Source organism: Calditrichia bacterium, from assembly GCA_020634975.1.
Lineage (GTDB): Bacteria > Calditrichota > Calditrichia > RBG-13-44-9 > J075 > JACKAQ01.
This window is the reverse complement of sequence record JACKAQ010000003.1, coordinates 230,685-346,027: the sequence shown is the minus strand read 5'-3', so window position 1 is coordinate 346,027 and position 115,343 is coordinate 230,685. Positions and strand designations below refer to the sequence as shown.

General features: G+C 48.1%; 91 protein-coding genes and 5 pseudogenes (2 of these 96 cut by a window edge). 71 read left to right on the top strand and 25 right to left on the bottom strand.

Annotated elements, in window-relative coordinates:
• From H6629_19065 to H6629_19050, 4 genes and pseudogenes are all read left to right on the top strand, one after another.
• Nucleotides 1-326, top strand: the end of a protein-coding gene (locus tag H6629_19065) for an altronate dehydratase (GenBank protein ID MCB9069881.1). Its footprint begins 1,174 nt before the window's first position; 326 of the gene's 1,500 nt are visible here — the last part of the coding sequence; its start codon lies beyond the left edge, outside the window; its stop codon occupies nucleotides 324-326.
• Nucleotides 323-1,876, top strand: coding sequence for a tagaturonate reductase (locus H6629_19060; GenBank protein MCB9069880.1), 1,554 nt, complete (start codon nucleotides 323-325; stop codon nucleotides 1,874-1,876). Before H6629_19065 ends, H6629_19060 begins: the two co-directional genes overlap by 4 nt.
• A gap of 37 nt (nucleotides 1,877-1,913) precedes the next feature.
• A pseudogene (gene eda / locus H6629_19055) lies at nucleotides 1,914-2,555 on the top strand (bifunctional 4-hydroxy-2-oxoglutarate aldolase/2-dehydro-3-deoxy-phosphogluconate aldolase).
• A gap of 181 nt (nucleotides 2,556-2,736) precedes the next feature.
• Nucleotides 2,737-3,256 (top strand): annotated as a pseudogene (locus tag H6629_19050) (hypothetical protein).
• A gap of 766 nt (nucleotides 3,257-4,022) precedes the next feature.
• Here H6629_19050 and H6629_19045 read toward each other — a convergent pair.
• Nucleotides 4,023-4,229 (bottom strand): hypothetical protein, encoded by a 207-nt coding sequence (locus H6629_19045; GenBank protein ID MCB9069879.1) that lies wholly within the window; start codon nucleotides 4,227-4,229, stop codon nucleotides 4,023-4,025.
• Between the two features lie 414 nt (nucleotides 4,230-4,643).
• On the opposite strand from H6629_19045, the gene H6629_19040 reads away from it, so the two are divergent.
• The 3 genes from H6629_19040 to H6629_19030 all read left to right on the top strand — a co-directional run bounded on the left by H6629_19040 (nucleotide 4,644) and on the right by H6629_19030 (nucleotide 7,842).
• Entirely contained in the window at nucleotides 4,644-4,919 is a 276-nt protein-coding gene (locus H6629_19040; protein ID MCB9069878.1) for a hypothetical protein, read from the top strand.
• A gap of 121 nt (nucleotides 4,920-5,040) precedes the next feature.
• A complete protein-coding gene (locus tag H6629_19035) occupies nucleotides 5,041-7,011 on the top strand; it encodes an aconitate hydratase (protein ID MCB9069877.1) in 1,971 nt (656 codons plus the stop codon).
• A 108-nt stretch (nucleotides 7,012-7,119) separates the two neighbouring features.
• On the top strand, nucleotides 7,120-7,842 hold the full coding sequence (locus H6629_19030) for a hemolysin III family protein (protein MCB9069876.1): 723 nt from the start codon (nucleotides 7,120-7,122) through the stop codon (nucleotides 7,840-7,842).
• A 48-nt stretch (nucleotides 7,843-7,890) separates the two neighbouring features.
• On the opposite strand, the pseudogene H6629_19025 reads toward H6629_19030, so the two are convergent.
• Nucleotides 7,891-8,731, bottom strand: a pseudogene (locus H6629_19025) (fumarylacetoacetate hydrolase family protein).
• Between the two features lie 325 nt (nucleotides 8,732-9,056).
• On the opposite strand from H6629_19025, the gene H6629_19020 reads away from it, so the two are divergent.
• Nucleotides 9,057-9,833, top strand: coding sequence for an SDR family oxidoreductase (locus H6629_19020; GenBank protein MCB9069875.1), 777 nt, complete (start codon nucleotides 9,057-9,059; stop codon nucleotides 9,831-9,833).
• Nucleotide 9,834: 1 nt separating this feature from the next.
• Here the strand turns inward: H6629_19020 and H6629_19015 are convergent, their stop codons facing one another.
• Complete coding sequence (locus H6629_19015; protein ID MCB9069874.1) at nucleotides 9,835-12,057, bottom strand: hypothetical protein; 2,223 nt, start codon at nucleotides 12,055-12,057, stop codon at nucleotides 9,835-9,837.
• Complete coding sequence (locus H6629_19010) at nucleotides 12,054-14,723, bottom strand: hypothetical protein (protein ID MCB9069873.1); 2,670 nt, start codon at nucleotides 14,721-14,723, stop codon at nucleotides 12,054-12,056. The genes H6629_19015 and H6629_19010 overlap by 4 nt, the downstream gene beginning before the upstream one ends.
• Before the next feature lie 191 nt (nucleotides 14,724-14,914).
• On the opposite strand from H6629_19010, the gene H6629_19005 reads away from it, so the two are divergent.
• The 19 genes from H6629_19005 to H6629_18915 all read left to right on the top strand — a co-directional run bounded on the left by H6629_19005 (nucleotide 14,915) and on the right by H6629_18915 (nucleotide 39,100).
• Nucleotides 14,915-15,625, top strand: a complete 711-nt coding sequence (locus H6629_19005) for a FadR family transcriptional regulator (GenBank protein MCB9069872.1) — start codon at nucleotides 14,915-14,917, stop codon at nucleotides 15,623-15,625.
• A 148-nt stretch (nucleotides 15,626-15,773) separates the two neighbouring features.
• Nucleotides 15,774-18,701 (top strand): TonB-dependent receptor, encoded by a 2,928-nt coding sequence (locus H6629_19000; GenBank protein MCB9069871.1) that lies wholly within the window; start codon nucleotides 15,774-15,776, stop codon nucleotides 18,699-18,701.
• 75 nt (nucleotides 18,702-18,776) lie between these two features.
• On the top strand, nucleotides 18,777-20,603 hold the full coding sequence (locus H6629_18995; GenBank protein MCB9069870.1) for a hypothetical protein: 1,827 nt from the start codon (nucleotides 18,777-18,779) through the stop codon (nucleotides 20,601-20,603).
• Nucleotides 20,604-20,670: 67 nt separating this feature from the next.
• Nucleotides 20,671-21,609, top strand: a complete 939-nt coding sequence (locus H6629_18990) for a PorV/PorQ family protein (protein MCB9069869.1) — start codon at nucleotides 20,671-20,673, stop codon at nucleotides 21,607-21,609.
• Nucleotides 21,610-21,740: 131 nt separating this feature from the next.
• On the top strand, nucleotides 21,741-23,636 hold the full coding sequence (locus H6629_18985; protein MCB9069868.1) for a DUF4185 domain-containing protein: 1,896 nt from the start codon (nucleotides 21,741-21,743) through the stop codon (nucleotides 23,634-23,636).
• Nucleotides 23,637-23,650: 14 nt separating this feature from the next.
• The gene (locus tag H6629_18980) at nucleotides 23,651-24,535 is read left to right on the top strand and encodes an extracellular solute-binding protein (GenBank protein MCB9069867.1); all 885 of its coding nucleotides are present in this window, start codon (nucleotides 23,651-23,653) and stop codon (nucleotides 24,533-24,535) included.
• Complete coding sequence (locus H6629_18975; protein ID MCB9069866.1) at nucleotides 24,532-25,017, top strand: extracellular solute-binding protein; 486 nt, start codon at nucleotides 24,532-24,534, stop codon at nucleotides 25,015-25,017. The genes H6629_18980 and H6629_18975 overlap by 4 nt, the downstream gene beginning before the upstream one ends.
• Nucleotides 25,018-25,020: 3 nt before the next feature.
• Complete coding sequence (locus H6629_18970; protein MCB9069865.1) at nucleotides 25,021-25,935, top strand: sugar ABC transporter permease; 915 nt, start codon at nucleotides 25,021-25,023, stop codon at nucleotides 25,933-25,935.
• A gap of 78 nt (nucleotides 25,936-26,013) precedes the next feature.
• Complete coding sequence (locus H6629_18965) at nucleotides 26,014-26,766, top strand: carbohydrate ABC transporter permease (GenBank protein ID MCB9069864.1); 753 nt, start codon at nucleotides 26,014-26,016, stop codon at nucleotides 26,764-26,766.
• A 141-nt stretch (nucleotides 26,767-26,907) separates the two neighbouring features.
• Nucleotides 26,908-27,981: a DUF4432 family protein gene (locus H6629_18960; GenBank protein MCB9069863.1), complete on the top strand. Its 1,074-nt coding sequence runs from the start codon at nucleotides 26,908-26,910 to the stop codon at nucleotides 27,979-27,981.
• A 76-nt stretch (nucleotides 27,982-28,057) separates the two neighbouring features.
• A complete protein-coding gene (locus H6629_18955; protein ID MCB9069862.1) occupies nucleotides 28,058-28,921 on the top strand; it encodes a T9SS type A sorting domain-containing protein in 864 nt (287 codons plus the stop codon).
• Nucleotides 28,922-29,030: 109 nt separating this feature from the next.
• Complete coding sequence (locus H6629_18950) at nucleotides 29,031-29,810, top strand: glucose 1-dehydrogenase (protein MCB9069861.1); 780 nt, start codon at nucleotides 29,031-29,033, stop codon at nucleotides 29,808-29,810.
• Nucleotides 29,811-29,870: 60 nt separating this feature from the next.
• Nucleotides 29,871-30,956, top strand: coding sequence for a DUF4185 domain-containing protein (locus H6629_18945; GenBank protein ID MCB9069860.1), 1,086 nt, complete (start codon nucleotides 29,871-29,873; stop codon nucleotides 30,954-30,956).
• An 89-nt stretch (nucleotides 30,957-31,045) separates the two neighbouring features.
• Nucleotides 31,046-32,281: a mandelate racemase gene (locus H6629_18940; protein MCB9069859.1), complete on the top strand. Its 1,236-nt coding sequence runs from the start codon at nucleotides 31,046-31,048 to the stop codon at nucleotides 32,279-32,281.
• Nucleotides 32,282-32,351: 70 nt separating this feature from the next.
• A complete protein-coding gene (locus H6629_18935; protein ID MCB9069858.1) occupies nucleotides 32,352-33,350 on the top strand; it encodes a sugar ABC transporter substrate-binding protein in 999 nt (332 codons plus the stop codon).
• A gap of 108 nt (nucleotides 33,351-33,458) precedes the next feature.
• Nucleotides 33,459-34,631: a hypothetical protein gene (locus H6629_18930; GenBank protein ID MCB9069857.1), complete on the top strand. Its 1,173-nt coding sequence runs from the start codon at nucleotides 33,459-33,461 to the stop codon at nucleotides 34,629-34,631.
• The gene (locus H6629_18925; GenBank protein ID MCB9069856.1) at nucleotides 34,628-35,545 is read left to right on the top strand and encodes an ROK family protein; all 918 of its coding nucleotides are present in this window, start codon (nucleotides 34,628-34,630) and stop codon (nucleotides 35,543-35,545) included. The genes H6629_18930 and H6629_18925 overlap by 4 nt, the downstream gene beginning before the upstream one ends.
• A gap of 136 nt (nucleotides 35,546-35,681) precedes the next feature.
• A complete protein-coding gene (locus H6629_18920) occupies nucleotides 35,682-37,541 on the top strand; it encodes a class I mannose-6-phosphate isomerase (protein ID MCB9069855.1) in 1,860 nt (619 codons plus the stop codon).
• A gap of 2 nt (nucleotides 37,542-37,543) precedes the next feature.
• Nucleotides 37,544-39,100 carry a sugar hydrolase gene (locus H6629_18915; GenBank protein ID MCB9069854.1) on the top strand — a complete coding sequence of 519 codons (1,557 nt, stop codon included), beginning with the start codon at nucleotides 37,544-37,546 and terminating at the stop codon, nucleotides 39,098-39,100.
• Nucleotides 39,101-39,234: 134 nt separating this feature from the next.
• Here the strand turns inward: H6629_18915 and H6629_18910 are convergent, their stop codons facing one another.
• On the bottom strand, nucleotides 39,235-39,675 hold the full coding sequence (locus H6629_18910; GenBank protein MCB9069853.1) for a YjbQ family protein: 441 nt from the start codon (nucleotides 39,673-39,675) through the stop codon (nucleotides 39,235-39,237).
• Nucleotides 39,676-39,951: 276 nt separating this feature from the next.
• On the opposite strand from H6629_18910, the gene H6629_18905 reads away from it, so the two are divergent.
• On the top strand, nucleotides 39,952-40,857 hold the full coding sequence (locus H6629_18905) for a carbon-nitrogen hydrolase (protein MCB9069852.1): 906 nt from the start codon (nucleotides 39,952-39,954) through the stop codon (nucleotides 40,855-40,857).
• Nucleotides 40,858-40,862: 5 nt separating this feature from the next.
• On the top strand, nucleotides 40,863-41,945 hold the full coding sequence (locus H6629_18900) for an agmatine deiminase family protein (GenBank protein ID MCB9069851.1): 1,083 nt from the start codon (nucleotides 40,863-40,865) through the stop codon (nucleotides 41,943-41,945).
• A gap of 79 nt (nucleotides 41,946-42,024) precedes the next feature.
• Here H6629_18900 and H6629_18895 read toward each other — a convergent pair whose 3' ends face one another.
• From H6629_18895 to H6629_18885, 3 genes are read right to left on the bottom strand one after another with little or no spacing between them, the layout of a single operon-like run.
• On the bottom strand, nucleotides 42,025-42,363 hold the full coding sequence (locus tag H6629_18895) for a type II toxin-antitoxin system PemK/MazF family toxin (protein MCB9069850.1): 339 nt from the start codon (nucleotides 42,361-42,363) through the stop codon (nucleotides 42,025-42,027).
• On the bottom strand, nucleotides 42,348-42,590 hold the full coding sequence (locus tag H6629_18890) for a ribbon-helix-helix protein, CopG family (protein MCB9069849.1): 243 nt from the start codon (nucleotides 42,588-42,590) through the stop codon (nucleotides 42,348-42,350). The genes H6629_18895 and H6629_18890 overlap by 16 nt, the downstream gene beginning before the upstream one ends.
• Nucleotides 42,591-42,645: 55 nt before the next feature.
• The gene (locus H6629_18885; GenBank protein ID MCB9069848.1) at nucleotides 42,646-43,356 is read right to left on the bottom strand and encodes a hypothetical protein; all 711 of its coding nucleotides are present in this window, start codon (nucleotides 43,354-43,356) and stop codon (nucleotides 42,646-42,648) included.
• Between the two features lie 86 nt (nucleotides 43,357-43,442).
• On the opposite strand from H6629_18885, the gene H6629_18880 reads away from it, so the two are divergent.
• From H6629_18880 to H6629_18840, 9 genes and pseudogenes are all read left to right on the top strand, one after another.
• Complete coding sequence (locus H6629_18880; protein ID MCB9069847.1) at nucleotides 43,443-44,060, top strand: pyridoxamine 5'-phosphate oxidase family protein; 618 nt, start codon at nucleotides 43,443-43,445, stop codon at nucleotides 44,058-44,060.
• Nucleotides 44,060-45,994 carry a selenocysteine-specific translation elongation factor gene (selB, locus tag H6629_18875; protein MCB9069846.1) on the top strand — a complete coding sequence of 645 codons (1,935 nt, stop codon included), beginning with the start codon at nucleotides 44,060-44,062 and terminating at the stop codon, nucleotides 45,992-45,994. The genes H6629_18880 and selB overlap by 1 nt, the downstream gene beginning before the upstream one ends.
• A gap of 185 nt (nucleotides 45,995-46,179) precedes the next feature.
• On the top strand, nucleotides 46,180-47,889 hold the full coding sequence (locus tag H6629_18870; GenBank protein MCB9069845.1) for a hypothetical protein: 1,710 nt from the start codon (nucleotides 46,180-46,182) through the stop codon (nucleotides 47,887-47,889).
• Nucleotides 47,890-48,075: 186 nt separating this feature from the next.
• The gene (locus tag H6629_18865) at nucleotides 48,076-48,873 is read left to right on the top strand and encodes a tryptophan synthase subunit alpha (GenBank protein MCB9069844.1); all 798 of its coding nucleotides are present in this window, start codon (nucleotides 48,076-48,078) and stop codon (nucleotides 48,871-48,873) included.
• Nucleotides 48,874-48,915: 42 nt separating this feature from the next.
• The gene (locus tag H6629_18860; protein ID MCB9069843.1) at nucleotides 48,916-50,220 is read left to right on the top strand and encodes a PAS domain-containing protein; all 1,305 of its coding nucleotides are present in this window, start codon (nucleotides 48,916-48,918) and stop codon (nucleotides 50,218-50,220) included.
• A 34-nt stretch (nucleotides 50,221-50,254) separates the two neighbouring features.
• Nucleotides 50,255-51,677, top strand: a pseudogene (locus H6629_18855) (sigma-54-dependent Fis family transcriptional regulator).
• A 397-nt stretch (nucleotides 51,678-52,074) separates the two neighbouring features.
• Nucleotides 52,075-52,335 (top strand): hypothetical protein, encoded by a 261-nt coding sequence (locus H6629_18850; protein ID MCB9069842.1) that lies wholly within the window; start codon nucleotides 52,075-52,077, stop codon nucleotides 52,333-52,335.
• A 160-nt stretch (nucleotides 52,336-52,495) separates the two neighbouring features.
• Nucleotides 52,496-52,933 carry a hypothetical protein gene (locus tag H6629_18845; GenBank protein ID MCB9069841.1) on the top strand — a complete coding sequence of 146 codons (438 nt, stop codon included), beginning with the start codon at nucleotides 52,496-52,498 and terminating at the stop codon, nucleotides 52,931-52,933.
• A gap of 204 nt (nucleotides 52,934-53,137) precedes the next feature.
• Entirely contained in the window at nucleotides 53,138-53,380 is a 243-nt protein-coding gene (locus H6629_18840) for a hypothetical protein (protein ID MCB9069840.1), read from the top strand.
• Here the strand turns inward: H6629_18840 and H6629_18835 are convergent.
• Nucleotides 53,377-54,738, bottom strand: coding sequence for an outer membrane protein transport protein (locus H6629_18835; protein MCB9069839.1), 1,362 nt, complete (start codon nucleotides 54,736-54,738; stop codon nucleotides 53,377-53,379). The genes H6629_18840 and H6629_18835 overlap by 4 nt on opposite strands.
• 357 nt (nucleotides 54,739-55,095) lie before the next feature.
• Here H6629_18835 and H6629_18830 point away from each other — a divergent pair, with 357 nt between their 5' ends.
• From H6629_18830 to H6629_18795, 8 genes are all read left to right on the top strand, one after another.
• On the top strand, nucleotides 55,096-57,141 hold the full coding sequence (locus tag H6629_18830; protein ID MCB9069838.1) for a hypothetical protein: 2,046 nt from the start codon (nucleotides 55,096-55,098) through the stop codon (nucleotides 57,139-57,141).
• 33 nt (nucleotides 57,142-57,174) lie between these two features.
• Nucleotides 57,175-59,196 (top strand): T9SS type A sorting domain-containing protein, encoded by a 2,022-nt coding sequence (locus tag H6629_18825; GenBank protein MCB9069837.1) that lies wholly within the window; start codon nucleotides 57,175-57,177, stop codon nucleotides 59,194-59,196.
• A gap of 103 nt (nucleotides 59,197-59,299) precedes the next feature.
• Entirely contained in the window at nucleotides 59,300-59,896 is a 597-nt protein-coding gene (locus H6629_18820; GenBank protein ID MCB9069836.1) for a class I SAM-dependent methyltransferase, read from the top strand.
• A 58-nt stretch (nucleotides 59,897-59,954) separates the two neighbouring features.
• A complete protein-coding gene (locus H6629_18815; GenBank protein MCB9069835.1) occupies nucleotides 59,955-61,343 on the top strand; it encodes a hypothetical protein in 1,389 nt (462 codons plus the stop codon).
• 59 nt (nucleotides 61,344-61,402) lie between these two features.
• Nucleotides 61,403-64,243 carry a TonB-dependent receptor gene (locus tag H6629_18810; protein ID MCB9069834.1) on the top strand — a complete coding sequence of 947 codons (2,841 nt, stop codon included), beginning with the start codon at nucleotides 61,403-61,405 and terminating at the stop codon, nucleotides 64,241-64,243.
• 105 nt (nucleotides 64,244-64,348) lie between these two features.
• A complete protein-coding gene (locus H6629_18805; protein ID MCB9069833.1) occupies nucleotides 64,349-65,332 on the top strand; it encodes a PorV/PorQ family protein in 984 nt (327 codons plus the stop codon).
• Nucleotides 65,333-65,383: 51 nt separating this feature from the next.
• Complete coding sequence (locus H6629_18800) at nucleotides 65,384-66,499, top strand: hypothetical protein (protein MCB9069832.1); 1,116 nt, start codon at nucleotides 65,384-65,386, stop codon at nucleotides 66,497-66,499.
• A 17-nt stretch (nucleotides 66,500-66,516) separates the two neighbouring features.
• The gene (locus H6629_18795) at nucleotides 66,517-67,317 is read left to right on the top strand and encodes a hypothetical protein (protein MCB9069831.1); all 801 of its coding nucleotides are present in this window, start codon (nucleotides 66,517-66,519) and stop codon (nucleotides 67,315-67,317) included.
• Nucleotides 67,318-67,327: 10 nt separating this feature from the next.
• Here the strand turns inward: H6629_18795 and H6629_18790 are convergent, their stop codons facing one another.
• From H6629_18790 to groES, 4 genes are all read right to left on the bottom strand, one after another.
• Nucleotides 67,328-68,671: an ATP-binding protein gene (locus H6629_18790; protein MCB9069830.1), complete on the bottom strand. Its 1,344-nt coding sequence runs from the start codon at nucleotides 68,669-68,671 to the stop codon at nucleotides 67,328-67,330.
• The gene (locus tag H6629_18785; protein MCB9069829.1) at nucleotides 68,661-70,037 is read right to left on the bottom strand and encodes a sigma-54-dependent Fis family transcriptional regulator; all 1,377 of its coding nucleotides are present in this window, start codon (nucleotides 70,035-70,037) and stop codon (nucleotides 68,661-68,663) included. The genes H6629_18790 and H6629_18785 overlap by 11 nt, the downstream gene beginning before the upstream one ends.
• 177 nt (nucleotides 70,038-70,214) lie before the next feature.
• The gene (gene groL / locus H6629_18780) at nucleotides 70,215-71,861 is read right to left on the bottom strand and encodes a chaperonin GroEL (GenBank protein ID MCB9069828.1); all 1,647 of its coding nucleotides are present in this window, start codon (nucleotides 71,859-71,861) and stop codon (nucleotides 70,215-70,217) included.
• A 62-nt stretch (nucleotides 71,862-71,923) separates the two neighbouring features.
• Nucleotides 71,924-72,211 carry a co-chaperone GroES gene (gene groES, locus H6629_18775; protein MCB9069827.1) on the bottom strand — a complete coding sequence of 96 codons (288 nt, stop codon included), beginning with the start codon at nucleotides 72,209-72,211 and terminating at the stop codon, nucleotides 71,924-71,926.
• 323 nt (nucleotides 72,212-72,534) lie between these two features.
• Between groES and H6629_18770 the strand changes: the two genes are divergently transcribed.
• Genes H6629_18770 through H6629_18755 form a run of 4 tightly spaced genes read left to right on the top strand, consistent with a single transcriptional unit; the run spans nucleotide 72,535 to nucleotide 75,301 of the window.
• Nucleotides 72,535-73,317: an enoyl-CoA hydratase/isomerase family protein gene (locus tag H6629_18770; GenBank protein ID MCB9069826.1), complete on the top strand. Its 783-nt coding sequence runs from the start codon at nucleotides 72,535-72,537 to the stop codon at nucleotides 73,315-73,317.
• A 12-nt stretch (nucleotides 73,318-73,329) separates the two neighbouring features.
• Nucleotides 73,330-74,370 carry an ATP-binding protein gene (locus tag H6629_18765; GenBank protein MCB9069825.1) on the top strand — a complete coding sequence of 347 codons (1,041 nt, stop codon included), beginning with the start codon at nucleotides 73,330-73,332 and terminating at the stop codon, nucleotides 74,368-74,370.
• 21 nt (nucleotides 74,371-74,391) lie between these two features.
• Complete coding sequence (locus H6629_18760) at nucleotides 74,392-74,877, top strand: PTS sugar transporter subunit IIB (GenBank protein ID MCB9069824.1); 486 nt, start codon at nucleotides 74,392-74,394, stop codon at nucleotides 74,875-74,877.
• Nucleotides 74,870-75,301 carry a YjbQ family protein gene (locus H6629_18755; protein MCB9069823.1) on the top strand — a complete coding sequence of 144 codons (432 nt, stop codon included), beginning with the start codon at nucleotides 74,870-74,872 and terminating at the stop codon, nucleotides 75,299-75,301. The genes H6629_18760 and H6629_18755 overlap by 8 nt, the downstream gene beginning before the upstream one ends.
• Before the next feature lie 6 nt (nucleotides 75,302-75,307).
• On the opposite strand, the gene H6629_18750 is transcribed toward H6629_18755, so the two are convergent.
• Nucleotides 75,308-75,499, bottom strand: coding sequence for a hypothetical protein (locus H6629_18750; GenBank protein ID MCB9069822.1), 192 nt, complete (start codon nucleotides 75,497-75,499; stop codon nucleotides 75,308-75,310).
• A gap of 582 nt (nucleotides 75,500-76,081) precedes the next feature.
• On the opposite strand from H6629_18750, the gene H6629_18745 reads away from it, so the two are divergent.
• Nucleotides 76,082-76,999 carry a hypothetical protein gene (locus tag H6629_18745; protein ID MCB9069821.1) on the top strand — a complete coding sequence of 306 codons (918 nt, stop codon included), beginning with the start codon at nucleotides 76,082-76,084 and terminating at the stop codon, nucleotides 76,997-76,999.
• Nucleotides 77,000-77,052: 53 nt separating this feature from the next.
• Nucleotides 77,053-77,973, top strand: coding sequence for a nuclear transport factor 2 family protein (locus H6629_18740; GenBank protein ID MCB9069820.1), 921 nt, complete (start codon nucleotides 77,053-77,055; stop codon nucleotides 77,971-77,973).
• Nucleotides 77,974-78,028: 55 nt separating this feature from the next.
• On the opposite strand, the gene H6629_18735 is transcribed toward H6629_18740, so the two are convergent.
• The 4 genes from H6629_18735 to purL all read right to left on the bottom strand — a co-directional run bounded on the left by H6629_18735 (nucleotide 78,029) and on the right by purL (nucleotide 85,542).
• Entirely contained in the window at nucleotides 78,029-78,652 is a 624-nt protein-coding gene (locus H6629_18735) for a response regulator transcription factor (GenBank protein MCB9069819.1), read from the bottom strand.
• 82 nt (nucleotides 78,653-78,734) lie between these two features.
• Nucleotides 78,735-82,520: a hypothetical protein gene (locus H6629_18730; protein MCB9069818.1), complete on the bottom strand. Its 3,786-nt coding sequence runs from the start codon at nucleotides 82,518-82,520 to the stop codon at nucleotides 78,735-78,737.
• Between the two features lie 233 nt (nucleotides 82,521-82,753).
• Entirely contained in the window at nucleotides 82,754-83,314 is a 561-nt protein-coding gene (locus tag H6629_18725; protein ID MCB9069817.1) for a TIGR00730 family Rossman fold protein, read from the bottom strand.
• A 2-nt stretch (nucleotides 83,315-83,316) separates the two neighbouring features.
• A complete protein-coding gene (gene purL / locus H6629_18720; protein ID MCB9069816.1) occupies nucleotides 83,317-85,542 on the bottom strand; it encodes a phosphoribosylformylglycinamidine synthase subunit PurL in 2,226 nt (741 codons plus the stop codon).
• A gap of 347 nt (nucleotides 85,543-85,889) precedes the next feature.
• On the opposite strand from purL, the gene H6629_18715 reads away from it, so the two are divergent.
• Nucleotides 85,890-86,369, top strand: coding sequence for a septal ring lytic transglycosylase RlpA family protein (locus H6629_18715; GenBank protein MCB9069815.1), 480 nt, complete (start codon nucleotides 85,890-85,892; stop codon nucleotides 86,367-86,369).
• 59 nt (nucleotides 86,370-86,428) lie between these two features.
• Here H6629_18715 and selD read toward each other — a convergent pair whose 3' ends face one another.
• On the bottom strand, nucleotides 86,429-87,418 hold the full coding sequence (selD, locus tag H6629_18710) for a selenide, water dikinase SelD (GenBank protein ID MCB9069814.1): 990 nt from the start codon (nucleotides 87,416-87,418) through the stop codon (nucleotides 86,429-86,431).
• A 289-nt stretch (nucleotides 87,419-87,707) separates the two neighbouring features.
• On the opposite strand from selD, the gene H6629_18705 reads away from it, so the two are divergent.
• The 3 genes and pseudogenes from H6629_18705 to H6629_18695 all read left to right on the top strand — a co-directional run bounded on the left by H6629_18705 (nucleotide 87,708) and on the right by H6629_18695 (nucleotide 88,953).
• A complete protein-coding gene (locus H6629_18705; GenBank protein ID MCB9069813.1) occupies nucleotides 87,708-87,908 on the top strand; it encodes a DUF2892 domain-containing protein in 201 nt (66 codons plus the stop codon).
• A gap of 146 nt (nucleotides 87,909-88,054) precedes the next feature.
• Nucleotides 88,055-88,628 (top strand): annotated as a pseudogene (locus H6629_18700) (nitroreductase family protein).
• A complete protein-coding gene (locus H6629_18695) occupies nucleotides 88,606-88,953 on the top strand; it encodes a hypothetical protein (protein MCB9069812.1) in 348 nt (115 codons plus the stop codon). The pseudogene H6629_18700 and the gene H6629_18695 overlap by 23 nt, the downstream one beginning before the upstream one ends.
• A gap of 1 nt (nucleotide 88,954) precedes the next feature.
• Here the strand turns inward: H6629_18695 and H6629_18690 are convergent, their stop codons facing one another.
• The 5 genes from H6629_18690 to H6629_18670 form a co-directional block, all read right to left on the bottom strand.
• The gene (locus H6629_18690) at nucleotides 88,955-89,332 is read right to left on the bottom strand and encodes a hypothetical protein (GenBank protein ID MCB9069811.1); all 378 of its coding nucleotides are present in this window, start codon (nucleotides 89,330-89,332) and stop codon (nucleotides 88,955-88,957) included.
• Between the two features lie 97 nt (nucleotides 89,333-89,429).
• Nucleotides 89,430-90,704 (bottom strand): Glu/Leu/Phe/Val dehydrogenase, encoded by a 1,275-nt coding sequence (locus H6629_18685; GenBank protein ID MCB9069810.1) that lies wholly within the window; start codon nucleotides 90,702-90,704, stop codon nucleotides 89,430-89,432.
• A 184-nt stretch (nucleotides 90,705-90,888) separates the two neighbouring features.
• Nucleotides 90,889-91,656 (bottom strand): PEGA domain-containing protein, encoded by a 768-nt coding sequence (locus tag H6629_18680; protein MCB9069809.1) that lies wholly within the window; start codon nucleotides 91,654-91,656, stop codon nucleotides 90,889-90,891.
• Nucleotides 91,653-92,849, bottom strand: coding sequence for a PQQ-binding-like beta-propeller repeat protein (locus H6629_18675; protein ID MCB9069808.1), 1,197 nt, complete (start codon nucleotides 92,847-92,849; stop codon nucleotides 91,653-91,655). The genes H6629_18680 and H6629_18675 overlap by 4 nt, the downstream gene beginning before the upstream one ends.
• Nucleotides 92,850-92,930: 81 nt before the next feature.
• Nucleotides 92,931-95,819 carry a PD40 domain-containing protein gene (locus tag H6629_18670; GenBank protein MCB9069807.1) on the bottom strand — a complete coding sequence of 963 codons (2,889 nt, stop codon included), beginning with the start codon at nucleotides 95,817-95,819 and terminating at the stop codon, nucleotides 92,931-92,933.
• A gap of 199 nt (nucleotides 95,820-96,018) precedes the next feature.
• On the opposite strand from H6629_18670, the gene H6629_18665 reads away from it, so the two are divergent.
• A complete protein-coding gene (locus H6629_18665) occupies nucleotides 96,019-96,168 on the top strand; it encodes a hypothetical protein (GenBank protein MCB9069806.1) in 150 nt (49 codons plus the stop codon).
• Between the two features lie 113 nt (nucleotides 96,169-96,281).
• Here H6629_18665 and H6629_18660 read toward each other — a convergent pair whose 3' ends face one another.
• On the bottom strand, nucleotides 96,282-97,052 hold the full coding sequence (locus tag H6629_18660; GenBank protein ID MCB9069805.1) for an RluA family pseudouridine synthase: 771 nt from the start codon (nucleotides 97,050-97,052) through the stop codon (nucleotides 96,282-96,284).
• Nucleotides 97,053-97,240: 188 nt separating this feature from the next.
• Here H6629_18660 and H6629_18655 point away from each other — a divergent pair, with 188 nt between their 5' ends.
• From H6629_18655 to pstB, 14 genes are all read left to right on the top strand, one after another.
• Nucleotides 97,241-98,578, top strand: a complete 1,338-nt coding sequence (locus H6629_18655) for an ATP-binding protein (protein ID MCB9069804.1) — start codon at nucleotides 97,241-97,243, stop codon at nucleotides 98,576-98,578.
• 74 nt (nucleotides 98,579-98,652) lie between these two features.
• On the top strand, nucleotides 98,653-99,189 hold the full coding sequence (locus H6629_18650; GenBank protein ID MCB9069803.1) for a Uma2 family endonuclease: 537 nt from the start codon (nucleotides 98,653-98,655) through the stop codon (nucleotides 99,187-99,189).
• Nucleotides 99,186-100,250 carry a tRNA 2-thiouridine(34) synthase MnmA gene (gene mnmA, locus H6629_18645; protein MCB9069802.1) on the top strand — a complete coding sequence of 355 codons (1,065 nt, stop codon included), beginning with the start codon at nucleotides 99,186-99,188 and terminating at the stop codon, nucleotides 100,248-100,250. The genes H6629_18650 and mnmA overlap by 4 nt, the downstream gene beginning before the upstream one ends.
• Before the next feature lie 173 nt (nucleotides 100,251-100,423).
• Complete coding sequence (locus H6629_18640) at nucleotides 100,424-101,161, top strand: NTP transferase domain-containing protein (protein MCB9069801.1); 738 nt, start codon at nucleotides 100,424-100,426, stop codon at nucleotides 101,159-101,161.
• Between the two features lie 523 nt (nucleotides 101,162-101,684).
• A complete protein-coding gene (locus tag H6629_18635) occupies nucleotides 101,685-104,552 on the top strand; it encodes a PAS domain S-box protein (GenBank protein ID MCB9069800.1) in 2,868 nt (955 codons plus the stop codon).
• Between the two features lie 15 nt (nucleotides 104,553-104,567).
• The gene (locus H6629_18630; protein ID MCB9069799.1) at nucleotides 104,568-105,200 is read left to right on the top strand and encodes a response regulator transcription factor; all 633 of its coding nucleotides are present in this window, start codon (nucleotides 104,568-104,570) and stop codon (nucleotides 105,198-105,200) included.
• 297 nt (nucleotides 105,201-105,497) lie between these two features.
• Complete coding sequence (locus H6629_18625) at nucleotides 105,498-105,899, top strand: response regulator (protein ID MCB9069798.1); 402 nt, start codon at nucleotides 105,498-105,500, stop codon at nucleotides 105,897-105,899.
• Between the two features lie 266 nt (nucleotides 105,900-106,165).
• Nucleotides 106,166-106,840 carry a TIGR00153 family protein gene (locus H6629_18620; GenBank protein ID MCB9069797.1) on the top strand — a complete coding sequence of 225 codons (675 nt, stop codon included), beginning with the start codon at nucleotides 106,166-106,168 and terminating at the stop codon, nucleotides 106,838-106,840.
• Nucleotides 106,841-106,907: 67 nt separating this feature from the next.
• The gene (locus H6629_18615; GenBank protein MCB9069796.1) at nucleotides 106,908-108,332 is read left to right on the top strand and encodes an inorganic phosphate transporter; all 1,425 of its coding nucleotides are present in this window, start codon (nucleotides 106,908-106,910) and stop codon (nucleotides 108,330-108,332) included.
• 242 nt (nucleotides 108,333-108,574) lie between these two features.
• Nucleotides 108,575-109,672: a hypothetical protein gene (locus H6629_18610; GenBank protein ID MCB9069795.1), complete on the top strand. Its 1,098-nt coding sequence runs from the start codon at nucleotides 108,575-108,577 to the stop codon at nucleotides 109,670-109,672.
• 112 nt (nucleotides 109,673-109,784) lie between these two features.
• On the top strand, nucleotides 109,785-110,774 hold the full coding sequence (locus H6629_18605; GenBank protein MCB9069794.1) for a PstS family phosphate ABC transporter substrate-binding protein: 990 nt from the start codon (nucleotides 109,785-109,787) through the stop codon (nucleotides 110,772-110,774).
• A 132-nt stretch (nucleotides 110,775-110,906) separates the two neighbouring features.
• A complete protein-coding gene (locus H6629_18600; GenBank protein ID MCB9069793.1) occupies nucleotides 110,907-113,168 on the top strand; it encodes an ABC transporter permease subunit in 2,262 nt (753 codons plus the stop codon).
• A 62-nt stretch (nucleotides 113,169-113,230) separates the two neighbouring features.
• A complete protein-coding gene (gene pstA, locus H6629_18595) occupies nucleotides 113,231-114,886 on the top strand; it encodes a phosphate ABC transporter permease PstA (GenBank protein ID MCB9069792.1) in 1,656 nt (551 codons plus the stop codon).
• 64 nt (nucleotides 114,887-114,950) lie between these two features.
• On the top strand, nucleotides 114,951-115,343 hold the 5' portion of the coding sequence (gene pstB, locus H6629_18590) for a phosphate ABC transporter ATP-binding protein (GenBank protein MCB9069791.1). It continues 411 nt past the right edge of the window; the window shows 393 of its 804 coding nt (coding positions 1-393); it begins with the start codon at nucleotides 114,951-114,953; its stop codon lies off the right edge, out of view.

Genomic DNA, 115,343 nt, shown 5'->3' with positions numbered 1-115,343 from the left:
CTGCGCCGGGAAACGATGGCGTTTCCACAACCGCGGAAGTCGCCGCCGGTGCAACAATCGTGCTGTTCACTACCGGTCGCGGCACGCCGTTGGGCACGCCCGTGCCGACGCTCAAAATTTCGTCCAATTCGGCGATTTTTCAGCAAAAACCGCACTGGATCGATTTTAACGCCGGCGAATTGCTCGAAGGCAACACCACGCTTAATGCGCTAGCGGAAACATTTTTTAATTTCATTCTTGAAGTGGCATCCGGCAAACGACTGGCAAAAAATGAAATCAATGATTATCGCGAAATCGCCATTTGGAAGGAGGGCGTTACGCTGTGAGCTATCCTCAGTTAAATCAACAGTTTGTGGTTGATAGATTTAACCAAAAAAACGCATCGAATACATCTGCCAGTTTTCCCGATCCGGCGACATTTCACTTGCCGGAAAAAATTTTGCAGTTCGGTTCCGGCGCGTTTTTGCGCGGTTTTTTCGATTATTTCATTCATACTGCCAATCAGCAAAATCGCTTTAACGGGCGGATTGTGGTGGCGCAATCGACTGGCGGGAAACGATCGGAAATTCTCGAAAACCAGGACGGATTATACACGCTTTGCGCGATGGGTTTGGCGAACGGCGAGCCAGTAGAATCATTTACGGTCTGTTCGTCGATCAGCCGCGCAATTGTCGCGAATGAGGATTGGCAGAGCGTGTTGAGCGTCGCGGAAAGCCCGGAACTGGAAATCATTGTGTCCAACACCACCGAAGCGGGCATTGTTTTTGATGAAACCGATCGCATCGACCGCGAACCGCCGACCACATTTCCCGGAAAATTGACCGCCGTGCTTTACCGGCGATTCCTCACTTTTCGCGGCGATGAATCGCGCGGACTGATCATTTTGCCCTGCGAATTGCTGGAGAATATCGGCACTGTTTTGCGCGGTATAGTGCTACAACTCGCGGATATTTGGCAGTTGGGCGGCGGATTCAAGGATTGGGTGATCGGCGCCAACCGTTTTTGCAACACGCTGGTGGATCGGATTGTGCCGGGAAAACCGGACACGGCGCGGATGGAACAACTCACCGCGCACCTGGGGTTTCGCGACGAAATGTTGACGTGTTCGGAATTATACAGTTTGTTTGCCATCGAAGGAGGTTCGGATTTGCAGGAAAAATTAGCATTTTGTGATGACAATCCATCAATTATCGTGCGGGAAAATATCGATGATTTTCGCGAACGAAAGCTGCGCTTGCTCAACGCCAGCCATACCATCAGCGTGCCGTTGGCGTATTTGTGTGGCTTTGAATATGTCATCGAAATGATGAACGACCCGAAAATTTCCGGATTTGTGGAATCCGTAATGCGCCGGGAAATCGGCCCGTGCCTCGAAATGGATTCGCAAATTGTCAACAGATATATCGACGATGTGTTACAACGATTTCGAAACCCGTATCTCAAACATGCGCTGCTGGATATCACCGTGCAATCGACGATGAAAATGCGCAACCGCGTGCTGCAGTTGATCACGCGATATCACCAAAAATCCGGCGATTTTCCAAAATTGATTTGCCTCGGTTACGCAGCATATTTGCGATTTATGAAAGCGCCAACACAGGACGGCAATCATTTCTTCGGGGAAATCAACGGTGTGCGCTATCCCGTCAACGATGCCGCCGCGAGCTATTTTATGGAACAGTGGCAGGCGTTCGATGCGGGTGAAATTGTGAACACAGAAGCGCTGGTCAGTGAAATATGCAGCAACCGGTTTATTTGGCCGGATAATATCGAGAACGGTAAAACGTTCATCCATCAGGTTTCACAGTATCTCGATGCCATTCTTCGCGACGGTCCCGAAGCCACGCTGACAACTGTTTTGGAAAACTATAAATAATGCAAATACAACGATTTATTTGCGTTTGGAGAAAACAATGACCCGATTTGAAATCGTTCAAAAAATCATCGATGGCGGCGCGGTGGCGGTCATTCGGATGAGCGATTCCCAAAAATTAATGCATGTTGCCGAAGCATTGCTGGAAGGCGGGATTTTTGCGCTGGAAATCACGATGACCACGCCCAACGCGCTGAAAGTGATCGAAGAAGCATCGCGAGCGTTACCGAAAGAGGTGCTTATCGGCGTCGGTTCGGTGCTCGATTCGGAAACGGCGCGACTGGCGATCAACGCCGGTGCAAAATATGTGGTCAGTCCGGTGTTCAAACCGGAAGTTGTGCAAACGGCGCATCGTTACAATTTGCCGGTGATGCCCGGTTGTTTCACACCCACAGAAATATTAACCGCGCACGAACTTGGCGCGGATATCGTCAAAGTTTTCCGGCGGACGTGGTTGGGATGCCATTTTCAAAGCGATCAAAGCGCCGATGCCACACCTGAATCTGATGCCCACCGGCGGCGTATCGCTGACCAACGCGGGCGAGTGGATCAACGCCGGTGCATGTGCCGTGGGCGTCGGTGGTGCGTTGCTGGACAAAAAGCCATCGACAGCGAAAATTTTGCCCAGCTTACCGAAAACGCCAGAATTTTGAAACAGAGCATCGATGCTGTGCGAAAATAAGTGCGCAATAACGTTTCAGGATAATTGCTGAAAATCTGGAGATTCCTGCTTTCGCAGGAAAGACAACTACCCGGTCATTCCTGTGAAGGCAGGAATCTGAAAAATGAAATATTTATAAAATCTAAATATAAGATTTTACAGGAGTTACAAAAATGTCAAAGTGGTAACATTTGGGGAAATTATGCTGCGGCTTTCCACGCCCGGATTCAGCCGGTTTGTGCAGGCGCAACAATTTGATGTCACTTACGGCGGCGGCGAAGCCAATGTTGCTGTGGCGCTGTCCAATTACGGGTTGGAAAGTTATTTCGTTAGCCGTTTGCCCAAACACGAAATCGGGCAGGCTGCAGTCAATCACCTCCGGCGCTTTGGTGTGAAAGATGATTTCATCGTGCGAAAAGGTGATCGGGTGGGCATTTATTTTCTGGAAACCGGTGCCAGCCAGCGCGCTTCGAAAGTCGTTTACGATCGCGCACATGCTGCAATGCGGAAATCGAACCTGGCGAAGTCGATTGGAAACAAGTGTTTAGCAGTGCCAAGTGGTTTCACTGACGGGCATCACGCCGGCGTTGGGGGAACAGCCGCGCGCCGCAATTATCGAAGCCTGCAAAGCCGCAAAAGCTGCCGGTGCCACAGTGAGCTGCGACCTCAATTTCGCCAGATATGGAGCACCGAAGGCGCTAGGCGATACATCTGCAATATAACAGGTATGAGAAGTCCCATTTTCGAAATAGTCAACTAAATCGCCGCCGACTTCATCGGTAGGATTAGATACGCCAAATATTTCAAAACGGTCATTGACGATTTCAAGTTTTGGAACAAGGTTCGAATGAAGATCCTGCGCAAGGTCCATTTCAGCCTGAAGTCGAAAATTTCTTAATCCCTCTTTATTTATAAATATAACAAACAGTATATATCCCAGAAAAATTGTCACTAAAATTCCAACGGCATCAAAAAATGCTCTTTGGGGAAATTCGGAAAGCGGTAAGTGCCCGGCTCCTCGCCAGATGCTTATGCCAACGACGATCTGAAATAAGATAGTAAAAGGAAGGAATTTAAGATTTCTTGTAAAAGTATAAACGTAGAGTACTGCAACAATCCCTGAATAAATTACATTAAAAAAAAGCAGCAGTTCTGAAAATGAACCTAATGAAAGCAGATCGATGATAAATCCGAATCCTGAGAACAGGAAGAATATCGCCGAGACAAATATTAGATATCTTCTAAAAGGTATATATTTCCAGAATTTGCTTTTGGGCAAAGAGTTATTTTTTATCAATTGAGTCTTCTAAATAAATTCAGAGATTCGTCATTTACTATTAAAATGCAGGTTAGAATCATTGTTAATACATTGTTTTTTTTGAACCTGTGATAAGAAGATAAATAAATACATCTGCAAAGGAAACTTTTCTTTGATAAAAAACTGCTGATATTGAGTTCTAACCCAAAATTGAATTAAAACGATGCCGGTTATTTTGCGCCTTTGCTGCGGGTGCGGAGTTGTATTCCATTTATTTTTTTCTGAACATCATCCAGCTGTTTTTTGCACTGCTCGAACGTCTTCTGGTCATCGCTGCTCAGTGCTTCATCTATTTGTTGTTGGATTGCTGCACGTTCATCATACAGCTTGCGCAAATCATCCTGCATCAAATCAAAAATGCTCAACTGTTCCCGCATTTTTCACCCTTTTTGTCATGGAATTTCTTTTCTTCTGTCTAAAATATTGCGTTCGCTTTGAAAATCAAAATACAGCTATAATTGAAAACAAAATTTATTCAGAATCAACCTCAAATGTCATTTTTTTGACTGTTACACACAGTTTGTAATTTCAAAAAAATAGCGAACTATAAATTTTGGCAGCTCAATACGTAGTGTCAGTATTAGCTTGATTGTTTTAAACTCAGATGCTTTGTTGTTTTCCTAAAGAGACGAAAAATCTCATTTTCAACGCATATCCAATCACTCAACATCTATCACCTGTTAAGGTTAGGTGTAAAAAAGTTCACTAATATATTGCGTTTTTCGCGATGACATATTAACTTTTCCCCGCCATTATTTTTCAACACTTCAACATCTTCCGGAGGTAATGTGATGTCTATTCTTTCAATTGTCAAATATATTGCCGGTAACTTTGCACAGTCGGATGCGGAAAAGCTGTATCAGTTTTTGGAATCTGTAAATTATGAAATTGAATCGCTGCGGGTTATTTCAATCGGCGGGGCGAATTCCGAAATGAACGAAATTTATATTACCGCTGCCAGTTGGCACAGAAAACGATTCGTAAAACGTGGCAATGAGAAAGCGCAAATTGAGCAAGTTTCTGATAAACCAGGGTTTCCGTTTTTGATCAACATGATACCTTTTTAATAATTCCCGCTGGATCGTTTTCCGATTTACCAACCTGCATCGCTCGGAAAAATCTGTAAATCACGAAACTTCATAAATTGACACAGTATAAATATATAAGTGTCAATAAATTGGAGGACTTATGCAAGATGTCCTGAATGTTACCCAAAAACTCATCAAATCCCATATTGTTTCCGGAGATATGATTCCGGGTGAGGAAATCGGGTTAAAAATAGATCAAACATTAACGCAGGATGCAACCGGAACGCTGGTGATGCTGGAATTGGAAGCGATGGAATTATCGAAAGTGCATACGGAATTATCTGTGCAATATGTCGATCACAACCTGCTGCAAACCGATTTCAAGAATGCGGACGACCACGTATTTCTGTATTCCGCTGCGCAAAAATTCGGGGTTTGGTATAGCCGTCCGGGCAATGGCGTCAGCCATCCGATCCACATGGAGCGGTTCGGGAAGCCCGGCAAAACCATGGTTGGTTCGGACAGCCACACTCCGGCGTCCGGCGCGTTGGGCATGCTGGCGCTCGGTTCCGGCGGTCTGGATGTGGCGTTTGTGATGGCCGGCGAACCGCTGTTTATCAAAATGCCAAAAGTGCTCGGTGTGAAACTCACCGGCAAATTGCCGCCGTGGGTAAGCGCCAAAGATGTGGTTTTGGAAATGCTCCGGCGTTACGATGTCACCGGCTGTCGCGGGATGATCATCGAATATTTCGGTCCGGGACTGGCAGAACTCAGCGCAATGGATCGCCACGTGATCGCCAATATGGGCACGGAAATGGGCGCGACCACCACGGTTTTCCCCTCCGACGGTGAAATTCGCGATTTTATGAAACGGCAGGAACGGGAAGGGGAGTGGCGAGAATTGTTGCCCGATAAAGGTGCCGGATACGATTTACACGATGAAATCAATCTATCCGAACTGGAACCGATGATCGCCTGCCCGAGCAGCCCCGGAAATGTGGTGAAGGTTCGGGATGTTGCCGGAAATCCGGTGCATCAGGTGGTAATCGGCTCGTCCGCCAACCCCGGCTATCGTGATTTTTGGGTGGTCAGCAAAATAGTGGATGGCAAAACCGTGCATCCGCAGGTGTCGTTCGACATCAACCCGACATCGCGACAGGTGACCGAAAATCTGGCGGATGACGGCGCGTTTGCCCGGCTGATCAAAGCCGGTGCGCGATTTCATCAGGCCGGTTGCATGGGCTGCATCGGGATGGGTCAGGCGCCTGCCTCCGGAAAAATCAGTCTGCGAACCATGCCGCGCAATTTCCCGGGACGTTCCGGCACGCTGGACGATCTCGTGTATTTGTGCAGCCCGGAAACCGGCGCAGCGTCCGCGCTCACCGGGGAAATTACCGATCCGCGCGATCTCGAAAAATCGATGGGCATTTCGTATCCTGCATTTCAACAGCCCAAAACCGAAAACATCAACCGGGAATTGCTCATTTCCCCGGCAAAAAACGGGCACGAAATCGAGCTGGAAAAAGGACCGAATATCAAGTCAATTCCCGAATTGAATCCGTTGCCAAATGAATTTCAGGTGCCATTATTGCTGAAGATGGGTGACAATATTTCCACGGACGAAATCATGCGCGCCGGTGCGGAAGTGCTGCCGTTTCGGAGCAATATTCCGGAAATCAGCAAGTGGGCGTTCAGCATCATCGATACAACATTTTACGATCGCGCGATGAAAGCGAAAGAAGAATTTGGCGGGCACATCGTTGTCGGCGGGGAAAATTATGCGCAAGGATCAAGCCGCGAGCATGCCGCGCTGGCACCGCGATACCTCGGGCAAATTGCGGTAATTGCCAAAAGTTACGCGCGCATCGGCTGGCAAAATCTGGCGAATTTCGGCATTTTACCCCTCGAATTTGAAAACGCAGAAGATTACGAACGCATCCGGCAGGGCGACGAGATTCGCGTTGAACATCTGCGAAACGCCGTTGCCAACGGCGAAACAATCGTGGCGCACAACCGCACCCGCGATGAAAACTATTCACTCACGCACAGCCTCAGCGAGCGGCAAATCAACATTATGCTCGCCGGTGGCGCGATCAATTATCTGAAATCGCGGCGTAACAGTGATAACTAATCAAAGGATGGCTTTTTTATGGCTTTACTTTTTACGGCTGAAAAACTAAATTTGAATCATCTGTGAAAATTTGAACGAAATAAATTTTTAATCCCGGAAAAGGAATCAATGAATTCACAAAATAAACCCAACCTCGGCGAAGAAATTGCCAACAGTATCACCCACGGCATCGGTGCCGGATTGAGCGTCGCCGGGCTGACATTGCTGGTGGCATTCGCCTCGATTTACGGGGATGTCTGGCGGGTGGTCAGCTTCAGTATTTATGGTAGCACCTTGATTTTATTGTATTTAGCGTCGACGCTATATCACAGCTTCCAAAATCCGCGCGTAAAACGGGTGTTCAAAATTATCGATCACGCCGCTATTTATTTGCTCATCGCCGGCACGTACACACCCATATTATTGGTGAACATGCGCGGCGCGTGGGGTTGGACGTTATTTGTTGTGATTTGGGGATTGACGCTCGCGGGAATTGTGCTAAAAATATTTTTTATCAACCGCTTTAAAAAATTATCCACGGTGATTTATGTGCTGATGGGCTGGCTCTGCATTGTTGCGATTAAAGAAATGATCGCAACGATACCGCCGGGCGGATTGGCGTGGCTGATTGCCGGCGGCATTACTTACACCCTCGGCGTGATTTTTTATGTGTGGCATAAATTGCCGTATAATCACGCGATCTGGCATTTGTTTGTGTTGGGTGGCAGCATTTGCCACTTTTTGCGATTCTGTTTTATGTGCTGCCGATGGAATGATACGGTTTTTAACCGCAGAGATCGCAACGGACGCGGAGAAATACAAAACTTCATTTTTTTGTTCGTTGCGAGATAAAAATTTTGAAATAGAATGATCAAAAAGGCGGGTTTGAATCCCGCCTTTTTAAACAAACACCTGCCGCTGTGTGCCCAATTTTTCGATAGACAGCTCCACAACATCCCTTTTTGAGATAGCGCGGTGGATCAAATCCCAATCCGACGCCGGGCGGCGTGCCGGTTGAAATGATGTCCCCGGCTTCCAGCAGCATAAATTGCGAGATGTATTTAATGATCTCATTCGGTTTGAAAATCATGGTTTTTGTGCTGCCATCCTGCAACATTTCATTATTTACCGATAGTCGCATCGCAAGATTCAGTACATCGGGAATTTCGTCTGCGGTGCACAAATATGGTCCCACCGGACTAAATCCCGGCACGATTTGCCTTTCACCCATTGCCCGGAACGCTCCAGTTGAAAATGCCGTTCGGACAAATCGTTCATCAAACAAAATCCGGCGATGCAATCCGCTGCTGCCGCATCCGAATCGATTTCGTGGGCATCTTTTTGCAGCACCATCGCCAGTTCCACTTCCCAGTCGGTTTTGGTGCTGTTTTTGGGAATTTTCACATCGTCGTATGGACCGGAAAGTGTGTTTGCTGCTTTCATGAACAGCACCGGCTCCTCCGGAATCGCCATTTTGCTTCTTTGGCATGATCCGAAAAATTCAACCCGACGCACAAAATCATGCCCGGACGGGCGACGCACGCGCCCCAGCGCACACCGGCATCGACCACCGGCAAGCCATCGAGATTGCGCTCGATTAAATTTGAAGCTTCTCCAAACCACTGTTTATAAAGAAATTACGATTCCAATCATCAAAATATGCGGAGCAATCCCGCCGCTCACTGCCGACGAGCACGCCGGGTTTTTCCGAACCTTTTTCACCGAAACGAATCAATTTCATGGTATCTTTCCACTGGTTTTGTTTAAAATGGATTTGATGGTTTTTGACAGGATTACGGGATGGTTATTGAAATTGGCGAATGTTGTGCCTTTATCGGGAGATTCCTGCATTCGCAGGAATGACCATCCCTTTATTGAGGCTGTCACCCCTGCGAATGCAGGGGTCTCCTGACATTTTTCACAATTTTATATTCAACACGTGATTCGCATATTCAAGAATCATGTCTATCCTGCTATCCTGTCCAAAAAAAATTTACAACCGTTTGAAAATAACCGGAATTTGAGTAATTAAACAAGGTTGATTTAATCAAAAAACGGAGCGAAATATGCTCGATTTATCGGAAAAAATTGCGATAGTCACCGGCGGCGGTAGCGGCATCGGTCAGGCGATCAGTCAAAAATTAGCCGAACACGGCGCGAAAGTTCACATTTTCGAACGCGACAAAGTTGGCGCGGCGGCTACCGTTCAGGCCATCCGCGATGCTGGCGGAACGGCTGAATGTCACGATGTTGATGTTGCCAACCAGTCGCAGGTTCTCGCTGCTGTCGATGCCGTTTTTGAACAGCACAACCGGCTGGATATTCTCGTCAACAATGCCGGCATCGCGTTTGTCGGTTCGTTGGAACAAACCGCCGAGGCAGATTTGGATCGCCTTTACGCGGTGAATATCAAAGGCGTTTACAACTGTGCGCTGGCGGCGGTTCGCAAAATGAAATCGCAAAAAAACGGTGTTATCATCAACATGGCGTCCATTGCTGCGCCAATCGGTTTGCCGGATCGCTTCGCATATTCAATGACCAAAGGTGCAGTCGTTTCAATGACTTACAGCATTGCCCGCGATTATCTGGATGACAATATTCGTTGCAACTGCATCTCCCCGGCGCGGGTGCACACGCCCTTTGTGGACGGGTTCATCGCTAAAAATTATCCCGGCAAAGAGCAAGAAATGTTCGAAAAATTGTCCAAAACCCAGCCCATCGGGCGAATGGCGAAGCCGGAAGAAATTGCCAATTTATGCCTGTTTTTGTGCTCGGACGAAGCCGGTTTTATCACCGGAACGGATTACCCGATTGACGGCGGATTTTTGCGGTTGAATACCTGATTTATTGCTTAACCGGTTTCGCTGATGCATCCAAAATTAGCAACTCGCCGGGGAATTGCCACACCCGGCACAGCGGTTTTTTGGCGCGAATCAGCGCAGCATCGTCGAGCGTTTCGGCTGTCGAATACACCCGTTTTTTGCCGTCTTTACTGACAAATTCATACAGCGGCGCGAGCAATTTGTGCTGCATTGGGAAGCGCCGGAAGTCGTCGCTGCTACCACTCAGAATTCCTTTTTCCCCGGAAATTTCATTTACCCAGTTGCCGCTCATTTTGCCATCGGCGGCTTTTCCCCATGCGCGATATTGTTTGTCAAAATACTGGATGGAGAAAAACAGGCTGTCGCCATCCGTCCGAAATTGGGTGATTTGCATGCCCGGATCGCCGATGGTTGCGCTCAACTGATCGCCGGTTTGCGCCAAATTCAGCTCGATTTCCCGGGTGAAAAAAATCTGGTCGGTGATGGTGCAGCGCCATTTGCCGAGCAACTGCTCGAACGGCGCGGGATCGGGCGGCAGCGCGTAAAACAGCGGTTCGCCTTTGCCGCTCAAACTGAGGGTTTGCTGACCGTTTTTCGTCGATTGAAAAACGGGAACCAGCCCGTCCGTTTTGTGCTCCGGTGCGAATGCCAGAAACGCTATCTTTTGCAATTGTGAATGATCTGGCGATTGGTTGAAAAATCCCAACGATTGTCCACCGGAATTTTTGCCCGTCGCGTAAACGGGCGAGGGGAGATGCAATCGCGGGTCATCGAGCCGCAGGCGATACATCAACTGGTTGTATTCGTATCGCGGAATTGCCGGTTGGTTGGGCAAAAATGTGTTGGAAAAAGTGCCTTCAAAATAGATGTCCCGTCCGCTATTTTCGTCAAAAAACGGGTGATGCACCGGATTGTAAAGCAACTGGTCGTGATCCGCGACTTTTCGGGCAAATACCCACGGACCGAGCGGCGTTTCCGCCTCGGCGAACCACACTTCACCGACGCCAGCACCGGCAATCATGATCCAGCGCTTGCGGTATTCGTTCCAATACAGCGACCCGCGATTGACCGTCACCGCGTCGCCGGTGGCGATGTCCGTGAGGTGCAGCCAGGCGTGTTCCGGTTTCAGCGCACCGGATTGAATGAGCTGCTGCTGTCGTTTCAAATCGATGGCGGCGGTGTTGCGTTTCCAGCCCCACACCGGTTTGCCGTTGGCATCCCGCTCGATTTGGGGATTTTTTTCATCGAACGCAGCGCCGGGCAAAAGGCAGGTGAAGGATTCGTAACTTTCAGCGTCCGAAAGGCTCGCGAGCGTCGGCTTCTGTCGCTGAAAATAAAATTCCGAAGTGAAATACAACATCCGCTCACCGGCGACGTTCACCCAAACCGGACTCACGGTCGAGTGGTAATCCGGCAGCCACGCATCGACCAGCGTGCGCGTTTCAAACAATCCCGAATCTTCATTAAACACCGCAATCCCGCGTTCGTGATTGGTGAAATCGCCTTTCACGCGGGCGTATTTGGCAACGAGCATTTCATCGCCGGATTCATTCGGAATGTTGACCACCCAATCGAACCAGACAAAGCCGGAGCCGGGGCGGACAATCATTTTCCGGGAAAATCCGGTGGAATCCACAAAGTAAGTATAATCAACACCTTGCGATGGCGATAATCCGCCGTTTTCCGGCAATTCAGACGTCGCCGCGGAAACGGACAAATTGCCCAGCGGATAGTCCGGTTTGTGGGTATCGCCCCAAATCCAGAAAATTTTGTTGCGGAAAATCAGGCTCAAATTGGAATCCTGACCTAACACGCGACCGTTGAGCAACGGATTTTTTATCGGCGAGTGGATACCGAGCAATTCGCTGTCGCGATAGATGCCCGCGCCGGTGCTGCGATACATCCGTTCGGCAATTTCGGTGCGGTTGACGCGAACAATCGCGCTGTCGCCGGGCACGGTTTTCAGCGCAACACCGCGCTGTCCGAGAAAATCCGGCGGCTGTTCGTAACCCTGACCGATGATGCGAAAGTAGATGTTTTCGTTCATCAATCCCGGCTCGTAAAAGGCAATGTAGCCGTTGCTGTCGGTCAAAAAACGGATCTGGTTGAGCGTGCGCAACTCGACCATCGGCACGCCGCGACCGGTTTCCGCGTCGATCACCTTTATTTTGAAATAGTGCTCCGGTCCGGCCAAAACAGCACCCGCCAGCAGCAATATCGCAATCGCTATATTTTTGATTTTCATGAAGTTACCTGTCCGTTAGTTGCGGCATATTCCAGCTTAAGGCTGGTGATTTTTCGCGGTTCCAGCGAGAGTTTTGCGGCGTTCCCTGCGGTTGTTGCGTTCGCGACAAATTCCTCCAACGGATTGACGAGCGATGCGCGGGAAAGTTTTCTGCCCGGCACGGAAATTTCGCATTTCGCAGCTGTTTTGCCGTGATTGATCAGCCGGAAAATCGCGCCGCTGCCGTCCTCAGCCGGTTTTACGTGCAGCACTTCGACAGCTTCGCCGGACAGCTCAAAAAATTTGCCCGATTGCGATTTCGGGCAATCGATTGCCGGATGAACCTCAACCGGCGAGGCGACCGCTTTGCCTTCGCGAATCGCGGAAACCGCGTCGAATTTGCCGTGGGTGCGGAAGGCGTAGCGAATTTCCGTCAATCCCGGCTGGCTGGGGCGGAAATTGGTGTCCCAAAAGCTGCTCATCGGCCAGGCGAGGAGCAGGGGATTGGCGGATTTTTCCACCGATTTGCTGATTTTCCCGAAATTGAAGCCGCCGATTTGCACCATCGGGGCATCCGGGCAATACAGGGTTGCGCCGAGCTTTGGCGAGTGCACCGCCGCGAAAGACTCGACCGTTACCCAATCGCGGGACGCGCCGGGCAACTGCTCTGTGTCCAATTCCACAGGAATTCCGGCGGTATCGAAATGGCTGCGCCAGCCTTTCGGCAGGTTCAGCGGGAACACAAAATAGATGTTTTCGGCGGTGCGGATGTCCGATTTCATGATCCGCGCGGTCAGCTCGATGCGTGGCGAATCCGCGAGCAAAGTGACCCGCTGCTCGATCCACTCGCAGCCGGGCGCGGCAAATTTTGTCACCAGCGTCATGCCGCGTGGATGCGTTTCTACGTTACAGGACAACGGCTTGGTCGCTTTTTGGCGACGCGCTTTCCAGTCCGTTTGCCAGCACTGGACGTCAAATTGTTCCGACACCAAATTGCGGCGATAAAAGGCGGTTCGTCCGGAATCCACCAGCGCATCCGGCGATTCGTGGGCGAATTCGAAGAATGTCCACTCGCTGTCGCGATCGAGCACTTCCCAATTATTTTGTTTGTCGAACAGCCGATTGATTCGTCCGGTGGCGAGATCAAATTCCAGCCGGTAAAATTCGCTTTCGATGTATTTTGGCTGGTGAATCACCGTATCGAAATTGATGTTGTGCAGCTCCGGCCCCACAATTTTGATCTCGCCGGTTTCGATTTTTGGCTGATCCGGCGTTTTTTTGAGATCGCCGAAAGGAATTTTTTTCCACGAATACGGCGGTAACTCGACGGGACCGAACAGTGGCGCGCCATTCATGTATTCGTAGCGATTGTTCCAGCCGAATCGCGCAGTACGCAACCGTTTGCCGGGAATCGACCAGTGATCCGGCACGGGAACCAGTTCGTTCCGGGTTTCGGGCGTGTTGTTCACCAGCAAAATGCCGTCCTGGTGATTGGCTTGCGCCGGATTTTCTGCAAGCGATTCCAGCGCGTCGATGGCGAGGTAATCCGCCAATTCACGTGCTTTATAGGCATATCCGTCTTTGATGTTTGCCTGCGTGCGGGCAAAGCTGTTGTCAAAAATCATGGAATTGTAGCTGCCCCAGGTGTGCTCATCGTAAAAATTGAGGTGCCACCAGGCGCGCCGGGCAACCTCTCGGATCGCCGGAAGTTCGTTCCCGCGTGTTGCCGCGATAAGGTCGCGGGTGAGCAATCGCGGCTTCGCCTGCAAATTGGTTTTGGTGATTACTGCATTGCTGGCGCAGCCGAAATTCCAGAAATCCGTCCAATCGCCGGAATACACCGGCATTTCCGAATTCGGTACCTGATCGATTCGTTCGAGCAATTGCTCCGGCGTCACGTAGCGAATCTGCGGCTGTCGGCCGGCGGCATTCCAGTCACGGATCAGTTTTGCCACATCGATATTCGGTGGCGAATTGTCGTAACAGACCGGCGCGTTTGCAGTCGTAAGATAAATAAAATCATGGCGATAGTGTTTTACGTTTTTCAGGAAATCAATGTAGTTTTCTATCCCTTTTTCCATTGTGTCGAGATCGTGCAGATGTGTGTCGAACAGCTGATCGAACATCGTGTAATGTGCGCCGTTCATCACCCGGATGGTTCTGCCGGATGGCGTTTCCCAGCGAATCACCGCCGGGCGCTCGGTGGCGTATCCGCCGAGGTGGCGATTTATGGCCATCACAAACAAGTCGATGCCGCAATCCAGCATGATGTCCGACAGCACCCACGGCACGCCGTTGATGTCGTGCTGGTTGAGCGTGTTGATGGCAACGCCAAACTGCTCGCGCAATTGTTTGATCGGATACAACTGGCGCATGAGCTGTTCCGCGTTCGCCAGCGGCGTGGTGTGGCAGAGCATCGCGGAAATACCGATGCGCTTTTCCTGCGCATATTTGCGGAATTTGTCCACCGATTCCGGCGATGCGGAACGCAGCCATTTGAGCACTTGTGCGGTCACTTCGCAAGTCCAGCGCGGGCGGGCGTGCTCCGGAAAATCGCGGGTTTGGTCGAGCATTTCCAGCGCACCGTCGATAAATTCGCGCTGCAATTCCCACAAAATCGGCTGTGTGTGGGTGTAGCCAACATCAAAGTGGCTGTGGTGTAAAACGAGTATCTCTTTGATTTTCATGGATTTATCTACCTGCTGTTAATCTGAATTCCGGTTTCTGACGGTGTTTGCATCCTGATTAGTTCCGAATTTTAAGGCGTATTTCTAAAAAAATCCGTTGTTGAAGCAAAAGGACTTGACAAGTTAATCCACTCGCAATAAATTTGTCAAGTCATAAGATGACTTTATCAATTTTTCACAGGAAAATCATCATGCCGGATTCGATCACGCCCATTCCCAAAAAAACGCTTGCGGATAATCTCGCCCAGGAATTGAGAAATTTCATCGTAAAACAGCGGTTTATTGCGGGCGACAAACTGCCTTCGACGACCGAATTGGCGCAGCGTTTTGGCGTTGGCATGCCCACTTTGCGGGAAGGATTGAAAAAACTGGAAACCATTGGCGCCGTCAATATTCGACACGGTTCCGGGATTTATGTGGGCGAGCACATCAACAGTTTGTTTTTGATGAACCCGATTGTTTCGGCGGAAACGCCCAACCGGAAGCAACTGCTGGATCTGATTGAGGCGCGATTGGCTATCGAACCGAACACCGCCGCGCTGGCTGCCAAAAATGCCACTACCGAACAAATTGCCACGATGCACCAACTGCTGGACGACGCCAAAAAGAATTTTGGCAATGAGAATGTGTTGAATCAAAAAAATATGATGTTCCACAAAGCCATTTCACGGGCATCCGGTAACGCTGTTTTTGTGCAAATGTTGAGCGTTTTAACCAGTTTGTTTCGCAATGAGCAGCGATTGCTGATCGATATTTTTCGCTCTGTTGAAACGGATCACGAACAGCATCTGGAGATTTTGCACGCGATTGAAAATCGCGATGAGGCGCTCGCCAAACGGTTAATGTTTGCGCATTTGGATGGCGTTCGTTCGGCAATTCTGCGATGGGAGCCCGAAAGTTGAGCCGCTTTTTTTGCCACTGAATCCGGTTTTTGTGAAACATATTTATTTATCATAAGTAATCTACGCGACAATTTTTTTAGTCATTTTTCTCAAAAGAGGTTAAATGATGACTGGCAAGAGGTCTTTTTGTAAACTGTTGTTCTACATAATGTTACTGTTTTATGCAATACCGTTGTTCGCCGGGGAAACCGGTAAAATCAGCGGTGTAATTCGCGATGCCCAAACCGGCGAGCCGCTGGTTGGCGTGAATGTGGTTGTCGAGGGTACCGTGCTCGGCGGCACAACCGATGAAGACGGTCTGTTCGTTATTTTGCAGTTGCGTCCCGGGCATTACGCGTTGGAAGCGATGTATATTGGTTACGCTGATATGCGGGTGGAAAACATTCGCGTATTGGTGGATCACACCACCCGGATCGATTTTTCGATGTCCCAAAAAGCCGTTGAAGGCAGCGAGGTAATTGTTACTGCTGAACGTCCGGTGGTGCAAAAAGACATCACCTCCAGCGTTCAGTTTGTGGGTGCACAGGAGCTTGAGCAATTGCCCATCATCGACGCAAAAGAGGGGCTGTTTCTGCAAACTGGCGTGCTGTTCGACGGATTGACATTGCAGGGACGCGGCGGAAAAGGTGAGGCGCGTTACGCCATTCGCGGTGGCGGGCAGGAAGAGGTAAAATGGTATATCGACGGCGTTCGCACGGCTTCACAGGTGCAGGGCGTTGCGGATCGCGGCGGTTCGTTCACTTCCGTTAACCTGAATGCCATCGAAGAAGTGCAGGTGATCACCGGCGGATTCAACGCCGAATATGGCGAGGCGCAATCCGGCATTATTAATGTGGTGACCAAAGAAGGTAGCGATCAGTTTTCCGGTGCTGCGGAAATTATTTATTCACCGCCGGGACAGCGCCATTTTGGCAATTACGTTTACGATCAATCTACCCAAAAAGAATTTCAGGACAACCGGCTGCCCGATGGATCGCTCGATCCCAACTGGTGGACGGATTATCGCCAAAGCCAGGTGTATGACTATCGCGATTTTGACGATCGCACCCTCAATTTGAGCCTCGGCGGTCCGATTTTCACAACGGACGATACGCGCGGCACCTTTTTTATTTCTTCCCAAGTTGGCAGTTACGCATACACATATCCACGTCCGCGCGACACCCGGGATGTCCGAAATTTGATGGTGAACACCGGTTTCCGGCTCGGTTCAAATATCAAATTGAACATTAGCGGACTATACGATTCCGAAGAACATTCAACGTTGCAGGAAGGATCGGATTACACCAGTCAGGCAAAATACTATCGCGGATGGGGATCATTGGTGAACACGAGCACCACATCTTTCAGCGCACGTTTGACCCACACGCTATCCAACAAAATGTATTACGATTTGAAGCTGAGCCGTTTTTCACAAAAAATTGTTGAAAAACCCAGCGAATTTACCGTTCTGGGCGAAAGCCCAAATCCCGACATTTGGGGATATGACAAATTTGAAGGCTATCCGAACGAACCGTTTGACCAATTTGCCTTTATCTACGATCAGCAGATGGAAAGCGGCGATGTGTCGTTGGTCGGTAGCCTGAACTGGCAATTCGATGCCAACAATTTCATGAAAACCGGTTTCGAATTTCGATACAACACCGTGAACGAAGTGAAATCGAACCGCTATCCGTCGTTCTCCGATCACCCGGACGACTGGATAAATCGTGGATTGCACGAAAAATACAATCCCATCCAGTTTGCGGGATTTGTGCAGGATAAAATGGAATTTGAGGGGATGATCCTCAATTTCGGGTTGCGATACGATTATTTCAATCCGAATCGTGACTGGTTCGATTTTACCAATCTGTATAATTTGGCGATCGATCCCGATTTTGATCCGGCGCTCGACCCGGACGGCGATCAGGTGGATTCGCTCGGTCGCGTCAAATATTCGTTCGACAACGTGTTGGCGAAACCGCGCAAACCGGCACGGGATTATCACATGTTCAGCCCGCGACTCGGCGTTTCGTTTCCGGTTACCGAACGCACCGTTTTGCGCTTCAATTACGGTCATTTTCAGCAAATGCCGCCGTTCGATCGCATGTTCGAGCTCACTTATTTTCGTCCGGAATACATCGCCAAAGGCATTTACAACGCCCGGAATAATGGCGTTGTCCGGCATGTCGCTTCCAACGATGGTGATCCCGAACGTGTTGTATTTTTGACACTTGAACCGTTAAAACCGGAGCGTACCGTCCAGTTTGAAGTTGGCGTGAACCACAATTTTAGAGATATGGCATCGCTCAGCTTAACCGGATTTTACAAAGATCTGTTCGACCAGAGCGAGCCGCGAACCGGACTGTTTGATCGCCGGGTGTACGGCTATGATCCGTTCAACAACCGCATCACGCCCAATACGTTTTACGTCAGCAATTTTCCCGGCGATTACGGCGATTCCCGCGGTTTTGAGTTGAGCGCACGCACGCTTCTCAGCTCGAACTGGAACATTGATGTCAACTACAGTTTTTCAATCGCCACCGAAGGACGCGCAACGCCCGGGCAAATTTTGATCGATGGCGAGGGCGAAGTAGAATATCGCTTCGATGACGAATTAACCCAGCGATTGCTCATCGAAAAAGTATACAGCCGCCCGCATATTTTGCGCGCCAACCTTTATTTGCGCTACCCGGACAATAAATATGACGGATTAGTTTCTACGCTACTCAACGGAGGCAGCGCCAGTTTGCTGTTCAAATTGACCAGCGGACCGACGCTGACTTATCTGGCACCGGATAACCCGGAAATTACCTATCACAACGAACGCTATCCGGCAATTAAAACGCTCGATTTGCGGCTCGATAAAAAAATCCGGCTGTTTGGCAGACAGGAAATTTTGCTGTATTCGCGGATCACCAATTTGCTGAACACCAAAAATTTGCGTTCGTTCGGCGATATTTTCTTCGATGCCAACGCACTCTCCAATTTTGTGGAAAATGGCGAAGTCAGCCAGATCGACGGCGGCGGATACGACATCAGCTATCAAACCTATTACGAACCGCGCCGCTTTTATTTCGGGATGAAATACAGTTTTTGAGGTATGTAAGTTTTTGTTTCTTATAAAATTATAAAAATGTGAAATTAGAGAAAACGAATACATTCGAGTTCAACAATGATTAAAAAACAACTGATACCTGTCATCGTGATACTTCTCGTTTTTTGCACGGCGGGCGGTGCCCAAATCCGTAATGCGGAATTTGAGGTTCACAATCGCGGCATGCTGTGGGAAACGATGAAAGACAACGGCACCATCGGTGCGCCGGATCCGCTGGATCAATTTGCTTTTTATCCCAGCATGGATTGGCCGGGCGGACCGGATGAATTATTGCTCAAAGACGAGCAGCGCTCATACATGGCCGGTGCCGGTTTGTGGATGGGCGGTATGCTGAACGGCTCGGTATTTTTCACCGAAAACGGCCCGTTCCAACTGGTGGACGACGGCACATTTGAGGGCATCGAGAAAATCGAAAACTATCTCGAAAATCCCGGATACAATCCGAACGAGGCGGAAGAGCGCATTATTGCACGATTTGTGACGTCCGAAAATATCCGGGTGGAGCGCACCAGCAGGGTGTGGAGTTTTCCGGGAATCAACAATTTTGTCATCATTGAATATGTTTTTACCAACCAGAACAGCAGCGCGGTCAACGATTTTTATGTGGGATTTCCGTATCTGATTCGCCCGAGCTATCAGGATTTACTGGCGCACAACGGCTGGGGCGACGACGCCAATCGTGCAGATGAAATTGTGGGATACGACACCACCCGCGCCCTGCTCTACGCGTACGACGACACGCCGAACTTCAGTTTGCCCGGCGATGTCGGCAATTACGTGCCGGATTACGACGAGCTGCGCACCACCGGATACGCCGGATATTCGGTGCTTTACGCCGATGCCGCCAGCGATGGCAGCAGCCAACCCTCATCCGCGCTGTATGTGCATTTGCTGGACAATCGCCTGCGGTTAACGCTCAACAGCAACAGCCCGGAATACATGTACGGATTAATCAACGGAACGGACGCCAGTTTGCAGGCAGCGCCCGGCGATCAAATTGTGCCGTTTATGCTACAATCTTGCGGACCGTATAACCTCATGCCAAACAGTCCGTTACGCATTGTTGTTGTGGAGGCTGTCGCCGGTTTGCCAATTGAAGATGCCGTAAAAGGGCTTATCGAGCAGGTCAATTTACCGGAAGGTTTGGGTATGTTGCAAAGCAGCATCGATGCAGCGAAAACGCTGTTCGATAACGGCTACCAAATCGCAGAAATACCGCCACTGCCGCCGGTCATCGATGTGATTCCGATACCCACCAGCCAATCAATTGCTATCTCTTTTGCACCGATCGATACGGATTATCTCGATCCGGTCAGTGGTTCCAACGATTTTCGCGAATACCGGATTTACCGCAGCGACCGCTCATTCAACGGTCCGTGGGAGCGCATCCGGGTGTTGCGTCCGTCCAGCCAAAGCCACGTCAACGACTTTTTTGATGAAGATCAGGGTATCTGGTTTTACAACGATACAGATGTTCAATTAGGTGTAAGTTATTATTATACAGTTACTTCCCGCGATGAAAGCGGTGTGGAAAGCTTTATGACCAACCGGATCACCGAGCCGGTGAAATCGGCGAATCAACCGGCGGAGAATACGTTAAACATCAGCGTTTTCCCGAATCCGTTTCGCGATGATTCCGGTTTAAAATTGAAATCCGAAGCCTACACCATCACCTGGACAAACTTGCCCGCGCTGTGCACCATCCGCATTTACACGAGCGCCGGAGAACTGGTTCGCACAATAGAACACGACAATCCGGCTATCGGCGAAGCCACGTGGGATCAGCTCAATAACGCCCGCCAAAAAGTTGCGCCGGGTATCTATTTCTGGACAGTTTCATCGGATGTCGGTTCTGCCAAAGGCACGTTAGTTCTTATAAAATAACCATCTTGCGGCACGGCAACAACGTGCCCGCCAGTTGCGCACAACAGCGAAATAAAAGGTTCGTGATATGAAAAAATACCTCATCATTCTGGTGCTGATTGCCAGCCAAACTGCATTTGCGCAGTTCGATTATGGCTTCGATTTCAGCAAATCAGGTACTGCCGGTTATCAGTTTTTGAAAATCGGGGTTGGTGCGGAGCAAATCGCCCTCGGCGATGCCGTAACCGCAACCGTGCACGACGCTGCAGCCGTTTTCTGGAATCCCGCCGGATTGGGCTGGCTGGAAAACCGGCAGGTGATCGCCCATTATTCCAACTGGTTGGTGAACAGCAAACATTCCGCATTTGTGCTGGCGTTTCCGTTTAAATCGCTGCAATTGGGATTTAGTGTGGTATCGCTGAATGTCGAATCGTTTGAGGAAACCACGGTGGACGAGCCACTCGGCACCGGACGGATGGTTGATGCCGGCAACGTGATGGCCGGGTTCGCCGTCACCCGTCGATTTACCGATCGACTGAGCATCGGCGGGCAGGTGAAATTTGTACAGGAAAAACTCGATGATCTCACCTTCAACAACGTATTGTTCGATATCGGAACAATCTATTTTACGGGATTTCGTGATTTGCGATTGGCGTTCGCGTTCCAGCATTTTGGTCCCGACCAAACGTTCCGCGATCAGAAATTCAAAATGCCGCTGTTGTTCCGCGTTGGTGCAGCGGACAATCTGGTGAAAAATGAAAATTTCCGGGTTACCGCTGCGGTCGATTTGCTGCACCCGACCGACAACCGGGAATGGGTCAATTGGGGATTGGAGCTGGCATTTCTGGACGCGCTGGCGTTGCGCGGCGGCTATCGGATGAACATCGACGAAGGCAATTTGACGCTCGGCGTCGGATTGATGTCACCAAATGTGGCCGGATTTCAGCCCAAAATTGATTATGCGTACAGCTCGTTCGGTGATGTTTTCGGCGCGGTTCACCGCTTTTCGGTTGCGCTGAATTTTTAACCCGTGCTCCACATGTGCCGAAAAAACACATGTTCCAGGTTTCAGCTCGGAACACCATATTTGAAAAAATTAAAAATACCGTTTTCCGGAAAGATTCAATGCAAAAACGTTTTTATAACCTGTTGATAATTATGACAATAACCCTTATTGCAACCAGTTGCCGTTTCACTTTTATCGATCAACCGGCGACGGTTTTGCCGGGTGACCAATTGACCGTTCAAATGAACGTTGCCATCGAATTTGCACCGGAACCGAACGCCCACAAAGGTGTGCTCTGTTTGCTGCTGCCCGATGACTGGTCGGTGCTTTCTGCAAATTATGCCAGTCCGCTCGCCAACGGCGTGCTCACCGCCAGCCCGGAATGGGCAGACAGCGCGGAAGCCTGCTATCCTGCGGCGGATTTTGGCGCAAATATGCGCTGGTTCGCCATGATTTCGGACACCGGATTCACCTATCAAAATACATTCGATATCGATATCAGCGTTGAATTGCAAAGTGGCACAACCGAGGGTTGTTTCAATATTGGATATCTGGTCACCAAAGCGACCGGCGGATTGCTCTGTTCCGGAACGCCGTCGTGGGCGCCGTTGTCGTATCCGCATCCGGTGGCTGTTTCCGCCAGCGGAGTGGCTTGCGATACGCTCACGGTTCAACGAGCAATCGATTGGGATAATATCCTCCACCGCACATCCGGCTGGACCGGCTCGGACGGGATTTACAGCATCCCGCTTTCCGGCAGGGAAACGCCCGGAAACAGCAGCGAGCAAACGCTGATTTTGTTTAGTGATACGTTTATCGGCGATGTGGACAGCACCGGACGCAGGCTGCCCGGCTGGCGATTGGTCAACAATACTTACGCGATGCTCGACGGCAACGCCCCGCTCGATGAAAATATCGATTTTTTCTGGGCGGAATCCAACGGTTTGCCCGATGCAGTATTCATCCCAAACACGCCGAATGCCGAACCGGACAACTGGTATTGGCTGATGGACGGTATCGCCGAGGGTGACAGCGTTTATGTTTTCGGGCTGCGAATGGAACCCGGTGACGGCGGTGTGTTCAATTTTCGGGTCGCCGGTGTAACGTTGATTTCATTCAAGTTAGCGCCGGACAACACCATCCCCGAATATCATCAGGTGGATGCGCCGCTTTATTACAAAAATGATGCGGAAAACTGGGACATTGCTCTCGGTCAGGCGGTTATGCCCATGCATGCGGCTTCCGGTTATCCGAACGCGGATGGCTATATTTATGTGTACGGCCCGCGCGGATTTGGCGGCGTGAAGCAGCTTGTCGCGGCGCGGGTGCTGCCGGAAAATATCGCCAATTTTGATGAATGGCGTTTCTGGAACGGCACGGATTGGGGAACTGAAATCAGCGAATGTGCTCCGCTAACCGACGGTATTTCGCAGGAATTCAGCGTTACGCCGGTCGGTGACAAATATTATCTCGTTTTTCAGATCAACAACAGCGTTGCGATTCGCATCGGCGATTCGCCGGTTGGCCCGTTCGGCATGCTGAACATCATTTACGAAACGCCCGAGCCGCAAACCGATCCCGATATTTTTGTGTATAACGCAAAAGCACACCCGCACCTCTCGAATCCGGGTGAACTGCTGATTTCCTACAACGTGAATACATTTGATTTTGTCGATCACATCAACGATGCGGGCATTTATCGACCGCGATTCATTACTTTGGCAACCGATGAAAACGTTGGTATTGCAGAGGTTGACGACAATCGTCCGCGCAAAGTGCAACTGGCGCAAAACTACCCAAACCCGTTTAATCCGGTTACCACCATTCCGTTTTCGCTGGAGCGCCCCGCCAAAGTTGAGCTGAAAATTTTCAACGCGCTCGGTGAACAGGTGCGCACGTTAATTAATGAAAACGTCGCCGTCGGCGAATATCGAGTGGTTTGGGACGGCAAAGACGACGCCGGAAATCCGCAAAGTTCGGGGGCATATTTTTACCGCTTCCGGGTCGGTCGCCAGTTTTGGAGCAATAAAATGGTGTTGGTGAGATAACTAACGGTAATTTAATGATCCCAATTCTCAAAAAAATTGGTTTGGCTATCCTCGGCATTGCGATGCTCTGGTTGCTGTTCGGCTATTCGCCGGAAAAGCCGCTGCCGGATGACGGAAAAATTCACGTTGAGTATTGGTATCTGACCGGACAAAAAGAGCAGACGCCATACACGGTTCTGGAATTCAACAAAAGCCAGGACCGGATTGTGGTTGACCCGGTGGCGATCCCGTGGACGGAGCACGAAAAAAAGGTGCTCACCGCAATTTTGAGCGGCAATCCGCCGGATGTGATGACCCAGATTTCGCCGCTGCCGCAATGGGCGTCGCGGATGGCGTTGCTCTCGCTCGATGAATTAATCGCCCGGGACAATTTTGATACGGACATTTTTTTCCCGGCACTGTGGGAGGAGATGCGCTGGCAACATCGCGTGTTTGGGCTGCCCGCGAGCACCGCATCGTATGCGCTGTTTTACAACAAAAATATGTTCCGCGAAGCCGGACTCGATCCGGAAAAGCCGCCGAAAACGTGGGGCGAGGTTCGCGAATTTTCCAAAAAATTATACAAAACCGATGCGAACGGAAATATCGCGCAGATGGGATTTATCCCCGAATACGGCGCGTTGCCCGGTCACGGTGATTTGCCCACAACTATTTTGATGGCCTGGCAACTCGGCTCGAAATTTTTGCTCGATGACGGTGCAACCGCCAGTTTGACAGAGCCGTCAACCATCGAAGCGTTGCAGCAAGTGGTTGATTTTTATGATGATTACGATATGCAAAAAATTACCGCGTTCATTGCCGGATTTGGCTATGCTGATCAGCACGCCTTCGTTTCCAACAAAGTCGCGATGATGACGCTCTCACACAATTTTATTGATTTTATCGCCAATTACGCCTGAATATCGATTACGGCGTCGCGATTATTCCCTCGTTTCCCGGTAAGCCGTCGGCGTCATCGTCCGGCAGTTGGTGGATGGGTATTCCGCGCGGCGCGAAACATCCCGAAGCCGCATGGGAATTCATGAAATTTGCCGTGCAAAAGGAAACGCAGCTCGGCGAAGTTGCATCGCTGGATGAACCGCTGTTTCCGGCAAACCGTTTTGCGGCTACCGATTCGTCATTCGCAACCGACAGCAGCACGATGGTTTTTGTGAAACAAATGGAAGTTTCGCATTCGCCGGCGGTTGTGCCGTTGGTGCACGGCGTATTTTGGCGGGAATTTGTCGGCGCGCGGGAACGCGCCGTAAAACGACTGCAATCACCGGCAGAGGCACTTGCGCAGGGCGAAAAACTCGTTCAATTGGAGCTTGACAAAGCCGTGGCATACGACCGCTATGTGCGTTCGCAAATGCAGTTTGAAACAGTGGAAAATGCGGAATAATAAATGCAAAACTCCTTTACCCAAACATTCAAAAATCCGTTGCAGCGCAAACAGGCGTTGCTGGCGTATGCCTTTATTTCGCCGTGGGTGATCGGGTTTATCGCATTCGGGCTGTATCCGATGGGTATGTCGCTGTATTACAGCCTTTGCCATTACGACGTGCTGCGCGTGCCGCAATACATCGGGATGGCAAATTACAACGAATTGCTGTTTCATGATCCGTATTTTTGGCAATCGATCTGGAATACGCTGTTTTACACGGCGCTGCGTACGCCGCTGGGTATTTTGGGATCGCTGCTGCTGGCAGTGATGGTCAACCAATCCGTGCGCGGGATTCGCTTTTTCCGAACGGCGTATTTCGTGCCGTCGATTGTCACCGGCGTTTCGCTGTCGGTATTGTGGATGTGGATGCTCCATCCCAATTACGGATTGGTGAATATTGTGCTGGCGTTTTTCGGGATTCCCGGACCGCTCTGGCTGCAAAGCACGGAATGGTCCAAACCGGCGATGGTGCTAATGAGCATGTGGTCCATCGGCGGCGGGCGGATGCTGGTTTTTCTGGCGGCGCTGCAAAGTATCCCCAAAGCGCTGTATGAAAGTGTGGAAATCGACGGCGGCAGTTGGTGGCACAAATTTCGGTTTGTTACGGTGCCGATGCTTTCGCCGGTCATTTTTCTGTGGACAATTCTCGATGTGATTGTATCGCTGCAAGTGTTCACCGAGGCATATGTGATGACCAAAGGCGGTCCGCTCAACTCGACGCTGTTTTACAATTTGTATCTCTATTACAAAGCATTTGACGATTTTGCGATGGGCTACGCATCTGCGCTCGCCTGGATTTTGCTGGTGATTACACTGCTGATCACGCTGCTGCAATTCCGGCTCGGCAAGCTGTGGGTGCACTATGATGGCAAATAGATTGGAGCTGTTATCTTAAAAAAAACAGGAACATACATCGCATTGGCGATCTGCGGGGCGATACTCATTCTGCCATTCATGTGGGTGGTTTCCACTTCGCTGAAAGGCAATGAGCAGATTTTCGCGATCCCGCCGGAGTTCATCCCGTCGTCACCGCATTGGGAAAATTACGCCGAAGTGTTTCGCCGGATGCCCTTTTTGACCTATTTTCTCAATTCCACATTCATCACGGTGGTGGCGATTATCGGCACAGTACTTTCCAGTTCACTGGTCGCGTATGCCTTTGCCTGCCTGCGCTGGCCCGGTCGCGATCTGCTGTTCTATTTTGTGCTCACAACCATGATGCTGCCGATGCAGGTGACCATGATTCCTGTGTTCGTGATGTTCAAAGATCTCGGCTGGCTGAACACTTTCAAGCCACTGACGGTACCGGCATTTTTGGGCGGCGGCGCGTTCAACATATTTTTGCTGCGGCAATTTTTTCTCACGATTCCCAATTCGCTGTTCGATGCGGCGCGAATCGACGGTTGTTCAGAGTTTCGCATCTATTGGAATATCGTGTTGCCGCTGGCAAAACCGGCGCTCGCAACGGTCGCAATATTAACATTTCTGTTTAGCTGGAACGACTTTTTGGGACCGCTGATTTATCTGTCCGACCAAATGAAGGGCACGCTGGCGCTCGGTTTGGCGATGTTCACCGGACAGCACCAAAATGAATGGGGATTGCTGATGGCCGCATCGGTTTTGATGATGGTGCCGGTCATCCTGATTTTCTTTTTCTTCCAAAAATATTTTATTCAGGCATTCACAACCAGTGGTATTAAAGGATAAAGGGTAAAGGAAAAAGGATAAAGTAGGAGCACGGCGGTGACGTGCCAAAAAATGTAGCGGCGTTTCACGAAACGCCAAAAATGAAAAGAACAAAAAAAACAAAAATTTCGCGGTTTTGAATCACCAAAACAGGACAAAAAAATGACACACCCCAATCGAAATTACGGCTGCCGCATTTCCGATGACTGGCAATTGAAAGGCATGAAAACCGTTGTGATGGAAAACGAGCTGTTGCGCATCACTATTTTGGCGGACAAAGGCAGCGACATTTACGAATTTTTGTATAAACCGCTGGACATCGATTTTATGTGGCGACGACCCGGCGAACTGCGCAATCCCAATCGCGGACTGCCCACAAACGCCACAGAAAACGGTCCGTTTATGGATTTTTACGAAGGCTGCTGGCAGGAAATTCTGCCGTCCGGCGGACCGGCGAATGTGCACAACGGCATTCCGTACGGTCAGCACGGCGAGGTTTGCAACCTGCCCTGGCGCTGCGAAATTCTCAACGATTCGCCAGAGGAAATCAGTTGCAAATTTTCCGTTCGCGCCATTCGCACGCCGGTTCGGGTGGAAAAAACACTCACGCTGAAACGCGGCAATCCGGCGCTGTTCATCGAAGAAAAACTGTTCAACGAATGCCCGGAAAAACTGGATTTTATGTGGGGACATCACCTTACTTTCGGCGAACCGTTTCTGGATGAACATTGCCGCATCGATACGCCGGCATCGGAAATCTACATTCATCCGGTGGAATATTCCAAAAATCACCGCTTCCATCCGGCGAAAAAATACCCGTTTCCGTTCGCCAAAAATCGCGATGGCAAAGATGAGGATTTCCGCGTGATTCCCCCAAAATCCCGCAAATCGGAAGACATGACTTATTTTCTGGATTTGAAAGAACCGTGGTTCGCACTTACCCACACCCAAAAACAGGTCGGATTCGCGCTTCGCTGGACGGGCGATGTGTTCCGCTATTTGTGGTATTGGCAGGTGTTCAACGGTGGGCAGGGGTATCCGTGGTTCAGCAACACTTACAACATCGGGCTGGAGCCGTGGACGAGTTTGCCGACGTCGGGTTTGTCGGATGTCGTCAAACAAAAAACGCATTTGGTGCTGCCGCCGAACGGGCAAATCAGCGCTTCGATGACTGCGGCAATTTACACCGGCTTATCAGAAGTGAACCATGTTTCAATAAATGGAAAAGTTTCGTAACTTATTGTTTATTATTTAAATATAAATTGTATCGGTCACACAAAACAATACTCAATCTAACAGAAAGGAGTCCAGTATGCAGCGACAAACGTTAAAGAAATTTGCCGTACCGGCAACTCTGGTCGCATTGCTTTTTCTGGTCAGCGGATGTCTCGACATCCTGCAAATTATTCAACCCTCAAGTGTCCTCCCGGGTGCAACTTTTGAAGCGACGATCGAAGTTGCATTGGATGAAACCGGTTGCGGTTGCCCCGGTGGCGGTCCGTCTGCCGGTTTGGTTGCGCTCTTAATCCCGACGGATTTCACCGTAAACAGCATCGAATACGATGGGGATTACGGTCCGGAATTTATGGATTTTCTCCATCCGGACAGTGTAGATATTCAACCGGGTGCAGGCACAGATCACTGGTATGATTCGTTGATGACCTACTATCCGCCGCCGGCAGGTATGGATTGGTATGTGTATCAAGGACCATTGCAAAACTGGATCGGAACGGACACCAATTATGTATCGGTTACGGTAAATATGACCGCAGGTGCTGCCGGACAATACGATCTCGGGTATTTCACATCGACCGCAGATTACAATTTCGGTAGCCCGACGGAAACGGATATCAGCCTTGGAAATTCACTGACTGTCGGGACAGTTGGCATCGAAGACGATCGCCCGCAATTGACAGATTTCGCGCTCGAACAAAACTATCCGAATCCGTTCAACCCATCGACCACCATTCGCTATTCCGTAAAAACCAGCAGCGATGTGAAATTGACTGTGTTCGATGTGAGCGGAAAAGAAGTTGCGCAATTGGTGAAAGGCACAAAAGAAGCCGGCAGCTACGAAGTGAATTTCGATGCGACGAATCTCACCAGCGGTGTTTACGTCTATCGCCTGACTGCTGGGAATTATTCTGAAACCCGCAAAATGATGCTGGTTCGCTAATCGTTTTATTGACGTTGTGTTTCTCTGAAAAAGATTGAAATTGGCGGGTGTCCGGTTGAATCACTCAGCCGGATGCCTGCTTTTAAACTGGTGAAAATCAAGGTAAATCATGGAATTCCAAAACAAAGTTGCGGTTGTAACCGGAGCGGGGAAGGGGATCGGCAGGGCAACAGCAACACTGTTTGCTGAAAAAGGTGCATCCGTTGTCGTTGTCGATCTGGATGATTCTGCCGGAAAAGCGGTGGTTTCGGAAATCGAATCTTCCGGCGGTAACGCCGTTTTCGTGAAAGCCGATGTTGCCAAAGCTGCCGATGTGCAGAACATTCCGCAGGCTGCGGTAAAGGCATTCGGCGGAATCGATATTTTGCACAACAATGCCGGCATCCAGCATTACGGCAACGTGGTCAGCACGCCCGAAGAAGAATGGGATTTTGTGTTGGGCGTGAATCTGAAATCTGTATTTCTTTGCGCCAAATACTGCATCCCGGAAATGAAAAAACGCGGCGGCGGTGCGATTATCAACACGGCGTCTGTGCAGAGTTTTGCCTGCCAGCCGAACGTTGCGCCATACACTACATCGAAAGCGGGCATTTTGGCACTGACCCGCAGCATCGCGGTGGATTTTGCCAAAGATAACATTCGCTGCAACGCGATTTGCCCCGGCTCAGTTGATACGCCGATGCTCCGTTTTGCCGCCAACGATCTCGCCACGCCCGAAAAAAGCCCGGACGACCTCATCAAAGAATGGGGCAAATTCCATCCGGTCGGGCGCGTTGGACGACCCGAAGAAGTGGCGGAACTCGTACTGTTTTTGGCGAGCGATCGCGCGCCGTTCATCACCGGCTCGGCATATTTGATCGATGGCGGTTTGCTCTCCACCTTTTTTTAGGACATGTAACGGCGCGGCATTGACGCGCCGGATAATCTGTAAAATTACCGGCACAAAATCATGACATCACCGGCTGTAAAAATAGCAAGCATTCGCGATTTAGGACCGCAACTGACCGACAATCCGCACCAAATGGTCGGGCAGGACGGCGCATATTCCATTCCGCTGAACAACGGGCAAACGCTGTTTTTTTTCGGCGATACGCTCATCGGCAGCCGCGTTCCCGGCGAAAGTATCTGGTATCCCGGCGGGCAGCCGGTCGGACCGAAAGACATGAGCGGTCGCGGTAGCATTCGCCGGATGGTCAACAATTGCGGGTTGCTGATCGACAATCATGATGCCCGCAACGGGCTGCGCGATTTCAAATATATTCTCGATGATGACGGCGAAATCCGCACGTTGATTCCGCTGCTACCGGACGAACATCATGATGAAATCCGGGTGTGGTGCATGCACGGCATTGCCATCGGCGAGAAAATCTATCTTTTTTTCGTGAAAGTAGAGATGCTCAACGACGGCCCGTTCCCGGTGAATTTTGATATTTTGGGATCGGGAATGGCGGTCGGCACCGTCGGCGAGTGGAAATTTGAGCGTGTTTATCACAACGGTTCGGATTTATTTTGGCGAAAAAAAGACCCGCAGTTCGGCTCTGCCGCGCTGTTAAGTGCCGATAAACATTGGATTTATCTCTACGGCGTGAAAATGGATGCCCAGTTTGTTCAGCAATCGCATCTCGCGCGTGTGCCGGTGGCTGCGCTCGAAGATCGCGACAGCTACGAATTTTTCGCCGGTGACAATCGCTGGCGCAAAAATGTGGATGACGCCGTACCGGTTTTCGACGGTCCGCCGAATGAGCAATCGGTAAACTGGAACGAATATCTCGGTTGCTATCTCGCGGTGCATTCGCTGAATATCACCGGAAAAATCGTCGCCCGAACAGCACCGCAACCGTGGGGACCGTGGAGCGAACCTGTTGAAATTACTCAAATTACACCGGTTCGCCAAACGCCGTTGCCATATCCGCCACTGGTTTACGCAGCCAAAGCGCATCCCTCGCTGAGCCGGGAAAACGGGCGCATTATTTACGTCACTTATGTTGAATTTGAGGAATATTATCCACACTTGTTGGAAATAACGTTGATATAAGGATAAAGGGTGAAGGATAAAGGATAAACTGAAAAATGTAACTTTATCCTTTATCACTTATCCTTTATCCTTCTCCGAAGGGGAAATTTATGAAAATAACTGATATCAAAGCGACCACTGTATCCGTGCCGTTAGAAGCGCCGCTGCGTCATGCGGCAGGCTCGCATCCGGGGCGATTTGTGCGCACTGTTGTGCAGGTATTCACCGATGAAGGTATTGTCGGATTGGGAGAAGTGGGCGGCGGTGGTAACTCACTGGAAGCGGAAATCGAGGGTATGAAATCCACGCTTGCCGGACACGATCCGTTTAATTTGGAGATGCTCCGCTGGAAAGTGAACAACCCGATTTTATCTGCCTATACTTCTAAATTACAGGTACTTGCGCCCATTGAATTTGCCTGTCTGGACATTATGGGAAAAGCCACCGGACGTCCGGTTTGCGACCTCATCGGCGGGAAAGTGCGCGACAAAATTCCGTTTGCTGCTTACCTGTTTTATCGCTACGAACGCGACGGAAAGGGTGGGGAGGAGACCGCAGAACAGATGGTGGTTCATGCCCAAAATCTGGTGGACGAGCATGGCTTCACATCGCTGAAATTAAAAGGTGGCGTTTTCCCGCCCGCGCACGATGTTGAGGTAACCAAAGCGCTGCGGGCACATTTTCCACACCACAAAATCCGGGTCGATCCCAATTGCGTTTGGTCGGTGGAGGATGCCATTTGGGTTGCCAAACAGATTGAGCCGCTGGATATCGAATATTTTGAAGATCCGGTATGGGGCATGGCCGCGATGGCGCGCGTCAAAAAACAAACGTTTATGCCGTTGGCGACCAACCACATCGTGGTTAATCCAGATCAGTTGGCGCCGGGCATCAAAATGGACGCAGTGGATGTGATTTTGATCGATCCGCATTTCTGGGGCGGTATCACTACTGCGCGAAAAGCGGCATTCGTTTGCGATGTGTTCGGGCTGGGTGTTTCGATGCACAGCGGCGGCGAACTGGGCATCTCGCTCGCGGCGATGCTGCAACTGGCGGCGTCGCTGCCAAATCTCGCATTTCCGGCAGATGCGCACTATCACCATGTGGTGGACGACATCATCAAAGGTGGTAAAATCAAATGTGAAAATGGCGATATGACCGTGCCGACCGGTCCCGGTTTGGGTGTGGAGCTCGATGAGGACAAAGTTGCCAAATACGCCGAAGCATTCAAAAAAGAAGGGCATTATCATTACAATCAGGATCCCGGTCGCCCGGGCTGGACGATGACGATTCCCGGTTTCAACTACGCGCAGGTTGGGAAACACCAATTTAAGGATAAAGGATAAAGGAAAACGTAGAGGCGCTTCACGAAGCGCCTAAAAAAATTGGTCCATTATCTTTTAAACAGGAGCCAGAATGTCAGATAAAATAAAACTGATCGAGAAGCGGTTAAAAAATTTGCCGCTCGTTAATGCCAAACCACCAAAAAAGGTGGGATACGTTGTTAATTATTCGTTCCACATATGGTATAAAGTGGTGATGGATTTGATGAAAGCCCGTGCCGCGCAATACGGCATCGAGGTGCTGATTCGCGATGCGAAAATGGAGCTGGCAACCGAACTCGCCGCGATGGACGAGTTGATTGGTGAGAAAGTGGATGTGCTGATTGTGACGCCGGTGTCATCGCCGGATATCGCAAAAGTGATCGAAAAAGCAACATCTGCAAACATTCCGCTCGTTCTGGAAGCCAATCCGGTGCCGGGAATGACCACAATGGTGGCAATTTGTGATTACGATGCCGGTGTAAAAGCCGGAAAATTTGCGGGGCATTATGCAAAATCGTATCTCGGGGGCGTGGCAAAAGTGCTGGATATCGCGCTGCCAACCTTGCGCCCGTGCCTCCTACGGAGCGAGGGATTTTTCGACGGGTTGAAATCGATCATCCCGGATGCGGAACTGGTCGAACGCGGCAACGGCGAGGCGATGGTGGATATTTCCGCAAATCTCGCTAAAAGTGCATTCGCCAAACGCCCGGATATCAACATCGTTTTCGGAATGGATGACGAATCGATCCACGGCGGATTGCACGCAGTTGAGGAAATGGGATGCGACAGCAAAAACCTGCTGCTGGTCGGTTTCGGCATGGCTGGCGACGCGGATAAAGATTTGCTGATGAACGGCGGCAGTTGGAAAGCCAGCACTGCTATGTTCCCGGAATGGGTGGGTTTACGCTGCATCGATCAGGCGGTGAAAGTGTTCAACGGGCTGCCCGTGGTCGTTCACGATGTAGCCCCGACAGTGGTTGTCACCACCGAAAATCTGACCAAATATTTCAGCAAAACGGATGCGGGATGGATCCCCGAATTTGCCGCCATTGCCGCAATCGAACGCGAAAAATCCTGCACCCAACTGTAGAGACGATTCACGAATCGTCTCTAAAATTATTACGAATCGTCTCTAAAATTATCACGAATCGTCTTAAAAATTATCACGAATCGTCTTAAAAAAAACGCTGCCGAAAAAATGGACGTAACCGCAATTATCAATCAATTAAAACACATCAGCAATGCCGGGGAAAAATCCCGGTTGATCGATGAATTGATTCGTCAAGTGCAAAAAACCGGAGCACCGGTGGTCGAAAACGGCACGAACGTCACTTTTCTCTATCGCGGTGACGCCCAAAACGTGGGCATCATCGGCGATTTAACCGACTGGAAAACCACCGAATATTTCGAACGAATCCCGGAAACCGACCTGTTTTTTTTGCAAATGGAGCTGCCATCGGACGCGCGGCTGGAATACAACCTGATCATCGACGATGCCGAATTTCTCGCGGTCGATCCGCTCAATCCTTTCAAATCGCTGAACGGACTTGGCGAATTATCCGAACTCACGATGCCCGAATACGTCCATCATCCGCTGTTTCGCGAATATCGCAGCGGCAAAAAAGGGGGATTCGATCGTGTGCAATCTCATGAAATTCCGGCTGGCGCGTTGGGATATTCACACACGGTTCACGTGTATTTACCGCCGGAATACGCTTCAGAAAAACGGTCGTATCCTGTTGTTTATTTTCAGGATGGCGAAGATTACATCGAGTTTGCGCAGGTGCCGCATGTGCTCGATCAACTGATTGGTGATTCGCTTATCGAGCCGCTTATCGCCGTGTTTGAGGCGCCGCCCAATCGCCATTTGCCCGCATCGCCAAACCGGATGACGCAATATGGAATGAACGATAATTTTGTCAAATTTTACACGGATGAGCTCGTCCCGTTTATCGATTCGCGCTATCTTGCAAAGCCAACGTCGTCGTCGCGACTGGTTGTGGGTGCGTCGTTTGGCGGATTAATTGCCGCGTATATCGCGTTCCAGCGACCGGAAATTTTCGGGATGGCATACAGCCAATCCGGTTATGCCTCGTTTCAAAATGACCGGTTGATCAACGCATTTCGCGAAAGTGACCGCAAGCCGATCCGATTATATGTGGATATCGGGCATTTTGAACGTTTTGTCGGCGGGATGTTTTTGCCGGCGGCAGAAACCGATTTTTTGGCGGGTAACCGTCGTTTACGCGATGCGCTGACAGCAAAAAATTACGATGTTGTTTATCGCGAATACCCCGAAGGACACACCTGGGGCAATTGGCGGCGCCATTTAATCGATGGATTGATTCATTTTTTTGGGGTGCAGCAATGAGATTTGGAATGGATTTTGGGGGAACAAATTTGAAAACCGGCATTTTTGACGAATCCGGTGAAACCCTTCGTTTTGTTGAGCAACCGTTGGCAGATTTTACCAAAAAAGGCGATTTGCTGGAGAACCTGATCGATCACGCCCGGCAAATGGTCCGCGATGTTGACGTGCACGCCGGCGGTTTGGCAATCAAAGGGCTGATCAATTCGGATACCGGAATCATGGAAGATGATGTCGGTGCCGGGCTGATGTTCGCCGGAAAAAACCTGCGCCAGCCCTTTGCAGATGCATTGGGATTTCCGTTTGTTGTGGAAAACGATGCCCGCGCTTATGCCTGGGGCGAGTGGAAATTTGGTGCCGGAAAAGGCAGCAAGTTGTTAATTTGTATGACGTTAGGAACCGGATTGGGTTGTGCAGTTGTGAAGGAAAATCAACCGTATTTTGGCGCGGACGTGCTCGGCGGAATTCTCGGCGGACACATCAGTATCGATCGGTTTGGTCCGGAATGCGCCTGTGGGAATCGCGGTTGCGCCGAGATTTATTGCTCTGCAACGGCGCTGATGCACCGGATTTTAAATTCGCACCCAAAATTTCACAAATTGGATGATCCGCTGCCCGATTTCTTCAAGAGTGTGCAGGAAATTGGCGGCGCATATTACGAAACTTTTCGCGCATACGTTGAGGATTTGTCGATTGCAGTAACCAATGTGATCCACGCTTACGGGCCGGATCGGGTGGTGTTGGGCGGCGGCGTAATGAATAGCGCAAACCTGATTTTGCCCGAACTGCTCCCGCTGGTGAACAAACGCGCGTGGACAATTCCGCGCGGAAAAGTGCAAATTTGCAAAGCGGAATTGGGCAACACTGCCGCCGCGCTCGGCGTCGCATTTCACCCAAAACTGGAAAATGGAAATTAATTAAAACAAATAAACCGGAGAGAACGCAGTGTTCGCAGAGGAAATATCGATATTTTTTCTCTGGATCCTCTGCGGACTTCGCGATCTCTGCGGTTAAGAAGCCTATTGTTAAATTACTAGAAAACAAGGAGTTGGGATGTCTGTAAATTCCCCGGATGCCAACACGAGCGATCCGTTTGTTGCACCATTGCCAAAATCACAAACCACTTTTCCGCGTGGTTTATTTGATACACTTCCCGAATTTGAAATCTCTGCCGGAGAAATAACCGGTGGCTATCCGGCGCTCGCAGATCGCATTGCCGGAGCAATTCCGCACGGGTTGCGGGTGCTGGCGATCGACGGATTTCATGGCACGGATTGGGCTGCGTTTCGCTCCGGCATCGATGCGCAATTAGCAAAACACAATATTTTTCCCGAATGGTGGGATGTGCGCGATTGCTTGCTGCCTGCCGAAGTGATTCGCGAAAAAATCACGCCGTTTTTGGGCGGTGACGATCCGCTGTGGGGCACCCATTTCCCGATGGGACCGGATGTGTTTTTCGATGCCGAAAAAATCGCCAAAAATCGCATTTTAGCCGCAATGGCGCGCGGTGAGGCATCCGGAAAATTAACCATATTTTACGGCTGCGGTGCGGGTTTGGTCGAGTTATTTGATCAAATTTGGTACATCGATGTGCCCAAAGATGAAATCCAGTTTCGCGCCCGCCGGAAAAAAATCACCTGCCTCGGCGAAACCGAAATTCTGCCGTTCGGCGATTTTTACAAACGCACCTATTTTGTCGATTGGCCGGCGCTGAATCGCCAAAAACGGATGCTGCTGCCGGAAATCGATTGCTTTATCGATCTGACGGACTCGGCGAAACCAGCGGCAGTCAGCGGCAGCGATTTGCGAACAGCGCTCCGCGAACTTGCCGAAACCCCGTTTCGCCCGCGACCGTGGTTTTATCCCGGACCGTGGGGCGGCAAATACATGCAGGGACACATGGGGCTCGATCCCGAGCAACCCAATTTCGCGTGGTCGTTTGAGATGATCGTGCCGGAAAATGGTGTTACCATTGCCAAAAACGGTGTGCGACTGGAATTTTCGTTCGATTGCCTGTTGTTTCAGGAAAATCGCCGGGTGATGGGTGCTGCTGCGGCGCGCCAGTTCAAATATGAGTGGCCGATCCGGCTGGATTATCTGGATACCATCGATGGCGGAAATCTGTCCACCCAATGTCATCCGCGCCCCAATTTCATGCGCCAAAACTTTGGCGAAACATACACACAGGATGAAACTTATTACATCAGCAACGCCAAACCGGATGCAAAAGTCTATCTCGGATTGACCGAAAATTGCGATCCGGCGGAATTTCGCACAGCGCTGGAAGCGTCACATCGCAACGGCACGGAACTGGATTTTGACAAATTCGTGAACAGCGAACCCGCAAAACCGCACGACCTGTTTCTTATTCCTAACGGCACGGTGCATTGCAGCGGCACGGGCAATCTGGTGTTGGAAATCAGCGCAACGCCCTACATTTTCACGTTCAAAATTTACGATTACCTGCGGAAAGATTTGGAGGGAAATCTTCGCCCGATGAACATCGAACGGGCGTTCGAGAACATCTATTTTGATCGACGCAAAAAATGGGTGCAGGAAAATTTACTCGCCAAACCGCAGTTGCTCCGCGAAGGCGACGGCTGGCGGGAGGAAGTGCTTTACGATAAATCGTTCACGTTTTACAACGTTCATCGCGCTGAATTTGAGCGGGAATTTGAATTCGACACCGCAGATCGCGGATTTGCGGTGAATCTGGTCGAAGGCGAATCGGTGGAAATTTGGGGTGAAAACGGGCGCAAAATGCCGCTCAAATATCTCGAATCGATGCTGATTCCCGCAGCCTGTGGACGGGTGAAAATTGTCAATCGCGGTGATCGACCCTGCAAAATGGTGCTGGTATTTGTCCGCCCGACGGTTGGCGTCAGCGAACCGCTCAATTCGCCATCGGATTGAAAATGGGTTTCGGTGAACAACAAAAACAGTGGCTGGCAATCGCGGAGTCGCTAAAACCGGCGTTATTTCGTGAGATAAAATATCCGAAATTTGTGGTCGAACCGGTTGCCGATGCCGATGCATTCCAAAATTGGCAAATGAAAAATGTGCAGCCGGTTGCGGATTTGCTGAAATTGTCATTTGCGGAAGGTGATCATTTTGTGCTCGATTTTGGCGAGCACATCGTTGGATATTTGCAATTTTCGCTGTCGCTGGACGGCGCGGCGATGGGCGGACCGCTCCGGCTGAAACTTACTTTCGGCGAAGTGCCGTCGGAAATTGCCGAACCGTTCGATCCCTATTCGGGATCGCTCAGTCGCGCCTGGTTGCAGGATGAAATCATCACTGTGGACGAATTGCCGCAAACCGTGCGGCTTTCCCGGCGCTTTGCCTTCCGTTTTCTCAAAATTGAAGTGTTGGCCTGTTCGTTCGATTATCGCTTTCGTTTTGGCGATTTTCGCTGTGAAACGGTGACGTCCGCACCGCCGGATATCGAAACATATTGTGATGAACGTATCCCAGAATCGCTCCGCGAGATTGATCGTGTGGCGCTGCGAACGCTGCGCAATTGCTTCCAAACCGTGCCGGAGGACGGTCCCAAACGCGACCGGCGGCTCTGGCTGGCGGATTCACCGTTGATGGCGCAGGTGATGTATCAGACCTTCCAAAATTACGATATTTACAAACGCGTTTTACATCTTTTTGCCGGGCTTGCTCACGATGACGGACGCATTCCCGCATGCGTTTACGAACAGCCGCAGCCGCACATCAGCACGGAATTTATCAGCGATTTTGCGATTATGTACGGCGCGTATCTTCTTGATTATGCTGAAAATAGCAATGATTGGGAGACCGCCGAACGGCTGTGGCCTGTTGCCAAAAAACAGCTCGATGTCGCGTTGGCATATCTCGACGAAAACGGCTTGTTTCACGATCACGGGAAATATTGGGTGTTCATCGACTGGCAGCCGGAACTGGACAAACAGGCAGCGATGCAGGGGTTGTTCATCCATGCGTTCAAACAAATAATGGCGCTCGCCACAGTCATCTCCCGGGAAAATGAAGTGGCGAAATTGCCGGAAATCATCGAAAAAATGACGGCGGCGGCGATGCAATTGCGATCAGAAGATGCACCGTATTTTTTCCTGAGCGGCGATTCGCGGCAGCTATCGTGGGCATCGCAAATTTGGATGATTTTGGCAGAGGTGGTAGACGCACCAACCGGTGCAAAATTGCTCCGGGAGACCATCAAATCACCGGACGCCGTCAAACCGGCGACGCCGTTTATCTACCATTACACCGCCGAAGCGATGTTCAAATGCGGGTTGCAAACAGAAGCTATTTCGCTGATTCAATCGTATTGGGGAAAAATGGTGGAGCTGGGCGCGAGCACATTTTGGGAAATTTTCGACCCGGAAGATCACTGGAAATCGCCGTATGGCAGCCATCACGTCAATAGCTATTGCCATTCGTGGAGTTGCACACCGGCGTATCTGATTCGCAAATATGTTGTAAAATGATGTTTTTTGCCATTTTTGCACGGAGCAGCACAGAGGAAAAAATTAGATCGATGTAATGTAATCTAAAATTGATTTTTTTTGTTTCGCTAATGGCAAACCGCCAACCGCTAATGGCTAACCGCTAACCGCTTTTTTCACCCAACCTGCTCACCCGATTCTCCCCAGGCAGTCACCACCAGCCGCCGCGATCCACCGTGATCGCGATGTTCGCAGAGATAAATGCCCTGCCAGGTGCCCAAATTCAACTGCCCGTTGCTCACCGGAACCGTAACGCTGCTGCCGAGCAGCGATGCTTTGATATGCGCGGGCATGTCGTCCGGACCCTCAAAAGTGTGGCGATAGTACTGTGCATTTTCCGGAACCATCTCGTTGAAATGCGATTCCATATCCAGCCGCACATCGGACGACGCATTCTCGTTGATGCTCAGCGAAGCCGACGTATGTTGAATAAAAATATGCACAACACCTATTCGCAAATCACGCAATTCTGGAATTTGTCGCTCAATTTCATGTGTGATAATATGGAAACCGCGCTTTTTCGCTGTTAACTTGATCGATTTTTGAATCCATTTCATGTGGGTTGCTCCGGGTGTTTTTTCAACATATTTGCCGCATGGGCGCAAAGTTCACAATGTAAAATCTGCGGATTCTTTAATTGAATTTCAATTTTTATTTAATTTTAGACAGGATTTCAGAATTAACTGCATATTCTCCTTAACAACTTTGCGCCCTTCGCGCCTTAGCGGCAAAAAACGACAACCACAAATTTACTTTTCACTTTCATTTTCTCGCGATTCGTTAGTTTATTACGGTTCTATTTTGGAAATTTTTGTTGAACGAAAGGCGGAAAAATGAAACCTCGTGATAAATATGTGGTCGGGCTGGTGCAAATGTCCGCATCGGAAAATCCCGACGAAAACCTGCAAAAAGCGATTCATCTCAGCGAACAGGCAGCGAAAGATGGCGCACAGATCATCTGTCTGCCGGAGCTGTTTCGATCGCAATATTTTTGCCAGTGCGAAGATGTCGATTTGTTCAATCTGGCAGAAAACATTCCCGGACCGTCCACCGATGCGCTCGCAAAAGTGGCGAAATCACATAACGTGACCATCGTTGCATCGCTGTTTGAGGCGCGCGCGGCGGGATTGTATCATAATACCGTGGCGATTTTGAATCCGGCTGGCGAGATCGACGGCATCTATCGCAAAATGCACATTCCGGACGATCCGGCGTATTACGAAAAATTTTATTTCACGCCCGGCGATCTCGGTTTCAAAGTGTTCGAAACGTCGCAGGCGAAAATCGGCACACTGATTTGTTGGGATCAGTGGTTCCCGGAAGGCGCGCGACTGACCGCGATGCGCGGCGCGGATATCCTCTTTTATCCGACGGCCATCGGCTGGCATCCCCATGAAAAACAACAACTTGGCGCAGAACAGCGCGATGCCTGGCGAACCATTCAGCGCGGTCACGCGATTGCCAACGGCGTGTATGTTGCGGCAATCAACCGCATCGGGCACGAAAAAACCGTTCCCGGCGAAGCGGGCATCCAGTTTTGGGGAACCACGTTTTTAGCCGACCCGTTTGGCGTGGTCATCGCGGAAGCGTCGATCGATAAAGAGGAAACGTTGATCGCGGAAATTAATCCGGCGCGAATTGAGGAAGTGCGGCGCGGATGGCCCTTCCTGCGCGACCGGCGGATTGACAAATATGGCGACATTACCAAACGATTCATCGACGACAGCAACATTGGATAATGAAAATGAACAACGAAAATATTGTAAATACCGAGCTTACCGGATTTCGTTTTCCGGCGGAATGGGAAAAACACGAAGCCACCTGGCTGGGCTGGCCGCACAATCGCACAGATTGGCCCGGCAAAATTGCACCGATCCACTGGGTGTACGGCGAGATGGTTCGCAAAATCGCGCCGGGCGAAAAACTGCATATTTTGATTCAAAACGAGGCGCTCGAAAATAGAGCCAAACGCGTGTTAACGCGAATCGGCGTCGATCTTTCTCAGGTCGAATTTTTTCGATTTCCGACCAATCGCGGGTGGACCCGCGACACCGGACCCATTTTCATCAAACGCGAATCGCCGCAGCCGGAAATTGCCATCGCCGGATTCCGTTTCAACGCGTGGGCAAAATATCACGATTGGGAGCTGGATTGCCAGATTCCCCAAAAAATTGCCGATCGCACCGGACGGCAACTGATCCCGATCCGCAAAAATGGGGTGGACGTGGTGCTGGAAGGCGGCGCCATCGACGTGAACGGCGCCGGAACGCTGCTCACCACCGAAGAATGTTTGCTCGATCCGAAAACGCAGGTGCGCAATCCGTCGCTCAGTCGTGCGGACATCGAAGCGGTGCTGTGCGACACGCTGGGTGTGTCGAATGTGCTCTGGCTGAACAAAGGCATCACCGGGGACGATACGCACGGGCACGTCGATGATTTTTGCCGATTTGTGAATCGCAACACGGTTGTGCTCAGCGAAGAAACAAATGGCAGCGATCCTAATCATGCAATATTGGAAGAAAACCGCGAGCGACTGGAAGGTTATCGGTTAGAAGATGGCTCGAAAATCAGCATCATCCGGCTACCGATGCCCGAACCGCTGATGTTCGACGGCTATCGTTTGCCGGCGAGTTACGCCAATTTTTACATCGCTAATCAAGCGGTAATTGTGCCGACGTTTAACGATCCGAACGACCGGATTGCGTTGGGAATTCTGTCAGAATTGTTCACCGACCGAAAAGTAGTTGGCATTCACGCAGTGGATTTGGTGTTGGGATTGGGCACGCTGCATTGCCTCACACAGCAGGAACCGGCGTTGCAAGGATAGAGGAAAAAGGGAAAAGGAAAATGTAGGGGCACGGCGTCGACGTGCCCCAAAGCGGCACAACGCACCCCTTTAAAAAACATCAATTACCAATTATTTCATTCAACCCATCTACAATATTATCAACAACTTCAGGCGGAAGCTGGGTAATTCTGTTATCCAATCGCTCAACCGACAGCGTGCGGATTTGACTGATTTTCACCCATGACTTTTTTGGTAGATCTTGGTTTTGCAGTTCGAAAGTCAATGGAAATCCGGCGGTTGGCTGTTGACTGGTAATCGCCATTGCGATGACCGTTCCCGATCGTGCATTGAAAATGTTGTGGCTGATGATCAGCACCGGTCGTTTGCCAGCCTGCTCTCTGCCGCGTACGGGATTCAGATCCGCCCAATAAATATCGCCCCTCAGTATTCTGGCCATTCATCCATCTCCGTCGACATCCCTTCTTCAGCAATCGCTTTTTCAAAATCCGGATCGAGTTTTGCGCATTCAACAGCGAGGCGGCTTTTGTTTATCCGGGTCAATTTGTCGAGGATTGCCTCCTGAATAGCTTTGCTGCGATTGGGAAAAATGCGTTTTTCAACCAGTTCATCTACCTGTTGCAGCAGACTGTCTTCCAATGAAATGGCAATTTTTTTCGTTGACATACACTTCCTTTTGGTATTCCGATTTGTCATACTTTAGTGATTTTTGCAGGGAAAGTCAAGCCGATTTTCCCCCCGTTCGCCAGTGCAAATAAAATGACGCCAGAAAATAAAACGCCGGATAAAACAGCGATCCGTACAGCAGCGACGGTCGCGGATCGTCAAATTCGCGAAACAGCAGCACAAAAATAACCACCCACAGCGCGAAAAATGCCCGGTCGATCACCCGAAATTGCCGCGTTTCATTGAACGACATAAACTTGATTGGAGCGAAGGTCAGCGCAGCTAAAACCAGTAAAATCAACCCGCTTTGCCAATCCGCTAAATCCAGCCAAAACAAATAAATAGCTACCGCGTTCCAATACGATGGGAATCCCGTGAAAAAGCCATCGCTGGTTTTCGCGGCAACGTTGCAGAAACCGTATGCCGAGGCAACCAGTATCGCAAACAGCGCAAATCGCCAGTATCCGCCCGGCAATTCAAATTGATGCATAAAAAACACCGGCACAAACGTGTAGGTCAAAAAATCAGTGATATCGTCCAGCTTGCGTCCGTCGAAATTTGGCGTGTATTTTTTCACTTCCCATTTTCGGGCAAAAGTGCCGTCCGTGCCGTCGATGACCATCGCCAGCGCGATCCACAGCGCGGCGGAAAACGCATCTTCGTTGACGATGGAAACAGTTGCCAGCAGCGCCACCGGCACGCCGAGCGCCGTATAAAAATGCACCAACCACGCTCGCGCAACCCGTCGATTATCAGATTTTTTCATCGTTTTCGGTTGTTTTTTGGGTTCATCTCTCTGTAAAATTGCGCATCAGTTTACGTAAAAATCACAATTTTTCAAAACGGGGCAGCATGGGCGAGTATCAACACGAAAGCTGGGATTCCTTCGACGAAATTCTCCAAAAATGTTTCGGGATGCTCGAGACCGGCGTTTCCGACCGGCACGATCCGCTGCACACGCCGGTGATCGGCACGGTTGAAAATAACGCGCCACAGTTGCGAACCGTCATTTTTCGAAAATTTGATCCGGCATCGCGAACGCTGATTTTTCACACTGATTTTCGAACCGAAAAAGTAGCGCAAATTCAGAATAATCCAGTGGTTAGCTGGCTGTTTTATCACCCGGAGCGAAAGGTGCAGTTGCGGATTATCAGCGATGCAAAAATCCATTCCGACGACAGCATTGCCGATGAACGGTGGGCCGCCAGCCAGTTGATGAGCCGCCGCTGCTACTGCATTCCGATGGCGCCCGGCACCCTTTCCGATTCGCCGGAATCCGGATTGCCGGAATATTTGCAACTGCGCCGCCCCACCGAAAGCGAATCCAACGACCTCGGACGCGCCAATTTTTGCGCGATATCCTGCCAAATTCGCGAAATGGACTGGCTGTATCTCGCGGCAAAAGGGAACCGCCGCGCCAAATTTGAATGGAAAAATGAACACCTTCACGCAACCTGGCTGATTCCCTGATGAGCGAAAAACCGAATGTTGACAGCACCCGCCAATTTGTGATCGGCACTGCCGGGCACATCGATCACGGCAAAACTGCGCTGGTGAAAGCGCTTTCCGGCGTTGATACCGATCGGCTGCCGGAGGAGAAAAAACGCGGCATCACTATCGATTTGGGATTTGCGCATCTCACTGAAAATATTACATTTATCGATGTTCCTGGGCACGAGCGCTTCATCAAAAATATGGTGGCAGGCGTCAGCAGCATCGACCTCGTTTTATTCGTGATCGCCGCCGATGACGGGGTGATGCCGCAAACCCGTGAGCATTTTGATATCATCAATTTGTTGCACATTCGCCACGGTATTTTTGTGATCACCAAAACCGATCTCGCCGATGACGACTGGCTGATGCTGGTGGAAGACGACATTCGTCAATTGCTCTCCGGAACGGCGTTTGCAGATAGCCCGATTTTACAAACATCCGTCGCCAAAAATGTGGGCATCGACGAGCTTCGCGCAAAAATTCTCGAAACACTCGCCACCATTCCCGCACGGGCGGATTCGGAAATTTTCCGGCAGCCGGTGGATCGCGTATTTTCCGTGAAAGGCTTTGGTTCGGTGATCACCGGAACCGTAATTGGCGGGCAGCTAAAGCCGGGCGACGAGCTGGAAATTCAGCCAACCGGACAGAAAACCCGGGTGCGCGGCATGCAAAGCCACGATGCGGATGTGTCGTTTGTGCGCACCGGCGATCGCGCAGCGGTGAATCTGGCGAATGTGGAACCGCACGAAATCGAGCGAGGGATGGTGCTTGCACAAGTTGATGTTTTTCAGCCGGTTACGCTAATGAACGTATCGCTGAAAATGCTGGCGGATGCACCGGCGCCGTTAAAAAATAATCAGCGAATCCGGTTGCATATTCACACAGCGGAAGTGATGGCGCGGGTGCTGCTGCCGGATGCGCCAAAGCTGAATCCCGGTTCGCAAACATTCGCACAACTCCGGCTGGAATCGCCGCTGCACGCGATGGCTCAGGATCGATTTATCATCCGGCAATACTCGCCGCAGCGCACGATCGGCGGGGGAGAGGTGCTGCAAATTAACCCGTTTCGCTATCGCAAAAAATTTGCAGACCTGTTTCGCGAAACGATGATCCGGTTCACCGGCGATGACGATAAACTACGCATTCTGGCGACATTCGACCGGATTTCCGCAAAGCCGCAATCGCTGTGGGAGATCAAAATTTCGGTCAATTTACCGCTGGCGGATTTGCAATCGAATCTGAAAGCGTTGCAGAAAAATCAGCAAATATTCGCGGAATCGATTGCTGGAAAACCTGCATATTTTTCGGCGGAACAGATTGTTGCCGTCACTGAACGGGTGTCTGGGCTGCTCGCAAAATATCACCAAAAACATCCCGGCAGAACCGGGATGAAAGATGCGGAAATTATCAGCGCACTTTCGCGGTATTTTCCGGCGGAAGCGATTCGCAAATCGTTGCAAATTGGTGTGAATCAGAAATCGCTGGCGAACGATTCGGGTAGCTACCGGCTGTTCGATTTTACACCGCAATTGTCATCGAAGGATTCTGTGGTGTATCAATCGCTGGAACAGCGTTACCGCGATGCCGGATTTGCGCCGCCAACCGTAAAGGATGCAATAGTTGAGTTTGGCGTATCTGTGAAAGATTTTAAAGAGATCACCCGGATGCTCCGGGAAGAAGGGAAATTAGTGCAGGTGGACGCAACATTGCTGTTTCACAGCGATGCGTTTTCGAAATTGCTGGATTTGCTGCGCGGCTATTTTCAATCAAATAATCAGATTTCAGTTGCTGAATTTAAGGATTTGATCGGCTCCACCCGCAAACACGCGATTCCGTTGCTGGAATATCTGGACAATCGCGAAATCACCCAACGCGACGGCGACGCGCGCAAAGCCGGACCACAATTGTGATTGTTGCGGTTTGCTCTCGCTATCCAGTTTTTCAGTGAATCATTCTTTGAATCCGTCACAAATAAATGTACCCGCTTTACCGGTTTCTCCAAAAAATACTACTGATTTGCCCCATCGATAGAAACTTTATTTCAAAACTCCCGTCTTTGAAAAGTGTTAACGAAGACCATAAAGGGAGTTTTAAAATGAGAACAACATTCAAATTGATGGTAGCAGCGATAATGGCGAGTTCATTTTTCGGGGTGATTTTGGCGCAAACTGAATTGGTGAAAATCGAGCGAATTGATCCCGAAGAAGTAAAATTTGCCGGATTCGTGCTGGATAGCGAACAGGATGTTCAAATTGACGCGGTTGGCACCCATCATCGCAGCCGTAATTACATGACCACCAGCGCATGGATTTTGAACGCGGATAATCGCGAAGTGGTTTGGGAGCTGACAGACGCCAATTCCAAATGGCTGGAACGCCGTTTACGGGAATACAAAGATACGGTTCGGCTGCCCAAAGGGCGATACGAGGTGTATTATGCCAACTTTCCCTCATGGGAATGGCACGATGGCTGGAGCTTTACCAACTTCTTTTTCGGACGCGATCGCGATGATGATCGTGAATACGAATTGTCCGAAGATTTTTACGTGACTGTGACAGCGAACGGCAAAAAGCTGAGCACTCAGGAAGTAATTGATTATCAGGAAACGCTTAAAAAACAAGCGGTTGTGAATCTCACTACCAGTCGCGAAGAGGAATATTTGAAACAAGGTTTCGAACTCAGCAAAGCAACGGATCTCGTTGTTTACTGCCTCGGTGAAGCCCGCGACGGCACGTTTGATTATGGCTGGATTATCAATGCGGATACCCGCCGGCAAGTGTGGCGGTTCGACGATCGCGACAGCGATTACGCCGGTGGCGCAGAAAAAAACCGCTACATGAAAGAAACCATCAATTTGCCGGCCGGCAGATACGCCGCGTTTTACGTAACCGATGATTCGCACACCCCGCGCGACTGGAATTCCCCGCCGCCGCACGATCCGGCATTTTGGGGATTGAGCATTTACACCGAAAAAGATTCGGATCGCAACAACGTAAAATTGTATAATTACGAAGATATTCCGGCCAAAAACGTGATTGTTGAGCTGAATAAACTGCGCGATGACGCATACGTCAGCAAAGGATTTTCGCTCAAAAAAGATATGAAAGTGCGCGTTTACGCCATCGGCGAAGGCACTGGTGGCGATATGTATGATTACGGCTGGATAACCGACGCCACCAATCACGAACGCGTTTGGGAAATGAATTATCGCGATACCGATCACGCCGGCGGCAACAGCAAAAACCGGCTGTCGGACGAAGTGATCGATCTCAAAAAAGGCAATTACATGGTGCATTTCGTGACCGATGGCTCCCACTCCTGGCGTGATTGGAACGCCTCTCCGCCGTTTGATCAGGAAGCATGGGGCATCACCATTATTGCAGCGGATGACAATTTCAAATCCAGCGATATTGGCGAATACCGCGAAGAGATGGACAAAAATATCATCGCTCGCATTGTGGAAGTTGGTGATTGGGAAAACCGCAAAGAACGGTTTTCATTGAATAAAGACGGCAATGTTCGCGTTTACGCCATCGGCGAAGGGCGCAGCGGCGAGATGTTCGATTACGCCTGGATCGAAGATGCCAAAAGCGGCAAAGTGGTTTGGGAAATGACTTATCGCAGCACCGATTATGCCGGTGGTGCCCGCAAAAACCGGGAATTTAACGATACCGTTTTCCTGCGTGCCGGCGATTACGTGCTCCATTACGAATCCGACGATTCCCATTCCTTCCGTGATTGGAACAGCGCACCGCCGCGCGATCCGGTCAATTACGGTGTCACCATTTACAAAATCGAAAACTAACCGAATAGCCTTCATACAGTAGCACTCTCCACACAACGCCGTCGCGGCTTTTGCCCGGCGGTGTTTTTTTTTTTATTTTTTCACCTGAAACAATTGGATTCTATCGCGGTTGGTGGTTATCTTCCAATCTTAAAATGGAAACGGGACCAGCCGGTACCGAATGAAGAATTGTTACGGAAGAAAATAATGACATCGAATTTTCGAACATACCTTGACGAAAAGCGCCGCAACGGCGAGAAAATGTTGTCCATTTATCTGACAACCGGATTTCCGACGCCGGATGCTACGCTGCCGTTGCTGAACGCAATTGTGGACGCCGGTGCCGATTTGGTGGAATTGGGCATCCCGTTCAGCGATCCGCTGGCAGATGGCCCGACCATCCAAAACGCCGCGCAAGTTGCCCTGAAAAACGGCACAACTCTTGCAAAATCACTAAAAATGCTCGCGGATTTTACCGCTGCGCAATCTGTTCCCGCAATTTTGATGGGATACAGCAATCCGTTTATGCATTACGGCTGGGCAAAATTGATGGACGATGCCAAAGCTGCCGGCGCCGGTGGTTTTATTATTCCCGATCTGCCGCCGGAAGAAAGCGAACGCATTTGCGAAATGGCCCGCGAACGGGATTTGGATATTATTTTTTTGGTGGCACCGAATACGCCAAAATCGCGGATTGAGCTGGTAAACAGCCAAAGCGGCGGGTTTGTTTACGCCGTTTCGCTGACCGGCGTAACCGGCGCACGGGATACGCTGCCACCGGAAACGCGGATATTTCTGGAGCGATTGCGCTCCCAAATCGTGCATCCGGTGTTAGTGGGATTCGGTATTTCCAACGCGGAAACCGCCCGCGCCATCGCCCCGTACTGTGACGGCGTGATTGTCGGCAGCGCAGTAATTCGCGCCATCGCTGAAGCAAAAGATATTGATAGCGCGGTTGCCAGCGTTCGTAAATTGGTTGGCGAAATCAAATCGGCGTTAACATAATTATCGCTGATAAGCAATTGTAAATAAAGAAATTGAAGTCCTATGTCCGAGCCGGATGACGTCAAAAAACAGCAGCCCGAAGAAGAACTGGACACGCTGAAAAAGCGGATTAAGGAATTGGAACGGCTGGAGATCAGCCGGGAAAAGCTGCAGGATATCCTCCGCGATAGCGAGCAAAGCTATAAACGGCTGGTGCAATATCTCACGGATTATATTTACACCGTTTTCATCGAAAACGGCGAAGCGGTTTACACCTATCACGGTCCGGGTTGCCAGGCGGTTACCGGTTATTCATCGAAAGATTATCTGGATAATCCCGGTTTGTGGTTCGAAATGGTGTATGAGGATGATCAGGAAGTGGTGCGGGCGCTCACCCAAAAAGCCCAAAACGGTGAGGAAGTTGCGCCGTTTGAGCACCGCATTCGGCACCGGGACAGTAGCGTTCGCTGGATCAAAAATACCATCGTTTTGCACAAAGATGAAAGCGGGCGCGTTGTTTCGTATGACGGTTTGATCAACGATATCACTGAGCTGAAGCACATCGATAACGAAAAACGGCGGCAGCAGCAACAGTTGATTCAGGCTGATAAAATGGCATCGCTGGGTGTGCTGGTAGCCGGTGTCGCTCACGAAGTGAATAACCCCAATAATTTCATATTGTTAAATGCCCAATTTTTGTCCGATGCGTGGAAAAATATCCGCCCGATTCTGGATGAATATTATGAGCAAAACGGTGAGTTTCACCTTGCCAGTATCCCGTTTACGGAATCGCGGCAGAGCATTACAGAATCGCTGGCGGGCATCATCGACGGTGCGGTGCGCATCAAAAAAATTGTCAACAGCCTGAAAGCATTTTCGCGCAAAGATAAAGGGGATTTAAATCAAAATATCGATTTGAATGCGGTGGTAAAATCTGCAGTGCTGTTGAGCAACAATCTCATTCACAAATCGACCTATTATTTTTCAACTTATCTGGCAGAAAATTTACCGATTATTCACGGCAATCGTCAACAGTTGGAGCAGGTGCTCATCAATTTGCTAACCAACGCTTGCCATGCGGTGGACGATCCGGAAAAAAGCATTTCGGTATCCACCTGGTTCGATGAAATTGAAGAAAAAGTGGTGATCGAAGTGCGCGACGAAGGCGTTGGCATCGATCCGAAAAATAGAAATCATGTGTTCGATCCGTTTTTTACCACAAAACTGGATCAGGAGGGCACCGGACTTGGGCTTTCGATTTCGTATCAAATTATCAAAGATCACAACGGTGCCATTTTGTTTGATTCTGAACCGGGGCACGGAACGACCGTTTCGCTGCGGTTGCCGGTTGCGCATCCGGTTAAATAATACAAACAGCTAAATGAAATAAAAACAAATAATTATGACAACTTATCCTGTGTATCCGATTTTACTCGTTGATGACGAGGAACAATTTTTACGAAGCGCCAAACTGACCCTGAAATCCGCCGGTTTTAACAATATCCAAACCTGTTCGGACAGCCGGGAAGTGCAGGGGATGCTGAAAAGCGAGGAATTTTCGCTGGTTGCGCTGGACATGCGCATGCCGTTTTTGCCTGGCGAGGAACTTGCGCCACAGATTATTCGCGATTATCCGGATATTCCGTTGATTATCATCACTGCGCTTAACGATGTGGAACTGGCGGTTGATTGCATGAAAATGGGCGCGTTCGATTACATCGTGAAGCCGGTTGATAATTCGCGATTGGTAAGCTCCGTAAAACGCGCGATGGAAATGAGCGAAGTGCGTTGGCAAAACAAATTGCTCAAACAATATTTGCTCACCGGCGAATTGCAGCATCCGGAAGTGTTCGAAGAAATTGTGACCCAAAATTCGACGATGCGGGCGATTTTCCAATATCTGGAAGCAGTTGCCCAAACCTATTTACCGGTGCTCATCACCGGCGAAACGGGAGTGGGGAAGGAGCTGATCGCAAAATCGATTCACCGGCTCAGCCGGCGAAAAGGTGAATTTGTGACGGTAAACGTCGCAGGGCTGGACGATACGCTGTTTTCCGATACGCTGTTCGGACACAAAAAAGGTGCTTTCACCGGTGCGGATGACAATCGCAAAGGATTGATCGAACAAGCCACGGAAGGCACATTGTTTATGGACGAAATCGGCGATTTGAGCATGGAATCGCAGGTGAAGTTGTTGCGGTTGCTGCAGGAAAGCAAATATTATCCGCTCGGATCGGATGTGCCCAAAGTATCCGATGCACGGGTGGTAGTGGCAACCAACTGCAATCTCGATGAAATGCAGGCTGCCGGAACGTTCCGGAAGGATTTGTATTATCGGTTAAAATCCCACCATGTGCATATTCCGCCGCTGCGGGAACGCCGGGAAGATATTGTGCCGCTGGTGGATCATTTTCTCGAAAAAGCAGCCAACGAATTGAAGAAAAAGAAACCGACATCGCCAAAAGAATTGTTCACATTGCTGCGAACCTACAGTTTTCCCGGTAACATCCGCGAGCTGGAAGGGATGATTTATGACGCGTTGAGTTTGCACACCGGCGGCATTTTGTCGCTGGAAACATTCAAAGTGCGGGTTGGATTGGCGGAAAGCCCGATTCGAGCGACACCGTCATCTGCCCAAACCCATGAGCGCAGCGAATACAAAGGCGTGGTGTTTCTCGATCCGTTGCCCATCGATGAAAGAAATTGAGGATATGCTCATCGAAGAAGCGCTGAAACGTGCGGACGGCAACCAAACCCTTGCCTCACAACTGATCGGGATGTCCCGCAAAGCGTTGAATAACCGGCTGATTCGCTCCAAAAAGTAAGAAAATCCTGTTTTTTCACCTCCCAAAAGCTGATCAAAATCAATGATTTTTAATGGGTGGCACATTTGTTCCAATTGGTACAAATGTGCCATTGTGGTTATATTACTGTTTTTTAATTACTTAAGCGTGTGAGCGTAGCTTCCATTCCATGTTTTGTACCATCCAAGTGAAAATTGGCGCAAAACAGATTGCTTGCTGTAAGTTGATTATAAATAACACATTGCAGATTCAGCCAAAAACTGGCACAGCACTTGTATCTACTATTAGCGAAGACAGTTGCAGATTGGACCTCCTGTAACAACCCATCGCCCGGTAAGTCGCGTACCGGGCGATGTTTTTTAAAAGCGGGATTGCAATTGTGTTTCACAAATGTTACAAAATGAAAAGAGACATCACAATGGCTACTCATACAAATAAACTACCTTTAACAGATTCTCATTTGCTATCGTTGGGTTTTCAGCGTCTGGACAATGGGCAATATGAACTCGTTCAGGATCGTCAGATTGTCATGTGCTTTTTCAATGGAGAAGGCTCTGTGACAGTTAAGGCGATGCAAACCGAGTTTCCGTTGCATCCGGTTCATGGATATCACCAACGAACCATTGCGCCTTCCGTTGATTGTGCCAATCAATTGGCAACACTTCTTGAAAACCAGTGACAGGGTTCGATTGCGCTACTGTCTTTGTTCATATTTTTCTGATTTCAGCAAATAAATTCACAGGAAATTTTGGTGATGATTGTTTTGCTGAAACCGGAAAATATACGCGCGCGCATCTATCTTAATCACTGTGTCATTCAGTAAAATGGAGGTAGTCGTAATGAAGTTGAGTAAGAAAATAATGGCGATGTTGATGGTAACCGCGTTGGTGTTTGTCGCAACCGGAAAAGCGGACTCGCTGGGTCTGCAGCAACCGGAAGTCGCAAAAGCTTTGAAAGCATATCAGCAAAATTTGCGGCATCACAACGACGGCATTGTGGAATCTGCCATGTTACAAATTATGATTTTGAAGCGGTTTTATCCCATATTGGATTACGCTGCCGCCAATCATGATTTGAACAAAATCCTGCAAACATCGACAAACCAGCGGTTGCGGAACCGGGCGTTTATTGTGTCATCGTATTTGGTTCAACCTGAATCTTTTCCGTGGTTGCAGAATGCCGAACTGCAATCGTACCGGGAAACTCAGGAATTGCTGTTCCAATATATCGAAGATCTCGATTGGCAATTGTCCCAAAATGATCAGATTTCTCGCTGATGTTTAAAATAGCTGAGGAATGATAAATTCTTTGCGCCACCTGTGCAAGGGATGCACATCCGAAGTGTAGATCGTTAATAAAAAGCTATCGCCCATAGCGAATTACCCGATAATGATTCCGCCTCCGCCACCGGATGGCAGGGGCGGATCTTATCAACCGAACATCGCTGTAACATACGGGAAGCCGTAACAAAGGAGTAATTTATGCAAATGATGGAAACATTAATAAAAAGGCCGGTGCACAAACGCCTGCAGGTCAAACCGCAGATTTCGGTGAACGTAATCATGCGCAAAGTCAGTTGGGTGGTTCGGGTGTCCACACCGGATAATGGGTTAACTGTTTTCGCAATTGAACCATCGACAAAAGTGCTGAAATCGCGTTTGCGCGAAGAATTCCCGAATTACAAACACAAAATTGATTACGTCGGGTTATTCCAGATTTTTTAGAATGTGTAAACGGATGTGCCCATAAAAATAAAGCCGTTTGCGGAGATGTCGATCGCGCCGTCAAAACGCAGGCGATCGCCAAATAAAAATCCCAGCCCGCCAGTGTAATGATTTTCCGATGAGGGTTTGGGGAAAATTTGCTGAAAATTATCCGCGTTGCCTTCGCTGTGGAGCACGCCGGCTGATTTGCGGTAAAACCCGAATCGCACCGGAAAGCGACGATTTTTAGAGAAAAACCGGAAAATATATTCCATTCCGGCATGCCATTCCCAACTGTCTTCCAACAACAAATCCTGCTCATTTGCGTTGCCGGTTTGATCATTCTGGATCAAATTGGTGAAGCCGTCATCCGCTAACGATTCGGTCATTTCGGAATATCGGACGCGCCACAGATCCAGCGTGAGGTTCATCCATCCGCGATATTTATATGCGAATCCGGCGCCGAAAGCATCCGGCATATTCCATTTGAAAGTGACTTTACGAAATTGTTCTGCCGGAAACTCCGTGAGTTGCTGTCCGTTGCGAAAGGTGAACGCGGGCAAATATGTTTCGCCGGTCACGTTAAATGTCGGGCGAAAATGATAAACGGCACCTACCACCAGTCGCCCGGAAAAGCGGTTGAGCACACCAATCGTAAAGCCCGGTTTGGTGCTGCGTTCGTCAAATGTTTGTGATGCGTACAAATTTCCGGTCGAAAAATCTGATGTAATCGTTGATCCCGGCGCAGCCGAAGAAATATCGCGCGGGAAATATTGGCGATCCGTAAGTCCATATTCCAATCGGGTTAGGCGCAATAAAATGCCTGCTGTAAACTGCAACCCGATCCGAAATCCCACCGAAATCCCATTTTCCACCAATTGCGTTCGGGCAATAATTTCACGCGAGGGAAAGTTTCTGCGCAACAGGTTAGTCGATGTTTCACCGGGATAAACCACAAATTGTTGCGGGCTGGTAAACAAAACCCGCTGATCGTAAATGGTCTCCCGAAAACTTCCGAAGCGAATATTTTTCCAAACTACCAACGCACTGATCAACGTTTGATCGAGAATTTTGTCCGGTTCGATATTTTCTGCGGGGTGATAAGCGGTTTCCGCATCTGTAAAGTAAAGGTAGCGAGTGGTTGCCGAGAGCGCCGGTCGCGAAAATATTCCGAGTCCGGCCGGATTGATGGTAACCGCCGATGGATCGTCCGGCAGGGCGATTGCGCCACCGCCCATCGCCAGCGACCGTGCCGCAGGTATGGAAGATGAAAAACGGATGTTGCCCGGATAAAACATGTTTAACGGGCGATTCGATTGTCCGAGAAGCAGCATCGGCAGCAACAGCGCAATCAGTAATATGGGCGTAGATTTATTCATTTCTGGAATTATCAATGGTTGTTGTTGTCCTTTCAGTTCCTGAAATACGAAAAAAACAGCGGAAAAAGCAAGACGAATTTGTGCATAAATTTCACCAATGGATTAAAGGGTAAACTGTGTTTAAACTATGCTTGCTTTTCTGGATGATGGAATGTATAATCATTTTTGTCATTTTGATGTTACATTGAATTGCTCCTGTAATATCGGATCGATAAGTTTGGCAGCGATGATAAGAATAACAAATTGAGACCCATTTCCAGTATGCAAAAAATTCCCCGTGATTTTACAGCGCTAATGTTATCCGCATTCATCTTCCTTTGTTTTGGCAGTGCTTTTTCGCAAGATCGGTCCCCGCTTTTGAAGGATCCCCGTTTTGCCAAAGTATTGGTTGATGACGATGATAATTTTACCAACGTCGGCAATATTAGCCTGACGGTTACAAACTATGGCACGTTTGGCGATGGTTTTGTGTCGCAAACACCCATTGATCAACCATCCTGCGAATATCCCAAAGGTTCGGCAATTGAACATATTTTTGTCGGCGGGCTGTGGGTTGGCGGCGAAACATCGCAAGGCATTCGCGTAACGACCGGTGCATTCAATATTTCCAGTTTGTCCGGCGGTGCGGGCGCTGCCAATTTTGAATTTACCAATACCGCCGATTTAAACGATCTGATCAGCGAGCGATCGTCGCTGCCGGCAAACGCGTTTTATTCGCCGGAGGCGATCAGCCATCAGGATTTTGTGGCAGATTTTGTGGATACCAATACGTTTATCCCCGGAACAGCGATTCAAATTCCCAATCATCAACCGCTGGGACTTGCTGTGCACATGGAAACATACGCATGGAATTTCCCCTTTGCCGATGATTTTGTAATTCTCAATTACACCATCACCAATTTGAGCGATGAACCCATCAACAATACATACGTCGGGCTTTGGGCAGATTTGGTGGTTAGAAATACCAACAATATTTCTCCACGTGTCGGCGGTCCGTTTTACTCGGATGTCGGCATCGGTTTTATGAATAACGATACCGCTAAAATGATTTATGCATATGAATACGGCGCCAACAACTACAGCAATGCGGACAGTTACGTTGCGATGGTTTTGCTCGGCGGCGAAACACCCAGTGGCGTAACCTATCAAAATGAGATGATCAACAACTGGTGGTTGTTCAGCGGTGGCGATGCCGACTGGGAACGTGCACCGGCAGACGAAGCCAGCAAATACCAACGCATGGGCGAAGCTATCGCGAATGAGGCAATTAACAATCAGCCGGGCAATTATATGAATTTGATCAGCACCGGCCCGTTTTCTTCGATTCCGGCTGGTGAATCCATAAACGCAGTATTTGCAATTGTTTGCGGACGTAAATTTGGCGGCGATCCACCCCGGTTTGATACCATTAATCAACGCAAAAATTTATTGGAAAACGTATCTTGGGCGCAGCGCGCCTATCACGGCGAAGATAGTAATCGCAATGGCATTCTCGATTTTGCCGGAACCGATTCCACCGAAGATGTGAACGGCAACGGTCGCCTCGATCGTTATATTTTGCCAACACCGCCATCGCCACCGAATCTGAAAGTGATTCCCGGAAACCGGAAAGTGGTGTTGCGCTGGGACGATACTGCGGAAAAATCCGTCGACCTGATTTCCAAAGAACGAGATTTCGAAGGTTATCGTATTTATCGCTCCTTTTTAGGCGGTGAATTTGCCGGTCAGGGATTGTTCGAAAATATGCAGCTTATTGCGGAATACGACCGCATCGATGGGCGATTTTACGACAGCGGACTGGACGAAGCGCTGATGGCAGAGCCGATAACCGAAATTGTTCCCAATCTCCAGACCGGATTAAATGATACGATCACCTATCGTTACGAGCTGGAAATCGACAATCTGTTGAATGGCTGGCAATATGCGTTTGCTATTTCTGCTTTCGACAGCGGCGATGTGGAACTGAATCTGCCGAGCCTCGAAAGCAGCCGGTTGCAAAACGCCGTTGTGGTAAGCCCCGGAACGCCGGTAAATAACGAAGCTGACCGGCAGATTGGTGTTTATCCCAATCCCTACCGCGTAAACGCGCTGTGGGATGGCGGGCTGGAACGTCAGCGAAAATTATATTTTTACAATCTCCCTCAAAATTGCGAGGTTCGCATTTACACGCTTGCTGGCGATCAGGTGGGTTCGTTCGTGCACAACGGCGAAGCGTATACCGGCGACGATATCGAATGGTATCGCCAGTTTTCCGAAGGAAAAACGGTGTTTGCCGGAGGCGAACATGCCTGGGATCTGGTTACCGAAGCAGATCAGGCGATCGCAACCGGATTGTATCTGTTTACCGTGAAAGATTTGGACGGCGGGGATGTTTACCGTGGAAAATTTGTGATTATCAAATAATTCAATTATCAATCCAAAAAAAGGAGCGAATGGATGAAAAAATTGACACAATTCTTATTAGTGCTTATGCTGATTGGCGTATCACAGAGCGTTTTTGCACAGGCAGCATTTGATACCCTTAGCATTTACGATCTGCAGTTTGTTTCCGATCCCGGAACGGATGATTTATCGCCGTTTGTTGGCGATACGGTTGTGGTTAAAGGTCTGGTAATGACCGGTCCGCGCGATTTGTGGATTGGCGCCCGCTGGTCCATTTATATTGTTGATCCGGACACGCCGACCGATCCGTGGAACGGATTTTTTGTGGTTCAGGACGATACCAGCCAAATTCAGACACTACTGCAATTTGTTGAGCCTGGAATGGTGTGCTACTTTACCGGCGTCATTTCGGAGTTTAGCACGTTTTCGCAAATCAATATTTACGGTGTGCCCTTTCAGCCGGACCCGGTAGTTCCGGTGACGATTGAATCGGCAGGTAATCCGTTGCCGGATCCGATTGTGCTTACGGCTGCTGATTTGGTCAGTAAATCTGCCGGCGAACAATGGGAAAGCCAATGGGTTAAAGTTGAAAATGCTGTAATTGTGAACAACAATATTAGTGGCAACTGGGCGTCCATCAACGATGGAACCGGTATTACTTACATTGCTGAATATTTTAACTGGTTTCATGATCGACTTCCCGGTGCTTACCAATGGCCATCAAACGGTACAGAAGTTGAAGTCTACGGATTTACTCGCGATGAAAGCGGATCGCCAGGTCAGGTATATACAATTAACCCACGTGATACGTTGGATTTAGTAGAGCTTTCCAGCCCGCCGGTAATTTCCGGTGCATATCGTACCGTTGGTGTACCCACGCCGTCGGATAACGTAACGGTTAAAGCATCAATAGTAGACAATGGCAACGTTCAGGAAGCACGATTGTTCTACAGCATCAACGATGCACCCTATCAATCCCTGCGAATGAATGCCGTTGCAGATACATTTGCAGGTGCAATTCCGGCACAGTCAGACGGTGCGTTTGTTCGCTATTTTATTTCATCAGTAGATAATGTTGGTGATCGCAGCACATTACCCGGAGATACATCCCGCACTAACGGACAAGTTTACATGTATACCGTTCGCCAAAATGGTTTAAGTATTCGCGATTTGCAGGATACCCACGGATATCGGGTTGATGTCTCGCCGTACAATGGCTACGAAGTAACCGTTCGCGGTGTGGTAATGACCGATTCTACGGACTTTTTGGGTGACTATTATATCCAGGAAGCCGCCGATATGTGGTCCGGCATTTGGGTAAATGACGGCACGTTCACCCATATCTATGGCGATGAAGTGGAAGTTACCGGAACCATCGAAGAAGATTTTGGCATCACTCGCATCAACAATGTAACCAACAGCGTTGTTGTAAATGCCGGTGTTGGCGCTTTTGAACCGGTTGTTCTGACTACTGGTCAAATGGTTACAGGTGCCCCGGATGTTGAGCCTTATGAAAGCGTTTTGCTGCGTTTTGAAAACGTGACCGTCACCAATCCGTTCCCGGATGCACCGAGCAATTTCGGTGAATTTACCATCGACGACGGCACCGGAGGTGTTCGTGTTGACGATCGCGCCAGCGCATTCCGTGGCAACCTCGATTCAACCTATGCATTGAACGACAACCTGGCATTTTTGCAGGGATTTGGATATTTCAGTTTTGGGAACACAAAAATCCTGCCCCGCGATACCCTGGATGTTGGCTCAAGCGTTGGTATCGAAGATGATGATAACCTCCCCACAGCGTTTGAACTGGAACAAAATTTCCCGAATCCGTTCAACCCGACCACCAGCATTCGCTATACTGTAAACAGTGCAGGAACTTATAAGTTGAGCGTTTACAACGTGTTGGGTCAGCAAATTCGCACGTTGGTGAATGGTTTCCAAACGCCAAATCGCTACGAATTGACCTGGGACGGCCGCAACGATAAAGGTGTTGCTGTCGGCTCCGGCATCTATTTCTACAAACTGACCGGCGAAAATCAAAACATCACCAAAAAAATGGTGCTGTTGAAATAATCTGAAAAAATCACCGAATACGGATGACGTAATTCTGCGTCATCCGTGTTCTTTTTTATGAAAAAATGTTTTGTGCAATTACTGACAAAATGAATCGAAATTTATGCAGAATCAATGGGACATCCGCTACGCTGCCAGCGAATACGTTTACGGCACTGATCCAAACGACTTTTTGCAGAGCGTTGTAAACCGAATGCCGACGGGCGGAAAAATATTGTGCCTCGCTGAAGGCGAGGGTCGAAACAGCGTTTTTCTGGCGAAGAGACAATTTCGCGTTACGGGAGTGGATTCCTCCGCTGTCGGATTGGAAAAAGCACAGCAATTGGCTGCCAAAAATGATGTCTCGATTGAAACCGTTGTTGCAGATTTGCAGCATTTCGAAATTGAACCTGAAACGTGGGATGGCATCGTTTCAATTTTTTGCCATTTGCCGGAGCCGTTGCGATCGCAAGTTTATCGAGATTCTGTTAAGGGATTGAAGCTGGGTGGCGTTTTTGTGATGGAAGCATACACGCCGCGTCAGCTACAATTCAAAACCGGCGGCCCGCCGGTAGAATCTTTGCTCTATGAACCTGAATCACTTCGCGAAAGTCTGAAGGGTATGCAGTTTGATATTTTTCACGAAATTGAGCGGGACGTTCAGGAAGGTCATCTCCACGGCGCCCATCTGCAGTGGTGCAGGTGTTCGCATGTAAATTGAATAATCACAAATAATTAGATAAACATTTATTGAACAGAACTTTACGACCAACAATCATATGAAATTAAAATCTGTTATCGTTTTAACGGTTATTGCGTTGGCGTTCTGGCGCTGCGACAGTGAGATTACCGGCGATCTGAATGCAAACCAGCCACCGGAAACCACCATTTTTGTCAAAGGCGACAGCCTGAACACCACCCAAAGCGTTCAGACATTTTATTGGGACGGTCGCGATCCGGACGGTTTTATCACCGGATTTTATTACACGCTGGAACTGAATCCCACCGCCGATGACTGGACGTTCACCAGCGAGCGTTCCGGCACTTTTGCGTTGCGAATCACCGGTGCGGATACCAGTTACGTGTTGCAAGTGAAAGCTGTGGATAACCTGAATCTGGAAGATCCCACACCTGCATCTCAGGAATTCCCGATCGCCAATACCCGCCCGCAGGTGGCGTGGTCACCGAACAGTCGCATTCCCGATACGACGCTGACAGTCGCCAGTTTCGCCTGGTCTGCCGCCGATCCAGATGGCGACGAAACTATTGAATTTATTGAATATGCGTTGGACGATACCAGCAACTGGATTCAACTGCCGGGCGATGCCCGAAGCGTAGATTTGAAAGCCGCAGACGGACTAACAGAGGGCGAACATGTTCTCTGGCTCCGCGCCGTGGACATTGCCGGTGCCCGCAGCCAGGAAATTCGCATGCCGGAAGAAGTGGTCAATACATGGTATGTCAAATTACCGCGCGGCAGCTATCTGCTGATCGACGATTACGCTGTTGAAAGCGCTGCCAGCGGTCGCCCCGATGCCTATTATCGCGGATTGTTGAACAATTTGCTGCCAACGATCGGCGAAGATTACACCTATTGGAACATCGAAGCGCAATTTCCGGCATCGCCGCGCCAGTTCACCGAAACGCTGAAGCTGTTCGACCGGATCATTTGGTATACGGATATCATCCAAAATAGTGATCCGCACTTTATTTACGCCCAATCCGCCATCCCGGAATTCCGCCAGAACGGTGGAAAAATCATTTATGCGGTGCAGTTCAACAGCGCATTCGGAACGCAGGGCGAACCGCTGGCTTTTGCGCCGGTGGATACGCTCGGCACCCGATACAATTTTATCGCAACGAATCAGAATTTTTATCCCGATCCCGCATTTGCAACCGAGTTTCCGACGCTGCAGCCGTTACCGGATTTGAAAGTATCCACTTTCATTTTGGGTGGCGCGTTTGCGCTGAAAGCATCGCCCGGCGCGGTGCCGATGTATCGCTACGATGATCCGGCCATCACCACAGACCCGTTGTTCGTGATCCTCGGCAGAAACGACAACACCGGTGATTTCGATTTCGTTTTTTCCGGAACACCGCTCCATTTTCTGCAGGGAAATGGCAATCTCGATGAATTGTTCGAGATTATTTTGATGGATGTGTTTTGAGATAACACAAATAAAATCAGTTGATTAACCCGGAAGAACCGGGTGCAGGAGTTTTTCGAATGAAAAAAATGATATTGCTATTTTTCATCTGTTTGAGCAGCGCAATGGCATTTGCCCAACAAACCGGATCGATTCGCGGCATCGTGACCGATCGCGAAAATGGCGAAGTGCTCATCGGTGTTAACGTGCTGGTGAAAGGCACTTATTACGGTGCAACAACAGATGGCGACGGCTTCTATTTGATTAGCGATGTTGCGCCCGGCGATTACACGCTGGAAATCAGTTACATCGGCTACAAAGTGGTGCAGAAAACCAGTGTTCAGGTTGTCGCAAACGAATCGGTGACGATCAACGTTGCGCTGGAATCTTCGCCGCTGGCGTTGGGGCAGGAAGTGGAAGTGATCGGCGAAAAGCCGTTGCTGGATCTGGAAGAAACGAGCACCGTTCGCAACATGACGGCAGAGGACATCGATAAAACCATCGCCAATGACGCGCTGCAACTGGTCAGTCAGCAGGTTGGTGTTGTGGAGCAGGACAACGAAATCCATATTCGCGGCGGTAGAACCTACGAAGCGCAATATTTGCTGGACGGTATTTCCGTTCAGGATCCGCTTTCCGGCACCGGTTACGGGCTGAACATCAGCGCCAACGCTATTTCAGAAGTTGAGGTGATCACCGGCGGTTTCAAAGCTGAATACGGGCAGGCGACTTCCGGTATCGTAAATGTGAAAACCAAAACCGGCGGTGATAAATACGAAGGTTATTTATCGTATAAATCAGATCATCTTGGTATGTTTAAAAACGAATCGTTCAGCTTTAACACCGATCATTACGAGTTTAATTTTAGCGGAGCGGAACCGATTTCTAGCAAAATGCTGCCGTGGATTAATGTGGATATTCCCGGTAAAATGTATTTTTTTCTCAATGTTTACACCTATCTTTCGGATGATTACACCCGGGCAACAGCAACGCAATTGCGCTCATCCATCGCGCCGAAAATTTCGCTATTCGGCTCGGAGCTGACCGACGAAACAACTTTTGCGCCGCGACAGAACAACAGTTGGTCTGCATTGTTCAAACTGACCTGGAAAATCGCGCCGAAATACACGCTGACGTATTCCTACAATCGGTCGCTATCGATTAATCAGAATACCCAATCGCTCCAAACCAACCTGGAGTATGTGGAGCCGACACCTGGATTCCCATACGATTTTTCCAAAAACCTGGACAATTTTAACACATTTACCCATGACAACGAGCAAAGCTCGCTAACTTGGCAACATACGCTGAATAACAAAACGTTTTACGAACTGCGGTTGAGCCGTTATTACGCACAGCTCCGTGCGGATTGGGACGGACGCCACTGGTCGGAATATTTGCAGCCGGTGGATGTGACGCGACTGCCTGTTACCTATTTTAATCCCGGAAACGATCCGGATAAAGTTCGGGTGATTCCCGGTGACGGATTTTACGATTACGGCAACGATTTCACCTGGCACGATCACTATGTGGACTGGTTCACGCTGAAAGGCGACATCACCAGCGTTGTAAATGATATTCACACCGTCAAGGCCGGTTTTGAAGGCGCATTCAAAGAAATGCAGTTGATCGACATTGCTGATCCGTATGTGGAAGGCGGTTTTGGTTCCAGCCAGGATATTTACCGGGTTCATCCGGCGGACGGTGCATTTTACATTCAGGATGATATCAAATTTAAAGGATTCTATCTGGACATCGGCACGCGACTGGATTGGTGGATGCCCGGCGCATTTGTCGACCGCGCAGTGCTCGGCGATAATTCCAGCTTTACCGAAGGATTGCAGGAGCAATATCTGGATGAAACATTCAGCGTGTTTGGCAACCGTTTCAAAGCCCGGTTGATGCCGCGTTTGGGCGTTTCGCACCCGGTTTCCAATAATATGATGTTGTATTTCAACTACGGTCATTTTTCCAAATTACCGCGCCCGCAATTTGTTTATGCAAAGCTCGGTGAATCGCGTTTCAAATCGTCTTTCCAGCGATTCGGCAACCCGACGCTCGACCCGGAAACCAGTGTAAAATATGAACTTGGCTTGCGCTACAAATTGACGAACGACGATGTGATCAGCGTGAACGCGTATTACAACGATATTTTTGATTACATCCAAACCGTGTCTGTGCCGCAGGTGCGCCGGGGAATTGACGGGATTACTTACATCAATCTGGATTACGCCCGCGGTCGCGGAATGGAAATCGAGTATCGCACCCGTTTTGCCAAATATTTTTCCGGAAGCTTTAACGGCAGTTACTCGATCATCACCACAAAATCCTCGTCATCCGATGACGGTTTGCTGCTTGCTCAAAACCTGTTGGATGAGCAGCCTATCAAAGAGGTTTTCGCCCGTTGGGACAGACCGTGGCAACTCTCTGCAAACCTTTCGATCAACGTGCCCAAAGGGGATAATCCGAACATGTTCGGGTTAAAATTACCGAGTGACTGGCAGATGAATTTCCGCTGGTTTGCGCAATCCGGACGCCGGTATACGCCGGTTGAATTTGTTCAGATTCGCCCGAATGACGGTCGCCCGATTTACCAATCCACCACCGACCAGACCGAATTTTTCAGCCAGATCGGCAAACACTGGAAATGGGCAGACCTGAGTTTTACCAAATATTTTGGCATCGCCGGGATGGAATACGGGTTGACGCTCGAAGTCAAAAATTTGTTTAACGATCAAAACCCGACGATCATCAATCCGGTTACCGGCAACGCTTACGAATTTGGCGATGACGTTCCGGAAGGCTGGAATGATCCCCGCTATCCGGATGTGTTTTACCCGATTTCGTCACCGTTTCCGTCCGATCCTTCGCGCTGGCGGACGCCACGGAATATCCGAATGGGCTTATTTATGAAATTTTGATAAAAAATAGCTGGATTTCTGCAGATGCAAAAATCCCGATCTGACAATTAAATCTATTTATATGGTGCACAAAAAATAATCGTTAACCCAAATTGGGCGTTATACATGCGAATTTTGGCTTTTATTATTTTGATCATCCCGCAATTGATGTGGGCACAATTATTTCCAAATCTTGGCGGACAACGCGTCGGGATTTCCACAGCGCAGTTTCTGAAAATCGGTGTCGGTGCCCGATCTGTTGGTATGGGCGAATCGTATGTTGCAGTTGCGGACGATATCGAATCGCTGTATTGGAATCCTGCAGGAATTGCCCTTTTCGACAAAAACGCGGTGTTTTTCTCCCACACACAATGGGTAGTGGATGTGAAAATGGAGTACGTTGGAGCGGTTTATCACATCAATCAGTCGAACTCGATTGGTGCGGCGATCACTTACCTGCACACCGAAGATATGGTGGAAACTACGGAATTGCAGCCTTTCGGCACCGGGCGGATGTTCAGCTTCGGGGATTTTTTACTCGGGCTAACCTACGCTCGCAACATGACGGATCAGTTTAGCTTTGGTTTGTCTGTCAAATTTATGCATGAAACCATCGCCGATTTAACGATGCGTGCGGTGCTGTTCGATTTGGGAACCTATTACAAAACCGGTTGGAAATCGACCCGGTTTGCGGTGTCAGTTTCCAATTTTGGCAATGATATGGCGCCAACAGGCACATCGCTGAATACAAATTTGAACAATGAGCAAACGGAAATTACCGAATATCAATCGTTTGCACCGCCAACTGTTTTTCGCATCGGCATTGCCGGTGAACTGATGGATCGCGAAAACCACCGGGTTACCGGATCAATTCAGCTCAATCACCCGAATGACAACGCGGAAAATGTCAACCTGGGAATGGAATACTGGTGGAAAGAAACCCTGGCATTTCGGAGCGGCTACAAAACTGCGCAGGTTGAGGAAAGTTTTTCGCTGGGCGTCGGATTGCATTTTCCGATTACCATGGCGGATTTCCGGCTGGATTATGCCTACACCAATTTCGGGCGGCTTGGCGAAGTGAACCGGCTTGCCGTTCAATTATTGTTTTAACTTAACTTAGATGCCAAAAAATTATCGATAGAGAGCAACGAGGATTGTTGAATGAGCAGGATTTTTAACAGCACTTTTATCATTTTAATCACCGTTTTACTGGCAGCATGCGGTCACGAAAAAACGCCGTTGCCCACCGTGCCGTCGGATGATGATGGTGGAAATATCGGTAGAGCCGTTTATGTGCAGCTCAATCCGCCGTTGGACGCGGCAAACGGATACAATTTTAGCGAACCGGCGGACATTTATCTGGGTGCGGATAACTTTTTGTATATCTGCGATACCGGCAACGACCGTATTGTGATGATGGATCTCGGCGGCACAATTCAGGGGATTTCCCAACCGATTCCACAGCCGGAAGCCATCACTCAAAACGACAGTTTGCAACTGCTGATCGTGAACAAAACCAACGCCGTTTACAAAATTGATCTTGTTGGAGTGAATCACCAGATCGGGAATGCGCCGGTCGAAAAAGTGTTCGAACAAACCAGCCGACCCACTCGCCAATTTACCGGAATTTCGGTGTACAACGGATTTGAATATTATGTGACCGTTTTGGATGTTGCAGATTCCAGCACTGTTTTTAAAGAATTTAGCTTCATTTACGATTTCAACCCGAACCACACGCTGAAGGGGCCGCTGCCGCTGAACGTGAACGGAACCGGATTGTATTCCGCAATTGTGCCGACAGCAATTGTGTCCATTCGCGAACGCTGGCTGGATATTTCTTCCACCAACGAAGTGTCGCCGGCGTTTTATTTTGTGCATATTGGTCGCACTGCTCAATTGGCGCCGAACAATTTCAAATTGCAACATGTAACCACCGCCATTCGCGAAGGCGATGTTGTTTTGACACCCAACACCGGATTGATTGGGCAGGACATGTATAGCATCGATAACCGGGCGAACCTCGAAGATGTAGCGTTGGATCGCAACGGATTTATCTTTGCAGTGGATGCCGGTGGGTCGGGAACAGAACCGGGTTTCTATCGTTTCTCACAACAGGGAACGATGCAACAATCTGTGCTCGGTGAAGGTGTGGGAGATGCACAGTTCAAAAATCCAAAGGGCATTGCCGTGCTACCATTTCTTGAGCAACAGGTTGTTTTTATTGCAGATACAGGTAATAATCGCATCATGCGTTTCCGCTTATCGACGGATCTCTAAACCATGGGGTGATGGTTATGGCTGGATGTTTCAAATTTGCAATGACGATTATGATCGTTTGTATTTCTGCGCTGCAGGCGCAACCGGCCACAACCAAACCGGATTCTGCCAGACTCAAAACCGGTCAAAGAGTTTTGACAAACGCGCCGGACAGCACCCAAATTTCCACGACTCAATCATTGGGATTGCAACAGCCGCAGTTGAACAGCATGTCGGTTTTGCTGTCACCCGGATTGCCTGTCGGACCGCACACCACTTTCGATGATTTGTTACATTCCGCCGAATCCCAAAATAATCAACAGCGCGTTTTCCTCGATTTTCAGAACAGCACCGCATACAAATTTCACTACGCCGACGAAGTTCGCGATCACGATAACGTAAAACGCGAGTATGGCAATTACGGCGGCATGGTGCCCATTATGCCAATGGTTGTGCTGATGTATTACGGCACAAAAGCCGGTTACAACGCGATAAAAGGCACGCCAGCTATTTCATTTGATGAAACAGATGTTGAACTGATGAACATTATTTGGGAGAAACCGGGGCTGAGCGCGACGGAATATTACGATCGCTACAATGAAAGTGAACCGGAACATTCCCAAACATTTATGACGCTGCACCAGCGGATTGAAAAATTGGTGAGCCAAAAGCTGATCGAAACGCGAACGGTTGGTATCGGTGAAAACAAACAACGCTACGAAATGCGCTTTACACGCGCTGAAATTTTCCAGATTCTCGATGAAGAATTGCGCCGGAACAGCGCCGCCGACCAGCTTTCCCGCCGGAATGAAATCCTGAAAATGCGTGACATTTTGTGATGCGGTGAAATTAAAACCTGAGGGTGAAAACCGTGCCTTCGCCTTCAACGGATTTGACTGTGAGCGTGCCGTTGTGCAGCCGCATAATCTGCCGCGAAAGGCTCAACCCGATGCCCGATCCGCCGGATTTTGTGGTAAAAAACGGGATGAAAATTTTCGACTGCAATTCCCGGGACATTCCTTTTCCATTATCCGCTACCTCAATCAGTGGATGCCCTCTTTCGTCCATCTTGCCTAATAATTGTATTTGTGGGTTTTCTCTCCCGATTACCGCGTGTTGTGCGTTGGTCAGCAGGTTGATCAAAATTTGTTCGATCAATTCCGGATCGGCAGTAATTTCCAAACTTGAGGGACGCACATTTACTTCCAGCGAAATGCCTTCCTCAGCCATCTGCCCTACAATCAGCACATACAATTGCTCCAGCAATTCACCCAATTTCACTGCCTGAAAGTTCGGTTTGGGTATTTTGGTGAGATTTCGGTACGCATTGACAAATTTGAGCAATCCCTGGCTGCGCCGTTCGATGGTTGTGAGGGCAATTTGAATATCTTCAAATGCAGCTTCCGGTGCGTTGGTTTCGGTGATGCTATCGCGCAGCAGTTCGTTGGCAGAAGCCGCCAGCGATGATAGCGGCGTAACGGAATTCATGATCTCGTGGGTGAGCACCCGGATCAATTTTTGCCATGCTTCCATTTCCGTTTCCGCGAGTTCCGAGCCGATATTCTGGATGGAAACCAGCCGAAATCGCTCACTCTGCATCAAAAATTCAGTGGTGTAGATGGCGAGTTGCATTTCTTCACCGGACCGGTGAAGTTTGATCAGGCTGCGCTGTCCGGTTTCCAGTGATTTCAATGTGTTTACCAATGCAACGCTGCGTCGTTCCAATTGGGAAATATTTTTGAGATGGGTTACTTCCAGCAAGCGTTTGGCGGCGGAGTTGAGCAGGTTAATTTCACCGTTATCGTCGTATGCGAGCAACCCGATGCCAACGTGTTGAACCACCGTTTGCAGATAACGGAAGCTCTCCTCTTTTTCTGCGCGTGCTTGCTGAAACTTGGCGATGACATCGTTAAATGCGGTTTTCAATTCGTTAAATGAGGAACCGAGCCCGGTGAGCATAAATGTTTGGGAAAAATCGGAGTATTTTACGGCGTCGAGAAACCGCGCGAGATCACGATTTGTTTTTTCGACATAATGAACCAGCATGAAAATATTGTAAATAATTAACCCCGCGATGATGATCACCGCGGCAATATATTCAGTTTCCAGCAGCAAATAGTTGAGCAGAAAAATAAGCGCGGAGAGGAACAAAATCCGTGCGATTATTACCCAGCGAAATCGTTTATAAACCATATTTTTCCAGTCGCCGGTACAGTGATGCCCGTGTTAATCCCAGCTCCCGCGCTGCTTTGCTGATGTTTCCGGCATGTTTGGTGATGGCTTTTCGGATGACCAGTTTTTCCACATCTTCCAGATTGTAGGAATCCAGCGCCAGTTCATCTTCATCTGAAAATTCCGCGTTGAAAAAGAAATCACCGGGTTGTAACACATTGTTATCACTGAGGATAACTGCGCGCTCCAGCGCATGCTGAAGTTCGCGGATATTCCCCGGCCAATGGTATTTCTGCAATTTATTGAGCGTCGCCTGGCTGAGTCGCGATTCGGGTTTGCCATATTTTTTGCCGTAAATTTTCAGGAAATGTTCGATCAGCAAAGGGATATCTTCTGTGCGATCGCGCAGGGGCGGAAGGTGAATCTCCACTGTGTTGATGCGATAGAGCAAATCCTGCCGGAATTCCCGTTGGGCAACCATTTCGTGAATGGGCATGTTGGTTGCGCAAATCAGGCGAATATCGACATCGCGATATTTGTTCGAACCGACCCGGGTAACTTGCCGCTTTTGGATTGCGGTGAGGAGCTTCGCCTGCAGCGGCAGCGACAGATTGCCAATTTCATCGAGAAATAAAGTGCCGCTATTCGCGATTTCGAAGCGTCCGGCGCGGTCTTCTTTTGCACCGGTGAATGCGCCTTTGGTGTGACCGAACAGCTCGCTTTCGAACAGCGTTTCGGTGATGGCGCCCATATCCACGCTGATAAAAACCTCGTTACTGCGTTGCGATTGGCGATGCAGCGCCCGCGCGACCAGCTCTTTTCCGGTGCCGTTTTCGCCCAGCACCAGCACATTGGCGTCTGTTTTTGCCACTTTTTGGATGGTCGAGAAAACCCGTTGCATGGCAGCACACTGCCCGACAATTTCGCCGAACGGGCGATTGGTTTCGTTCTGCAGCTCGGTTTGGCGATGGCGCAATTCGCGAATTTGCTGCTGCGATGAGCTCAGCCGCGATGCGGCCGAAAGGGTCGCCAGCAATTTTTCGTTTTCCCACGGTTTCATTACAAAATCGGTTGCGCCTTCTTTTATCGCACGTACAGCCAAATTTACATCACCATAGGCAGTAAATAAAATAACCACCGCGGATGGTTCGATGGTTAAAATACGGTTCAGCCAAAAAAAGCCCTCGCTGCCGCTGGTTTGGTCACCACTAAAATTCATATCCAGCAGAATAACGTCATATTGTTCATTTTTGAGCAGAGTGGGTATTTGGGTTGGATCATTTTCGGTGTGCACAAGATTGCTGTGCTTTTTCAGCAGCAATTTTGCAGAAATGAGCACATCTTCGTCATCATCAACTATCAGAATTTTTCCGAGCGTGTTTGTCATTTTCCATCCGGGTTTTGAACAGTTTAAGCTTATGCGAAGAAATTTTCAAGTATTTTCGCAGCTCATTTCGAGATACGATTGAAACCGGAATTGGTTACAGGATGTGCTCAGCCGGTACAAAAAAAAGAGGCTCCGCAGGGGAGCCTCTCAAGTTGCAACGGTTGGAAAAACAGGCGTTTAGTACATGCCGCCCATTCCGCCCATTCCACCCATTCCGGGAGCACCGCCACCGGGCATGGGTTCTTCTTTTTCAGGAATATCGGAAATTACGGCTTCGGTCATCAGCAACAAACCGGCAACCGAGCTGGCGTTTTCTACTGCCGTGCGGGTTACTTTGGTCGGGTCGATGATACCGGATTTGATCATATCTTCTTCAAAAGCTTCGGTAGCTGCGTTGAAACCGAAGTTTTTGCTGCCTTCTTTCACTTTCTGAACGATCACTGCGCCTTCCAAACCGGCATTGCGAACGATCTGGCGAATGGGTTCTTCGAGCGAACGTTTCATGATGTTTACACCAATCTGACGGTCGTCGTCGAAAGAGAGTTTGTCGAGCGAGGGCAACGCGCGAAGCACAGCTACACCACCGCCGGCAACGATGCCTTCTTCTACGGCAGCGCGGGTTGCATGCAGCGCATCTTCAACACGGGCTTTTTTCTCTTTCATTTCGATTTCGGTAGCTGCACCAATTTTCAGCACTGCGACACCGCCAGCCAATTTTGCCAGACGTTCCTGCAGTTTTTCGCGATCGTAATCGGAACTGGTGTTTTCAATTTGTTTGCGGATTTGGTTAACACGGCCTTTGATGTCATCGCCTTTGCCGGCACCTTCAACAATTGTGGTGTTGTCTTTGTCGATAACAATGCGTTTTGCTCTACCCAAATCGGAGAGTACTGCGCTATCCAGTTTGAAACCGGTTTCTTCGCTGATCACACGACCGCCGGTGAGGACGGCAATATCTTCCAGCATTGCTTTGCGGCGATCGCCAAAGCCCGGTGCTTTAACAGCAGCAACTTTCAGGGTGCCGCGCAGTTTGTTGACAACCAGTGTTGCCAAAGCTTCGCCTTCGATATCTTCAGAGATCAACAGAAGTGGTTTGCCGGTTTGGGCAACTTTTTCGAGGATCGGCAGAAGATCTTTCATGTTGGATATTTTTTTGTCGTGGATCAGGATCAAACCGTCTTCCAGCACGGCTTCCATGTTTTCCGGATCGGTTACAAAATAGGGGGAGAGATAGCCGCGATCGAACTGCATACCTTCCACAACTTCCAGGTTGGTTTCGGTCGATTTGGCTTCTTCAACGGTAATAACGCCATCTTTGCCAACTTTGTCCATTGCTTCTGCAATCAGATCGCCAATGGTCATGTCGTTGTTTGCGGAAATAGCGCCAACCTGGGCAATTTCTTTTTTGCCTTCGATCGGGCGGCTGATGGATTGCAATTCGGCAACAATCACTTTTACAGCTTCTTCAATACCGCGTTTGATTTCGGTCGGGTTTGCACCGGCGGTTACGTTTTTCAAACCTTCGGTGTAAATGGCTTGTGCCAAAACGGTTGCTGTGGTGGTTCCGTCACCGGCGTCGTCGCTGGTTTTGGAGGCAACTTCGCGAACCATTTGTGCACCCATGTTTTCAACTGCATCTTCCAGTTCAATTTCTTTTGCAACGGTTACACCGTCTTTGGTTACTGTGGGAGCACCAAATTTTTTCTCGATAACCACGTTGCGACCCTGCGGTCCAAGGGTAACTTTTACAGCATCAGCCAGTTTATCCACACCTTTTCTGAGGCGGGTACGGGCGTCGGAGCTATATTCAATTTGCTTCGCCATAGGTATGTATCTCCTATTGTTTATTGTTCATTATTTAATACGTATCCGGCTCGCTGAGTAAATTACTCAACGATTGCCAAAATGTCGCTTTCCCGCATGATCAGATATTCTTCACCGTCAACTTTAACATCGGTGCCGGAATATTTGCCATACAGCACAACATCTTCTGCTTTTACATCCAGCGGATGGCGTTTGCCGTTTTCATCCACTTTGCCGTTACCTACAGCAATAACCCGACCCCGCATCGGCTTTTCTTTTGCACTGTCGGGGAGAATAATGCCACCGGAAGTTTTTTCTTCTTCTTCCAACGGCTTGATGAGAACGCGATCAGCTAATGGTCTAACTTTCATAGCGAATCTCCTTTTTTAGTAAGTTGTTAATTTAACTGAATTTAAGTTTTATAATTAGCAGTCCTGTTTTTAGAGCGCCAAAAATATAATGAGTTGCAGAAGCGAAATCAACAAAAATAGAAAATTTTGATTTTTCGGAAGAATGTTGGAGTTGCATTTGGTGAGAGAATGCATGAGAATGACGGTAGGAAAACTGTCACAATCACAATCGGCATTGCGTTAATCCGGTTGCATATCGGTTCTAATATATGTAAGTTATTCGTTCTGTTCATTACAATTTTTTAGCTAAAACAAGTTATGCTGAACACTAATGGAGGTGTATGTTGGCATACCAGAATATTATTGCCGAAACTGATGCATCGGTCGGGATTATTCAAATTAACCGTCCGGATAAACTGAACGCATTGAATCAACAAACATTGGACGAGCTGTCGGATGTTGTGTCGCAATATTCATCAAGCAGCGAAATTGGATGTGTGATCATCACCGGTTCCGGAGAAAAAGCATTTGTCGCCGGAGCGGATATCAGCCAGATTTCGGAAATGGACGGTAAATCCGCCCACCAGTTTGCCCAACACGGACAACAGATTTTTACAGCAATTGAGCAAATGCGTAAACCGGTGATTGCCGCCGTTAATGGCTTTGCATTGGGTGGCGGTTGTGAGTTGGCATTGGCCTGCCATATCCGTATTGCCTCTGCAAAAGCCCGTTTCGGGTTACCGGAAATTAATTTGGGAATTATCCCCGGATACGGCGGAACGCAGCGCCTGCCGCGATTGGTTGGAATGGGACGCGCATTGCAGATGATGCTTTCCGGCGATATGGTTGATGCGCAAACGGCACTGCAAATCGGGTTGGTAAATGCTGTTGTCGAACCGGCGGATTTATTGGAAAATGTAAAATCTTTGGCAACCAAATTAGCTCAAAAAGCGCCGTTGGCCGCGGGTTACATTTTGTCCGCAGCTTATCACGGAGCCGGACAACCGCTCGGAACAGCATTAAATATTGAAGCCGAATGTTTTAGCAAAGTATGTGAAACTGAGGATATGAAAGAAGGCACGCGCGCATTTTTAGAAAAACGTGCAGCAAAATTTATCGGTCGATAGGTTTGTAAGTATATGAAACAAAATCATTTAGCATTATTGGTTTCACCTTTGCTGGAGTTCAGGATTCGGTATGCTGAAATCCTGGAACAGAATGGTTTTCGGACACTGAGCCAATCGACACCGGATTTATCTGTATTCGAAAAAGCGACAACGCCGGATCTTTGTTTTATCGATAACCGGGAAAATAATTTTCCGTACGACGTGTTTTTTGAATTTTTAAATCGAACCGGTGTCAAAACGATTGTCATCCACACCGGAAACTTGCCGGAAAATATACCGTCCGAAAGTCATTATGTGTATCGCTGTGATGATGAAAATGTGCCATTAATTTCACTGTTGCTTAATTTGAATGAATTTTTGATTCGCCGGAAATCGCGGGTAGAACTGGCTGCGATGCTCATCCACGATGTTCGCTCGCCGCTGCACAGCCTGATGGCTTACATCGAGCTATTGATGAACCAATCCTTCGGTGTGCTTAACGAGGGACAGAAAAATTTTCTGGAAAAATCCATGATTCTCGGCGATCAGGTTTTGGATATGATGGAGGATATCAACGAAATTTACAAAACGGAGCAATATGCGTTTTCGATCGATAAAGCGCCGTTTTCAATTGCCGAAGTTCTCGATCAAGCGTTGTTGAGTTTGTGGATTCAAACCGATCAAAAGCAACAAAAAATCACCAAAACTATCGAAGCCGGGCTGCCGACGGTAAATGGCGATGGCTATCAAATTCAGCGTATTTTTACAAACTTGATTCAAAATGCTATCAAATATTGTCCACCAAAATCATCGATCAATATCAATATTCATCGTTCGTCCGAACGTGTGCTGGAAGTGCGGGTTACCGATAATGGCGGCGGCATCCCGGAAGAAAATCTCAAAAGTATTTTCCGGAAATCGTTCCGCGTTAACCAAAGTGCTGAGGAGCAAAAAGGATACGGATTGGGATTATATATTTGTAAGATAATTATTAAAGCGCACGGTGGAACAATTCGCGCCGAAAATAATGTTTCCGGAGGCGTTTCCTTTATTTTTACCCTGCCAATAAATTAGAACGTAAGCAAAGGATTGACAATGAAGTCACTAATTCTACGAATCGATGACCGGCTGATTCACGGGCAGGTTTTGGTTGGATGGGTTAGCTACTACAATTTCAAACAGATTGTTGTTGGCAACAATGAAATCGTCAGCAATGATTGGGAAAAAGAAATGATGACAATGGCCGCAGGCGATTTGGATACGCAAGTGCTGAATATTTCTGATACATTGGCATTCATCAATACCTTTGAGGAAAAAGATCGATTGGCGCTGGTTTTGGTTGAATCCGTTGAGGATGTATTGCAAATGGTTGAAAATGGACTTAAACTCAAAAAAATCAACATCGGCGGAATTCATTACAGCGAAGGAAAACGGGAGTTTTTACCGTACTTATTTCTCGATGAAACAGATATCCGGCAGCTAAAACTGATGATGGTAAAAGGATACGAATTTATCTGCCAGGACGTACCCACCGGCTCGAAATACAATCTCGAAAAAATTCTGGGTAAAAAGAATGATTGATCTGCAAACCAAAAGCCTGGCGCTCCAGACAAAGGGTTTTACAGATATCATCGATATTACAGCCGAATTGCAGGGAATTTTAGACAATAGTGATTTCGAAGAAGGCAGTATTCTGGTGTTTGTGCCGGGCTCAACCGCCGGGTTGACAACGATTGAATTCGAAAGCGGATTAATAAAAGATTTAAAGGAAAAGTTCGAAATGTTGTTTCCTGAAAACGCTCGTTATCACCACAACGAGCGTTGGCACGATGGAAATGGTTATGCACATGTGAGGGCTGCACTGCTGAAACCGACGTTACTTATCCCATTTATAAACAAGCGGTTATGTTTGGGAACCTGGCAGCAGGTTACACTTATCGATTTTGATAACCGCCCTCGCCAACGGAATTTGGTCGTTCAGCTTTCCGGCAAACGCAACGTATAAAACGGGTTAATTTTGGATGACGTAGGGATGATCCCTAAGATAATCCTCACGAAATTCTTCCGCATATCCATCGGTAAACCATGTGATAATAGCTTCTGTCAATGAAACATCTACTTTATCTGTTTCACGCAGCATATTGTAAAAATTTTGGATGGCTTCCAGCTGAGAGTAATAAAATTCATCCTTTGTCTGTATCATAAAAAACTCCTATTAACCAATGTATCGGGTGAATACTTGCTTCCTGCTTGTTTCACTTTGAGGAAGTACACTTTCTGATAGCCAAAGCGCAATTGCTTCAGAATACGAAATAAGCCGCTTTAACTCTTTTGATTTCTGCTCGCGAAAATCGAGAATCAGTTTTAAATATTCGGAAGATTGCATCGCCAGGTTCTCCTCGTTTAACCTATCTACTTATTAAGCAAAACCTGTGCCATGCTCTTAGATTCTGGATTTCTTGCAGAAACAAAGGGCTTATCTGCAGAAAATATAACGGTTTAAGCGACAAAAGCGGATCTATTGATAATCAACTGTGTTGAACTTTTGCTAACTATTTCGGTATTAATGTCGAAAAGTTCGACGCTATTTCGAAAAGTTGATTTAAAACTTAAACGATTTCAGAAAATGTATTCCCGGTGACATCCATGTGAGTGTACTTATAGCTTGAATATACCCTTTTTCGGAAAATAATTCTTGAAGAAGATCACATCTTTATTTGAAAAAGGTTGAACTGGCGATTCGTAATGGTTGATCGAACAATTTCAAGTTATGCAATTGTGAGCTTTGGTTGAACCGCCATCACAAAATGGAGAAATTAATATGATAAATAATATTGGCTTTAATTCTTGGCAAAACTGGGATATCGAAATTGCCGGAAAATTAGCGGATGCACGACGCCAACTCCATTTTGCGTCGCAGTTTATCGCCGCAGTAGGGAAGTGCTATTTGACACATCAGCCCGACGATAGTCACACAAATATGTGTTGGGAGATACAACATTCCGCATTGGTCGGAAGGATGCTGCAAGGTGGTGAACAGTGCAAATTTGGAATCAGCCCTACTAAGTTTGCTTTGTTGAAAATTTCGGCAGCGGGTGACGTAACTGATGCTTTCACACTGTCCGGAAAAACAATGGTGCAAGCTGAAAATTGGGTGAAACAATCACTGAATGTGAGCGGATATCACCCTGACCAATTTAGCCGGAAAATGCATTATGAAATTGAACCGCATGCGGTGGACGGTGGTGCACCGTTCTCCGACGACATTTTGGCAGAGACAACGGAATTGGGAAAATATTGGGGCAACGCCCATTTGCTGATCTCCGAAATTAACACCCATCATCCGGGTGCCTCTGAGGTGCGCTGTTGGCCGCATCATTTTGATATTGCTTTATTAATCACGCTCAATCCCAACGCTTCCCCTGAGCAGGTGAAAACTATCGGAGTGGGGCTTTCTCCCGGCGATGCTAATTACCCTTTGCCATATTTTTATATCTCACCCTGGCCATATCCCGAAAATACGGAACTTTTGCCATCACTTACCGGTAATGGGTTTTGGCATACGAAAGGATGGGTTGGCGCCGTTTTAACGGCGGACAAATTTCCGACGGATAAAGATGAACAGTCTCAAATTAAGCAATTACAAAGATTTATTCGAAGCGGGATTGCAGCGTCTGATCAACTTCTGTCTGCGAAAGAGTGAAACATCGAGCCGACTTAATGACATTGAAATAGTAAACAATTGAGGAAAAAATGATGAAAAATATGGTGTTTTTAATAATGGGGTTGGCTGTAGCAGGAATTTTCAATGCAAACGCACAGGATGTTTCCGGACAGAAAAACGTTCGCCAAGCAGTGCTGGATTATGTTGAAGGCGTTTACAACATGCAACCGGATCGCATCAAAAAAAGTGTTCATCCCGATTTGGCAAAACGCGGGTTTTATCAAAAAGATGGCACTTACAAAGAAGCTAAAATGACCTTTGAGCAACTGGTTGAGTTGTCCAAAACTTACAACAAAAAAGGAATGATCCCGGATGATGCGCCCAAATCGATAGAGATATACGATGTTCTGGATCAAACCGCCAGCGCAAAACTGACCGCTTTTTGGGGCATCGATTATTTACAACTGGCAAAATTTGATGGCAAGTGGATGATTGTGAATGTGTTGTGGCAATCCCATACGGCGGGAAAACCGGCGGCATCCGGCGAAAGCGGGAGAGACGCGAAACCGGGTGGCAAATGGATGGGCGGCGCACTCGGCGGACCAACAATCGATCCCGGAATTTCAGAAATCCATTTGGAACGAACCGCTTGTTACGGCACCTGCCCTGTGTATTCGGTTGTACTGAAAAATGACGGCAGCGTGGTTTATGAAGGCAAATCGCATGTGAAAATGACTGGAACACACAGCGGAACTGTCAATTTGTGGGGATTTAATAAATTGACTGAACTCATTGTAAAATCAAAGTTTATGGATTTTGAAGACAGGTATTCGATCGACGTAACCGACATGCCAACCGTTTACACCACCGTTGTGATGAAAGATGGCAGCAAAAAGCGAATCATGAATTACGCGAGCGCCGGACCGGTTGAACTGTGGGCGATTGAACAAATGATTGATAAAATGGTGAGCGATGTGAAGTGGGACAGTAACAATGATGCAGAAAGTAAATAACACCGTTTTCTATTGAAAAATACGGGGAAGTCGCGATGATGTGACTTCCCTTTTTTTATAAATTGACCAGCCGTTCTTTAAATGCTTTGGCAACTGCCTCGGATTTGGAATGCACTTCCAGCTTGCGATAAATGTTTTTGATGTGCCGCCGCACGGTCTCTTCGCTGATAAATAAATCGTCTGCAATCATTTTGTAGCTTTTGCCTTTGCACAAATGGGTCAGCACTTCAGTTTCGCGGGTGGTGAGCAATGTTTGCTGCTCAATCTGGAACGATTTTACCACGAGCCGGGCAATCCGGGTGCTCATCGGTGCACCGCCATCGTAGCTTTCCTGAATGGCGTCCAACAGCTGCGCGGGAGGCGTATCTTTCATCAAATAGCCGCAGGCACCGGCACACAGCGCATCGAAAACGGTGTCGCTTTCGCTCTGAATGGTCAGCACCAAAATGTCTAAATCTGGCAATTTTTCTTTCAAAATGCGAATGCCTTCGATGCCTGTCATTCCCGGCAAGCCGATGTCCATTAATGCAACATCCGGCGGATCTTTCATAATTCCTTTGATGCCTTTTTCGCAGGATTCGTAAGTGCCGTTGCAACTGAACCCCGGCGTTCCGTTGATCAGCAACGCCAAACTTTCGCGAATATCCACGTCATCTTCTACTATTGAAACCGTTATCATTTGCAAAACCTCTGTTAAAAGCACAACTTTTGTTTTTCTTCTCTCAATAAACGACAATTAATTGCCGGAAACAATTCCCATTTTAGGGCATTTTTGCCGCGAACTCGATGCACATCCCGCTCGGTTTGTTGGCGAGAATTTGTATTTTCCCGTGAATTTTTTTTGCCCGTATGTTCATATTTCTCAATCCGTTACCGCGATTACTTGTTGCGGATAAACCACTTTTTTCACCGGGCTCACTCACACCATTTCCGGAAAGTTCGGGTATACCCCGTCCATCGTCCAGCAACGTGATCAATAAAACGCCCTCCGAAAACCGCACCCGCAGCACCACATTTTGGCATTGGGCATGTTTCAGCGCGTTGTTCATCGCTTCTTTAAAAATAAGGGTGAGGTGGCGCCGCCAATCGGTGGACATGCGCACATCTTGCAGGCTGTCGCTCAATCCTTCCATCCGGAAACTGATGCCCGTTTTGTCGAACAACTCATCGCCAAAATCTTTTAGCCGCACAATGACTTCGTACAGCGAATCTTTTTCGGGATCGAGTGTCCAGATAAAATCGCGCATGCCGCCGGTGAGCCCTTTTGCGGTATCGCCGATGCGGTTGAGATAATCGAGCACTTCCGGTGCGGCGCCGTTCATTTGCCGTTTCAGGATTTCGCTAAACAGCGTGATTTTGGTGAGTTTGTGCCCCAACTCATCATGAAAATCGTGGGCAGCTTTGGCGCGAACCCGCTCATTTTCTTGCTGACGAACCTGTTCGTTTTCCTGCAGTCGGTTAATTTTTTGGCGAATACGCCAGTTGGTTATCGCCAGAGTGACGGCACCGGCAAATATAATTGCCAATGCGATAAACCACCACCGTTGCCAAAATGGCGGCGTCACGATCAGTTTTACGGAGATGCCGCTTTCGTTCCACACGCCATCGTTGTTGCTGCCTTTTACGCGCAACACATACGAGCCGGAAGGCAAATTCGGGAAGCTGACAAACCGCCGGTTGCCGTTGTCGATCCAGTCATCGTGCAATCCTTCCAGTTTGTATGCGTATCTGTTTTTGGCTGGATTGTTGAAATCGAGCGCCGCAAATTCAAAAGAAACAATATCTTGCTGATAACTCAATTCGATAGGTTCATCGCTTGCGGCAGCCTGGTTCAGAATGGTTGTCTGATCCTCACCCATCACCGTGAATTGGGTAAACTGCATCCCCGGCAGATGCGGATTCATCCGAACGCTGTCCGGATAAAACATGCTCACACCGTTAATCCCGCCAAAAAGCATCTCGCCGCGACGGGTTTGGTAATAGGCGCCGGCGCGAAATTCGTCGGCCTGCAACCCGTCATTCGCATCAAAATTCTGGAAAGATTTTCGCTGCGGCGAAAATTTGGTGATACCTTTGTTGGTGCTCAGCCACAAATTGTTTTCGCGATCTTCCAGAATCCCGAAAATCATATTATTTGCCAATCCGTCGCGTTCGGTAAAAAAAGTGAATTGCTGCGTTTCGTGATCAAAACGGTTCAGCCCGCCGCTGTATGTGCCGAACCAAAGGCGACCGGCGGAGTCTTCGTAAATGGATAGCACTGCCGGATTGTTGAGGCTGTGCGGATTGTCGAACTCGCGGTTGTAGCGAATAAAGCTGTAATTTTGGCGATCAAATTTGTTGATGCCGCCGTTGCGGGTGCCGATCCACAGCGAGCGCCCCTGGCTGTAGGAATCTTCGTAAATGGCCCAAATTTCGTTGTCGCTGAGGCTAAACGGATCGTTCGCATTGTGGCGATAGCGGGTGAACCGTCGGGTGAGCCGGTCCAGCTGATTCAGCCCGGAATTGGTGCCAATCCACAGCTGCCCATACTGATCTTCGTAAATGGTATTCACAAAATCGCCGGAAATGCTGTTGCTTTTGAGCGGGTTGAAGCGATAGTGCAAAAATGAAATCTGCCCGTCGTCTGTCTCGCGGAGTTGCGCCAACCCGGCGCCGTGGGTGCCCACCCAAATATTTCCGGACTGATCCTGAAATAAACTGGTGATAAAATCGCTGGCGAGCCCGTTTTTTCCGCTGCGCAAATGAGAAAACCGGAAACCGCCGGACGCTGCGCCATCGCGGGTTAGAATATTGATACCGCCGCCGTAAGTGCCAATCCAGATGCGCTCGTCGCGATCTTCCATAATTGCCGTGACCACCGGATTGCTCAGGCTTTGCTCCTTTTCTGCGATGTGGCGAATGTGCACAAATGGCTGCCGGGTGCGATTCAACTTGTTCAATCCGCCCTGCGCCAGCCCGATCCACAAAATGCCTGCATGATCCTGATACAACTGGGTAACGTGATCGTCGCTGAGTGAGTGCTGCAATTGCTGATCCGATCCAAAATGTTCGAACAAAAGCGTTTTGCCGTTCGGATCGGCTGGTGAAAATTTTTGTAAATTCAGGCAAAACAAGCCTTTATTTGTGGTGCCGATCCACAGTTTCTGATTTTTTTCCTGCCGGAAAGTGGAGATCACCGGTGACATTTTATCCCCGGAAACGGGCGGTTCGATGGGTAAAATATCATCACCGGCGGCATCGATAAAATACAATTGTTGTTCATTTGCATGAACCCAAACACCGTTTTTTCCGGCGAAATGCGCCGCAGCCAGCCGGGAGATGTGCAAATCATCCCGGTTGCCAAGCCCAAAATTCAATGGGTTAAACGAGTGGAAATGTTGCCCTTCAGTATTCCCCGAAACCAGTTTTGCGACGCCGTTGGCAGTGCCGATCCACAAATTCCCGGTTTCATCCAGCGATAGCGCGGTAACCCAATTGTGCGGCAAACCGTTGCTCAAAATCCGCTCGCTGAGCTGTTTTTTCATCGGGGCAATTTGTTCGCTATCCAGCGCAAAAAGCTGGATGCCCCACAGCCGCCGCTCGTCGAAAGTTTCCGGGAGAAAACCGTTGTTTCCGGAACGATAGCGAAGCCGGTAAGTGCCTGATTGTAAAGTAATTACCTGTGCCTGAATACGGCTTTTGGTTTGCCCGCTCAAAAATGTGGACTGGCGTTCGTCCATTTCCCAAATGACTTCTTCGTCCGCGTTTTCCAGCCAGCCGTAATCGCTCATCCCAAACGGACCGCTGTTTCCGGTAGAAACGATCAATGCTGTTGTGGGTTGCTCCACGTTAAAAAAATCGAGCTGCTCCTGTCCGGGTTCGGGACGTTGAATTGCCGCGAGGTAGCTGTTTTGGCGAATTTTCTCAAAAATGGTTCGATACACTGCTGCCGGGTAAATGGCACCCTGCGCGTAAAAGCGTTCAAATTTTAGATTATTTGGCTGATCCAAATTGGTGCCGGAGGGGAGCCGGTTCAAACCGCCGCCACTGGTGCCGATCCATAGATTGCCCAGCGTATCTTCGCAAAACGCACTCACGAAATTGCTGCTCAGGCTGTTCGCATCGGTCGGGTTATATTTGATTTGGTGAAATCGCTCCGTCGCCGGATCAAACCAGTTCAGACCGCCGCCGTTGGTGCCGATCCACAATTGCCCTTGGCTATCCTCAAAAACTGCTGTCACATCGTCGTTGCTCAAGCTGAACGAATCGCTGTCCACATTGTGAAAATGATGAAACGATTGGCTTGCCGGATCGAACCGGTTGATGCCGCCACCGCTGGTTGTGATCCACAATTTCCCGAAACGATCTTCTGTGATTTGTTGAATATAATTGCCGGATATGGACGTCGCATCCAACGGATCGAACCGATAGGTTTCGAATTGATAGCCGTCGTAACGGCATAAGCCATCGGATGTGCCCACCCATAAAAAGCGGCTCTGATCCTGATAAATTGTTGTGATGTGCCGCTGGTAAAGCCCCTGGCTGCTGTTGAACTGCTCAATTCGCATCGGCTCCTGAGCAGTTGCCCAATTCCATAAAAAACAGCAAATTAGCAGTGTAGAAAATGGTGGTCTGAATTTACCCATTGGCAATAATTGAAAATCTCGTTTGTTTGATTGATGCCTTTAAAACGCATTTTTGACTGTCGATTTTTTTAACGCCGGAAATAGTAAAAAGTTACGCAGGTGTATGCTCAGGTGCAAATAAAGGTATGATCATTTGTTGCTGAATGTTGCTGTTTTCACTTCCGATTGTTGACCGGATATGCGTCGATATATTCGAACGCATCAGCAACCGTATCGGCGAGATGGTAGATGCCGCGATATTGGTCGCGGGCAAAATTTTCCCGGAAAAAATGGTCGAACAGCTCAGCCAGCGGATTGTAAAATCCGTTGATGTTCATCAGCACAATCGGTTTATCGTGATACAGCAATTGTTTGTGGGTAATCATTTCGATCAATTCTTCCAATGTGCCAAACCCGCCGGGAAGCGTAATTACCGCATCGCTGCGGTCATCCATTATCGCTTTGCGTTCGCGCATGTCGCGGGTAACAACCAACTCGTCAGACAGCTCATACGCCACTTCCACTTTGTTGAGCACCTCGGGAATAACCCCCACAACTTTGCCGCCGTGCGCATGCACTGCCCGGGCAACAACGCCCATCAACCCAACGCTGCCGCCGCCGTAAATCAGCGTATCACCGCGTTTGGCAATGGTTTCGCCAACCTGCCGGGCATTTTCGATATAAATTTCATTAATATTGTTGCTGGACGCGCAAAAAACACAAATCGATTTTGGCATTTTTATTCTTCCATTACTTTCCCGATTGTCTCGAAATACACCGCATCCAACTCACTGAGCGAAAAATCGAGATCGTTGTTGATTTGCAGACGATCGCCGCCAACCGTGCCGAGCAGCGATAATTCAATCCCCAGCGAATGCACATAATCTTCGAAATCTTTTTGGAAACCCGGTTTGACGCTCACCAAAAATCGCGCCTGCGTTTCGCTGAACAGGAAAAATTCCGGACGCATATTTTTATAATTTACAGATACTTGCGCACCCATTTGATTTTCGCGATTGGCGATGCAGCACTCTGCCAGCGCAACCGCAAAACCGCCATCGGCAATGTCGTGCGCCGAGTTCAGCCAGCCGCTGCGGATGGATTGCAGCACAATCTGGTAGGTTTTGTGTTCGAGATTCAGATCGACATCCGGGCAATCGCCGGTTACTTTTCCAAAAACTTCTTTCAAAAATTCGCTGCCGCCGATCTCCGGTTTGGTTTCGCCGATGAGGTAAATCAAATCACCCGCTTCGCGGAAATATGCGGTCATGATTTGGGAAACATCTTCGATCAATCCCACCATTCCGATGGTCGGTGTGGGGTAAACCGCGCTTTCCGGCGATTCGTTGTAAAAGCTTACGTTCCCGCCGGTTACCGGCGTATCAAAAACGCGGCAAGCCTCGCCCATTCCGGCAACGGCTTCGCGGAATAAATAGAACATTTCCGGTTTGTAGGGATTGCCAAAATTGAGGCAATTGGTGATCGCCAGCGGTTCGCCGCCGGTTGCGGCAACATTTCGTGCGGCTTCGGCAACGGCAATTTGCCCGCCTTTTCGCGGATTGAGATAGACATATCGCCCGTTGCAATCGGTTTTTGCTGCCAGCGCTTTGTTCGTGCCTTTGATGCGCACAACCGCAGCATCGCCGCCGGGGAAAACAGCGGTGTTGGTTTGCACCATTGTATCGTATTGTTCGTACACCCAGCGTTTGGAAACGATGTTGCCGGAGCCAAAGACCTTTAAAAATGCGTCACCGAGATTGTTGACCGGATCGAGTGAATTTATATCAAATTGTTGAACCTGATTGAGATATTTCGGACGCTGATATTCCCGGTGATACACCGGCGCGCCGCCGCCCAACACGCAATCCTGCGGCGGAACATCAGCAACCAGTTTGCCGTGATGGCTGATTTTCAACCGTGGCTCGTCGGTCACATATCCGATTTCTGCGCAGATCAGATCCCATTTTTCACAGATCGCAAGTGCTTGTTTTTCTTTACCTTTGATGACGCACGCCAACATGCGTTCCTGCGATTCGGACAGTAAAATTTCATATGCGGACATGCCCTTTTCGCGGATTGGCACTTTATCGAGATCGATCACCATACCGCATTCGCCTTTGGCGCTCATCTCTGTTGTGGAGCAAGTGATGCCCGCAGCGCCCATATCCTGAATGCCGACCAGCACACCCGCCTGGATCATTTCCAAAGTGGCTTCCAGCAACAATTTTTCGGCAAACGGATCGCCAACTTGCACGTTCGGGCGTTTGTCTTCGGAGTCTTCCGAGAGTTCCTCCGATGCGAACGTTGCACCGTGAATCCCGTCTCGTCCGGTTCGCGATCCGATGATAAATACCGGATTTCCCTCGCCCTTGGCAATCGCCGATGCGGTTTGATCCTTTTTCACGATACCAACTGTCATCGCGTTGACGAGTGGATTGCCATCGTAACAGCTTTCGAAATACACTTCGCCCGCGACGGTCGGAACGCCGAGGCAGTTGCCGTAATCGGCAATCCCGCGAACCACGCCATCAAACAGAAAACGGTTGCGCGATTTATCCAGTTTGCCAAATCGCAACGAATTCAACGCGGCAATCGGGCGGGCGCCCATCGTAAAAATGTCGCGCATAATTCCGCCGACACCGGTGGCTGCACCCTGATACGGCTCCACCGCGGAAGGGTGGTTGTGGCTCTCAATTTTGAAACAGACTGCCAAATCGCCGCCGATATCCACCAATCCGGCATTTTCTTCACCGGCGCCAACGAGCAGTCTGCCGCCGGAACGCGGGAGTTTTTTCAACTCCGCAATCGAATTTTTATAGGAACAGTGCTCGCTCCACATCACCGAAAAAATCCCGATTTCGGTGATGTTCGGGTTCCGCCCCATTATTTTTTTGATTTTTTCATATTCTTCGGCGGTCAACCCGTGTTGTTTGGCAATTTCGAGCGTCACTTGTGGTTCTGGCATGTTAAAAACCCCGGCATACATTTATTAAGATTGGTTGTCAAATTTGATGGTGAGCGAGACGAAAAATCCCGGCGATCACCGATTTAATTGCGTTCAATTTTACGGAAAATTGGTTCGATGTGCAATTTGTATTGAGAAAAGTTATGCACTGCACCAAAGCACTAAATATTGTTGTATGATTTTCGTCACTTGTTTTGTATGAGAATGCATGTTAGCTTTATTGCAGTGGGCGATTGGGGCAACAATCAAACTCACTATTTTGGAGGAAGGAAATGTTGTATTGTAACAGACCAAAAATTTCTAAAAGTATAAGCGTGTCAACGTCATTGTTTTTATTGGGTTTAGCGATGAGTGCCTGTGTGCCGGTATCGAATGACCGCGGTCATTCCGAGCCGCCCGTAAGCCGGACAAATCCGCAACCGAAAAAAGTGGTTCCGCCAAAACCGGTCAACGAATCGCCGCAACAAAAATATGATGTGGAACCGGAATACACCACCAGCGAATCGGTCGAATACGGCAAATGTGCATTTATTTCGAACGATTTGCAGGGACGACCCACCGCCAGCGGGGATCGCTACGACAAAAATGAATTTACCGCGTCGCATCCGTCGCTGCCGTTTGGCACGATGTGTCTGGTTACAAATTTGTCAAATAACCGAAGTGTCCGGGTGCGCATTAACGACCGCTTCCCGCGATCGCAGGGGCGAATTATTGATATTTCCTACAGCGCGGCGCAGGCATTGGAAATGGTGTTGGCTGGTGTTGTGAATGTAAAATTGGAAGTGATTGAATATCCGGAAGGTATCGCCACAAAACCGCGACGATAATTTTTGAAACATTGTTTTTACTGAATTTAGGGCAGAATTTATTCTGCCCTTTTTTTATTTCAGCGAATGATCAGTGAAATACCATCCGGCTGTTTTTCAAATACGTTGCCAATGATTGTGGCATCTGCAATGCCATTATTTCGCAATCGTTGAACGGCTTTTTCCGCATCCGCTCCCGGAATCGCAACCAGCAATCCGCCGCTGGTTTGCGGATCGAAAACGATTTCTTCGTGCCACGGCTCAAATTTGCGATCAAACCGAAACGTATGGCTTACCTGCTGGCGATTGGGCAAATTGGATCCGGTGCCCATTCCTTTTTCATACATTGCCAATGCTTCTTCCATTATTGGCACTTTATCCAACATTATTTCGAATCTTACGGTTTCTCCGGTCATTTCGTACGCGTGTCCGGCCAGCCCGAATCCGGTGACGTCTGTTGCGGCGTGAACATCAAATTCCGCAAAAATTTCGGCGGCAGTTTTGTTCAATTCAATCATCGATTGCAAACATTTTTGCAATGCGGTATCAGAAACCCAGCCTTTCAGATTGGCGTTGAGCAGCACGCCGCTGCCGATCGGTTTGGTGAGGATGAGCGCATCGCCCGGTTGTGCACCGATGTTTCGCCAGATTTTATCCGGATGCACCACACCGGTAACGGACAAACCGAATTTCGGTTCGTCATCGCGAGTGGTGTGTCCGCCGGCCAGCACAGCACCAGCCTCGGTGATTTTATCCAACGCGCCAGCGATAATTTGCTGCAATACCTCGTCCGGTAATTTTCCGGATGGGAAACCGGCTAAATTCAGGCATGTCAATGGTTTGGCGCCCATCGCAAAAATATCGCTCAATGCGTTGGCCGCGGCAATTTGCCCAAACATAAATGGATCATCCACCGGCGGGGTGATAAAATCCGCTGTGTTGACAATCGCCAAATCTTCGCGAAGGCGATACACACCGGCATCATCGCTGGTATCGAACCCGACCAGCAAATTTGCATCATGATTTTGCGGCAGTGTCGCCAATAATTTCCCAAGCCCGACCGGGCTTATTTTGGCAGCTCAACCACAGGTTTTGGATAAACCGGTTAGTGTATATTTTTTTTGTGCTTCGTCAGACATTTTTTGCCCGTTTAAAATGGTTTCTAAATTGTGAGTTGAAAATAATATGTGTTTGGGGGTTTGCCAAATACAATGTAAAACGGTGTTGCCAATTTAAGATGATAAATCATTTAAAATAGAGTTATGTAACAACGTTACAGAATACTGCGGAATGGTGTGTTATCTTGTCATCGTGGTTGGAAGGAAAATACATTTTAACTTTATAGAAGGAGCAGTAATTATGAAAGCAAATGTTGGCAGTATTGACAAAATTATCCGCGTAGTTGCGGGCTTGGGGATTATCGGGGCTGGATTTTATATGGGTAGCTGGTGGGGCGCTGTTGGACTGGTGCCTCTGTTGACTGCATCAATGGGTTTTTGCCCGTTGTATAAAATTATTGGCGTTAATACCTGCCCGCTGGAGAAAAAAAGCGCTTCTTAATGCTTTAAAATCAGTAGTTTATGTAAAAGACCGGGAGTATCTTCCGGTCTTTTTGCTTTTGGGGCGTTTGTAACTTTTCGAGATGCGACTCATCGGAAAAGTAGACAAAGAAAGGGAGATATGAAGAATACTTCAGAAATTTTGATTTGATAAAATCTCGGCGAAGCCTTCGCTCGTTTGCAGATAAGCCCGTTTCAGCAACAACGATTTCAACCATTTTTGAGGCGGCACGATGGGCGCCATCCAGCCGAAATGAGCAGCCGTGGCGATTTTTAGTGGCGACAAAAAATCAGCCCGAAGCCTATCAGAAATTATTGGATGCCTTAAACCCCAGCAATCGTGATTGGGCACAGCGGGCACCCGTGTTGATTCTGACAATCGCTAAAAAAAGCATTTGATCGCAACAATGCACCCAACGCTCATGCATGGCATGATGTCGGGCTGGCGATCGGAAATGTAAACATTCAGGCAACTGCGATGGGATTGGTATTGCACCAAATGGCAGGTTTTAACGCCGATATCGCCGCTGAAAATTTTCGGATTCCCGAAGATTTTGAACCGGTTACCATTATCGCGATGGGCTATCCCGGTGACCCGGATATGTTGACCGAAAAATTGCAAATGCGTGAAAAAGCGCCGAGAAGCCGCAAGTCATTGTCTGAACTGGTATTTACGGGAGAATGGGGGAGAGGTGTAGATGAACATAACCCGAATTTTTAGTGACGCATCCGGTGACAGTCATTTCGCAGAACTGGAAATTCCATTAACCGATGCCGGTGAGATCGGGCGATTGTCCGCTGCGCAACCTGCAACATCCATCATCTTTCGGGAAAACGATGCCAGTTACGATTACGATTGGCACAATGCACCACAACGCCAATACGTTATTTTGCTGGATGGCGAAATTGAAATTGAGGTGAGTACCGGCGAAAAACGCCGTTTCCGTGGGGGAGATATATTGTTGGTTGAGGACACAACCGGCAAAGGTCATCGCACAAAAATCAGTAATAGCCAGCCGCGCCGGTCTATTTTTGTAACGCTGTAAATCATGTATCCATTTGCTTTAACCGCAATTCTGAAACACGAAACATCACATCTTCCACAAATTGTTGGGCATTTGCCTTATCACTTCGGGCAATATTGAGTTTTATTTCACCTTTTTCAGATCCGGGAATATTTGCCAAAGTGCTCATTTTTTTGGTGCTGAGAATCAGTTTGGAATGTATCAATTTTGATTGAAAAACAATATCGTGAATATCCACTAACGGTACAATGACTTTCTGAATATTCGATTTTAGCACGCCGATAAACGCATCTTTTATCTGATATTCAATTAGAATTTGGTCATTTTCGAGATGTAAAACGCCGTCGCCCTCACCAAGATCGGAATAAACGGAGGGTATTTTAAATGCAATTCGTGACATTCCTGCCTCTTTTTCATGTTCTAAAACAACAAAAAAACCTCTCAAATAATATAGCCATTTGAGAGGTTTTAGAAAAATTATTGGTGAAGAAAAATGTCTAATGATACAGCCCGCGCAACTCCGATGCCCGGGTTACCCGTTGGATAGACCGGATAAATGCGGCAACCCGCATGTTCACGTTAAATTGCTCGCGCGTTTCCCAAACTTCGTTGAATGCCTGAACCATAATTCGCTCCAGATCCTCATTCACACGATCTTTGTTCCAATAATAGCCCATGCGATTTTGCACCCATTCCAGATACGAAACGGTGACACCGCCGGCGTTGCACAAAATGTCCGGAATCCGGACAATATTTTTGTCATCGAGGATGGCATCTGCTTCTACTGTGATTGGCCCGTTGGCGCATTCGGCGATCAATTTGGCGCGAATACGTTCGGCATTATCTTCAGTGATCTGGTTTTCCAGAGCGGCGGGAATCAAAACATCGACATCCAACTCCAATAAATCCATCGGGTTATCGAGCTTTTCCACTTTGAAATTATCTCCCAAGCCTTCCAAACTCCACCGTTTGTTGTTGGTGCAGGTATTGATAGCAACATTAATGTTGATGCCTTTGGGATTGTAATATGCGCCGGTAACATCCGAAATGGCCACCACTTTTGCACCAGCTTCGTTGAGTAGTTTTGCCGCAAATGATCCGGCATTTCCGAACCCCTGAATTGCAACTGAGCAATTGTCCAAATTGAAATCCATATATTTTACGGCTTCGCGAACGCAATAAAACATGCCTTGCGCCGTGGCTTCCGTCCGTCCGGCAGAGCCACCCAGTTCCAGCGGTTTTCCGGTGATGACAGCCGGTGTGTGCTCCTTTCGGTGCATGGAATATGTGTCGAACATCCAGCTCATTATTTGCGGATTTGTGTTGATATCCGGTGCCGGAATGTCGCGATCCGGACCGAACAAATCTTCCATTTCTGCAAAATACCGACGGGTCAATCGCTCCAATTCTGACCGGGAAAGCTGGTTGGGATCTACAATGATGCCGCCTTTTCCACCGCCAAAGGGCACGTTTACCACCGCACACTTGTACGTCATCCAGAAAGCCAGCGCTTTCACTTCGTCCACATTCACATCCTGGTGAAAGCGGATACCGCCTTTCGCCGGACCGCGTGCGATGCTGTGCTGTACCCGGAAACCTTTAAATAATGTGATATCCCCATTATCCATGTGCACCGGTAAATTGACCTCGGTTACCCGGCGTGGCTCTTTGATCATGTTGATCTGATTTTGGGTGAGATTAAGAATTTCTGCTGCCCTGTCGAATTGCTTTAACGCATTCTCAAAAGGGTTACGCTGTTTCATGTAGCTCATTGGTCCTCCTGTAAGTCTATGAAAAATCGGTGTTTCCGGCAGCAGTGTCGGATAACCGTAACAAAATTGTCGTCCCAAATAATTTTAAGGTTAACGACCCGAAGAAAAGACAGTTACGAGGAGGAGAATTTAAACAAGTAAAATCTCGCTTGGCAACGAAAAAGGAAAATGTTTTTTGCAAAAATTACTGCCAAATAACCATATAAATCAAACCGGCGAGGCTGGCAAAGGATACGCCCAGCGAGATATCTGCTAACCGGTCGTATTTTTTGGTACTGTTCCAATATTGGTCGATCAACACCGGATCGGATGCCCGTTCATATTTTTCAAATTTTTTGTCGGCAACATTTTTTAAATAAAAGGATGCCCAATGGGTCGCGACACTCACTGCCAGCAAAGTAAATTTGCTTTTGAAATGCTGTTTGGGGATAACGCCCAGCAATTCCGGCTGATGTTGTGTTGCAATAAATGAATCATCTTTTTCCAATTGAGCGATTACAGCATTGGGGCTGTTCAACACAAATTCATAAGATTTATACCCTTTTTTGACGAGCCGGAACGATTGCCCGTGATGTTCATCGTACGACAAATAAACCGGCGTTTTGCTGATAAAACTGGTGTCCGAATAGAGTGCTGCGCCATATGGAACACAATTGATATACACCGGATTGGCAAAAGTGGCGTTCAGCGATTCACTCCGGTTTGGCGAAACGGTTACAGTCAATTCCCGGGTTTCGACATTCCAGATGCCGTTTTGCGGCGGATAAATTTGAACATTATGATTGCCGGCTGCAACTTCCAGATCCGTCAATGGCGTTTTGCCAACGAGAATAGAATCGATGCGAACCCAACACCCTTCGGGTGTGGATGTGATGTTCAATCGCCCGGTTTCCTGCCCAAAAACAAATGTGGATAAGCTCAGTAAAAACAGGATATTGAAATGTGTTTTCATTTGCGGTCACTCCGTTCAGCTACAAATTTTTCGTTGGCCAATGCATACATTTTACCGTTTGCGGTTTGCACTAAAACGTAGTCGCGGAAAATAATCGGCGATGATTTCAGCGGTTTTTTGAATTCAACCTGATAAACGGATTCGCCGGAAAAACGGTTCAGAACGTATAAATTCCCGTCCCACGATGAAACATAAACATAATCCGGCGAAGCCAATGGTGCAGTGTTCACAATGCCGCCGGTTTTGAATGTCCAGATCGTTTTACCGGTGTGTTTGTCCAGCGCTTTTACCGTGTGGGCATTGTTGCCCAAATACAATGTGTTGCCATACATTGAGGGACTGCTGAAAATTGCACCCTCTATTTTGGTTTGCCAGTTGGTTTTCCCGGTGCTCAAATTGAGCGCGTAAAAATGCCCTTCCGTAGTGCCGATATACAGCAGCGAATCATCCAGAACCGGATACGAATAAATATTTCCGGTTAGCTGCGATTCCCAAATTTTAACGCCTGAACTCATATCCAGCGCGTAAACCGAGCCTTTGTCGTCTGCAAAATAGATGTGCTGCCGAACAGTTGCGGGAGAGCTGCGGATGGGCGATTTCGCTTTAAATTCCCAAATTTTTTCACCAGTTTCCTGATTTACACAATAAAAAACACCGTTGTGTGAGCCAAAAAATATGCGGTTGTCCGCCACCACCGGCGATGTGTTGATATGCGGAAATTTCCGTTTCATAAATTTATCTGCTTTTTCGAGCCGGAAGCCGATCAGCGTTTTATCGCCAATGGTTCCCGAGGCATACATATCCCGCCCGACAATTGTGGGGGATGCGCCCATTGCTGCGGTCAGTTTGCCATCTCCGATGCGTTCGCCGGTATCGTACAGAAAGGTGTAAATGGTGCCGTTGAGCGTTGGTGCAAATATGTAGTCACCAACTGCCAGCGGATGATTTGTCACCACTGATTTTGTGCCGCTATCCCAAACAATATTCAACGGCGGCGAAATGTTTTTATGAACATTATTCTGGCGCTGCTCGTTTCTGCCCAGCTTCAGCCAGCTGTTTTCTTCAGTGATCTCGTTTTCCGGCGGTAAACTTAATTTCACCAATCCGGTGCAGGATGTGGCTATGAGGAAGGATAAAGGATAAAGGATAAAGGATAGAAGTTTTTGCCGGAAATAGAAATTTAGCTTAATCATTTTTTGTACTCGTTTTTGTTCAATCTGTTAAAAATAATAAAGTTAGACACATGTTTTTTATGAACCTGCTGAAATTTTCCGTCAAAAATCCCATCCGAAAAAGAACTGTGTGAACCAATCTTTATTGACACTCTCGAAGTCGGTTTTCTTCCCGACATCTAGTCGCAGCACCAAAAATCCGCCCAAATTAAAACGGAAACCATAACCGAAACTGCCGATCAACCCTTCGTAATCGTTGCCGTTCCATGCGTTTCCAGCGTCGAAAAACAGCGCACCGCGAATACCGGGAAACACCATCGATAAAAACGGGAATTTGATGCCCAGATAATCGATAAACGGAAACCGCAGCTCGTGCGAGGTAAACAGCACTTTTTCGCCGCGAATGGACCAGCGGCTGTAACCGCGCATATCCCAACTGCCACCGAGATAAAACCAGCGCGTTTCGCGGCCATCGTTGAACAAACCCATATATCGCGAGGCGTACGTAAGGCTTGGCATCAGACGGACATATTTGCGGATGTCCACCAAAAATGTCCAGTAGTTGACGTTGGAAAACCGTATATCGTATGTATTACCGACAGATAAGTTGTATCGCGTGCCTTCCACCGGACCGGTGTACGACCAGATGGAGTTGTCGTGAATCAGCGAAACAAAATTGGAGGTCAGCCACGCATAACGGCGATCCAGCCCGGTCACGTCCTTATCCGAATAGCTTAAATTCGTGCTGAATTCGAACCGTTTGAAATGTGAAAACGGATAGCTGATCGTGAAAAATCCACCGGCGCGATCCTCATAAAAAAAGTCATCTTTGTAATTAAAAAAGCGTCCGGAGTAACGGAACAGCCCGTAAGCGTGATTGGTACGTTTGCCCAGCGACACTTTCGACACCGCAAAATTCATGCTTCGCAAAAAATCCGAACGGCTTTGGGCGTTGTTATATAATAAAATGTAGTACTGGTCGTTGCCGAGCAAATCGGTGAAAGCGAGCAGCGCGCCGCCGTTGGTTCCCCAAATCGGATCCTGGTTCACCTGCGTTTGCGCGATGTCCATATCGTAATCTTTTTCGTACTTAAGTTTTGCGAGCACCTTTTGTCCGCCGAGCGATCCCGGTTTCCAATAATGTTGGCTAAGTATCGGTTTATCAACGGTTTCAGGCTTGGCTTCGTCGATCTTTTCCTGAATTTTATCCATTTTACGAATTTGGAAGCGGCTGCCTTCAAAAACAGTGAAGCACAATTCGTCATCGCCCATCCACTCGGGATCGAATGCTGCGTTGGCAAATTGTGTAATTTGTTTGACTGGAACGTTGCTGTAATCTGTGTCAATGCCAATTTTGCTGTCTGTTGCATCGGTGAGCCATAAATCGAGATATTGCGTTTGTGATACATCCGCCACCCAGATGTTCAACGATTTCAGCGAATCGCGATCGGAAGTGAACGCCAGATATTTACCGTTTGGTGACCACACCGGTGTGTGATCCTGATGTTGCCCGACCGTTACATAATGAATGAGATTGGTTTGCAGATCGAACACAAAAATGTTGGAGCTCCAGCGATCGCCATAAACCGTTCGATCGGAGGAAAATGCAATTTTCTGCCCGTCCGGCGAAAATGACGGTGCAGCGTCGTCGTAAAAATCGTTGGTCAACTGCATTACTTCGTCATTTTTTAATTCGAGGATATATAAATCATTGTTTCCGCTGAAATTAAGTCCGGAGAACACAACGCGTCGCCCGTCGGGCGAAAAGCTCGGGGAGGAAATGCCGACGATATCGCGCCATTGGTATTTGTGAATAATATCGCCGGTTTTGATGTCGTACAAATACAGCGCGTCGTTTTCCCCGCTTTTGGACGAGAACGCCAAAACACCGTTTTTGGACACATCTATTTTGCTGGAAAACAGGTGAAATGCCTCAAAATCCGAGCTGCGTCCACCTTTCACCAGCGTTCTGGTTTTCTTCTTTTTGCCTTCAGTTTGGGCAGAAACGTCGGTCATGAAAATATTTGAATAGCCGGTACGGTTGCCTACGAAAACAACGTGCTCATCTTCGCCATCTTTAAAATATGCCGGTTTGAAATTGTAGCCGTCACGGACAATGGTTTTGGAAATCATTCGTGAAAAATCGTGGGTTTTCAACTGCGGATAATATAGTTTTTGCAGGTGGTAAATCCATTCCTGATCAAATTGTTCATAGGTTTTGCCAGTCACTTCCTGAAACACTTCGGAAAATTTGCTGTGCTTCCAGATGTCCTCCATGAATTGGAGAATTTTCTCCTCACCGTAGTTTGCGGCAATGTATTCGAGAATCGCCTGACCTGCTTTATACATCGTGAACGTGCCATAAATGCGATACATTTGCGATAGCGGAACCATATAATTGTGCAAAACGGCGTCTTTTATCACCATTTCCGCCTGCGCATCCCACTCGCTGGACCAATATTCCGCCAGCCCTTCCACAAACCAAAGTGGGGGATAAGTGCCGTCAAATCTGCCGTGCTCTTTGTTTACGTAATACACTTTGGCATGCATAAAAACGTGCACCAACTCGTGCTGAATGACTTTTCGAAATTGGTTAATATCGCCATTGCTTGGGATAACCACTCGTCCCTTCAGAAATTCGAAAAAGCCGCCAACGCCTTCGGGGATGTGTCCCGGTGTCACATTGGTTTGCTGAAAATGCAAATGTGAACTGTAAAAAATCAGCGGAATCCGGCGCGTCACCGCGAAATTGAATTTATTTTCGAGATCGGCGTAACTCTCCTCCGCAAAATGGGCGCCGCGTTCTGCCAGCTCTTCCATTTCCGGGTAGTAATAAATATCAAAATGTTCAGTTTTGAGAATCCGCCACTGGAATTCCGTGTATTGAACCTTGTTGCGCCCGAAATAAAAAAACTGCGCAACCGCGGTTTCGCTAATCACGGCCAGCAAAATAAATATAGATAGAAAAAGCGGGGAAAATACGCGTCGCATGTCCATCATCCTGTTTTCTGGTTACAAATGGGTTTCAGAGATTTTTTGAATTCAGATAATCCTGCATCCCAACATCCATTTTGGAGATGTGTATTCCAGTGAAAAACGACCGGATTTGCCGTAACTTGCCCGTTTCGTGCTGTCGATCGACATTTCCAAAATCCGGCAGCTCGGTGCGTTTCAGTTCAATGAGAAATGCATGCCGGAACAGAACAACAAGCGTATTTGGTATATCCGAATGATCGACAAAAACGGTTCAAATTTGAGTAATGCACGTCACAAAATATCCGGGCAATTTAAAGCAGGCGGCGGTGATGAATATAGATGTAAAAACAAAAAGAAAAATTAATACAAAAAGAATACCACTTCAATCTCTGATCTATTTAAAGCTATAAATATCAATAACTTGATGCTAAATATAATGTTCCCTGTCCGGCAACTTTTTTCGTAAAAGTGTGAAAATTATTTCCGGTTCCATTTTTGCAGCGCGTTGAGCAAGTTACGAAAATCCTTTGGCAGTTCCGCCGAAAAAGTGCGTTGTTGCCCGGATTCATCGGTAAATTCGATGCGTTGGGCATGCAGCGTCAGCCGCGCGATTAATGGCAATTCCGCTTTACGGGTGGATACCGTGTAGCGGATTTTTATCTGCGATAGCAGAATGGGATCGGCGCTGCTGTAGATCGGATCTATAGCCAACGGAAAACCCAGTTCAGCCAAATGCACCCGGATTTGGTGAGTGCGACCGGTGACGGGTTTTGCTTCAACCAGCGAAAACCGCTCGAATGTTTCCAATAATTTATAATGGGTTTGCGATGGTTTGCCTTTTTTGCTGACCACCATTTTTGCCCGCTGATTGGTTTTGAGCAGCAACGGCAAATCGATAGTGCCGGCGTCGGGTGCAGGGTGTCCTTTCACCAGCGCGAGATATGTTTTTTCGACCAAGCTGTGCTCAAATTGCTGGCTCAAATAGCGGTGCATTTCCGGTTCCAGCGCAAAAAGCATAATGCCGCTGGTGTCCGCATCCAACCGGTGAACAATCCAGATTTGACGGTCCAGCCGTTGCTGGAGAATATCGCGGATGTTGGGCAATTCCGGCTGCCAGCGATCGGGAATTACCGGAATTCCGGATGGCTTGCTGATTGCCAGCAATCGCTCATCAGCATACAAAATTTCCAACGGCAGTTTGCGCCCGTCGCGATCCCGAATGTATTGTATTTCCTGAATTGTATTCACTATTATCCGTTAAATATTACGTTTTCCAAAATAGATTATAAATCCGAATCGCTTGTAAAACAAGTGCAATCATTGCACGGAAAAAAAATTGTTAGACGTAAAAATCGCAAGTTTTGGTTGACAATGCGCAAAGTGTTAATTATAATAGACAAATTGATTTTTGAAAATTAAAATTGGCGATATGTAAAATGGAAAATCTGTTAGAACAATACAATCCGCACTGGCAACGGGCGTTCAAATACGATCTGATTGATCGTCCTGCTTACGCGGAAAAATTTCTGCCGCTGATCGATCGCCGGGAAATTCTGGTGGTAAAAGGTATTCGCCGTTCCGGCAAAAGCAGTTTGTTGAAGCTACTGATCAACTTTCTCATCAAAAAAAAGCGGGTGCCGGGCAAAAATATTTTGTTCATGAATCTTGAAGATTACCGCTTCGGCAGCGACAAAAATCTGGCTGTTCTGGATGAAATTATCAAAACATTTCACGAAATAAATTCACCTAAAGGCAGAATTTACATATTGTTGGACGAAATTCAGGAAATCCCCAATTTCGAAAAATGGCTGCGCACGCATTACGAGCAAAATGAGCAAATGAAATGTATCATCACCGGATCATCATCTTCGTTATTTTCGCAGGAACTGGCGACGCTGCTCACCGGACGACAGGTCTCGATGGAGGTTTTCCCGTTTTCGTTTGCGGAAATGTTGCAATTTAAAGCGCCAAAAAAGGTGCTCAGCGAGCTTGAAAAACCGGTGGATATGCTCTATCTCTCCAAAGCGTTCGAAAAATTGGAGCCGTTGCTGCAATCGTATTTGGTCGGTGGCGGGTTTCCGGAAATGGTGAAACAGGACCACGCAGAAGGCAATATTTTGGCGCTGCAACAATATATCAGCGACATTATTTTGCGCGATATTGCACAGCGATACAACATCAGGCGCATCGAAGTGCTCAAAAAACTGGCGCTGTATCTCATTTTCAACATGAGCAACGGCATCAACGTGACCCAAATTGCCGAGCAGTTGGGCAGCAATCGCACCACGATTCTGGATTTAATCAGCTATTTGGAAGAGGTTTACATGGTTTTTACGACCTCAAGTTTTTCCTTTGCGATCAGCGAGCAAATGAACACTACCAAAGCGCGAAAGGTGTATTGCATCGACAATGGATTTTTCGCGGCGATCAAAACCAATGAGCAAACCGATTTTGCCAAGCGGATGCGAAACGTGGTTTTTCAGCAACTGCGCTTTCAATGGGAAGAAACCGTGTTTTACTGGCGTGAAAAAGTGGAGGTCGATTTTGTGCTGCAAAACGGTTACCCGATTGGCGTTGCGACAAAAGATGAGGACATCGATCGCAAAATCACCCAAATGTTCCACTATATGCAATCGCACAATTTGCAGCGTGGCGTGCTGATCAATTGGAAACGGCTGCATATTCTGGATGAAAATAACGCTTCCATTTTAATGTTGCCGCTGTGGATTTTCCTTACCAAATCAAAAGATGAGATTTTGAACTACAGTGAGTAGCATTTGAAAAGGCTTGATTTTGCAGCAAAAATCATATATTCTGACAGGGACGTAAAAAAAACGGAGTGTAAAAAATGGCAACGATCGTTCAGCAAAAAATATCAGATATCGATTTGACCGAGATTATCAACGGAGAGGAAATAATGAGCCCGAGTCCGCTTTCATCACACCAGGAAATCTTGCTGGAACTAACGAGTTCAATGCGCAATTTTGTTAAATCCAAAAATCTGGGTAAGGTGTTTATTTCCCCGCTGGATGTTATTTTTGAGGAAGGCAAAAACCGCTTGCAGCCGGACCTTATTTTTATTCGAAAACAAAATTTGGGTATCGTGCAGGACTGGATTCGCGGCGTGCCGGATTTGGTGGTGGAAATCGTTTCGCAGGGCTCCGTTACACTGGATACCGTTACCAAAAAAGCAATTTACGAAACATATGGCGTCGGCGAATACTGGATTGTTTTCCCGGAATTTGCCTGCATCGAAGTTTTTACACTTTCCGGCAACCGTTACGAATTGTTTGCATCAAAAGAGGGTGAAGGGAGCGTTACTTCCAAAATGTTAAAAGGGTTTGAGGTTCATCTGAAAGAGGTTTTTGAAAACGTAAATTCATGAAAATAGCCATGTTACTTTCCGGCGGCGTGGACAGTTCGGTCGCGATGCGATTGTTGCACGAAGCCGGTCACGAAATCACTGCATTTTATCTGAAAATCTGGTTGCAGGAAGAATTCTCATTTTTGGGCGAATGCCCGTGGGAAGAGGATTTGTCGTATTGTCGCGCGGTTTGCGATCAGGTTGGCATTCCGCTGGAAGTGATGCCGATGCAAGATGAATACTGGAATTCGGTGATCACATACACCATCGACGAAATCAAAGCCGGGCGCACACCAAACCCGGATATGTTTTGCAACAATCTGGTTAAATTCGGGCAATTTATCGATAAAATTGATCCGTCATTTGAAAAGGTGGCATCCGGGCATTATGCGCGTGTGCGTTTTGATGAATCAATCGGCAAAACCGTGCTCGAACGCACGCCGGATGATATCAAAGATCAAACCTATTTTCTGGCATATCTCAGCCAGCAGCAGCTATCCCGCGCGTTATTCCCGATTGGCGAATTTACCAAAGCGCAGGTGCGCGATCTCGCGAAAAAATATGATTTACCCACCCAAAGCCGCCGCGATAGCCAGGGATTGTGCTTTCTCGGGCAGATCAAATTTGCCGATTTCATCAAAGAGCATCTCGGCATCAAAAAAGGTGACATCATCGAAACGGACAGCGGGGAAGTGCTCGGTGAGCACAACGGATACTATTACTACACCATTGGACAGCGGCAGGGATTGGGGCTTTCCGGCGGTCCGTGGTATGTGGTTCGGAAAGATATTCCCAATAACCGGATTTACGTTTCCGGGCGCAGCGATATGACAGACAAACTCCGCGATACGTTCATCGCCGGAGAATTCAACTGGATTGCCGAAAGTGCGCCGCAACAAACGGAATTATTGGTGAAAATTCGCCATGGCGCCAAAATTTACCGCAGCCAGATCGAATGGCTGCCGGATAATCGCGCCAAAGTTCAGCTCGAACAACCGGATCGTTCCGGCATCGCGCCCGGACAATTCGCTGTATTTTATGACGGCACCCGCTGTTTGGGTGGCGGCGTCATCCTCGAATAATCTTCCGCAAAAGCCGGCTTCCGCCAAAAATTATCCCGGTCACAATTTCGCCAGATTTTCGCTGTAAATTGATCGGCTGTAGCCGGCAAAATCGGTTGTTTGTTAAAGCCCGTTGCCGGATGCGCGATTATGTTAGGGATAAGTTAAATACCATGAATTCGAAAGGAGTGGAAATGAGTTCTTTATCAACCGTGATTTTAGCTGCCGGAAAAGGCACGAGAATGAAATCCGATTTACCGAAAGTATTGCACCCGTTGAACGATCGCCCGATGGTGCATTATGTGATAGATGCCGCCGAGCAAATTCAATCCGAAAAAGTGGTGCTCATCATCGGGCACGGGCGTGAATTGGTTCGGGAAGCATTAAAAAATCGCAACGTAAAATTCGCTGTTCAGGACCCACAATTGGGAACCGGTCACGCTGTTATGCAAGCTGCGCCGGAATTCCAGAATTATGATGGTAACATTTTGGTGCTATCTGGCGATGTGCCATTGCTTCAGGCGCAAAGTCTGCAAAAATTGGTGGATTATCACAACGAACAACAGCCGTTGGCAACCATGCTCACCACAATGATGGACGATCCGACCGGATACGGTCGTGTGGTTCGTGATGCGGATGGTTTTGTAAAAGAAATTGTCGAAGAAAAAGATGCCAGCGAAGACATCCGAAAAATCCGCGAAATTAACGTGGGCATTTACCTGTTTGACGCAAAAGAGCTGTTCGCAACCCTGCCGAAAGTGAAAAATGACAACAAGCAGGGCGAATATTATTTGCCGGATGTGCTGAAAATTTATGTTCAGCGCGGCGAAAAAATAGCGGCTTTTCCTACAGAAAATGTCGAAGAAACGCACGGCATCAACACCGTAGATCAGTTGAAACATGCTGAGGAAATTTTATTGGAACGGGTGTAGTTTTTGTGTGCAACAGCGCAAATCGCACCGTTAAAACCAATATTTTTTTGGCTGTTTGTGCAGGTTTTGCGGGTGCCATAAAAATATTTTTGCGAATCCATTGTAAATATTAACAGGATTTTGTAATATCATTACGGAACCGCTCAGGTTCCGTATTTTTTTAGGGTTCAGGGATGAAGGCTTCTGCCTGTTGTGATAAGATATTTTCGCTAAATTCATGTTTAACATCAACTAACAGGTGAGCAACGTGCTGTGAAACCGGCACATTATCATGGAAGATATCATAAAAATCAATGATTTCTCTTCCGCTCTTTAATCCAAATGCACTTGATTTATGCCGCAGCGGATGATTCCGCTGGCATGGCTATTGCCGATACGGACATTTCAGTTTGGAAATTTCCGGTAATTTTTGTTGCATCCGATAAATATCTGGACAAATTTGTTCGGGTTATCAGGCGTTATAAAATGATGAGTAAACCGGTTAACAAATATATTCATTCGTGTTGAACAGTGGAGCATTGCCGTGCTGGAAGATCAGCCAAAAGATAACGAAAAAAAAGTAAACGACCTGGTTTTTGAACTTGCCCGCGCAAAAGCAAAGTTAAACTGGGGCGAACTTGAGCGTAAACAGATCGAGTCCGGATTGGGAAATTTACGCTCGATGATCCGTGTTCTTTTGGGTGCCAGAAGCGAAGGCGTTCTCCTGTTTGACATGTCCGGAAATCTGATTGGTCACAACCCGCAGTTAATCAAAATCTGGCAAATTCCCCGTTATTTTCTGGAATCGGGGGATGATGAATTAGCCGTTAGTTTTATAGAAAAACAGTTGAAAAATAACCGCCAGCTGCATAATTGGCGGATGAAAATTCAGGAAAATCCTTATTCCGCCAATCGGGAAACATTGCTGCTTAAAAATGGCGAAAGTGTTGAACTGAGTGTGGAGCAACTGGAAGGAGAGGGGCAAATTTTGGGGCAGATGTGGCTGTTTTCCAGCCCGGAGGCAAACGAACCCGTTGCAGAAAAGCCCCAAAAAGCAACACCGGAACCCGCTCCGCCGGATGCCGAATTGCGCAAATTGCTGAAAGCCAAACAGCAATTGCTCGGGGAGATCGGCGATTTGCGTCAACGTATTAACTTGCTGCGCAACTGGCACGAAATTGCAAAAATTGCCGCCGAAGGCATGGCGCTCAGCGATGCGCAAAATCGTTGGATGTATCTTAATCCCGCTTTTCTGCAGCGATTCGGGTTGGATCGAAAGCAAAAATGGAGCGAAAAAAATTGGGCAGAAAGTTTGCCGGAAAGTGTTGTTCACAAAATAAATCGTGATGCGCTGCCACAAATCAAACGTTTGGGTGAGTGGCAGGGCAACATTCATTTGCCCGGCTCGAACGGAAAAATACGCGAGTTGGCAATGCGTTTGCGGCGATTGCCGGACGGCGCAATCGCATGGGCAATACAGGATGTTTCAGAACAAAAACATCTGGAAACGGTGCTGCAATTTACCGAAGAACGCTTCCGCCAGCTTTACGACGAAATGCCGTCGATACAGATTATGCTTGATCAGAAATCGGCAATTTTATCCGCCAATATTTTTGGTGCGGAGGAATTGGGATATCGTATTGATGACATTTTGGGAAAACCATTTTCGCAATTGGCAGACAAACAAGATGGCTCAAAAATCAATCATTTTTTACAGAAACAACTGGAAAACACTGGCGAAACAGATCGAACCGAAATTCGAATGCTCCGCAACGGCGCAGAATCATTTTGGGTGGAAGCGACAGCCCGGGTTATTCGCGATCGCAACGGCGAAGCGCGAATTTTGCTCGTTTGCCAGGATATTTCCAATCGAAAAACTGCAGAACAAGAAATAAACGAGAACAGAAATCGCCTCAATACGTTGATGGAAAGTTTCCCGACCGGTGTTTGCGTTGTTAGCTTGCAAAAAGGGATTTTGTATTGTAACGAATCGCTGATGAGCATGCTCGATTACTCCCGCGAGGAATTGCAGCGACTCAACATTTCGGAATTATTTGGCATCGAGCAGCGGCTAAAATACACTGAACTTATTTTTAACCTGCAAAGTAACGATTCCGAAGAACTGACCCGGATGAAATTGATTTCCAAAAACCGGGTTTCGATTCCCGTAAAAGTGTTCACCCGGGCGATCAGCTACAACGGAAAACCCGGCTTACTTGCCGTATTTTGGGATTTACGAAAAGAGTCCGAAGCAGAAGAAAAACTTCGGCAGAGCATCGAACGCTATCAAAAATTGGTGAACACAGCGCCGCAGGGCATTTTGATGCTGGATTTGAACGGGCAAATCGATTATTGCAACCAGTTTACATCGGTGATGCTGGGTTATGACGAAAAATTGCTGGTTGGTAAAAATATGATTCATTTTATCGACAAAGCCGACCAACAACGAATTTCGAAAATGTTCACCGGCGAATTTGCGCCGGAAATTTTACGGGATGTCCGCTTAACCTGTAATAATGATGACATCCTTTATGTTGATATTTTTACTGCAGTTATCGATGATAAATATGGCGATCCGGTTGGCACGCAGCTCATTTTGGTTGATGTAACCGAACGTTGGAACGAACACCATCTGCTGGAAGCAAAATCGGACGATCTCGCCGATCGATTACGGCGCCGGCAAACGATGTATAAAAACAGAATCGAGGATATGAACGCAGAGGTGAAGCGCCGGGAGATTACCGAAAAAGAGCTGAATCGCTACAAAGAAGAATTGCAATCGCTATCCGCGCATCTCGAAACAACGCGGGAAGAGGAGCGAAAATGGATTGCCCGGGAAATACACGACGAATTCGGGCAGCAGCTTTCCGCGCTGAAAATGGACATTACCTGGCTGGAAAAACGCTTTCCGGCAAATGCAAAAATCTTGTTCGAAAAAACCCGGTCAATGTCCGAAATTATCAACATTACCATCAAAAAAGTTCGGGAAATCTCCCGCAAATTACGCCCCAGCATGTTGGACAACCTCGGTTTTACTGCAGCGGTGGCCTGGCAATCGAAAGAGTTCCAGCAGCGTTCGGGCATTCAGTTTAATGTTCGGATAGACGACAATATTGTCATCGATGAACAGCGCGGCAGTGCGTTGTTCCGAGTATTTCAGGAAGCGTTGACCAATATTTTTCGTCATGCCAACGCAACGGAAATTGATGTAGACATTTTTATAGACGGTGACGATTTGTTCATGACCATCCGCGATAATGGTATCGGGATTGATCAGGAGCATCTCAAAACACCCAAAACTTTCGGCTTGATTGGGATGCGGGAGCGCATCCATTCACTCGGCGGCACCGTAAGTATCGAAGGTGCTCCCGGCGAGGGAACAGCCGTAAATGTAATAGTGCCAATAAATTAACAAAGGAGAGCTAAAATGACCAAAATTCTGATTGCTGATGATCATCCCGTATTTCGCCAGGGCTTAATGCAAACACTTCAGGCTGCGTCGGAAGAAATTGTGGTAGAAGAAGCGAGCAACGGTCAGGAAGTGCTCAGCAAAATTTTCAAAAGTTCATTCGATGCCGTTTTTCTGGATATTTCAATGCCGGGACGAAACGGGCTGGAAGTGTTGCAGGAACTGAAACGGGTGAAGCCGGATGTGCCGGTGCTTATCTTAAGCATGTATTCGGAAGATCAATATGCCGTTCGGGCAATGAAAGCGGGTGCCAGTGGTTATTTAACCAAAGATGGTGATCCGACGGAATTTGTTTCCGCATTAAAACGGGTGTTGGCAGGAAAAGTTTATTTTAGCTCAAATGTTGTTGAGCAACTCATTTCCGGATATGATAATAAAGATAACAAACCAGCGCACGAATTGCTTTCTGACCGGGAATATCAGGTGATGCGTATGATTGCTTCGGGGCAGAAGTTGAAGGATATCGCCGATGAATTATCGCTGAGTTTGAGCGCTGTCAGCACACACCGCACCCGGATTTTGCGAAAAATGAACATGAAAAGCAATGCGGATATCATTCGATACGCGCTGCGCGAAGGTCTGGTGGAATAGCAGAATCGCTATTTTATTTGTCGAAAAAATAGCGCTGATCAGCTGTTTACAAACATGTAACGTATCGTATTATCATGGAATGTTTTGTAGCAAATATCCTACTTGATTGGTGCATATTTTTTGTCAAATTAAGTTTTTATGCTATTTACGTGTATGTTTTTTTCAATTATCTTGCGCCAGAAACGCTGCCAAAGTCTGCAGCAAAAGTGGGAAATAACAGTTGAACGATATCATAAATCAACTTTATCGTAGAAGTTTTGATCTACGGAAAGATCACACTACCGAATACTGAGGACGATGAAGCTATTGAACCCACAGGGCAGTAAAGGACATTCGGCACCAACCTTGTTAATCGTTGATGATGACGATACCATCCGAAAAATGCTGAAAACTGTGTTTTCCCGATTCAAATACCGCGTTATTTTGGCTGAAAATGGGCAGGAAGGTGTTGATTATTATCGCCAAAACAGCGCCAAAGTAAACTTGGTAATGTTAGACTGGAAAATGCCCATAATGGATGGCAAAAACGCGTTCAAAGAAATGCGCCGGATGAATCCCGATCTAAAAATTGTGTTGATGAGCGGATATGTCGAGCAGCAGGAATTGGACCAACTGTTGGATAAAAACAGCCAATTTATCGCCAAGCCATTCACGATCGATACCGTTATTGCAACTGTCGAAGCGATGCTCCAATCCTAAAATTCTGCAATTGTTGATATGATTTATTAATCCGCAACTTTTTGACAAACGAACACTTCGTTTGTGGTTATAGATGTTTGCCTCATTTTTTACCCTACCGATTTCACACCAAATCAGAACCCACAGTAGAGCTGACTACAATCAATTTCTTTTGGTTTTTTGTCTTATTTTAATTAAACTGTAACCTTTGTTACTAAAATTAATATGTTTGTAACAAATGAAACGCAAAATGCCGAATTAATATCAATTCAAGGTGGAGATTTTCTATGAATGTATTTCGTAATCTATTTGCGAAATCGCCTTTTGAGCCACTGCAATCGCACATGGAAAAAGTAGCGATTTGTGTTAACAAAGTAACCAATTTGTTTGAAGCCTATTACCAACGGGATTTCAAAAAATTGAAAAAAGTGGCGCAGGAAATTTCAGAACTGGAACACGCGGCGGATCTGACCAAAAATGAGATTCGCAATAATTTGCCCAAAGGCTTGTTTTTGGCGGTGAATCGGGCAGATCTTCTGGAAATATTATCCTTGCAGGACAGAATGGCCGATAAAGCAGAAGACATTGGCGTAATGATGACGCTGAAAAAACTCGAACCGCTGGAAGGGCTTGAGGATGAGTTGCAAAAATTTATCGACAAAAATATTGAAGCTGCAAACTATGTCCATAAAATAATGCAGGAAATGGATGAGCTTTTGGAAGCATCCTTTGGCGGTAAAGAAGCCGAAAAAGTGAAGAAAATGATTGAAGAAGTTGCTTATCTGGAACATCAGGCTGACGTTTTGCAAAGCGAACTCAACAAAAAACTTTACAATATGGACAGCAAGCTTTCGGTGAGCAGTTTTATCCTCTGGAATAATATTCTGCAAGCTATTGCTTCGTTAAGCAATAATGCGGAAAAACTGGCAAATCGTGTGCGTATGTTATTGGAAATACACTAACTTACAGCATTTATATTTGAATATTGACGCAAATACTGAATTAGAATGATTAAGGAAGAAAATTCTTATGGCTATTGAAACCGTTATATTGGGAATTGCACTGATTGCGGGTTTTTATATGGCGTGGAGTATCGGGGCAAATGATGTTGCCAACGCAATGGGAACATCGGTTGGGTCCGGTGCTTTAACAATCAAAAGAGCAGTTATTATTGCGGCTGTTTTGGAATTTGCCGGTGCATTTCTTGTCGGAACTCACGTTTCGGAAACCATTCGAAAAGGAATCATCAACCCCGAAATTTTTACCGGGCACGAGTTGGATCTCGCATATGGGATGATAGGCGCATTATTGGCTGCCGCCATTTGGCTACAACTGGCATCTTATTACGGTTGGCCCGTTTCGACAACCCACTCCATTGTTGGTGCGGTGTTGGGATTTGGAGTGATGTACGGCGGTTTTGCCGCCGCAGATTGGCCGCAAGTTGGTTCTATTGTCGCCAGTTGGGTGGTTTCTCCGTTGATGTGCGGCACTATCGCATTTCTGATTTTTATGCTCATCCGGCGTACCATTTACGACAGCGATGATCCCATTCGCGCAGCCAGGCGGGTAACTCCCTACCTGGTTTTTTTTGTGTTTTTTATCCTCACGTTAACGATGGTGTTCAAAGGACTCAAAAATCTAAAACTGGATCTCAGTTTTGGTGACTCGATGCTGATAGCGATGCTAATTGGTGCTATTGCGGCAGTTGTCAGTCATTTTCTGGTCAAGCGAATCAAGCCTGTTGTGGTCAAAGAGCGAGTTGTTCTTCAGCAGCCGGAAGTTGTTGGGGATAGCTTGGGCAAGGCAATTAAGCATCTAAATAAGGTCCAGAGCTCTGCCAATGGTGATGTTCGCGACCAGATAAAATCGATTTTGAACAGTTTGGAAGTAATTGACAAAGAAGTGTCGAAGGGTGTAACTGTTGAACAGGGCAGCACCGAGTTCAAAACTGTGGAACGGATATTTATCTATTTGCAAATTTTAAGTGCTGCGTTTGTGGCTTTTGCACACGGTGCAAACGATGTCGCCAATGCGGTTGGACCGTTGGCATCTGTGATCACAATCGTAACCACCGGTGTGATTTCTGCGAAAACAGCCGTTCCGCTTTGGGTGCTCGGTTTGGGTGGCGTTGGGATTGTTGTTGGTTTGGCAACCTGGGGTTGGCGGGTGATGCTAACCATCGGTAAAAAAATTACCGAGCTGACACCAACCCGGGGATTTTCGGCGGAATTTGCAGCGGCAACCACCATTGTTATTGCATCAAAATTGGGTTTACCGATTAGCACAACTCACACCTTGGTTGGCGGTGTTTTGGGTGTGGGACTTGCCCGCGGCATTGGCGCGTTAAACCTGCGAGTGGTTACTAATATTGTCATTTCATGGGTTGTAACCATCCCGGCCGGGGCAATTTTCGCAATTTTGTTTTACTATATTTTGAAATCAATTTTTGGATAAAATCCGATTGCTTTAGCGCAAATTTTGGAATTGTCATAATCTGGAGTGCCGGCTGAATCAGCCGGCACTTTTTTTTTGCAACACACTCCCTCCGGAACATTTTCAAATATCGTCATTGATTGTTAGTTGGCTTGTAACATGATTGTAACATACAAAAGGTTATAATTGCAACGCTTGTAACATTAACTGAGCGAAAGACAAAATATTCGCAAATTAACATAATTTTATCAGATGGAGGATGTATGCGTTTATCCGGGACGAAGTGGCTGTTGAGTTTGGTACTGTTTTTCTTCATTAATCACACGTTGTTGGCAGATGATATCGAAATTAAAAACGCAAAAAAATGGTCGTTTAGCGGGCGTGTGCAAATGCAACATTTATATGATTCCAATACAGACGCAGATGCCGGCAGAACCAATCAGGGATTCCGGATGCGCCGGGTCCGGTTGCAGACCAGCGTCAAAATGACGGATTTTGTCAGCGGTAAAATTCAATTTGACATTCGCGATAACGCACCCGTGTTAAAAGATGCGGAAGGCGAGATCAAATTATTTGGCGAAGGGTATTTTCGCTTCGGGCAATTCAAAGTACCGGTTTGGCGTGAAGAATTCAAGCGTTCCTCCGGGAAATTGCTGTTGGTAGAGCGAAGCGCTGTCGCCGGGTTTTTGGACGGCATGTTGCTTTCCGCCCGCCATGTCGGTGTGGAAATTGGTGGTGAACTTGGCGAAAAAGCGGGATTTGCAATTAACTATTCCAACGGTGCGGGTGAAGGCATTCGCGAAACTGCAGGATCAACCAAATCGGATGACATTAACAATGGCAAAATGTTCGCCGGACGATTGGATGTGGAACTGAGCGAAGCTATCGAAATCGGCATTTCTGCTGTGAGCAACACGCTCGGTAATGAAATCGCAGTGGATTCGCTGGATAATACGGGCACCGTAACCGCGATCGCGCCGGATTTTGGATTTTATCTGAAAGATGCTGGACTCGATATCGAAGGCGGTGCGGTTTTTGGCTCCGTCAGCAAAGATTTTATCGGATCGGCAGATAACACCAGTTTTATGCTGCTGGATTTGACCGGTCGCTGGATGAAAAAACTGGCATCGGCGAATGAGAATTTTGGCGGAATTGACGGTATTGGTTTTGCCGCCGGTTTTTCATTTATCGATCCGAATGGCGATGTTGAAAAAGATGAAGCATCTTACGTGCGTTTTGGCCCGGAATTCTATTTTGGAAAAAATACGCGCATCCAGCTAAATGGTGAAATAGAGATGCCTGCAGCCGATGGCGCGGACAGTATTTTCAAAATCCGTTCCCAGTTCACTGTTAATTTGTGATGAAAAATACATTGCCATTGCAACGGACTTGTAACAGAAATGCAACATTGAAATACTAATTTTTGGGCGCATTGAGAAACTAAAAAACAATACGTCTACAAAAGGAGGCAAAATGAAAAAGAACAATGCAAACAAAATTCTGCTGGCTGTGCTGATGATTGCCACATTGGGCATGTATAGTGCGTCCGCAGAAACCAAAGTTGACGAACGCATTCCGAAGTACAAAAAGGCGACCGGTGTTAGCGGAAATGCCAACAGTATCGGTTCCGATACGATGAACAACCTGATGACCCTGTGGTTGGAAGGTTTTCGTAAACACTATCCGCTTGTGAATGTGCAGATCGAAGGTAAAGGATCTTCGACCGCACCGCCGGCACTCATCGAAGGCACCGCGCAATTCGGCCCGATGTCCCGCCCGATGAAGTCCAAAGAAATCGATTCGTTCGAGAAAAAATACGGGTTCAAACCCACCGAAATCCGCACATCGCTGGATGCGCTGGCGGTTTTTGTTCACAAAGACAATCCTTTGAAATCGCTCTCATTGGACGAAGTGGACGCGGTTTTCTCCAAAAACCGGAAACGCGGCATCGCTGAAGATATCGTAACCTGGGGTGGTTTGGGGTTGACCGGCGAATGGGCAAACCAGCCGATCCGGCTGTTCGGTCGTAACTCCGCCAGCGGCACATACGGTTATTTTAAAGATGAAGCGCTCAAAAAAGGCGATTTTAAAGATGCCGTAAAAGAGCAGCCCGGCTCCGCATCTGTGGTTCAGGGCATCACCGAAGACAAATTTGCGATGGGTTACAGCGGTATCGGATACAAAACATCCGGTGTTAAAACCCTGGCTTTGAGCGACAAAAAAGGTGACAAAGTTTACGATGGCAGCTACGAAAACGTACTCAACGGCGACTATCCGCTATCCCGCTATCTTTATCTCTACATCGTGAAATCGCCCACCAAGCCCCTCGATCCGTTGGTGAAGGAATTCCTGAAATTTGTGTTGAGTTATGAAGGTCAGGAAATTGTGGTGAAAGATGGTTATCTGCCTTTATCTTATGATGTTGTTATGGAACAACTCCAAATGTTGGAATCCGGTTCATAAGCTCTGTAAATAAAAAAATCGGTTTGTTCCAATTGTCAAATGTTTACCCTCAGGCTGGTGTCCGTACCAGTTCTGAGGGTAAAATTTAAAAATGATAAACGATTGTTAATATTAACTTAACGTAGTTCAGAAATGAGTAATCAAACGGAACCAAAATCATCCTTTTCCGACAACAAAGCCGACCGCGATTCCCATTATCAAAAAGTGTATCGCGCTGATCGCTGGGCGCGACGAATGATTACAGCCGGCGGTTACGGCATCATTATTAGCATTTCGGCAATTTTGCTGTTTTTGCTGTACCAAAGTCTTCCGCTCGCAAAAAGCGCATCTGTGGAAGAGATGTTTTCTATTCCCGCCGGAAGCGCTGAAAGCCGGGTGCTGCTGACCGGGATCGATGCGTATCAGGAAGTCGGGTATATGATCGATGAAAACGGTTTGATTCGATTTTATCGCTTGAAAGACAACCAGTTGTTGATGGAACAACAGCTTTCGTTAATTGGAGACGAACGGATTTTGTGCGCCGTAAAAGGTAACCTGACCCGCGAAGTGTTTGCTGTGGGCACGGATTCCGGGCGAGTTATTACGGCCGAAATTGAGATGACGCCAAAATACAGCCAAGATGCGGCACGCGAAATCGTTCCATCATTTGAGGAGCTCGAAACCTGGCAAACGCCCCCGGCTGCTGATAGCAGCAAAACGCAAATTGTCGGGTTGTCATTTGTCCAAAATGAGGATTTATCACGGTTTTGGGCTTATGTCGATCAAAATAATGAATTGCATTTACGGATTTACGACGCCGACGATGAGGAAGAGTTTTTCCATGATTCTTTCAATAAAAAATTGGACGGCGCACGGATCACCGCAATTACCACCAGCCACAATGGCGAAAATCTGGTGATCGGGCATCGTAACGGCAATTTGCAATGGTACGACATCAGCGATTACGAATCTATCCAATTAAAAGATGAGTGGCAGTCTGATAACCAGCAGATTACCGCACTCGGCTATTTGCTGGGCGATCAGGCATTGGCGATCGGCTCGACGACCGGTACGGTGGAAGTCTGGTTTCCGGTTCGCACGCCAAATAACCTGTTTAAGTTTCAGAAAATACATACCTTTGCATCGCACCAAAACCCGGTGACAATCATGGAAATGTCATCGCGGAACCGCAACTTTTTAACCATCGATTCGCACGGTGCGGCAAAACTGCATTACTCAACATCGGGCCAAACCCAGTTGTCATTTCTCGAAAGCGAAAACCCGGTAGCTGCCAGTGCTTTTTCGCCAAAATCGAATGGGATTGTGCTGGTCGATCAAAAACACCGTTTTAGCTTCTTCGCGCTGGATAACCCGCATCCGGAAACGACTGTCAAAACCCTTTTTGGAAAAGTGTGGTACGAAGGCTATCCGCAACCGGAATTTGTGTGGCAATCAACCGGCGGCAGCGATGAATTCGAACCCAAATTGAGCCTCATTCCGGTAATCTTCGGAACGCTGAAAGGCACCATTTATGCGATGCTTTTCTCTATTCCGTTGGCAATATTGGCTGCGGTTTATGTTTCCCAATTCTCACCGGACTGGATGGCGCGGGTGGTTAAGCCCACCGTCGAGATTATGGCTGCGCTGCCGAGTGTTGTTATCGGATTTCTTGCCGGACTGTATTTTTCACCGGTTTTTGAGGACCATTTGATGACGGTGATGCTGTTCACATTCTGGCTGCCGGTTGCGTTTGCGCTGGGTGTGTTTGTTTGGTGGTTGATCCCGGAAGATCGACGGGTAAAAATTCCCGCCGGCTGGGAAATGGCGTTCATGGTGCCTTTTGTGCTGCTGGCATATTGGCTGTCGTATAATTTTGGCACAACAATGGAAGGCTGGTTTTTTGCAGGTAATTTCCAACAGTGGCTGTATTCCAGCTTCAATATTACTTACGAAACCCGTAATAGCCTGATCGTCGGGTTTGCACTGGGCTTTGCGGTTATCCCGATTATTTTTACAGTGGCGGAAGATTCATTGGCAAACGTGCCCAAATCGCTCACATCCGCATCGCTGGCGTTGGGAGCTTCGCGCTGGCAAACGGTTCGACGGGTGGTGCTTCCGGCGGCTTCCGGCGGCATTTTTGCGGCAATCATGCTGGGTTTGGGTCGCGCCGTTGGCGAAACGATGATTGTGCTGATGGCCACCGGTAACACACCGATTCTCGATATTAGCCCGTTCAACGGCTTCCGGGCGATGAGCGCCAATATTGCCGTTGAAATTCCCGAAGCGCCAGTTGGCGGAACGCTGTATCGCGTGTTGTTTTTCACCGCGCTGCTGCTCTTTTTATTCACGTTTGTGTTGAATACGGTGTCGTCGCTGATCGGCGACCGGCTCCGGAAAAAATATGCCCGGTTCTGATTCGGCTTAGCGAAACAGATTCACATAAAATGAAAATGAGATTTTGGATAATTTGAGGAATTATGGAACGTAGAATTAGTTATTTTCGGCAAAAAGGCGATTCCTATATTTTTGCAGCCAGCCTCGGTTTGTTGCTATCCCTGATGATGGTCGCGTGGATTGTCGTAATTATTCTCGTTAAAGGTCTTGGGTTTTTCTGGCCCCGCGATGTTGTGGCAGTAACCATGACCGATGGCGAAAAATATATGGGCGAGCAATGGGAAGAAAAAACAGACAAATTTTTTAACGAGGACGGCACATATTACATGCTGGACCGGTTTCAGTTGAAAATCGGTAACCGCGATTTATACGGACTGGATTTCAAATGGCTCAAAAAACCGGAAGTGCAAAGCGAAACCCGTCCGGAAAAGGCCGTTGTTTTTGAACGACTGGAATACGGTAATTTTTATGGCACGATTTCAGAGCTCCATTTTCTCGACAAAAAATTTGATCAGCAAAATGCCAATTTGATTGAACAAACCGGCGAAGCACATGAAGCCGCCGTCGAAATGCGCGAAACAGTGGAAGACCTGAAACATCAGTTGGCGCTCCTCTCGGAACCATTGACCCAGTTGCAGCGCGAAATTAATATTCTGAGCCTTTCGGCAGAAGGGCGCACCACTACAGGGCAAAAACGGCTGGCGGATTTGCAGGTGGAAGCGGAAAAAATGGAGCAGGAAATTGCTACCGAATATCAACTACTCACAGACCGCCTGACTGAATTGATCACCAGAGAACGGGAAATTTATGTGGTTACAACCACCGCTGATGGGCGCGAGAAAAACATCCAGCTTTCAGAAGTTGTGCGATTTTATCTCCCAAATTCCATGGGTATTTTTGCCAAAAGCTGGCATTATCTGGGCAAAGTTTGGGAATTTGTTGCGGACGATCCGCGCGAATCCAATACCGAAGGCGGCGTTTTTCCGGCAATTTTTGGCACGGTGATGATGGTAATTCTCATGTCTATTGCGGTTGTGCCGTTTGGCGTGATGGCAGCCATCTACCTCAACGAATACGCCAAACAGGGACCGGTCACCCGTTTTATCCGGCTCTCTGTGAATAACCTTGCCGGTGTGCCGTCAATCGTTTTCGGGGTGTTCGGGTTGGGATTTTTTGTGTATTTTGTCGGTGGCGGTATCGATCAGTTTTTCTTCAGCGATAAATTGCCCGAGCCAACTTTTGGCACCGGGGGTATTTTGTGGGCATCGCTAACGCTGGCATTGCTGACGCTGCCGGTAGTGGTGGTCGCAACGGAAGAAGGCTTGCTGGCAGTACCGCGAGCCAACAAAGAAGGCGCGTTGGCACTCGGCTCCACCCGCTGGCAGATGATTCGCAAAGTGGTGCTGCCAAACGCCATGCCCGGTATTCTCACCGGATTAATTTTGGCAATCAGCCGTGGCGCCGGCGAAGTTGCACCGCTGATGATCACCGGTGTCGTAAAACTGGCACCCACTTTGGCGCTGGACGGAACGTTTCCGTTCCTGCACCTGGATCGCAAATTTATGCACCTCGGTTTTCATATCTACGATGTCGGGTTTCAATCGCCTAACGTAGAAGCAGCAAAACCAATGGTTTACAGCACCGCACTACTGCTGATTCTGATCGTTATTTTACTGAACCTGATTGCCATTTATGTGCGCAATAATTTGAGAAAAAAATTCAAAACATCAACGTTTTAATCAGAGAAGAGAGATGATCGTAATGGTTGATCAAATGGGTGAAAAAGTGAAACCCCCAACCCAAATGGAACCGGGGAACCAATCGACAAACTCGCAAACTGCAGCGAATGAGCGGATTTCAATTGAGACAAAAGACCTCGATTTTTATTATAATCCAACCGCGCATTCGTTGAAAAAAATCAACATGAAGATTCCTTACAAAAAAGTGACGGCATTTATCGGGCCGTCCGGTTGTGGGAAATCGACATTGTTGCGCTGTTTCAATCGAATGAACGACCTGATTCCCGGCGTTTATCTGGAAGGCAAAGTGCTCATCGAAGGGCAAGATATTTTTGCCAAAGGTATCCGGCTGGAAGAGTTGCGCAAACGGGTGGGTATGGTTTTCCAAAAATCAAATCCGTTCCCGATGAGCATTTGGGAAAATGTGTCGTTTGGTCCCAAAGTAAATGGAATCACC

What these genes read in the sequence shown, in the direction of transcription:
- H6629_18925 (MCB9069856.1), top strand. Translation starts at nt 34,628, where the DNA reads ATGAGATTTGGAATGGATTTTGGGGGAACAAATTTGAAAACCGGCATT.
- H6629_18730 (MCB9069818.1), bottom strand. Translation starts at nt 82,520, where the DNA reads ATGCGAATTGAGCAGTTCAACAGCAGCCAGGGGCTTTACCAGCGGCAC.
- H6629_18765 (MCB9069825.1), top strand. Translation starts at nt 73,330, where the DNA reads ATGAAACAAAATCATTTAGCATTATTGGTTTCACCTTTGCTGGAGTTC.
- H6629_18680 (MCB9069809.1), bottom strand. Translation starts at nt 91,656, where the DNA reads ATGAAAACACATTTCAATATCCTGTTTTTACTGAGCTTATCCACATTT.
- H6629_18940 (MCB9069859.1), top strand. Translation starts at nt 31,046, where the DNA reads ATGAAAATAACTGATATCAAAGCGACCACTGTATCCGTGCCGTTAGAA.
- H6629_18740 (MCB9069820.1), top strand. Translation starts at nt 77,053, where the DNA reads ATGAAAAATATGGTGTTTTTAATAATGGGGTTGGCTGTAGCAGGAATT.
- H6629_18820 (MCB9069836.1), top strand. Translation starts at nt 59,300, where the DNA reads ATGCAGAATCAATGGGACATCCGCTACGCTGCCAGCGAATACGTTTAC.
- H6629_18930 (MCB9069857.1), top strand. Translation starts at nt 33,459, where the DNA reads ATGGACGTAACCGCAATTATCAATCAATTAAAACACATCAGCAATGCC.
- H6629_18735 (MCB9069819.1), bottom strand. Translation starts at nt 78,652, where the DNA reads ATGATAACGGTTTCAATAGTAGAAGATGACGTGGATATTCGCGAAAGT.
- H6629_18665 (MCB9069806.1), top strand. Translation starts at nt 96,019, where the DNA reads ATGCCGGAACAGAACAACAAGCGTATTTGGTATATCCGAATGATCGAC.
- H6629_18750 (MCB9069822.1), bottom strand. Translation starts at nt 75,499, where the DNA reads ATGATACAGACAAAGGATGAATTTTATTACTCTCAGCTGGAAGCCATC.
- H6629_19045 (MCB9069879.1), bottom strand. Translation starts at nt 4,229, where the DNA reads ATGCGGGAACAGTTGAGCATTTTTGATTTGATGCAGGATGATTTGCGC.
- H6629_18650 (MCB9069803.1), top strand. Translation starts at nt 98,653, where the DNA reads ATGGCAACGATCGTTCAGCAAAAAATATCAGATATCGATTTGACCGAG.
- H6629_18860 (MCB9069843.1), top strand. Translation starts at nt 48,916, where the DNA reads ATGTCCGAGCCGGATGACGTCAAAAAACAGCAGCCCGAAGAAGAACTG.
- H6629_18805 (MCB9069833.1), top strand. Translation starts at nt 64,349, where the DNA reads ATGCGAATTTTGGCTTTTATTATTTTGATCATCCCGCAATTGATGTGG.
- H6629_18870 (MCB9069845.1), top strand. Translation starts at nt 46,180, where the DNA reads ATGAGAACAACATTCAAATTGATGGTAGCAGCGATAATGGCGAGTTCA.
- groES (MCB9069827.1), bottom strand. Translation starts at nt 72,211, where the DNA reads ATGAAAGTTAGACCATTAGCTGATCGCGTTCTCATCAAGCCGTTGGAA.
- H6629_18675 (MCB9069808.1), bottom strand. Translation starts at nt 92,849, where the DNA reads ATGATTAAGCTAAATTTCTATTTCCGGCAAAAACTTCTATCCTTTATC.
- H6629_18880 (MCB9069847.1), top strand. Translation starts at nt 43,443, where the DNA reads ATGGGCGAGTATCAACACGAAAGCTGGGATTCCTTCGACGAAATTCTC.
- purL (MCB9069816.1), bottom strand. Translation starts at nt 85,542, where the DNA reads ATGCCAGAACCACAAGTGACGCTCGAAATTGCCAAACAACACGGGTTG.
- H6629_18910 (MCB9069853.1), bottom strand. Translation starts at nt 39,675, where the DNA reads ATGAAATGGATTCAAAAATCGATCAAGTTAACAGCGAAAAAGCGCGGT.
- H6629_18705 (MCB9069813.1), top strand. Translation starts at nt 87,708, where the DNA reads ATGAAAGCAAATGTTGGCAGTATTGACAAAATTATCCGCGTAGTTGCG.
- H6629_18630 (MCB9069799.1), top strand. Translation starts at nt 104,568, where the DNA reads ATGACCAAAATTCTGATTGCTGATGATCATCCCGTATTTCGCCAGGGC.
- H6629_18980 (MCB9069867.1), top strand. Translation starts at nt 23,651, where the DNA reads ATGATCCCAATTCTCAAAAAAATTGGTTTGGCTATCCTCGGCATTGCG.
- groL (MCB9069828.1), bottom strand. Translation starts at nt 71,861, where the DNA reads ATGGCGAAGCAAATTGAATATAGCTCCGACGCCCGTACCCGCCTCAGA.
- H6629_18865 (MCB9069844.1), top strand. Translation starts at nt 48,076, where the DNA reads ATGACATCGAATTTTCGAACATACCTTGACGAAAAGCGCCGCAACGGC.
- H6629_18615 (MCB9069796.1), top strand. Translation starts at nt 106,908, where the DNA reads ATGGCTATTGAAACCGTTATATTGGGAATTGCACTGATTGCGGGTTTT.
- H6629_18755 (MCB9069823.1), top strand. Translation starts at nt 74,870, where the DNA reads ATGATTGATCTGCAAACCAAAAGCCTGGCGCTCCAGACAAAGGGTTTT.
- H6629_18655 (MCB9069804.1), top strand. Translation starts at nt 97,241, where the DNA reads ATGGAAAATCTGTTAGAACAATACAATCCGCACTGGCAACGGGCGTTC.
- H6629_18625 (MCB9069798.1), top strand. Translation starts at nt 105,498, where the DNA reads ATGAAGCTATTGAACCCACAGGGCAGTAAAGGACATTCGGCACCAACC.
- H6629_18640 (MCB9069801.1), top strand. Translation starts at nt 100,424, where the DNA reads ATGAGTTCTTTATCAACCGTGATTTTAGCTGCCGGAAAAGGCACGAGA.
- H6629_18785 (MCB9069829.1), bottom strand. Translation starts at nt 70,037, where the DNA reads ATGACAAACACGCTCGGAAAAATTCTGATAGTTGATGATGACGAAGAT.
- H6629_18810 (MCB9069834.1), top strand. Translation starts at nt 61,403, where the DNA reads ATGAAAAAAATGATATTGCTATTTTTCATCTGTTTGAGCAGCGCAATG.
- mnmA (MCB9069802.1), top strand. Translation starts at nt 99,186, where the DNA reads ATGAAAATAGCCATGTTACTTTCCGGCGGCGTGGACAGTTCGGTCGCG.
- H6629_18915 (MCB9069854.1), top strand. Translation starts at nt 37,544, where the DNA reads ATGGGTTTCGGTGAACAACAAAAACAGTGGCTGGCAATCGCGGAGTCG.
- H6629_19020 (MCB9069875.1), top strand. Translation starts at nt 9,057, where the DNA reads ATGCTCGATTTATCGGAAAAAATTGCGATAGTCACCGGCGGCGGTAGC.
- H6629_18800 (MCB9069832.1), top strand. Translation starts at nt 65,384, where the DNA reads ATGAGCAGGATTTTTAACAGCACTTTTATCATTTTAATCACCGTTTTA.
- H6629_18965 (MCB9069864.1), top strand. Translation starts at nt 26,014, where the DNA reads ATGTGGGTGGTTTCCACTTCGCTGAAAGGCAATGAGCAGATTTTCGCG.
- H6629_19005 (MCB9069872.1), top strand. Translation starts at nt 14,915, where the DNA reads ATGCCGGATTCGATCACGCCCATTCCCAAAAAAACGCTTGCGGATAAT.
- H6629_18970 (MCB9069865.1), top strand. Translation starts at nt 25,021, where the DNA reads ATGCAAAACTCCTTTACCCAAACATTCAAAAATCCGTTGCAGCGCAAA.
- H6629_18935 (MCB9069858.1), top strand. Translation starts at nt 32,352, where the DNA reads ATGTCAGATAAAATAAAACTGATCGAGAAGCGGTTAAAAAATTTGCCG.
- H6629_18945 (MCB9069860.1), top strand. Translation starts at nt 29,871, where the DNA reads ATGACATCACCGGCTGTAAAAATAGCAAGCATTCGCGATTTAGGACCG.
- H6629_18955 (MCB9069862.1), top strand. Translation starts at nt 28,058, where the DNA reads ATGCAGCGACAAACGTTAAAGAAATTTGCCGTACCGGCAACTCTGGTC.
- H6629_18760 (MCB9069824.1), top strand. Translation starts at nt 74,392, where the DNA reads ATGAAGTCACTAATTCTACGAATCGATGACCGGCTGATTCACGGGCAG.
- H6629_18895 (MCB9069850.1), bottom strand. Translation starts at nt 42,363, where the DNA reads ATGGCCAGAATACTGAGGGGCGATATTTATTGGGCGGATCTGAATCCC.
- H6629_18605 (MCB9069794.1), top strand. Translation starts at nt 109,785, where the DNA reads ATGAAAAAGAACAATGCAAACAAAATTCTGCTGGCTGTGCTGATGATT.
- selB (MCB9069846.1), top strand. Translation starts at nt 44,060, where the DNA reads ATGAGCGAAAAACCGAATGTTGACAGCACCCGCCAATTTGTGATCGGC.
- H6629_18850 (MCB9069842.1), top strand. Translation starts at nt 52,075, where the DNA reads ATGGCTACTCATACAAATAAACTACCTTTAACAGATTCTCATTTGCTA.
- H6629_18835 (MCB9069839.1), bottom strand. Translation starts at nt 54,738, where the DNA reads ATGAATAAATCTACGCCCATATTACTGATTGCGCTGTTGCTGCCGATG.
- H6629_18845 (MCB9069841.1), top strand. Translation starts at nt 52,496, where the DNA reads ATGAAGTTGAGTAAGAAAATAATGGCGATGTTGATGGTAACCGCGTTG.
- H6629_18620 (MCB9069797.1), top strand. Translation starts at nt 106,166, where the DNA reads ATGAATGTATTTCGTAATCTATTTGCGAAATCGCCTTTTGAGCCACTG.
- H6629_18920 (MCB9069855.1), top strand. Translation starts at nt 35,682, where the DNA reads ATGTCTGTAAATTCCCCGGATGCCAACACGAGCGATCCGTTTGTTGCA.
- H6629_18725 (MCB9069817.1), bottom strand. Translation starts at nt 83,314, where the DNA reads ATGCCAAAATCGATTTGTGTTTTTTGCGCGTCCAGCAACAATATTAAT.
- H6629_18900 (MCB9069851.1), top strand. Translation starts at nt 40,863, where the DNA reads ATGAACAACGAAAATATTGTAAATACCGAGCTTACCGGATTTCGTTTT.
- H6629_19000 (MCB9069871.1), top strand. Translation starts at nt 15,774, where the DNA reads ATGTTACTGTTTTATGCAATACCGTTGTTCGCCGGGGAAACCGGTAAA.
- H6629_18905 (MCB9069852.1), top strand. Translation starts at nt 39,952, where the DNA reads ATGAAACCTCGTGATAAATATGTGGTCGGGCTGGTGCAAATGTCCGCA.
- H6629_18815 (MCB9069835.1), top strand. Translation starts at nt 59,955, where the DNA reads ATGAAATTAAAATCTGTTATCGTTTTAACGGTTATTGCGTTGGCGTTC.
- H6629_19030 (MCB9069876.1), top strand. Translation starts at nt 7,120, where the DNA reads ATGAATTCACAAAATAAACCCAACCTCGGCGAAGAAATTGCCAACAGT.
- H6629_18670 (MCB9069807.1), bottom strand. Translation starts at nt 95,819, where the DNA reads ATGCGACGCGTATTTTCCCCGCTTTTTCTATCTATATTTATTTTGCTG.
- H6629_18995 (MCB9069870.1), top strand. Translation starts at nt 18,777, where the DNA reads ATGATTAAAAAACAACTGATACCTGTCATCGTGATACTTCTCGTTTTT.
- H6629_18990 (MCB9069869.1), top strand. Translation starts at nt 20,671, where the DNA reads ATGAAAAAATACCTCATCATTCTGGTGCTGATTGCCAGCCAAACTGCA.
- H6629_19040 (MCB9069878.1), top strand. Translation starts at nt 4,644, where the DNA reads ATGTCTATTCTTTCAATTGTCAAATATATTGCCGGTAACTTTGCACAG.
- H6629_18950 (MCB9069861.1), top strand. Translation starts at nt 29,031, where the DNA reads ATGGAATTCCAAAACAAAGTTGCGGTTGTAACCGGAGCGGGGAAGGGG.
- pstA (MCB9069792.1), top strand. Translation starts at nt 113,231, where the DNA reads ATGGAACGTAGAATTAGTTATTTTCGGCAAAAAGGCGATTCCTATATT.
- H6629_18795 (MCB9069831.1), top strand. Translation starts at nt 66,517, where the DNA reads ATGGCTGGATGTTTCAAATTTGCAATGACGATTATGATCGTTTGTATT.
- H6629_19015 (MCB9069874.1), bottom strand. Translation starts at nt 12,057, where the DNA reads ATGAAAATCAAAAATATAGCGATTGCGATATTGCTGCTGGCGGGTGCT.
- H6629_18685 (MCB9069810.1), bottom strand. Translation starts at nt 90,704, where the DNA reads ATGAGCTACATGAAACAGCGTAACCCTTTTGAGAATGCGTTAAAGCAA.
- H6629_18985 (MCB9069868.1), top strand. Translation starts at nt 21,741, where the DNA reads ATGACAATAACCCTTATTGCAACCAGTTGCCGTTTCACTTTTATCGAT.
- H6629_19010 (MCB9069873.1), bottom strand. Translation starts at nt 14,723, where the DNA reads ATGAAAATCAAAGAGATACTCGTTTTACACCACAGCCACTTTGATGTT.
- H6629_18695 (MCB9069812.1), top strand. Translation starts at nt 88,606, where the DNA reads ATGAACATAACCCGAATTTTTAGTGACGCATCCGGTGACAGTCATTTC.
- H6629_18600 (MCB9069793.1), top strand. Translation starts at nt 110,907, where the DNA reads ATGAGTAATCAAACGGAACCAAAATCATCCTTTTCCGACAACAAAGCC.
- H6629_18790 (MCB9069830.1), bottom strand. Translation starts at nt 68,671, where the DNA reads ATGGTTTATAAACGATTTCGCTGGGTAATAATCGCACGGATTTTGTTC.
- H6629_18960 (MCB9069863.1), top strand. Translation starts at nt 26,908, where the DNA reads ATGACACACCCCAATCGAAATTACGGCTGCCGCATTTCCGATGACTGG.
- H6629_18690 (MCB9069811.1), bottom strand. Translation starts at nt 89,332, where the DNA reads ATGTCACGAATTGCATTTAAAATACCCTCCGTTTATTCCGATCTTGGT.
- H6629_18715 (MCB9069815.1), top strand. Translation starts at nt 85,890, where the DNA reads ATGAGTGCCTGTGTGCCGGTATCGAATGACCGCGGTCATTCCGAGCCG.
- H6629_18885 (MCB9069848.1), bottom strand. Translation starts at nt 43,356, where the DNA reads ATGAAAAAATCTGATAATCGACGGGTTGCGCGAGCGTGGTTGGTGCAT.
- H6629_18890 (MCB9069849.1), bottom strand. Translation starts at nt 42,590, where the DNA reads ATGTCAACGAAAAAAATTGCCATTTCATTGGAAGACAGTCTGCTGCAA.
- H6629_18840 (MCB9069840.1), top strand. Translation starts at nt 53,138, where the DNA reads ATGCAAATGATGGAAACATTAATAAAAAGGCCGGTGCACAAACGCCTG.
- H6629_19035 (MCB9069877.1), top strand. Translation starts at nt 5,041, where the DNA reads ATGCAAGATGTCCTGAATGTTACCCAAAAACTCATCAAATCCCATATT.
- H6629_18825 (MCB9069837.1), top strand. Translation starts at nt 57,175, where the DNA reads ATGAAAAAATTGACACAATTCTTATTAGTGCTTATGCTGATTGGCGTA.
- H6629_18610 (MCB9069795.1), top strand. Translation starts at nt 108,575, where the DNA reads ATGCGTTTATCCGGGACGAAGTGGCTGTTGAGTTTGGTACTGTTTTTC.